The sequence below is a fragment of the Sphingosinicella sp. CPCC 101087 genome (assembly GCF_004151485.1).
Taxonomy (GTDB): domain Bacteria; phylum Pseudomonadota; class Alphaproteobacteria; order Sphingomonadales; family Sphingomonadaceae; genus Allosphingosinicella.
Map to the genome: position 1 here is coordinate 55259 of NZ_SBFF01000014.1, position 109777 is coordinate 165035.

Here is a 109777-nt window from a genome sequence, read left to right on the forward strand (position 1 = left end):
TGGATACGATGGCAGAAAGTGTGACCTCTTCGATCCGGGTCTCGCTAGCCCGGCTCTCGCCGGGATGATGGGCCGACAAGCTCCGTATGATCACGTCGCGGCTTGCAAGCACCACGTCGGCTCCGGCGCGGGCAAGGTCGTAAGCCCGCTTACCTTCAACCTTCAGCGCCGAGAATATGGGAGGCACCTGCGAGATCGCGCCCGTGAACCTTGGCAGCCCCGCCTCCACCTCGCGAATCGTCGGCCGCCGGTCCGAGGTCGTCATGACCTTGCCTTCCGCATCCAGCGTATCCGTTTCCTCGCCGAACCGGACCGTGAAATCGTAGCTCTTGTCGGCATCGAGCATCCGCCCCGAGAGCTTGGTCGCCTCACCGAGCGCCACCGGAAGAACTCCGCTTGCCAAGGGGTCGAGCGTGCCGCCATGGCCGACCTTGACCTTGGGATAGCCGCCTTCGCGCAGAGCCCTTTTGACGGCCCCTACAATCTGGGTCGAGCCGGGACCCACGGGTTTGTCGATGATCAGCCAACCGTGCATGCCGCGGCTTAGAGCATTTTCAAGTCAGGCGGCTACGCCCGAAGACTCCGACAATATAGCAGTTCAAGATATCCGAGCAGTGCTGCTCCCCGGCGCGAGCACCAGCCTCAGCTGGCTCGCCTCCGCCTCGCGCAGCCGTTCCATGAAATGCCGCCGGCACAATGCGAGATAACGGTCGTTGCCGCCTATTTCCGTCTGCGCCCCGGCACGCACCGCAAGTCCGTCTTCGTCCACGCGCAGGTTCATCGTCGCCTTACGGCCGCATTCGCAGATCGCCTTCAACTCGACCATCGTGTCCGCCAAGGCCAGCAGTGCGCCGCTGCCCTCGAACAGCTCGCCCTGAAAATCGGTCCTGAGGCCGTAGGCGAGGACCGGAATGTCCAGTTCGTCGCAGATCGACGCCAGACCGAGCACCTGGCGACGGGTCATGAACTGCGCCTCGTCGACTAGGATGCAGTCGACCTTCCGCCGCTTGATTTCCGCCTCGACCTCGGCGCGTATGTCGGTCGAGCGATCATAGACGTTCGCCTTGGCGCGGAGGCCGATCCGCGAGTCGATCAAGCCGAAGCCGGAGCGGTCATGAACGGCTGCAGTGTAGAGCATCGTCCCCATGCCCCGCTCCCGATAGTTGAAATCGGCCTGGAGCAGGGTGGTCGACTTGCCCGCATTCATCGACGCATAATAGAAATAGAGCTTTGCCATCCGGCCATTCTAACGGCCGGCGCGAGCGCCGCCAGTGTCGATCAGGTCGTGCTCGCCGGCCACTCGTCGGCAAGAATCGAGAACAGCACGGTGTCCCGCACGTGCCCCGTCCAGGTGATGCGCTCGGCGCGGATCACGCCCTCGCGAAGTGCGCCGAGCTTCGCCATCGCCGCCTGGCTGCGTCCATTGCGGCTGTCCACCCGAAACTCGATCCGTCGGAAGCCGCAGGCGATCGCCCGGACGATCATGAGATCCTTGACCCGATGATTGAAGCCGGTCCCGCGCAGCGCCGGGACGTAATAGGTGTTGCCGATCTCCAGCACACCGCGGTCGGGCTCGATTCCGAGATAGGCACTCATGCCGGCCATCCTGCTGGCCTTGAATATCGCAAAGGCAAGCACGTCCGGCCGCGCCCGCAGCCTGTCGAAGCTCGCGTCGAAGTGATCGGGATCGTAGGAGACGGCGTAAATCGGCCAGATTTTGCGATCCTCGGCGCACGCGGCCCTGAGGCGCTCCCGATGGCGTTCCGCCAGCGGTTCGAGCCGGATCTCCCCGTCGGACATCGGTGAGCCGAGGTCGTCGAAAGACAATGTCATGGCAGGGCGGAAAGCAGTCCTTGCGGATCGAAGGCAAGGCCGTCGCCGATCTCGCCGATCGCCAACAGCGGGCGCCGGGCGATCCGCGTCCAGCGCACATGCTCATCGTCCTGCTCGATATTACCGATCGCGGTGCGTGCGCGATGAGTGAGGAAGTTGATGCTGACCTCCACCGTCTTGCCCGTGCTGCGGCCGACGTCGCTATAATCATAGCCAATCAGTCGCAACGCATCGTCCTGCCAGCGGAAGGTGAAGGTCGTATGCCCGGCGTTCCAGCCTCCGGCGCTCATGAACCGATAGAGCGACAGGCGCAGGGCGCGGCGCTCGATGTCGAAATCCGTGTCCTCGGAGTGAAAAGGGTCTTCGATGGTCGGGTTCTCCCGTCGAGGGATCAAGGCGTGATTCTGAACGGCCAGCCGATACCCCCCGGCGCGGTTTGCGAGAGCGACGGCAAGGATCCGAGGATTGGTGTCGAAAGGACGGGCGCCGAATCGGTCGTGGTCGAGGATGTTGCGCCGATCCTGCATCCTGATCACGAAAGCGAGATCCTCCGCCCCGTCCTCGTTCAGGTCACCGCGCGCGATCCGTTCGACACGCCAGCCGGGCGGCACGAATCCGTCGACATCATCGGCGACGGCCGGAAGCGCCGGATAGCGCACTGCGGGGATTTCCAGCTCCCGGGCCGAAGCTTGCCCGAACCAGGCGAGGAGCAGGAACGGAAGCAAGCGCAAGGCTGCCGACATGTCGCCTTTCCCCCGGTGATCTTCCGGCCGGGCTTAGCCCATATTCAACCCTGGCGGCTATGCGCGACGTGTCCGCAAATGCCGCATTTCAAGGCTCATCAAGGACTCTTCGCAAACCCCAGGTCGTGATCAGTCCTCATCGCCACGATCGAGGTCCCGCGCCACGACCGGCGACCGGAGGAGCTGGTCGATGCGGCTGCCCTCGTCGAAGCTCTCGTCGGGCAGGAACTTGAGGTCGGCGGCATATTTGGTGTTCACCCGCCGGGCCACCTCGCCCTTGAGATAGCGGACGTTGCGCTTCAGCGCCTTCAGAACCTCGGTCTCGTCGGCGCCGAGCAAAGGCTTCACGAACACGGTCGCATGGCGCAGGTCGGGCGACATGCGTACCTCCGTGATCGAAACGCTGTGGCTGGCGAGCGTCTCGTCATGGACGTCGCCGCGCATCAGCACTTCGGACAAAGCGTGTCGCACCTGTTCGCCCACGCGAAGCAGGCGCACCGAGCGGCCTTCGGAAGTCTCGGTGCGACGCATCAGCTCTCTCCCAACACGCGGCCGCTGCGCATCACGCGATTGCTGAACGTGCCGCGGGCGACCAGTTCTCCCGCTTCGTCGAACAGCTCCGCCTCCGTGAACGCAATGGTCCTGCCGAGATTGACGACGCGCCCCTTGCCGATGAAGCGCCCCGGCCATGCCGGCTTGATGAAGGCAATGTTGAAGTCGATGGTGGGCGCGTAGGTTTCGCCGCCGGTCTTGGCGAACAGGGTCGGTCCCTGCGTATCGTCGAGCATCGCGGCGAGGAAGCCGCCCTGTACGGTGCCGGCAGGATTGAGGAAGCGGTCGTCGGCGGAGAAGCCGACCTCGATCGTCCCCGCCTCCGGGTCGACCGCCCGCAAGGTCCAGCCGAGGAGGCGGGCCGAGGGCGGCATCGGCAGGTTCTCGAAGATCGAAGGCGACATGGCTTTATCCACGGCAGGACTCCCGCTTCCGCGAGGGGAAGGGTCGGAAGATGGAGCGCGAAGAATATCCCGCTCCGTCACCCCTCCCTATCCCGTCGCCGCTGGCGCGGCTCCCTCTCTCCCCGGAAGGAAGAGAGGGATGGAGATCAAAGCGTCCGTTCGCGCTCCTCGACCTCGAAGGTTTCGACGAAATCGCCGGGCTTGAGGTCGGTCGTGTTCTCGAAAGTTACGCCGCATTCGAGACCGGCGCGCACCTCCGGGACGTCGTCCTTGAAGCGCCGCAGCGACGCGATCGAGCCATTGTAGATGATGACGTCGTCGCGCATGATCCGCGCCTTGAGGGCCTTTCGGATATAGCCTTCGGTGACGAGCAGGCCCGCAGCCTTGCCATGCTTGCCCGCCGAGAAGACCTCGCGGACCTCCGCGCGGCCGACGACATTCTCGATCATCAACGGGCCGAGTTCGCCGGCCATTGCCGCTTTCACCGCGTCGGTGAGATCGTAGATGACGTCGTAATATTGCATCGCGACGCCGTCGCGCTCGGCAATTTCGCGTGCCTTGGCATTGGCCCGGACGTTGAAGCCGATGATCGGCGCGCCCGAAGCCTTGGCCAGAACGACGTCGCTCTCCGTGATCCCGCCGACCCCGGCATGGAGGACCCGCGCGCGAATATCCTCGTTCGAGATCTTGTTGACGGCGTTGACGATCGCTTCGACCGAGCCCTGCACGTCGCCCTTGATGACCAGCGGGAACTCGATCGCCTGCTTCTCCTTCAGGGCGGAGAACATCGTATCGAAGCTGGCCGGGGCGGACGTCGTGCGCTTTCGGTCGAGCACGCCCTGGCGGTAAGCTGCAACCTCGCGGGCCCGTGCCTCGTTCTCGACGACGGTGAGCACGTCACCCGCCGAAGGTACGCCGGACAGGCCGAGCACCTCCACCGGAACGCTCGGGCCAGCCTCTTTCACCTGGCGGCCCTTGTCGTCGATCATCGCGCGCACCTTGCCCGAAATCGGGCCGACGACGAAGATGTCGCCGACGCGCAGGGTACCGCGCTGCACTAGCACGGTGGCGAGCGGACCACGGCCCTTGTCGAGCTTGGCCTCGACCACCGCGCCCTCGGCGGCACGGTCGGGATTGGCCTTCAGCTCGAGCAGTTCGGCCTGAAGCTGGATCGCTTCGAGCAGCTTGTCGAGATTCGTCTTCTTCAGCGCAGAGACCTGGACGTCCTGGACGTCGCCGCCCATGTCCTCGACGACGATCTCGTGCTGGAGCAGTTCCTCGCGAACTTTCTGGGCATTGGCGCCCGGCCGGTCGATCTTGTTGATCGCCACGATCATCGGCACGCCGGCCGCTTTGGTGTGGTTGATCGCCTCCACAGTCTGCGGGCGAATGCCGTCATCGGCGGCCACCACCAGCACGACGATATCGGTGACATTGGCGCCGCGCGCGCGCATTTCGGTAAAGGCCTCGTGGCCCGGCGTGTCGAGGAAGGTGATCTTCGACTTGTCTGGCAGGTTCACCTGATAGGCGCCGATATGCTGGGTGATGCCGCCGGCCTCGCCCGAAACCACGTCTGCGCCACGGATCGCGTCGAGCAGCGACGTCTTGCCGTGGTCGACATGGCCCATGATCGTGACCACCGCGGGACGCGGCTGCAGCGTCTCCTCGGCGTCGGTCTCGCCGCCGATCCCGATCTCGACGTCCGCCTCGCTGACGCGCTTGATGTTGTGGCCGAACTCGGTGACGAGCAGCTCGGCCGTGTCCTGGTCGATCGTCTGGTTGACGGTGACGACCACGCCCATCTTGAACAAAGCTTTGACGAGATCGGCGCCGCGCTCTGCCATGCGGTTGGCGAGCTCCTGCACCGTAATCGCCTCGGGAACGACAACGTCGCGGATCTGCTTGGCCTGGGGGCCCGCCTGCTGGTGCGCCCGGCGCTCCTTCTCGCGCGAACGGCGCAGGGCGGCGAGCGAACGAGCGCGCGCATCACCATCGTCCAGCGCCCGGGTTACGGTGAGCTTGCCGCGCTCGCGCCGATGTTCGTCGCGGCCGCGAGCCGGCCGTGCGGGTTCCGGACGCTTGGCAGGAATATGCGCCTGCTTGGGCCGGGCGTGGCCGGGGCGACGCTCTTCCTCATCCGCGGCAACGGCCGGGGCCGCAGGTTCGGGCGCGGCGGCCTGGCGGGCTTCTTCCTCCGCCTTGCGCTTGGCTTCTTCTTCGGCCTGGCGCTTGGCTTCTTCCTCGGCGCGGCGATTCTCTTCGGCGCGGCGACGCTCGTCCTCCGTCGCCTCCTGCGCCTGGCGGTCTTCGCGACGCCGGGCCTCTTCCAGCGCGGAGAGACGAGCTTCTTCCGCCTCGCGGAGCAGCTTTTCCTGCAGCTCGCGGCGAGTGAGCGGATCGTCCGCCACCCGCGGCGCAGGCTTCGGCGGCGGCGGCGCCTGCGGGGCGCGCGCCTCCGGCGCCGGCGCCGGCGCGGGCGTCGGCTCGGGCTTCGGCGCCTCGGCCTCTCCGGGGCGGCCGAGGATGCGCCGCTTCTTGACCTCCACCACGACGGTGTTCGATCGGCCATGGCTGAAGCTCTGCTTCACCTTGCCCGTCTCGACCGTGCGCTTCAGGCCCAGCGGCGCGCGCGCTCCGAGTTTCGGCTTGTCAGTCGTCTCGCTCATTCGAATCCTTCACACATTCACATCGCGCGCGTTCGTGGCCTCCGCCGGAGCGGCTCCTAGCCCAGCCTCACGTCCGAGAAAAGCGCGCCACCGGTCGATAGCGTGGCCAACGCGCGCTGCCGCGGCCCCGTTCACGATGGCGACATGTACCACATTCTCGCGGCCCAGCGCCAACGACAATATGGTCCTTCCCAACGGAAAAACCAGCCCCTGCCGGCCGCTGCCCTCCTCGTCCGATCCGATCCGCCAGGCCTGGTCGAGCCTGCGGCGACCTTCCTCGGCGGCGTCGGCCGCATGGATCAGCAGGCGAACCTGGCCGCGGCGCGCCGCCACCTCGATCTTGTCGCTGCCGCTGATCAGGTTGCCGGATTTGGCCTCCAGTCCCAGCCGGTCGAGCACGGTCTGGCGCAGGGCCGCCTCGATCCGCTCTCCGAGGTCGTCGGGAACGAGCAGGTCTCCGGTCTTGAAGGCTCGCGTGAGAGCGCCGCGCAGCTTGCCCTTGGCCTGCGCCGCCTCGAGCGTCGGTCGATCGACGCCGATCCAGGCGCCGCGACCGGGCGCCCGCGCCCGCACGTCCGGCGCCACCTGCCCGTCCGGTCCGAGCGCGAGTCGGATCAGCGCGTCCCGCCCGGCCGTCCGACGAGTCAGGATGCAGGTGCGTTCCGGACCGTCGGCGGGGTCGCCATCGACCTCTGACTGATTCGTCAGTTGCTCATTGGGGAGTTTCCGCAACCGCGTCCTCCCCTTCTTCCTCGAACCAGTGGGCCCGGGCTGCCATGATGATCTCGTTGCCCTGCTCCTCGCTGAGACCATATTCGGCGAGAATCCCGCCCTTGTCCTCGGAACGATTGCTCTCCGCGCGCCGGCGCGGCTCGACCCGGCGGCGGGCGATCAGCTCGTCCGTGGCAAGATCGGCGAGGTCGTCGAGCGTCTTGATGCCCGCTTTGCCGAGCGTGACCAGCATCTGCTCGGTGAGGTACGGTATTTCCGCAAGATCGTCCTGAACGCCCAGCGCGCGCCGTTCCTCGCGGGCCGCGGCCTCGCGCCGTTCGAGCGCTTCGGTAGCGCGGTTCTGCAGTTCGGCCGCCAGCTCCTCGTCGAAGCCCTCGATCGAGGAGAGTTCCTCCGCCTCCACATAGGCGACTTCCTCCAGCGCGCCGAAGCCTTCCGCCACCAGGAGCTGGGCCAGCGTTTCGTCCACGTCGAGTTCGTTCATGAACATCTCGGACCGCTCGACGAATTCCCGCTGTCTCTTCTCGCTGGCATCCGCTTCGGTCATGATGTCGATCGCGGAACTGGTGAGCTGGCTCGCCAATCGGACGTTCTGCCCGCGACGGCCGATCGCCAGGCTCAGCTGGTCGTCGGGCACCACCACCTCGATCCGCGATTCTTCCTCGTCGATCACGACGCGGCTGACCGTTGCCGGCTGGAGCGCGTTGACGACGAAGGTGGCGAGGTCGGGCGACCAGGGAATGATGTCGATCTTCTCGCCCTGCAGCTCCTGGACCACCGCCTGAACGCGGCTGCCCTTCATGCCGACGCAGGCGCCGACCGGGTCGATCGAGCTGTCATGCGAAAGGACGCCGATCTTGGCGCGGCTGCCGGGATCCCGCGCGGCCGCCTTGATCTCGATGATGCCGTCGTAGATTTCCGGCACTTCCTGCGCGAACAGCTTCTTCATGAAGTCGGGGTGGGCGCGCGACAGGAAGATCTGCGGCCCCCTGTTTTCGCGGCGGACGTTGAGGATCAGGCTACGGGTACGGTCGCCGACTCGAAGAACCTCGCGCGGGATCTGCTGGTCGCGACGGATGACGCCCTCGGCGCGGCCGAGGTCGACGACGACATGTCCGAACTCGACGCGCTTGACGACGCCGGTGATGATCTCGCCGATCCGATCCTTGAATTCCTCGTGCTGGCGCTCGCGCTCCGCGTCGCGGACCTTCTGGAAGATGACCTGCTTGGCGGCTTGCGCGGCGATACGGCCGAACTCGATCGGCGGCAGCGGGTCGACGATGAAGTCGCCCAGATCGGCGTCTGCCTGGAGCTTCTTCGCATCCTCCAGGCTGACCTGCTTGAAATAATCCTCGACCTCCTCGACCACCTCGACGACGCGCCACAGGCGCAGGTCGCCGCTGGTCGGATCGAGCTTGGCGCGGATGTCGTTTTCAGCGCCGTACCGGGCACGGGCGGCACGCTGGATTGCATCCTCCATCGCCTCGATCACGATCATCCGATCGATCAGCTTCTCGCGCGCAACCGCATCGGCGATCGCGATCAACTCGGCCTTGTTGGCGGAAACGGCGCTGGCGGTGGCCATGGTTCAGTCCTGTCCTTCCATCTGGATATTCGCGTCTGTCTCGATCTCGTCGGCGCCCTCCGCGGAAAGCGGCGCGGTCGCCTCGATCAGCTTGTCGGTCAAAAGCAGCTTGGCGGCATGCACGCCGGCGAACGGGAGACGGGTCTCGCCCTGTCCCGGAACGTCGATCAATATCTCGTCGCCCTCGATCCCGAGCAAGGCGCCCTTGAACTCGCGGCGACCGCCGATCTTCTCGGCGAGGCTGATCCGGGCCTCGTGCCCCTTCCAATCGTCATAATCCTTGCGGCGGGTCAGCGGCCGGTCGATGCCGGGCGAGCTGACCTCGAGCCGATAGGCCTCCTCGATCGGGTCGGCCTCGTCCAGCCTGTCCGAGAGGCGCCGCGACAGGCGCTCGCAGTCCTCGAGCGTGAGCTGGCCCGTATCGGGCCGCTCGGCCATGACCTGCAGGGTCGGATCGTCCTTGCCGCCGATCATCATGACGCGCACGAGCTCGAGCCCCTCGGCTTTCACCTCGGGCTCGATCAATTCGGCGAGACGGGTGGGATCCGCCATGAACCGGAAACCTCTTCCAAGCTAAAACTTGCCCAAGCCGGCCCCGAACCCCCGGGGCCAGCCCCAACAACGTTACCGATGTCGAGAAAGGCATGAGCTATATAAGGTCGCCGTCTTTTGCGGGCAAGCGAATTAGCGGCTCGGCGACCACGGATCAGGCTGCCGTCCAGGGCGACGGCGCTCCGAAGAACGCCCTTCACCCCACGACGGCCGCCCAGTGCAGAAGCCTGCAGGGCCAGATTGGCCCAGTCCTTTGACCCGTATCTCCCAAGCCCGCGCCGCAGCGGCGGCACGGCGGAACGGTCAGCCCGCACTTCCCGGCTCGACCGGCCGCGACAGGTCGAACTCGACGCGGAAGAAACGGCCGGGCCGACGGAGCTCGTAAGCGAACTTGCGTGCCGGATGAACCTCGACCGCCCAGACATTCTCGATGGAGGCCGGAAGATTCTCACGCGCGAAAAGATCCCGGGAAAAGGCGTCGGCGGGAAATTCCTGTCGGCTTTCCGTCCCCGGCGCCACGCTCGCGCCGCCATAGCGGCTCAACCGATCCTCGCTGCCGTCGCCATGGCGATGATCGTGGCTGAGCCCGAGGACGGCGCTTGCCTCTCCGGGATGGGCTCGACGGCTGATCACCCATGTGCGCGATGCGTCCTCACCCACCCGGAACGGGATGCGGATCTCGTTCTCGCCGCAATCGCGCACATGCATCGTCAGCCGCTTGCCCGCGAATTCGCGATCGCTCGCCACCGGAGGGCTGACGATCCGTCCCTCGAAGGCCCGGCCGCACAGCGCGGAAAGGTGCGCGAAGAAGGCGTCGGCCGGAGCCTCCGCTCTCTCCGGGGCCGACATCGCCGAGGCCGCGAGAAGAAGGATGAGCATGTGAGGCATCATGGTCGGTCCCCAGTTGTGCGGTGACGAAGGGCAATGCGAGTCGATTCGGCCATGTTCGATCCCTCTTCGGCCTTCCTCGCGGAGCACGCTCGACCAGTCGAGGCGCCGCGTCTATTCGAACGGCAATCGCCGGCCGCATCGACGGGAGCCGCCGAAGCATATAACCCACTTTCCTCAGAGATCGACCGTCGGACCAAAAGAGCCGTTGACGAGCGCGGCCGCCATCGGGAAACGAATCAGATCACCGGAAGGAGTTCTACATGCGCGCTCTACGTACCGCCCTGCTCCCCGTCCTCGCCTTGATCGGCTGCACCGCCAATGGCGACGTTGCCGACGGGGCGGCCGCCGAAAACCAGGCCGGCGACGCCTCCGCGCAGGCGCAAGCTCAGCCCTTCCAGGTGACCCCTATCGCCGAGTTCCAGGAACCCTGGGCGATGACCTTCCTTCCCGGCGGTCGGCAGGCGCTGATCACGGAGAAGGAAGGCCGGCTGAAGCTATGGACCGTGGGCGGCGGCGCGATCGATGTCTCCGGCACGCCTTCGGTCGCTTATGGCGGGCAGGGCGGCTTCGGCGACGTCATCGTCCATCCGGATTTCGCGAGCAACAACATCGTCTATCTGAGCTGGGCCGAAGCCGGGGACGGAGAAACCCGCGGCGCCGCGGTCGGTCGTGCGCGGCTGGTCGTCGAGGGCGAGGCGGCGCGGCTGGAGGATCTCCAGGTGATCTGGCGCCAGCAGCCGAAGGTTACCGGCCAGGGCCACTATGCTCACCGTCTGCTCTTTTCACCCGACGGCAGCCACTTGTTCGTCAGCTCCGGCGATCGCCAGAAGTTCGCCCCGGCCCAGGACATGAACGCCAATCTCGGCAAGATATTGCGCCTCAACCCGGATGGCAGCGTGCCGGAGGACAACCCCTTCGCCGGGCAGGGCGGAGTCGCGGCCCAGGTCTGGACGCTGGGCCATCGCAACCCGCTCGGCATCGCCTTCGCCCCGGACGGGCGGTTCTGGGAAATCGAGATGGGCCCCGAAGGCGGCGACGAGTTGAACATCGTCATCCGGGGGCGCAACTACGGTTACCCAATCGTCTCCAATGGCGACCATTATGACGGCCGGCCGATTCCGGACCACGACACGCGCCCCGACTTCGAGGCGCCGAAGGTCACCTGGACGCCGGTCATCTCGCCAGGCGACATGATCATCTACACCGGCGAATTGTTCCCTCAGTGGCGCGGAGACGCGCTGGTCGCCGGCTTGTCCAGCGAGGCCTTGGTGCATGTCGACCTCCAGGGCGACAGCGCTCGCGAAGCCAATCGCTGGCCGATGGGCCGCCGCATCCGCGAAGTCGAGCAGGCGCCGGATGGCTCGATCTACCTGCTCGAGGACGGCGACGGAGGTCGCCTGCTGCATCTGACGCCGGCCCGATGAGCGGGGCGGAAGAACCGAATGCGCGATGGCGGCGCTATATTGCCTGACTAGAGGCCGGGACCATCTTACCTGACTGGAGTCAGCGAAGATCGACATGCATTTCGGGGCTCCGCGGTCAGCCGATCATCGGGCTGCTCAGGCTCGGAACCAATCGGGCGCTGGAGGAGGCGCAGGTCGGTACCGCAGCTGCGGCTATGCCGCGTCTCTCCATTCAGTGCCGACGCTTTTGCGCACCACCGATTAGAGAAGCGGCTCTTAGGCCCGAACGGCCGCTGGCGGCATCAACCAAGCACGAACCCGATCGCCAGTGCGGCGAGCATCAGCGCCGTGAACAGCAGGAAGATCGCTCTGAGAAAGGCCGGGTGCTGCTGACCGGTGAGTATTTCGTACAGCCCGCCGATCGCTGCACCGAGACCGAAGCCGATCACCAGGGCGAACAGGATCAGGATCATGGTGGCCTGAGCGGGCGTGCCGTCGAACCGCCAGCCATTCTCCTGCCCGGCCAGCATGGTGGGCGCCGTGTAGAACGTGACCGCAGCCATCAGCACGGTGAGGAACAGGCCAACGATCAGCAGCACCCAGCCACGCGGCTGGACCTGGCGGGCATGACGGACCGGTCCGCCGCACTTCGGACAATGGGGCAGCCTGCCGTCGACGGTGATGCGGCAACCGGCCGCGTCGCAGATGCTGACATGAGCCATCGCTATTCCCCGCGCCGCCTTGCACGCGATCGACGCTACACGGGTGGCTTGCGATGCGGCAAGGTCAGGTTCGCCGGTAGCGGAAGTACCAGACCTCCCGCCCTTCCCGCCGCGCCTTCGCCTCGTAGCGCGTCTCCGGCCAACCGCCGGGACGCACCAGGAAGTCCTTTGCGCTCTCCGCCAGCCATTCGAAATCGCGGCGGCCGCTCATGATCATGTTTGCCCAGCGGCAATAGACCGGATCGTCTGTGCCGAGCCTGAACTCGCCGCCGCGTTCGAGCTTCGCCGCAATCAGATCGAGCGGCCCGGGATTCACCATGCGTCGCTTGGCATGGCGCGCCTTCGGCCAGGGATCCGGGTGAAGCAGATAGACGAACCGCAGCGAGGAATCGGGCAGCCGCTCGAGCACCTCGAGCGCGTCGCCCATGTGCAGCCGGACATTGACCAGATGACGGTCGCGGATATGGGCCAGAGCGCCGGCGACGCCGTTGAGGAAAGGCTCGGCGCCGATGAAGCCATGGTCGGGGAGCAGGTCGGCCCGAAAGCCGAGATGCTCCCCGGCGCCGAAGCCGATCTCGAAATGGAGCGGCCGCTCATCCCCGAACAGCCGCCGAGAATCGATCGGCCCCTCGGCCGGAACGGCAACGGCGGGAAGCAATTCCTCGACTAGCGCCGTCTGCCCGGAGCGCAGAGGCCGCCCCTTCGAGCGGCCGTAAAGGCGGCGGATCGTGGTCGGGTCGGACATGCGAGCCCTATTGCCGCAATCGCGGGTTCAGCCAAGCGGCGCTAGCAGCGAAGGATGAGGATACGTCACCTGCTCGCCTTGCCGCTGCTGCTTGCCGCCGCGCCGGCGCTCGCCACCGGCGGCTTCGAATGCCGCACCACCGACGGTGCGAACATCACGATCGGCGGCACCGTCGGTCACACGCTCACCTCGCCGCTCGTTGGCGCCCGTCTCCAGCTCGGCGATCGCCTGCTCGCGACGACCAAGAAGGCGCCGGACCTGGCGATCGGCCGCAGCTGGATCGACGATCGCGAGATCCGAGTCAACCTGGTCGATCCGAACGCGACCCGGTTCGAGGCGCAGCTGCGAGCCCGCATCGGCTCGCCCGGGGCGGCGGCTGGAACCTTGGTGCGCCACGGCGCCACCCACCCCGTTCGGTGCGAGCTGGAATAGCCCGGCGCACCTACGACACCGACGCTGTCGAGAGCCGGAAGCGAGCCCCGCCCCGCCTGCAGCGGGAGATGCGCATCGGCTGCTGCCGTCAGGCCACGGCCTGCTTCAGCTGATCGACCAGGTCGGTCTTTTCCCAGGTGAACAGGTCGCCCTCCGCCTTGCGGCCGAAATGGCCATAAGCTGCGGTCGGCTGGTAAATCGCCCGATTCAGGCCGAGATGGGTGCGAATGCCCTTCGGAGTCAGCCGGACGAGCTGCGGCAGCACTTCCTCGAGCTTGGCAGCGGTGGTGCCGTTGGTTTCGGTGCCGTGGAGGTCGACGTAGAGCGACAACGGCTCGGCGACGCCGATCGCGTAGGAGAGCTGGATCGTGCAGCGCCGGGCGAGGCCGGCCGCAACGATGTTCTTGGCAAGATAGCGGCTCACATAGGCAGCCGAACGGTCGACCTTGGTGGGGTCCTTGCCGCTGAACGCGCCGCCGCCATGCGGCGCGGCGCCGCCATAGGTGTCGACGATGATCTTGCGGCCGGTCAGGCCGGCGTCGCCGTCGGGGCCGCCGATCTCGAACAGGCCGGTCGGGTTGACGAAGATGGCGTCGTCGTCGTTCGGCATCCAGCCGGACGGCAGCACCTCCGAGAAAATGCCCTTCACATAGTCGCGCAGTTTCGACTGGTCATAACCCTTGGCGTGCTGGGTGGAGACGACCAGCTTCACGGCGCGAACCGGCTTGCCGTTCTCGTAAGCGAGCGTGATCTGGCTCTTGGAATCGGGCTCCAGGAACTCGGCGTCGCCGGAATGGCGCAGCTCGGCCAGGCGCTCGAGGACTCGGTGCGAATAATGAATCGTCGCCGGCATCAGGTCCGGTGTCTCGTCGCAGGCAAAGCCGAACATGATGCCCTGGTCGCCGGCGCCCTCATCCTTGTTGCCGGCTTCGTCTACGCCCTGCGCGATATCGGCGGACTGGCCGTGGAGGTGGCAGGCGAAATCGGCATATTGCCAGTGAAAGCCGTGCTGCTCATAGCCTATCCGCTTGACCGTATCCCGCGCCGCGGCCTCAATCTCCGCAAGCGTGGGCGTCACGTCGTCGCGGCAGCGAACTTCGCCTGCCAGCACGATCCGGTTCGTGGTGACCAAGGTCTCGCACGCCACCCGCGCCTCCGGGTCTCGGCCGATGAACAGGTCGACCACGGCGTCGGAGATCTGGTCGGCCACCTTGTCAGGATGGCCTTCAGAAACCGATTCGGACGTGAAGAGATAGTTGCTGCGCATGAGGAGGCTTCGCTTTCTAGATGCCCTGAGGAGCGGCGGGAAAATGGAATATGCGGATATAAAGATATCCTTATGTGCGCCCTAGCGCGCTTTGGCCGGCTTCGCAATGCCCGAGGGGCTCCCACGCGCCGCCTCGCGGCCTCGCAGCGCGAAAACTCCGGCGGCGGCGAGCAAGAAAGCGAAGGCGAACGGCAGGGCGTTGCCGTAGCGGGCGAACAGGGTGGGTGGCGCGGGCAAGGGGAGGTCGGCGTCGATCGTGCCGGCAATGCCGAGGGGGATCGAATGGATCAGATCGCCTTGCGCATCGATGATCGCCGAGATTCCGGTCGGGGTCGCTCGCACGATCGGGATCCCTTCCTCCAGTGCGCGTAGCCGTGCCTGCGCGAGATGCTGCGGCGGTCCCCAGGCGCCGAACCAGGCGTCGTTCGAGGGGTTGAAGATGAAGGCGGGACGCCGCTCCGGATCCACGACCTGGCCCGAGAAGATGATCTCGTAGCAAAGCTGGAAGCCGACCCGGCCGATTCCCGCTACGTCGAGCGTCCGTGGCCCGGGGCCGGGCTGGAAGTCGAGATCGCCGGGCGCGAGGCGGGACAGGCCGATCGCCGACAATATCGGCCGCATCGGCAGATATTCGCCATATGGGACGAGATGCGCCTTGTCGTAGCGCGCCAGGATCTCTCCGTCGCTCGTCATCGCGAACACGCTGTTGGTGGCGCGGTCGGCGGTGACACCGTCTTCCGAAAGGAAGGTGATTCCTCCGGTCAACAGCAAGCCGCCGGGCGGGATCGCCTGCGCCACCCGCCGCCGAGTGGCCAGCGTGTGGAGCTGGTAATCCAGCTGTCGCCGCTCATCCTGCAGCGCCTCGGTAACCGCCGCCTCGGGCCAGATCAGCAGCCTCGGCTCGCCGCTGCTACGCGACAGGCGTTCCAGCCGCGCCATGTTCTGCTCGGCGAAATCGGGGCTCCATTTGAGATGCTGGCCTATATTGGGCTGGACCACCCGCACCGGCGCGCCGGTGCCGCCGGCAGGCTCCGGCGCAGCTGCCAAGGCTGCGACCTGGGCCGCCAGCACCAGACCGGCAAGCGCAATAGCGGGGCGACGATCCGGGCCTAGCGACGCGATCCGGACGAGGCCGGCGAAAAGGATCACCATGGCCGACAGTCCATAGGTGCCGACCAGAGCCGCCAGCGGCGCGATCGAGCGGTCGAGCAGCACGACACCAGCCGGGTTCCAGGCGAAGCCCGTGAACAAAGTGGCTCGCAGCCATTCGGTCACGATCCAGGCGGCGGCGAAGATCAGGGTGAAGGCGAGCGGCCGAGAGCGGCCCCACCGCCAGGCCAGGCCGGCGGTGACGGCGGGGAAGATTGCGAGATACAGGGAAAGCAGGACGACCGCGATCCAGCCGAGCCAGGCCGGCATCGCGGCCTGGAAAGTGAAGGCCGTGGCGATCCAGTTGAGGCCTAGGACGAATTGTCCGAGGCCGAACCACCAGCCCCGCGCCAGCGCCGTGCGCAGCGACGGCGCGCGCTCGATCAGCCACAGCAACATGGCGAAGGCCAGGATGGTCAGAGGCCACCAGCCCAACGGCTGGAAACCGAGCGCCGAGACGAGGCCGGCGAGGAAAGCGAGCGCGTGGAGCTTCATGCGTCCCTGCTATGGGGATGGGGGGTCGCGCCCGTCAATGGCGTCGCCGGACGCACTGCGCAGGCACGAGGCCGATGTCGACGACTCGATGGCCGCGCCGCCTCTGGGCGAAAGAGCAGGTGCGGATCGCGCACGATCAACGGCCGGCAATCGGCTCGTCTGTCGTCGCTTCGCGTCTTCACGTCGCCGCCGCCGCTGAGCAAGCTGAACGAGGTGCAAGCGGACGTCTCGGATCCGCCCGGGCAGCTCGGCGCACCCCCTGCAGGTCCTGCAGCCGCATGAGCAGCAACTGCCGCGACGGCATTGACGCCGAAATCCGGATGGACGGGTGGTCAGCCCGTTTGCACGACGCGCTGACCGGTCTATCCGGCACGCATGAAGCTCATCTTCCTTTTTGGCCCGGCCGCGAGCGGCAAGTTGACGATCGCCCGGCAGATTTCGGCCCGCACCGGCCTGCCCGTCTTCCACAACCACCTCGTCGTCGATGCGCTGCTGGCGCTCTTCCCCTTCGGCTCAGATCCGTTCGTGCGGCTGAGGGAGCGCTTCTGGATCGATGCCTTCGACGCTGCGGCAAAGGAGAAGACGTCGTTCATTTTCACCTTCGCCCCGGAGCCGACGGTCGATCCGGCATTCCCTGAGCAAGTCCGTACACTGGTGGAGGGCGCCGGCGGGCAAGTGCATTTCGTCAGGCTGACAGTCCCCCCGGAGGAGCAGGAAAGACGCCTCGTCGATCCCAGCCGCCGCGAGTTCGCCAAGCTCAAGTCCGTCGACCTGCTGCGCGAACTCCGTGCGAAGTTCGACATCGGTGCCTGCGAGGCGGCCATGCCCCAGCCGGAGCTGATCGTCGACACCACGGCATGGGCGCCCCCGGAAGCGGCAGGGTTGATCGTGGAGAGGTTGGGCCTGCCAAAGGCGCCGCCCGGCGCGCCACGCTCCGGTTGACCGGCGCCGCGCGGCCCGGCTAACGCCTCCGCTTTCCCCACACCGGAGCCCCCGAATGACCGACACCCGCCTGGACGTGCTTGCGATCGGCAATGCGATCGTCGACGTGCTCGCCGACGCCGACGACGCTTTCCTCGAGCGCGAGGGCCTGACCAAAGGCTCCATGCGGCTGGTCGATGCCGAAGAGGCGACCCGGCTGTACGATCATATGGGCCCGGGGCGGCAGGTGAGCGGCGGGTCTGCGGGGAACACCGCCGCCGGTATCGCGGCGCTCGGCGGACGCGCCGGCTTCATCGGCCAGGTCGCCCCCGACCAGCTCGGCGAATTCTACATCCACGATCTGCGCGCGGCCGGAGTCGAGCTGACGACCCCGCCCGCCGATTTCGGGGTACCCACCGCCCGCTGCATGATCCTCGTGACTCCCGACGGCCATCGCACGATGAACACATTCCTGGGTGCGGCGCAGCACCTGCCGGCCGAGGCGCTCGACGAGGCGCAGATCCGCGATTCGGCGATCCTCTACCTCGAAGGCTACCTCTGGGATCCCGAGACGCCGCGCTACGCGATGGTGCGGGCGATCGAGGTCGCCCGAAGCGCCGGCCGCAAGGTCGCCTTCACCCTCTCCGACACGTTCTGCATCGAACGCCACCGTGATGGCTTCAACGCGCTGATCGACGATGGCCGCGTCGATATCTTGTTCGCAAACGAGGCGGAGATCCAGGCGCTCGCCGGAGTGCCCCATTTCGACTCGGCGGTGCAGGCGTTCCAGGGGAAGGTCGAAACGCTGGTCGTCACCCGAGGCGAAAAGGGCGCCGTCGGAATCTCGCGTGGCGAGCACGTCGCCGTCCCGGCCGAGCGGGTCGATCGAGTGGTCGACACGACGGGCGCAGGCGACCTGTTCGCCGCCGGCTTCCTCGCCGGGCAAGCCCAGGGACGCGATCTCGCGACATCGCTCCGGCTCGGCGCCGTCGCCGCCGCCGAAGTGATATCCCATTACGGCGCTCGCCCGGAGGCCGACCTGCGCGCCCTCGTGGCCGAGCGGGCCGCGTAATCTTCAGGCCGACGGGGTGCCCGGCTGCGGTCCCGGCGGGAGGTCCGGCGCCGGAGCCGGAACGTCGATGTCCGGTCCCGGCGGGCTGATTTCGGGCGGTGCCGGCGCCTGACCGGGCTGGGACGGCGGCGGCTGTTCGGGCGGCACGGACGGGGGCGGGGGATCGGTGGCCATGATAGTCTCCTTCCCCCGCTGAACGCGACCGCGGCCCCGGAGTTTCGGCTTCACGCCACAGCCGGTGTCGCACTCAATAACGGCCTAAGTGCTCGGCGATCAGCGTCGCGACTTGATCTGCGTGGGTTCGGGCGAGATCGTGCCCGCCGCCCCGGATCCGTTGCAGCCGTGCATGCGGCAGCAGGCGGCTCAGCCGCTCTCCCACGGCGGGCGGGCTGATCGGATCGCGGTCACCGACCAGGACGAGGGCCGGCGCGGTTATGGCGCCGATCTGGTCGGAAAGATCCATCTTGATCTCGGTGATCCAGGGTGCCGCTCCGGGGAACTCACGGCGATAGTCGGCCCGCCAGTCGGTGCCGCCAAGGTCGTCGACCGGAACGCCGCCCGAGGTGGCGCACAGGACGAGGCTCCGCAGCTGGGCGGGCGCGGTGAGTGCCGCGAGGATGGCGACCAGCGCGCCCATCGACTGGGCCACGAGGTCGCAAGGCCGGTCCATCTGCTCGACGACCATCGCGACGAGATCGTCGATCCCGCTGATCTGCGGCTGCGCCGGTTCGTCGCCGAGGCCGGGCCAGGCGAAGAAGTGGGCCGGGTCTCCGCCGGGAAGGCGTTCGGCTACGGGTTTCCAGAAGTCGGCGCTCGCGCCGGCGCCGGGAAGAAAGAGGAGCTTGCCCATGGCCGCATTATTGCGTCCACGGCCGAGCCTCGCAACGGCTGAGCCGGCTGAGGTGAAAGCCTCCTGTCAGCTCCGTGGCGGGGTGCGCGGCGGAGCGGATCGCGGGTGTCGAGGCCCGGAATGTCCGGGTCGAGGTCGTGAATCTCCGGCTCGTGTACTTCGACGAGGCCGCGGCCGAGTTGGCTGGTGCGACGGGAGTAGCCGAAAGCGCGAGCAGTCGTCAGCGGCCAGGCAGCCGCTCGAGCTCGACCGTGCCCCCGGCCTGCCCCTCAGCTCTGCGCCGGCTCGTCCACCGGATCGCACAGCTCGGGCGGCGTCTCGCGGCCATGGTCGCGACCGGCGTCCCGGCGGCCGCGGGCGAGGGCGAACACGACTGGGGCCAGGAGCAGAAGCGCGACGAGGTTCGGCAGCGCCATCGCCGCGTTCGCGATATCGCCGAGCCGCCAGACCAGCTCCAGCTCCTGGAACGAGCCGACCCAGATCATGATGCACCACAGGACCCGGAACGGGATGATGGCCCAGTCGCCGACCAGGAAGGTGATCGCCCGCTCGCCGTAATAGGACCAGGTCAGCAGCGTCGTGAACACGAACAGCAGCAGCGCAATCGACGCGACCAGCACGCCGATCGAGAGCCCACCCAGCGAGTAGGGGAAGGCTGCCGCGAACGCACCCGCGGTCATGTCGAAGCCGCGAAGGTCCGAGTTCCAGACATGCTCCTGGATGGTGATGGCGCCGGTCACCGGGTCGGTCGCCGTGAAACTGCCTTGGACGGTGAGGATGACGAGCGCGGTCATCGTGCACACGACGATCGTATCGATGAACGTGCCCATCATCGCGAAACGGCCCTGCAGCGCCGGATCGTTGGTCCGGGCCACCGCATGCGCCATCGGTGTCGATCCCTGGCCCGCCTCGTTGGAGAAAAGGCCGCGTGCGACGCCGGCGCGGATCGCGATGATCATCGCGGCGCCCAGGAAGCCGCCGCTCGCTGCCTGCGGATTGAAAGCGCCGTGGAAGATAAGGCCGAAGGTCTCCGGTATGTCCTCGACATTGATCAGGATCGCGATCAGCGCCATCGCGAGATAGGCGGCTGCCATGGTGGGGACGACCCGCTCCGCCACCGCGCCGATCGACTTGATGCCGCCGATGATGACGACGAAGGTCAGGGTGGCGACGATCAGACCGCCAATCCAGCCGTCCCAACCGGTCAGCTGCTGGATCGAGGTTCCGGCCGAATTGGCCTGGATCATGTTGCCGGTGACGAAGGCCGAGAAGACGGTGCCGATCGAGAAGACGATGGCGAGCCATTTCCATTTGGGGCCGAGCCCGAAGGCGATGTAGCTCATCGGGCCGCCGCGGCGGTGGCCGCCCGGCAGGACCTCGCGATAGCGGATGGCGAGCGCGCCTTCGGCGAAGGCCAGGGCCATGCCGATCAAGGCCGTGATCCACATCCAGAAGATGGCACCGGGCCCGCCGAGCGCGATGGCGGTGGCGACGCCGGCGAGGTTGCCGGTCCCGACCTGCCCTGACAGGGCTGTCGACAGAGCGGCGAAGGGGGAGATTTCGCCGGCCGTCTTGTCGCCGCTTTTCCGGAACAGGCCGGTGAAGGCCGGCCACAGCTGGCGCAGCGGATAGAAGCGCAGGCCCACCATCATGTAGAGGCCGGTGCCGAGCAGCATCAGCACCATCGGAGGGAAGGGTATGACCTCGACGCCGTTCCAGCTGCCGCCCCAGATGAAGTCCGATACGTTGGTGATGTGGTCGATCAGACCGACCACCGCCGGCGCATCCGCTACGGCATCAGCTTGCGCTGCAGACATTCTTCATTCCCCCGAAGCAAATTCCCTGCCGGGCAGGGCTAGCGGATGGTCCCTTGCGGGAAAACCGAAAAGGGCGGGGCCCGCCCCACCCTTTCCGATGCTTATGCCGGCAGGCTTCAGAGGCCCGGCGGATGGCGCGGCGGGTCGAGCGGGTCACGCTCGTCCACGCCCGGAATCGGCGGCTCGATGTCGTGGATCTCGGGCTCGTGCACCTCGACCAGACCGCGGCCGAGGTGGCTCTTGCGGTATCCATAGAGAAAATAGACGACCAGCCCGATGGCGCCCCAAGCCGGGAAGACGAGCATCGCCTCGGTCGGCAGGTTGAGGAACAGGAACAGACAGCCGCCGACGGTCAGCGGACCGACCAGCCAGAGCGCAGGCACCCGGAACTTGCGCGGGCGGTCCGGATCGCGCCGGCGCATCAGCATCACCGCGACCGCGACCATTAGGAAGGCGTAGAGCGCGCCCGAATTGGCGATGTTGGCGAGCTGGCCGACAGGAAAGAAAGCGGCCCCGGCCGCGACCGCGATTCCGGTCAGCGCGGTCACGATATAGGGCGTCTTCCATTTCGGATGCACCTTCGAGAGCACATCGGGCAGCAACCCGTCGCGCGACATGACGAAGAAGATGCGGGTCTGGCCGAACAGCAGGATCAGGATGACCGACGGCAGCGCCAGGAAGGCGGCAATGCCGAGCGCGTTGCCGATGGCGCTGAACCCGATCTGACGCAGGACATGGGCCAGCGCCTCGTTCGAGCAGACCAGCGCGTCGCGATATTCGGGCAGGGCGCACTGGCGAGCGAGTTCGGCCGACCCGGCATCGAGGACCACGCCGTTGACGATGATCGGCTGGCCGCCGATCGTTCCGATCGCCCCGGCGGCGACGAGGATGTAGAAGACCGTGCAGATCACCAGCGAGCCGATCAGGCCGATCGGCACGTTGCGCTGTGGATTGCGGGTCTCCTCGGCCGCGGTCGAAACGGCGTCGAAGCCGACATAAGCGAAGAAGATGGTGGCGGCCGCGCCGACCGCGCCGATCCCGGACCCCCATCCGCCGAAGACCCCGGCCGGCAGGAAGGGATTGAAATGTTCCGCGTCGATCGCCGGCAGCGTCAGCGCGATGAAGGCCGTCAGCGCAGTGATCTTGATCGCCACCAGCACGGCGTTGACCCGCGCGGATTCGGTGGTGCCGATCATCAGCAGCCAGGTGATGAGCAGGGCAATGATCGCCGCGGGCAGGTTGATCAGTCCGCCCGGGGCGCCACCGAGCGCCAGAGGCCCGGCCCTCAGCCAGTCGGGCAAAGCGACCCCGAAGGTCTCCTGCAGGATAGTGCCGCTAAAATAGCCCGACCAGCCGACCGAGACGGCGGCGGCCGAGATCGCATATTCAAGGATCAGCGCCCACCCCACGGTCCAGGCGAGCAGCTCGCCCATGACCGAATAGGTGTAGGTGTAAGCGGAGCCGGCGACCGGGATCATTGCGGAGATCTCGGCGTAGCAGAGCGCCGCGACGACGCACACCGCCCCGGCGATCAGGAAGGCGAGCATCAGCCCCGGCCCCGCCTTCTGCGCTCCGGCGGAGGTCAGCACGAAGATGCCGGTGCCGATGATGCAGCCGACCCCGAACAGGATCAGCTGGATCGGGCCGAGCGACCGGTGCAGAGCCTTCTTCTCGGCGGTGGCGAGAATGGCATCGAGAGGCTTTACGCGCCCAAAAATCATATTCGTTCTTCCCCTTCGCCGCCGGCCTTTGCCGCCGGTCAGCTCCGGACGCGGAGCCTAGTCTCTAATTCGACATGGGCAAGCCCTTGTTCGGAAGCGGCCGCGAGGAGAAGATTCTTGCTCGGCTCCCATGCCGCGCCTGGCTCCGGAAGGGCGGATCTCAGGCCAGCATCGGTCCGAGTTCGCGTCCGCCGAAGATGTGCACATGGAGATGCGGCACCTCCTGCCCGGCATGGCCGCCGACATTGGCGAGCAGACGGTAACCCGGCGCGACGAGCCCCTGGTCGCGTGCGATTCGCCCGACGGCGCGGACGAAGGCGGCGATTTCCTCGGGCTGGGCGCGCTCGGAAAAATCGTCCCACGACACATAAGCGCCCTTGGGGATCACCAGGATATGCACGGGCGCCAGCGGCCGGATGTCGTTGAAGGCCAGGACATGCTCGTCCTCATAGACTTTGCTGCACGGCAGCTCGCCGCGGAGGATCCGCGCGAAGACATTGCTTTCGTCATAGGGCAAGGTGGCGTCGATCGGCATGGCGAGCTCCTGCTGTCACCGACGGGTGGATCTCCCGCCGCGATAGACCCTCGCTCCCCTGGCTCGCAACACGCTTGACCGGCATCCCCGCCGCGCTACGAGTCGGCCTATGACCGGTTCGCCGCCCGACAGCCTGATTCCTTATGACGAAATCGTCCAGGAGGCGTTGCGCGCGGTCGTCGGCCGGGTCCTCGGTGAGGTGGAGGCGACCGGGCGGCTGCCCGGCGAGCATCATTTCTACATCACCTTCAAGACGGGCGCGACCGGGGTCGACATTCCCCGTCATCTGTCGGAGCGCTTCCCCGACGAGATGACGATCGTCATCCAGAACCGCTTCTGGGACCTCAAGGTGCGCGAGGATGGGTTCGAAGTCGGCCTGTCGTTCAACCAGGCCCCGGCGCGGCTGTTCATTCCCTTCGCCGCGATTACCGGCTTCCACGATCCTGCCGTGGACTTCGCCCTGCAGTTCCACGCCCGCGCGGAAGAAGCCAGGGTGGACGAGCATGAGGAGGCGGAGAACGACGCCCCGGTCGCCGAGCCGATCGAGGACGGATCCAACGTGGTTTCGGTCGACTTCAAGCGGAAGAAGTGACGGCCAGGGGCCCGACCGTCCGAGTTTCCCGGCGAAAGCCGGGATCCGTTCCTCGGCAAAGCCCAAGATTCGGCCCCGGTCCGAACCCTCGACCCGGCCTCCTCCGGACGCGCTGAAAGACGCATGCTGCGCTGGATTGCCGCCTTCGCCGCCGCGCTGACCGTGTCCGGCCCCGCCTCCGCCGCCGAACCGGCCGAGGCGGACCGCTACCCTTATATCGCCGCCCTCTCTCGTCAGACGAGCGACACCCGCGTCTATTTCTGCGCGGGCGCTCTCGTCGCGCCGCGCTGGGTGCTGACCGCTGCCCATTGCTTCCACGGCCGCGGCGGTGCGCGCATTCCGGTCGAGGGCCTCTGGGCCACGGTCGGCCGCAGCCGCCTCGACCGCCCATCGGCCGAGACCGGCCACGTGCCCATCGATCGCCTCCTCGTACATCCGAGCTACGATCCGGCCAGCCAGCGCGACGACATCGCGCTGGTCAGGCTGGCGGAGGTTGCGGGGCCGCTGGTCGCCGTACCGGCGGGCATCGCCTTTCCCGAGCCGGCTCGGGCGACGGTGCTCGGTTTTGGCAGCTTCTACGAGGGGCGGCTCGCCGGTCGGGCGCTTACGGAGACCGGCGCTCCCGCCGCTCAGCTTTCCGACCGGCTCCGCCGGGCAGACGCGCGGCTGATCGATGCGTCGCATTGCGCGGCGGGCGGAATCGGGACCAGCGACGACGGCAAATTGTGCGGAACTGCGGCGCCGCAGGAGGCCTGTGTCGGCGATTCGGGCAGTCCGCTCGTGATCGAGTCGGCGGACGGGGAGGACCGCCTGCTCGGACTCGTCAGCCTCGGCACCGGCTGTGCCGTGCCGCAGCCGCTGGTCGCCTTCACCCGCGTCTCGACCTATGGCGACTGGATTGCCGAAGTGATCGCCGGAAACTAGATCCCGCCTCTCCGGAGGGACCGGACCGACGCCCCCTCTTCACCCGGCCCGATGTTCGTCCTACCAGCGGCGCGAGCAACGAAGAGGCCAGGAATGACCGACACCCGTACCGAAACCGACAGCTTCGGGCCCATCGAGGTCCCCGCGGACGCTTATTGGGGCGCGCAGACGCAGCGATCGATCGAGAATTTCCCGTTCGGCCTGCGCGAGCAGATGCCGGTCGAGATCGTCCACGCCCTCGGTTTCGTCAAGCAGGCGGCGGCGCGGGTGAACGCCAGTGAGGGCGGGCTCGACGCCGGCCTCGCCGAGGCGATCCAGCAGGCGGCCGGCGAAGTCGCTCAGGGCGATCATGACGACCAGTTCCCGCTCGTCATCTGGCAGACCGGATCGGGCACCCAGTCGAACATGAACGCCAACGAGGTGATTGCCGGCCGGGCCAACGAGATTCTCACCGGCCAGCGCGGCGGCAAGAACCCGGTGCATCCCAACGATCATGTGAACAAGGGCCAGTCGTCCAACGACAGTTTCCCGACGGCGATGCACGTCGCCGCCGCCCGCGCCGTCCATGACCGGCTGCTTCCGGCGATGCAGCGCATCCACCGCCGTCTCGACGAGCAGGCGACCCAGTGGGACCGGATCGTCAAGATCGGCCGCACCCATCTCCAGGACGCCACGCCGCTCACGCTCGGGCAGGAATTTTCCGGCTATGCCTGGCAGATCGAGGCCGGGATCGCCCGAGTCAAAGCGGTCCTGCCGCGCCTCTATCAGCTCGCCCAGGGCGGAACCGCGGTAGGCACCGGTCTCAACGCGCCCAAGGGGTTCGGCGAGAAGTTCGCGGCGGAGATCGCCAGACTGACCCAGCTGCCGTTCCAGACCGCCCCCAACAAGTTCGAGGCACTGGCGACCCACGATACGCTGGTCGAGCTGTCCGGTGTGCTCAACACGCTCGCCGTCTCGCTGACCAAGATCGCCAACGATGTCCGGCTGCTGGGCTCCGGCCCTCGCTGCGGCCTGGGCGAGCTGAAGCTGCCCGAAAACGAGCCGGGCAGCTCGATCATGCCCGGCAAGGTCAATCCCACCCAGGCCGAGAGCCTGACGATGGTTGCCGCCCAGGTGATGGGCAACCATGTCGCCGTCACCGTCGGCGGCCTCCAGGGCCATATGGAGCTGAACGTCTTCAAGCCGCTGATCGGCGCCAACGTGCTGCGTTCGATCGACCTGCTGTCCACCGGCATGGAGAGCTTCACCGCACGTTGCCTGGACGGAATGGAGCCGGACGAACGCCGCATCTCCGATCTCATGAATCGCTCGCTGATGCTGGTCACCGCGCTCGCGCCCGAAATCGGCTACGACAATGCCGCCAAGATCGCCAAGAACGCGCACGAGAAGGGCCTGACCCTCAAGGAATCCGGCCTCGATTTGGGCCTCGTCGACGAAGCGACCTTCGACCGAGTGGTGAAGCCGGAGAACATGCTGGGGCGGTAGATCGCGGCGTCGTGGCGGCGAAAGCCGGAAGACGACCCCGGATCCTCCTAGACTTCCTTTTCCGTCACTCGCGCCGCGGGGCGGAGGGGCTGGCGTTCCTCGGCCAAGAACGCGCGCGCCAGCGGCCGGCTGAAGAGAAGGACGAGGACGGCGCCGGCTGCGCCGATGGCGGCATGGAGGAGCCAGAACATCGGCGCCCCGAATGTTTCGTAGAATCCGCCGATCCAGCCGATCAGATTGTTCGCGACGAACAAGGTGAGGAAGGCGACGCCCATCAGGGTGGCGTTGACGCCGGCCGGCGCTGCGCGCGAGACCAAGGCGAGCAGGGTCGGCCAGTACCAGAGGAAGGCGACGCCCAGGATTCCCGCATAGAGAAACGGCCAGACCGGATGCACCGGCGCTTCCCCGTAGAGCAGGGCGACGGCGGCCAGCAGCAGGTTGGCCGCGGCCGACAAAGCGGCGCCGATGCCGATCTTGGCGAGGTCGCCGGGCTCGCCGCCGCGTGCGGCTTGCCAGCGCCACAGAGCGAACAGCAGTGGCACGGCGAGGATGCTGAACAGCGGATCCACCGACGCATACCAGGGCACCGGGATGGTGAAGGCGCCGAGGCTCAGATCGACCTGCGACTGGATCCAGACCAGCCCGACATTGTAGATCTGGTAGTAAGCGATCGATTGGAAGACCGTGATCAGCATCACCGCCATCAGGGCGGCGATCACCTTCCAGTCGCCGCCGGAGAGGCGTGTCCCCTCCCCCCGCCGTCGCTCGACGCGGGCCGGAAGGTGCCGATAGCCGGCAAGATAGGTGGCGAGGCCGGCCAGCATGAACAAGGCGGCCGCGCCGAAGCCCGCGTGCCAGCCGTAGAGTTGCGCCAGAAGGCCGCACAGGATCGGGCCGGCGACGGCGCCGAAGTTGATCGCCATGCTGAAGATGGCGAAGCCGCGGGTGCGGGCGGCCTCGTCCTCCTTCGGGTAAAGCGCACCGACCTGGGCCGAGATATTGCCCTTGAGCAGTCCCGAGCCGAGCACGAGGAGCAGCAAGGCGAGCAGGAAAGTGGCGTCGAACGCCATGGCGACATGCCCGCCGCTCATGGCCAGCGCGCCGAGCACGACGGCGTTGCGCTGGCCGATCCACCGGTCCGCGACGATTCCGCCGAGCACGGGCGTGAAATAGACGAAGCCCGCATAGAGGCCGAAGATCTGAGAGGCGAAGGCCTGCGGCGAGAGAGGGCCGACCACCCCTTCGATCACCCCCCGGAAGCCGGCAAGCCCGGCGACATTCTCGACATGGCCGGGCAGCAGGAGCTGGTTGACCATATAGAGGACCAGCAAGGCGCTCATGCCGTAATAGGAGAAGCGCTCCCAGGCCTCGGTGAAGGCGAGGAAAGCGAGACCCTTGGGGTGGCCGAAGAACGAGCGGTCGGACGAGAGGCCCCGATCGAGCGTTGCTGCCGTGTCCGTCATGCCATTCCCTCCCCGGTGCGGGCGGGAACTTAGCGGGGCGAGGACGGGGCGCCAGGCCGTTTTCGACGAAGCGTAATGTCTGGCGATGCGAGCGAGGCGAACGTCAGGACCGTCGCCGCCGCGTCCCCGCGCGTCCGTTACGGAAGGGGCGCAGGCTCAGTCGGCCAAAGTGAAGCCGATGCGCAGCGTCACCTGGTAGTGACCGATCTTCCCGTCCTCGACGTGGCCGCGCGTGTCGGCCACTTCGAACCAGCGAATCTCCCTGACCGTTTTCGAGGCGCGGGCGATCGCGGTCTCGATCGCGCCTTCGATGCTGTCGGGCGAACTGCCGACGATCTCGACGACCTTGTAGACATGGTTGCTCATGCGGCCTCCTCCTGCGCTCCCAACAACGCTTGCGCGGAGCCGTTCCCTCGATAGGCTTGCCGCCTCTCCGTCCCCGAAGGGCGGAAAGGTTCTGGGAGACACCTATGCGCCCTGCTCGCCTTCTGCTCACCGCGGCCGCCTTGGCCTTCGCGGCTCCGGTCATGGCCGCGCCGGCCGATGATCTGCGCGTCCTGCTCGACGAGCATTATCAATGGCTTCTGCGCGAAAATCCGATTCAGGCGACGACTCTGGGGGTACGCGACCATGACGCGCGCATCGACGACCTTTCGCCCGAGGCACGCGAGCGGCGCGTGCGCGAGGCGCAGGCGTTTCTCGAACGCGTCGACAGCATCCCTGCCGCCGAGCTCGGCGCCGAGGACCGCGTCACCCATGCGATATTGCGGCGCACGCTTGCCGAGACGGTCGAGGAGAGTCGCTTCGGCCAGCGCGACATGCTCTTCTCGACCTATGGCGGCTGGCACCAGGCCTTTGCCGGCCTGGCGCGCATCCTCCCCCTGCGCACCCGCGCCGACTTCGAATCCTATCTCGCCCGGATCGCCCAGTATCCTCGGCTCAACGACCAGGCGCTGGCGATCACGGCCGATGCCGTGCGCGGCGGCTACGTGCTCCCCTGCTCGGTGCTCGAAGGTCATGAGCGCTCGATCGAAGGGGTGATCGCCGAGGACCCGACGCAGTCGCGCTTCTACGAGCCCTTCGCCCGGGAGCGACCGTCGACGATAAGCGAGGCGGACTGGACGGCGATGCAGGCGCGGGCGCGCCGGATCGTCACCGAGGCGATCAACCCGGCCTACGCCAAGCATCTCGAATTCTACACGCGGGAATATAAGCCCCATTGCGCGCGGACCGACAGCGTTTCGGCGCAGCCGCAGGGCGAGGAATTCTATGCCTTCCGAGCGCGCAGCAGCACGACGACCGATCTCAGCGCGCAGCAGATCCACGATATCGGCCTTCGCGAGGTGGCGCGGATCCGCGCCGAGATGGAGGAAGTGGCGCGCGAGGCCGGCCATCCCAGCCGCGAGGCCTTCATCCAGGCGCTGCGCACCGACCCGCGCTATTATGCGACCGAGCCCGAGCAGCTGATGCGCGAGACGGCGCGGGTCACCAAGACGATCGACGGCCATCTCCCCGCTTTGTTCGGAACGCTGCCGCGGCTGCCCTACGGCATCAGGGAAATACCGGCCGAGATCGCCGAAGGGACGACCACCGCCTATTACATGCCGGGATCGGCGGAGAGCGGCATCGCCGGCACCTATTACGTCAACACCTCCAAGCTCGATCAGCGGCCGCTCTGGGAGGTGCCGGCGCTCAGCCTGCACGAAGCGGTGCCCGGCCATCATCTCCAGATCGCGCTCCAGCAGGAGATGGACCTCGCGCCGTTCCGGCGGAACTTCGCCTTCTTCACCGCCTTCACCGAAGGCTGGGGACTCTATGCCGAAAGCCTGGGCGAGGAGATGAACCTCTACGACACGCCGGAACGGCGGATGGGCCAGCTTTCCTACCAGATGTGGCGGGCGGCGCGGCTGGTGGTCGACACCGGAATCCACGCCTTCGGCTGGGACAAGGCCCGGGCGATCGCGTTCATGCGCGACAATACGGCGTTGAGCGAGGCGAATATCGAGGCCGAGGTCAACCGCTACATCAGCTGGCCGGGCCAGGCCCTGGGCTACATGATCGGCCGGCTGAAAATCATCGAGCTTCGCCAGCGCGCCGAGCGGGCGCTAGGCGACCGGTTCGACCTGCGCCGGTTCCACGACGCGGTGCTGCGCAACGGATCGGTGCCGCTGGACGTGCTCGAGGCCGAGATCGACGGGTGGATCGCGGCGGAGCGGGCGCGGGCCGCGTAAGGCGATCCGCGACGAATTCGAACACGGCACCGTTCGGGCTGAGCCCCACAGGAGAGTCCCTCCCGCGCATGCCGGCGCGCAACTCTCCGCCTGCGCCTTCGTTGCGTTGGCGAAAGGGAGTGCGCTCATGTTCACGGTCGGTCGGTTGGAGGCGATGGCGCGGCTCGGGTTCGCGGCGCGCGGTCTGATGTATCTGCTGATCGGCTATCTCGCCCTGCGCCTCGGCCGCACCGAGGACGGCGCCGGCGCGCTCGCCATCCTGTCCAGCACCGGCGGACGGGTGGTCCTTGCCGGAATGGTGGTGGGCTTCGTCGGCTACGGGCTCTGGCGGCTGACCGACGCGGCGATCGACAGCGAAGGTCATGGCGACGGGCTTTCGGGAGCACTGGTCCGGGCGGGCGGGGCGATGTCGGGACTCATCCATCTCGGCCTCGCCTGGGCGGCGGCCAAGCTGGCGCTGCGGGATGCGGGCGGCGGCGGCGGCGACGGCGACCGGATCGAGCAGGGCGCCTCGACCGCGCTCGACTGGCCGGGCGGCGAGATCGCGCTGCTAGCCGGCGCCGCGATCCTGCTGGGCGTGGGCGCCTTCCAGCTGGTGCGGGCGGTCAAGCTGTCCTTCCTCAAGCATCTCGACGGGCGCGTCGCCCACCGGCCCTGGGTCGCCTGGCTCGGGCGTGCCGGCTATGCGGCGCGCGGCATCGTCTTCCTGGTGATGGCCTGGTTCCTGTGGCGAACCTTTCAAAGCGCGGACGCCGAGGAGGCCGGGGGAATGGGGCAGGCACTCGAGGCGCTGCCGTCGGACCTGCAATTCCTCGTCGCCGGCGGGCTGGCTCTGTTCGGGCTGTTCAGCCTGGTCGAGGCCCGTCACCGCCGGATCAACGACCCCCATATCGTCGCGCGGCTGCAGCGGTCGTGGGGATGAGCCCCCTTGGCGGGGGCGCCGACCAGAGCGGGCGGCGCAAGATCGGAGTCACCGAGCCCGCTCCAGGTATTTGTTGTCGCATCGTGTTTGCGGAAAACCGGTTCCCACTTTTCCGCACGTGCTCTAGGTATTTGTTGTTGCATCGTGTTTGCGGAAAACCGGTTCCCGCTTTTCCGCACGATGCTCTAGCCGTCAATCGGCCGGGGTCGGCGGCAGCGCTCCACCCTGGCGGGCGATCTGCTCCATCCGCTCGTCGGGAAGGGGTTGCTCGAACTCGAGGCCGAAGCGCGGGCCATCGTTCCACCGGACCAGCGCGGGCCTGAGCTGGCCGGCGCAGTCGAGCTCGACCCGTGAGCCGGGCGCGGGCGGGGAAGCGGCGTGGCCGAGGACGCCGGTGCGCGAGACGTCGAGCAGGTGGACGCGCAGCCTTCCGTCCGCTCCGAGCAGGGTGGCGGGCTGAAAGACCTTCAGCCTCCGGCTCGCCCGCAGAGCCTCATAGCCTTTTGCATTCGTTGGACTGTTCATCGAGCCCCGCCTGGCCTGCCCATGCTGCGCAAAGCGGGTCGCGGGCCGCGAAGTTCCGGGGAATCGACGTCAACGCGGCGTTAACCGTTTCCGTCCGACGCCGGGGGGCCTGACTATCTGAACGTCCAGCCGGAGGTGCGGGTGCCGGCAGCGGTGGGCTGCTTTTCGGGCCGGATCTTCGGCGCCGGCCGCGTTGCGGCGCGCTCGGCGGCCTCGGCGCCGTGGGTGGCGAGCTTGAGATAGGCGCCGTGGGCGCGCTTCAGCCGTGTCCGTTCCGCTTCCGTCTTCGCCTCGGCGAGTTCGGCGAGCGCCTTGTCCGCCTTCGCCTGATATTCCTCGGGCGTCGTCATGATGCTGTCCTTCCTGTCCCTATGCCCGGGACTCGGATGTGGGGGTCGCCGACCGGCGTGGGCCCTTTGAGACTTCATGGCAAATGAATTCGGCCCGTCCGGACCGGAGCCCCCGGCCGCATCCGGACGGCGAGCAGACGGCCGGTGGAAGGTAACAAACTTTCCATCGAAAAAGGAATTTTTTCGCCATGGCCTTCGGCGCCCCCAGCAGACCAGCCCCCGGACGGGGACCTGGGGGTGGAGGCAACTCACGATGTCAAAGAGCCCTTTTTCGTCTTTCCCGAGCATAACACGGTCAAGGAAGGTTTTTTGTATCCTGGCGCAGGCCGCGGTCGGCTGGTTGCGCCCGCGACGCCCCTTGCCGATCCCCCGCGACCTGAACGCAATTTTGGGGTAAGAAGGGAATGGGTGGGATCGGAGGGCCAGGATGCCGGTCCGTGTCGACGAGACGCTGCTCGAGGCGAAGGATCGCCCTGCCGTCATCGTGCTCGCCATGTACACGCTGCGCGCGATGCTCGGCTGGCGGAGCCTTGTCCCCAGCTATGACTGCGCGATGATTATGGTTGCGGTCGTCGCGATCACCGCCGAACGCCTGCTGAGGACCGACATCGCCCCCGAGCAGCAGCGGCTCGACGTCCCGATCGACCCGGCCTCGTTGCAGAAGTGCAACGTGGCCTCGATCGCCCATGCGACCGGGCTCAACCGTGAATCGACGCGCCGCAAGGTGAACGAAATGATCGCGAAAGGCCTGCTCACGCGGCTGGAGGACGGCTCGGTCTTTTTCGCCGAGGATCTGACGCGCCGGCTGGGCGTGAGGAAGCTCGTCCGCCAGCAGCTCGGCGACCTGGCGGGCGCCACGAACCGCCTGCTCAAGATCGGCGTGCTGACCGAGGACGAGGGACAGAAAGCTCGCGGCACAGGTTGAGCGTCGATCGTCTTGCCGGCTTGGCGGCCGGGATCCACAGGCGGCGCTCCGCCGATCGCGATTCCCCGAGGCCGCAGGCGACCCCGGCAGGCGCGAGCCCTTCGCGCGCAGCACCCCGGCGGATCGTCTCGCCGGGGTTCATTTCGTCAGAAGTTCGAAGCCCTTGCCGCACTATCGATATCGCGCAGAGACCTGGACCGGCCCATGGCGGACGACGCGCCTGGAGGCCGAGACCGACGCCGTGGCTGCAGGCCACGCCGTGGTGGACTGGCGCCGTCCGGGCCTGATCGTGTGGCGCGTGCAAGGCGAGATCGAGACCAGGGACGAGGCGTCCGCTCCCCGGTGATGCGCGGGCCCCCTGCCCTTCGCATCCTCGAGGGTCGGGAGCCGGGATGATGTCGGAGAAAGTAATGGGTGTGTGGCGCGACGGGTCGGGCAGGCCGGGCGCGCGCCGCCGGATCTTTCAGGGGATGGGCGCGAACCGGCGGACGGCGAGGGCGATGACCAGGCCGACACCGAGGACGTGGACGGCGAATTCGAGCGCGCCGAAGGTCCTGAGGTCTCCGGGAAAGCCCGAGAGCGGCACGATCACCCAGCGCATCGCGAAGTAGATGAGGCCGCCATAGACCAGTCCCGCGAGGAGCATGTGCTGGCGCAGCGGCGGCAGCGCGCGAACCGCCGCGAGGAAGATGGCCGCCATGGCGACGGTCATCGCGAAGTGAAGGACCAGGCCGAGTGCGGCGGCCGCGGCACCGCCCTGGAACGCGTCCCGGCCGATCAGTCCGCTCGCGACCGCCTGGAGGACCCGGGTCGGCGACATGCCGCTCTGGAGATAGTTGGCGGCGAACGCATAAGCGATATCGATCGCCCCTGCCACGAGACCGCCGGCAAGTATGGCCGTGGCCGTTCCATTCTGCACGGCGCCGGAACCGGCGGTCTGCTCGATCATGTCTGCTCCTCTCTCAAAGGTCCGGCGACCTCGTTGGGAGCCCGCCGCGGGGGAGGGGAAGCAGGATTGCGGGCGAACGTCGGTTCTGCGCGGGCGAATGTCGCGCCGGCGAGAGATGCGCGTCTGGACAGGCCGGAAGGCGCGCCCCTCGTCGTGGGCCCCGGCGCTCCCGTCAGCCGGAAGCCATGTCCACCTTCTCGTTCCTGCCCATCGCCGGGCGCGTATCGGAGACGGCGGCGGCGGCCATGCGGATGTAGGCGCGCAGCGTGCCGGGGCTGTCCCAATATTGCGCCTCGACCGGAGTCACCTTGAGGACGCGGATGGAGGGATCGTCGGGGCTGTCCCACCAGGCCTTGGCCGGCGTGCCGAACAGGTCCCTGATCTTCTCGCGGTCGTTCGACACGGCCGCCCGGCCGACGAGCGAGACATAATTCTGGCCGGACGGGTCGGCGAAGGCGAGATTGACCTGCGGCCGCGCCGCGATCTCGTCATCCTTGGCGCTCTCGGCATCGGTGAGGAAGTAGATGAGATTCTCCTCGGGCCGGACATAAGCGGCCATCGGGCGCGATCGTATCTCCTCGCCGTCATGGCTGGAGAGCATGCAGAAGGTGATCTTCTCCATCAGCTCCCAGACGTGGGCGGTGTCGTTGGTGTCGGGCATGGGTGGGCCTCCTTGGTGGGGTTCGATGGACCAAGGTCCGGGAGGGGGGAGAGGTTCCCGGTCCGGCGGCGGCTCGCCGAACGGCAGGGCCGGGCCGAGCGCATCACCGCACTCGGTCGTCGGGCGACGCATCGAGCCCCGGAACTTCGGCCTCGCATCCGGGGTTGGGCGGCCCGACAGGAAGGATGAAGCGATGCCGAACGAAGCCGCGCTCGAAGCCCGATTCTGGAGGGCCATCGCCGACGACATGACGGTGATGTTGGGCCTCGCCGACCGCGCCGAGCGCCGCGCGCAGCCGATGACGGCGCAGCTCGGCGGCCGCGAGGGGCGTGGGCCGATCTGGTTCTTCACCTCGACCGAGGCCGACCTGGTGCGCGATCTCGGCCCCGGCGCGCCGGCCTTGCTCCACTTCGCGGCGAAGGGGCACGAGCTGTTCGCGTCGATCGAGGGCCGGCTGGTGCCGGACGACGATCCGGCGACGATCGACCGGCTGTGGAATCGCTTCGTCGCGGCGTGGTTCGAAGAGGGGCGCGACGATCCCAAGCTCAAGTTGCTCCGCTTCGATCCCGAAAGCGCTCAGATCTGGCTCAACGAGAACAGCCTGTTCGCGGGCGTGAAGATGCTGCTCGGCGCGGATCCGAAGAAGGATTATGCGGACAAAGTGGCCGAGGTGGAGATGGACGGCCGCTGACGCCCCAGCCCCGCCGATCGCCGGGCCTCAAGCCGCGGCGACGGCCTCGATCTCGAGCAGCCACGCCTCGTCATAGATGCCGGTCAGCACGATCGTGACGGCGGGATCGTGCGCCCGCAATATCTCCTGGCGAAGGCCGGCGCTCTGGGCGATCAGCGCACGATCGGAGAGGAAGATCGTCACCTTGACGAGATTGTCGTAGGTCATTCCGGCCGCGTTCAATTGCCGTTCGACATTCGCCCAGGCGAGGCGATATTGGCTCGGATAATCGGGAGGGACGCTGCCGTCCGGATGGGCCGGGACCTGGCCGCTGACGAAGAGGAGTCGCGTGAAGCTCGAGACCTCGCAGGCATCGGCGAAGGCGTTGCCGCTCGGATTGATCGGTCTGATCGACATGGGGTTGCTCCGCTCCGGGCCGGAGAGGCTCGATCCGATGCCGCCCGCCAGCGCCAATCCCAGCACATCGCGTCGCTTCATCGGTCCCTCTCCTTCAGCCGCCTTCCTCCTGCCCCGGCCGCGCCGGCGGCGCAGCCGTTCGATTTTCGGTTGGGCCCGTTCTTTTTTTCGGTTGCCATGGACGCGATTGACCGCCGGCTGATCGCGCTGCTTCGGGAGGATGCCAGCCGCCCGCTCAAGGCGCTGGCCGGGGCGGTGTCGCTCTCGGCCAGCAGCGTGCGCGAGCGGATCCAGCGGCTGGTGGCGCGCGGCGAAATCGTCCGCTTCACCATCGAGACCCCGCCGCCGCCCAATGGCTGCGCGGCGATCCTCCTCGTCCGCCTGAACAGGACGCCCGACCCGGAGGTGGTCCGCGCGATCGGCGCCCGCGGCGACGTGCGGCGCTGCTACTCGCTGAGCGGGCCGATCGACCTGATGGTGGAGGTGGGCGCCGGGAGCGTGGCGGAGATCAACCGGGCGCGGGACGAGATTTCGGGGCTGGCCGGCGTGACGGCGGTGGAGACGTCGTTCGTGCTGAAGGAAGACAAGGTTGAGGGGGTGGGGCCTACGGCGAACTCACTGGCGGCTTCGCAGGCTGCTACTGGCTGAATGCCGAAGAACGCGTAGAGTTGCGGCGTAAGTCGTGCGCGTCGAGTGGCCGGCGCCGTGAATTCAGTGTTGTGTCCCCGGAATTCCGGGCGATTTGAGTAGGATGTGCCCAGAATTCCAATTGTTGCGAGGCGTAGATTTCTCGCCGCCATCTTCGACGTGGTGCAAGCGCCTCGGTGTCGCGTTCGAGACCCACCCCGTTGGCACGGTTTGAGGCCGCAACGAACACGTTCCATACTTGTTCTAGTTGGTGTATGGGCCGTCGCAGGATAGGGGCGCCAGGAGAATGACGAGATTGCGATGTCAGAGTCGCAGATAGAATGGACGGATGCCACGTGGAATCCGGTGGTCGGCTGCTCGATTACGAGCGCTGGCTGCACACATTGCTATGCAATGGACATGGCCCGTCGACTGGAGGCAATGGGTGCCGCCAAATATGCCGGCCTGACCCGCCGCAGCGGCGGCCGCACGATCTGGAACGGGAAGGTCCGGGAGGATTCGAGCGCGCTCGCCAACCCACATCGTTGGCGAAAGCCGCGCAAGATCTTCGTCAACTCGATGAGTGATCTATTCCACGAAGGCGTGAGCGACATGTTCATCCTCGCTGTCTGGAAGGTCATGCGCGAGACGCCCCGTCACCACTATCAAATCCTCACTAAGCGGCCTGAGCGGATGGCAACGGTGGTTTCGACCTTGATCGGCGACGTGCTGCCCAACGTCTGGCTCGGAACGAGTGTCGAGAATGCCGATGTCGCTGAGCGCATCGGCCACCTGCGCGCTGTGCCCGCAGCGATCCGTTTCCTATCGTTTGAGCCGCTGATCGGCTCAGTTGGCGAGGTTGATCTTTCCGGCATCGACTGGGCAATCGTTGGCGGCGAAAGCGGGCGCTCGGCGCGTCCTATCCGCGAGGCGTGGATCGATGAGATCCATGCGCAATGTCTTACCTACGGCACGGCTTTTTTCTTTAAGCAATGGGGAACGTGGGGTAAAGACAACAAACGCCGGTCTAAAAAGGCGAACGGTCGCGAATATCGCGGGAGAACCTGGAACGATATGCCGGCGGCCTTTTCCGCCAGCCTCTAGTGCGGGACTGGCGTCAGCGGCGGGGGACTAGATGGCCGAGAAGCCGTATGAGTGGGCTGAGGGCGCGACGCTAGAGGATCATTCGCGGCGCAAGCATAAAATTCTGAGGGAATATTTTGCGGAGTATTTGGCAGTGCGCTGCCAGCATCCTCAACAGGAGCGGTTCCGGCTCGCCATTGTCGAAGGATTCGCTGGCGGCGGCCGTTACAAGTGCGGCACGGCCGGCTCTCCGGTCATCTTCATTGAGGAGCTGAAGCGAGCGATCGAGGGTGCCAACATGCAACGCGCCGTGAACGGCTTCGCACTCATCGAGATGGAGTGCCTGTTGATCCTCAACGACTTGAGCCGTGACGCGATCGAGGGCCTCAAAGGCCACATGGCACCGCTGCAGGCTGAGATTGCCGAGAGTGTACCCCGGCTTCATCTTCGGGTTGAGTATTTGAACCACACCTTCGAGGGCGCCTATCCCCGCGTCAAAGAGTTCATTAGCGCGGGCCGCTATCGCAACGTCCTGTTCAATCTGGACCAATGCGGACACAGCCGTGTCGAACATAGAACGCTGCTCGACATTATGCGTTCGACGCAGCATCCCTCCGTGGAGGTATTCTATACCTTCGCGATAGAGGCGTTGTTGTCATTTCTCGAGAAATCGGATCCCGATCGCCTCAAGGCGCAACTTCGTCCCTTTGGCATCAACTCGATTGAGCTTGGCGCTTGATGGGTTGATGGGTAAGAACACTTGGCTCGGGGCGGCCGAGCGCTTGGTGTTTGGAACGTTCGAGCGATGCGCGCCGTTTGTTAGCCCCTTCTCCATCAACAATCCCACCGGCTGGCGATATTGGCTGATTCACTTCGCTAACAGCTATCGCGCGCGGCAGGTCTATAACAATGTGCTGCACCGGAACAGCAGCGACCAGGCCCATTTCGGCCGTTCGGGCCTAAACATGCTTTCCTATAACCCCGATCAAGAGGATGGGTCGCTCTACCTATTCGATGCCTCCGGTCGGGAGGATGCCCGGACCCAGCTCATATCCGACATTCCACGCCTTATCTCGCATTCAGGGGACGCGCTCGGAGTGAGCGAATTCTACGAAAGCATCTACAATGCGACGCCGGCGCACACTGATGACATTCACGAGGCGATCATCGAGAATCCGGACGTGGAGGTACTAACACCCGCGGGTGGAGAACGACGCAACGCTCATACAATCGGGATTGGCGACATCCTAAAACTCAAGCGCCAGAAGAGTTTCTTTCCGATGTTTCTGGATGCGACAAGGCGTCCCTGAAGTTAGCATAACGCGCGCATCTCTGATCCGCGTATTCTGAGCACATCGGTTGATGATCCGTAGTCAGCCTGCGCTCGTAACTTCGCTCCGTTCCACTATGTCGCATCCACAACACAGTGGTGATCGCCCTTTAGCTCGCTAGGATGGGAACGTAAAAGCCCGCGCTACTCCTCCCCCATCCTCAGCGCCGCAATAAACGCTTCCTGCGGGATACTCACGCTCCCATATTCCCGCATCCGCTTCTTCCCCTCCTTCTGCTTTTCCAGGAGCTTCTTCTTCCGCGTGATGTCCCCGCCATAGCATTTCGCCGTGACGTCCTTCCTCAGCGCGGCGATGGTCTCGCGGGCGATCACCTTGCCGCCGATCGCGGCCTGGATCGGGATCTTGAACATGTGGCGGGGGATGAGGTCCTTGAGGCGCTCGCACATGTGGCGGCCGCGCGCTTCGGCGGCGGCGCGGTGGACGATCATCGACAAAGCGTCGACCGGCTCGTTGTTGACCAGGATGCTCATCTTGACGAGGTCGCCCTCGCGGTGGCCGATCTGGTGATAGTCGAAACTGGCATAGCCGCGGCTGATCGACTTGAGCCGGTCGTAAAAGTCGAAGACGACCTCGTTGAGCGGCAGCTCGTAGGTGAGTTGGGCCCGGCCGGCGACGTAGGTCAGGTTCTTCTGGATGCCGCGGCGGTCCTGGCAGAGCTTGAGGATGGGGCCGAGATATTCGTCGGGCACGTAGATGGTCGCTTCGATCCACGGCTCCTCGATCATCTCGATGCGGTTGGGATCGGGCATGTCGGCCGGATTGTGGAGCTCGACGATGCGGCCGCCCGCCTCGCCCGCGGCCTTCGTAAGGTGGATCCTGTAGACGACGCTCGGTGCGGTGGTAATGAGATCGAGATCATATTCGCGGGTCAGCCGCTCCTGGATGATCTCGAGGTGGAGAAGCCCGAGGAAGCCGCAGCGAAAACCGAAGCCCAAGGCGGCCGACGTCTCCATCTCGAAGCTGAAGCTGGCGTCGTTGAGCCGCAGCTTCGAGATAGACTCCCGCAATTTCTCGAAATCGGCGGCGTCGACCGGGAAGAGGCCGCAGAAGACGACCGGCTGGACGAGCTTGAAGCCCGGAAGCGCCTCGGCCGCCGGACGGCGCACGTCGGTGATCGTGTCGCCGACCCGGGTTTCGCTGATGTCCTTGATCTGGGCGGTGATGAAACCGATCTCGCCCGGCCCCAGCTCGGCGAGCTGCTCGATCTTGGGCCGGAAGGCGCCGACCCGGTCGACCAGGTGGGTGGTGCCGCCGGCCATGAACTTGACGTTCTGGCCCTTGCGGATCGCCCCGTCGATGACCCGGACCAGGATGACGACGCCGAGATAAGGATCGTACCACGAATCGACGAGCATCGCCTTCAGCGGTGCGTCGCGATCCCCCTTGGGCGGCGGGATCCGGGTGACGATCGCCTCCAGCACCTCGGCGATGCCGATCCCGGTCTTGGCGCTGGTGAGGACGGCGTCGTCGGCGGGGAGGCCGACAATGTCCTCTATCTCCTTCTTCACCTTGTCGAGGTCGGCGGCGGGAAGGTCGATCTTGTTGATCACCGGCACGATCTCATGGTCGTGCTCGATCGACTGGTAGACGTTGGCGAGGGTCTGGGCCTCGACGCCCTGGGCCGCGTCGACGACCAGGAGGGCGCCCTCGCAGGCGGCGAGGCTGCGGCTCACCTCATAAGCGAAGTCGACATGGCCGGGCGTGTCCATCAGGTTGAGGACATAGGTCTCGCCGTCCTGGGCCTTGTAGTCGAGCCGTACGGTCTGCGCCTTGATGGTGATGCCGCGCTCGCGCTCGATATCCATATTGTCGAGCACCTGGGCCGACATTTCGCGCTCGGTGAGCCCGCCGGTGAGCTGGATCAGCCGGTCGGCGAGCGTCGACTTGCCATGGTCGATATGCGCGATGATGCTGAAATTTCGGATCTTGGAGAGGTCGGTCATTGCGGGCGGGCCCTAGCACCGGCGGTGAAGGAGGCAAAGGGCGCCGACCGACCGTCGTCCGCACCTTTCGCGGCCGGGCCATTCCCTTGGCTCGCATGGGTAGCGCGGAGGCGAACCTACGCCGGACCCGCGACCGGTCCTCGTCAACCGGGCGGCGCTGATCGAGGCGCTCCCCGAGGGGCGGGATCCATCCCGGCTTCCCCGGCGGACTTGGCCGGCCGTGCCTGAAGCTCGCATCGCCTCCTCAGGGTCTGGGCGCCCGAGCGGGCGCACCGGCCGTCCGGGAAGGCGTCGCCTTTCCTCCGGAGCCCCGAGCCGTTGCGGATGCCCTCCGGAAGGGGAGCCGGCAAACTAGACGATGCGGGTGCAGGGGCTGGTGGCGCCGCTGCCGTCGGGCCCCCACTTGCGATAGCCGCGCGAATCGACGTGGAAGCGCACGCCGCTATAGAAGCCGAGGCCGGCCTCATAGGCCTGGCCCTGCTTCGCATGGGCGGTGCAGACCCCGCGGATCAACGAGTCGCGCGTGACGTCGGCCGCGATCGGCACCAGGTCGAGCGCGAAGAACATGCGGTGCGCGCTGGCCGGCGCGCCGTTCGAGCAGGCGTTCAGCCCCTCGTTGCGATAGCCGGACAGGGCCTCTACCGCGCCGATCGACGGAACGACCTGATCCCGGACGAACCTCAGCGTCGTCACGATATGGTCCCAATTGCGGGCCGGCGCGACTTCGAAGGGAGTCGCGGCGCACTGGCGCCAGCTGTGGGAGGTGCGGACGAGCTGCCAGACCGGAACGACCGATTCGACCCCTTCATCGGCCAGCCGGTCGCGAAAGGATATCACCTCGTTTCGATGCTCGGGAGCACGGGCGAGCCAGGCGTAATAATCGGCGCGGGACTGGCCGGGCGCGGCCTCGCTCTGCGCCTGGGCCGCGCCGGGAGCGAATGCGAGCGATGCCGCAATTGCGGCTCCGGAAATAAAGTTGCGCATATCAATAAGATAGCAGATAAAACCGATTTTTCAACCCGGCGGGAACCTTTACCGTCAAAGCGTGTTGCGGGGGTGGACGGTCTGCCTGGAGCCCCTGCCGCCGTTTCCGCGCACGCCCGTCTGCGCTTGCAGCTACAGCTACAGCCGGTCTCCCCCTTCCCGCGTTACGCGCGACGAGGCCACAAGCGTCAGGGTAGGTCCGGGCGCGGGGCGTCGGGCGCGGCCTGGACGGGCTCGAGGCGCGGCGGGCCGGGAGTCGGCGGCCGGACGGCGGGGAATCCGGCGGCCGGGGGCGGCGGCATCGTGACGGGCGGCGGCGCGGCAAGTGGATCGCCGCCGCGCTCGATCACGGCGCAAGGGGATTCGTTGCCCCGCGGCCCGGCCGAGCCCCAGCGCCGGAAACCGCGCGAATCGACGTGGAAGCGCTGGAACGAATAGAAGCCGAGCCCGGCCTCGGCGGAGCGGCCGTGGCGCGCGTGCATGGCGCACAGCCGCCGGAACAGTTCGCCGCGCTCGATCGGCGTCTCCGGCACCAGGTCCAGCGCGAAGAAGTCGAGATGGGCGCTTCGCGCCGAACCGCGTGCGCAGTGATTGAGCGCAGGATTGCGGTATCCGGAGACGGCCTGGACCGGCCCGAGAGCCGCCCGGACATGGTCGCGGATGAAGCGCAGGGTGCGGACCATGTCGGGCCAGAAGCTGTGCGGCGGGACCTCGAACGGCTGGCCGCCGCACTCGCGCCACATGCTGGCCGTGCGCAGCATCTGCCAGGTCGGCAGCACGCCGCGAACGCCGGCGGCCTCCTGCCATGCCTCGAACGAAAGCACCTGTCCGCGTACCCCCGGGCTCGAAGCGAGCCAGGCCTGATATTCGGCCTCGCCCTGGCCTTCGGGAAGCTCCTGGGCGGCGCTGGGGACGGAACAAGCGAGGAGGGCGACGGCGAGGAACAGGCGCTGAAGCATGGCCGGACTATAGCAGGCGAAACCGCGGATGCACGCGACGTTGTTCCGCCTCGTGCAGGCCGTTCGTCGCGGGGGCGATAGGCGAATTTCCCTGGATGCGGGGCATGGGAAGGCGCTAGTCGCGGCCGGAGCGGCGGGATACGACCGCTCGAGCTGCAAGGGAGGACGGGATGAAGCTTCTGATCGCGTTGGCCGCCATGGCCGCGTTCGTGGCCGCGCCGGCGGCGGCGCAGGAGAATCGGAGCGCGGCGCCCGAAGCAGCGGCTCGCGGAACACTGCTGATCGGCAACAAGGGCGAGGACAGCTTGAGCTTCGTCGACCTCGCCACCGGCCGCGAGCTCGGCCGCGCCGAGACGGGCCGGATGCCGCACGAGATCGCCATCTCGCCCGACGGGCGCCAGGCCGCCGTGGTCGCTTATGGCGGGCACACGATCGACATATTCGACGTGGCGGGCCGGACCCGGCTGCGTGCGATCGACCTGTCGCCGAACCAGGGACCGCACGGGATCGCCTGGCTGCCGGATGGGCGGATCGTCGCCACCACCGAGCGCAGCCAGTCCGTGACGGTCGTCGACACGACGGCGGGCGACGCCGTGACGACGATCGCGACCGGGCAGGAGGGGACGCATATGGTCGCGGTCACGCCCGACCGGCGCCGCGCCTTCACCGCCAATATCGCCGCCGGCACGGTGAGCGTCATCGATCTCGCCGCCGGAACCAAGCTGCGCGACATCGCCGTCGGCGGCCGTCCCGAAGGAATCGCGCTCACTCCGGACGGGCGCGAACTCTGGGTCGGCGACCTGGAAGGCGCACGGGTCCAGGCGTTCGACGCGGCGACCTTCGAGCGGATCGACGAAGTGCGCACCGGCGAGGTGCCGATCCGCGTCGCCGCCAGCCCCGACGGGCGCTGGATCGTCACCTCCAACATGGGCGCGGGCAGCCTCACCGTCATCGACGCGCGCACGCGCGCGCCCGTCCGTGACATCGAAGTGAGCGGCGAGCGCGAGGCGGGCCAGGTCACGATCCTCTTCTCCGCCGACGGCAAGCGTATCTATGCCGCCGAGACCGGCCGAAACCAGGTGGCGGAGGTCGACCTCGCCAGCGGACGGGTGCTGCGGCGCCTGCCCGCCGGTGCGCAGGGAGACGGGCTCGCGATCGCCCCCTGAGGCGCGAGTGCCGGGGGGCCGCGGCTGCGACGTCAGACGGGGGCACGCCTGCACACCGAACGCGAGGTCTGGCAACGCGTTCGACCTGATGCGAGGCCGCAGAGGAACCTTTTCGTCGTCCGGCGCAGGCCGGGATCCAAGCTGAGTCCGGTGTTTCCGCCATAGTTCGGCCTGTCGCGACGCGCAGGCGGCGCCCAGGAACCGGGACGGCGCATTGCCTTTCACAATGCCCTCGGCTTCTCGCAACTTCGCGCGAACCCATTCCGCCACCCTGATGGGCGACACGGCGGCCGTGATCGCCCCGTCGCCGATTTGCGGCTTCCCCGGGGAACAAGGTCAAGCCCTTGGTAACCACGATATTTCAAGGGACCTTAGCTCTAATCTTGCAGAAGGCGCGGCATCGTTGAGCCTGGATGGGCCTTGGAAGGGACCACGATGCCTATCAGAAGCCGCGGGACCGGCGAAACCGCGAAAAAGAAAAGAGGATTTCTGGCGCGCCTCGCCCGCGACAATCAGGGCAATGTGCTTGCGATTATGGCCGCGGCCCTGGTGCCGCTGGCGGGGATGGTCGGCTCCGGCCTTGATATCGGCCGCGCCTACATGACCAAAGCGAAGCTGCAGACCGCCTGCGACGCCGCAGCGCTGGCCGCGCGCCGGAACATGGCCAACCTGAACCTTAACCAAGCATCGATCGACGAAGGCACCCGATTCTTCAACTTCAACTTTCCGGCCGGGACGATGGACACGCTTCCGGTCGACCTCGATATTACCGCGAGCGCCGCCGACGCCTCCGTGGTCCAGGTCAGCGCTTCCACCGAAATGCCAACCACGATCATGCGGATGTTCGGCCAGACCTCAATCGCTCTGAGTGTTCAGTGCAGCGCGGACAAGGATTATGTGCACAACGACATCATGCTGGTGCTCGACGTCACCGGCTCGATGAACTGCCGGGCCGGTGGAACCGGCACCTTTTGCGCGACCGAGCAAACGGGTTCGCGCCTTTCCCGCCTTCGGCTCGCCGCCGCCGCCTTATACCGGGCGCTCGAGGACGCAGAAGGCGTGCGGACACGCTACGGCTTCATGCCCTATTCGATGACGGTAAATGTCGGCCGCGATGTCCGGGCCGAAAATGCCGCCTGGATCCGCAGCCCCGCCACCTACCATGTCAGGAACTGCAACTCGTACGGCTGCAGTTGGGGCACCACTTCGCTAACCCGCTCAACGGATTGGTTCAACAATACGTGGAGCGGCTGTCTCGAGGAACGCTCGACCGTCTCTCAGAACCATCAGTCGAACATCCGCATCTCTTCCGACGTCGCGCAGGCGGACATAGACAGTGTTTCCACGACCGATGATCGGCTCAAGTGGCAGCCTTATGACGAGGATACGACCACGGGCGAGAGTGACGGCACTCACGCGACTCTTGCGCGCTTCTGTCCGACGCCGGCATTAAGGCTCGCAGAATACGAATCGGAAGACGACTTCCAGGACCAGGTGGATGCAAGCCTAGCCAGGGTCGGCGGCTATACCAACCACGATCTCGGGATGATGTGGGGCATGCGCTACCTGTCCTCCACGGGCATGTTTTCAGCCGACAATCCGACCGAAATAGATGACATTCGGGTCGACAAGCACATCATCTTTTTGACCGACGGCGACATGACTGCTTCTAGCAGCAACTACAGTGCCTACGGCATCCCCAACGCCAGCAATCGAATGACGGGATCGGGTAACCTGGAGACCAAGCACAGGAACCGATTCTTCAACGCCTGCAACCGGGCGCGCCAGATGGGCATGACGGTGTGGGTGATCGCGATCGACATCCGCACCCCCCAGGACGTTGAGCCATGCGCCTCCGGAGACGACCGCTTCTTCGTCTCCGACGGTTCCGACCTGGAAGAGGTGTTCCAACTGATCGGCCGGGGCATCGGCCGGCTGAGACTGACCAATTGACCGGGCGCCGTGCCAAGGCTCTGGCGAGGAATGAATCCGGCGCGACCCTGGTCGAGTTCGGGCTCATCCTGCTGCCGCTGTGCGTCCTGCTGATGGGCTTCCTGGACCTCGGCTATCAAAGCTACGTGCGGTCCACGCTGCAGGGCACACTCAACGACGTGGCGCGCGCGGCGAGTGTCGAGGATCCGGACCTTCGCGCCAGCGGCGACTCGATCGAGGAGCAGATCGAGAATGCCATCATTGAGCGCATGGCCACGTTGGCCTCAGGCGCAAGCTACGAGGTGGAGACAAGCAACTATTTCCGCTTCTCGGGTGTCGGAAGGCCGGAGCGGCTGACCAAGGACGTCAACAAGAACGGTCGCTATGACGACGGCGATTGCTGGCTCGACACCAATCCCAACGAGGAATTCGATGAAGATGGCGGACGCGACGGAATCGGGGGGGCCGACGACGTCGTCTTCTACACGGTCACCCTCACGATGCCGCGGCTCCTGCCGATGGCCGGCTTGGTCGGTGTAGCGCCCGATTATTCAATCACCGTGCGCACCGCGATGAAGAGCCAGCCTTATGCCAACCAGGCCGCGCCGTCGGAGGCATGCTGATGCCCCTTCCCCGCCGCCTCGCCTCGCTCAGCCGCGACGATCGCGCCGTCGTGATGATTGAGTTCGCCTATGCGCTGCCGGTCGTCGTCGCACTGGCGCTCGGCGCTCTCGAGGCCACGAACCTGGCGCTGGCGCATCTCAGGGTCAGCCAAGTCGCGATGACTACGGCAGACAATGCCGCGCGCGTCGTCGCACAGATCGACGAATCGGACATAGATGAGATCTTCGCCGGGGCGGAACTGGTCGGTCGGTCGCTGGACTTCGAAGCGAACGGGCGGATCATCCTCTCATCGCTGCAGGAGAATGGGGAGACCGACGAGGCCGATGCCGGACAGACGATCCGGTGGCAGCGCTGCTTCGGCGACCTGGACGTCGATTCACTCTACGGGGTGGAAGGGGACGGCGCGGATGACGATTCGCTCGAGGACGGAATGGGACCCGAGGGAAAGAAGATCACCGCCCAAGCCGGAACGGCGATCATGTTCGTCGAAGTGGTCTACGACTATCAGCCGCTGGTCACCGAGAACATATTGGGGCCGATGCAGATACGCTACGAAAGCGCCTTCAACGTGCGCGAACGTACGGAACTCGGCATCACCAATGTCCAGACGCGGCCAGTCAACGGTTGCTGACGCTTGGTAGGGGCGTGCTGCCGGGCTAAGCAGGCCGCATGACCAGCCCCATCCAGGTCGATCTCCCGCACCGGCTCGGCGCCGAGGAAGCGAAGCGCCGGATCGACGAGGGCACCGGCCGGCTCAAGGATTTCATTCCAGGCGGAGCCGAGGTGCGATCGGCATGGACCGGCGACCGGCTTGGCCTTCAGGTGTCGGCCATGGGGCAGGAAGTGAACGCCCAGATCGACGTCCGCGACACGTTCGTACGGGTCGAACTGCTTCTGCCGCCCGGCCTCGCCTTTTTCGAGCGGGCGATCGAGGCGGCGCTGCGCCGCAAGGGCACCGACCTGCTGGAGGACCGGTCCGGCGAGCCGGGGCCCTAGCGCCCTTGCCTGGGCCGGCGGCTCCGCTAGCATCGAGGTGCGACCGGACGCGAGAGCCCGGCGCCCAGCGGGAGGCGGAATGCGGCACATAGCGATAATCGGCTCCGGCCCGGCGGGCTATTACAGCGCCGAGGCGCTTCAGAAGCAGGACGACGGGATCCGCATCGACATCATCGACCGGATGCCGGTGCCCTACGGCCTGATCCGTTTCGGAGTCGCGCCCGACCACCAGTCGATCAAGGCCGTCTACAAACGCTACGAGAAAGTGGCGCTGTCGGACGAGGTCCGCTTCGTGGGCAACGTACTGGTGGGCCGCGACGTCTCGATGGCCGAGCTGCTCGACCTGTACGACGCGATCATTCTCGCCACCGGGGCGCCCGAGGACCGGCCGCTCGACATACCGGGGGGCGACCTTCCCGGAGTCATCGGATCGGCCGCCTTCGTCGGCTGGTATAACGGCCACCCCGACTTTGCCGCGCTGGACCCGCCGCTCGACGTCTCGGCGGCGGCGGTGATCGGCAACGGCAACGTCGCGCTGGACGTCGCCCGAATCCTTTCCAAGACTCCGGCCGAGTTCGTGGGATCGGACATCGTCGCTCATGCCTTCGAGGCGCTCGGCAATTCGGCGATTCGCAATATCCATGTTCTCGGCCGGCGCGGTCCGCACCAGATCGCGATGACGCCCAAGGAGCTCGGCGAGCTCGGCCACCTCGAGGATGCGGTGCCGAAGGTCGACCCGGCCGATTTCCCGCCCCCGGACGGGGATGCGGCCCTCGAGCCAGGCCTTCGAAAGTCGGTCGCCCATTTGCGCGACTTTGCCGGCCTGCAGCCCGGAGAGCGCCGCAAGACCATCCTTTTCGATTTCTTCGCCCGGCCCGTGCGGATCGAGGGCGAGGGCAAGGCCGAGCGGATGATCGTCGAGCGCACCCGGCTGGACGAGGGCAAGGCGGCGGTCGGCACGGGCGAGACCTACGAAATCGACTGCGGCCTGGTGGTGACCTGCATCGGCTATCGCACGCCGCCCATCGAGGGTGTGCCCTACGAGGCCGATCTCGGCCGCTTCGCCAACGAGAACGGCCTGATCTCCCCCGGTCTCTATTGCGTGGGCTGGGCGCGGCGCGGCCCGACCGGCACGATCGGCACGAACCGGCCCGACGGCTACGAGGTGGCCGAGAAGATCGCCGCGGAAGTCCGCGGGGGCGACAAGCCCGGCGGCGCGGGGCTCGACCGGCTGCTGGGCGCACGCAAGGTCCGGGTGGTCACGTTCAGCGACTGGCAGCGGATCGAGGCCGCCGAAGCGGCACGGGCGCGTCAGGGGAGCCCGCGCGAGAAGTTCGTCGACATAGACGAGATGCTCGGCCTGTGCCGCTGACCGGCGACGGAAGCGGCGCATTGCCAATCTCCGGGAGATGGGCATAGCCTTCGCTGTCCAGGAGTGGGGGTGACATGACGGGGAAAGTCGCGCCGGCAGAGGAAGAGAGACAGCGGGCCGCCATCGGCCGCAATGCCGAATATTATCTCGGGCGCTGGCGGGAGATGGAAGCCAAAAGCTCCGCCATCAGCTGGAACTGGCCGGCCTGCCTCGTCAACCTGTTCTGGTTCGCCTATCGCAAGATGTGGCTGCCGATGGCCGCCACCCTCCTCGCGCTCGTCGCACTCAGCCTCGTCGGAGCGGCCGTCGGCTCCGGCCAGATCGCCTTCCTGCTCACCATCGGCCTCTCCTTCGTCACCGGCGGCTTCGGCAACTTCCTTTACCGCAGGCGGATCTCCCGGCTGGTGGCGGACACCTCGGCTCTCCCCATCGCGGCGCAGCTCGAAGCCCTGAGATCGCGCGGCGGAGTCTCGATCACGGCGGCGGCAATCCTGCTGCTCCTGTTCGGCAGCCTCGCGCTCATGGCCGTCGCCAGCGCGGTGAGCGAGCAAAGCCGTCTCGAGAAGACGAACGAGCCTGCCTAGCAAGCGGTGCCGAAGCCGGCGCCCACGGGCCGGGCGAAGGCGATTGTCGAAATATCGACCGGAATCGCGCCGTGCGGCTCCGGATCGGCCGCGGCGCGCTTGAACTCCCCAAATCCGGTGCCTATAGACGCCGGGCCCCGCCGGCCCCTGGGCCGCGCGTATCGGTCGGGGAGTAGCTCAGCCTGGTAGAGCACTGTCTTCGGGAGGCAGGGGCCGGAGGTTCGAATCCTCTCTCCCCGACCAATAGCGCTAGTGCCCTGAAAACGCTCCGGTTTTCATGGGCGAGCAGGGTCCGCACCCCCAGGCCGTAGCTGGCATTGTGCACGGAGGCGTTCGGGGCGTTGCGCCGAGCACGCTTCGCGGCGGGAATATGAGTCAGCGGCTGGGTTGGCGGCGAGCCATCCAGTAATCGCCTTCGGACCATCGACGCGTCGGGTTGTGCGGACGCGCTCGCGTCCTGGAGCTCGGGATCTCAAGCTGTCGAACACATTGAAGGGCTGGGCCAGCAAGGGGCCCGGAGCTCAAAACCGACGGGAGACGATGGGGTCACGCCAGGCGCGGCCCCGCCATCCCTCGGGGAGATTGATAGCTATCCGCCGCCAACGCTCCAACGGACCGGCTGAATCCCGCGGCCCATTGGTGAGCGAAGTCACAAGCAAGATTTCCGCTACGACAGCGCTATGACGGGCCCGCCAGATGTCCTGCAGCCTGTGCGTAGGCGAGCGCGGCCTCGACCGCATTGTCCCGTTTGTGCATGAGCGACGGCCAGTCCGGTGGCGCGTGCAGATCAGGGTAGATCGCATCGCGGCCTGCGCTGTCGAAACGGTAATGCCTGATCGAGCACGCGACCCGTATTTGCGAGTGTGGCAGCCTGAAGGTGTGAAGTTCTTGATAGCCGTTCGGTCGAGCGCCGGTCGGTTCGCCAACGAGCAGGGCCTCGGTCTCCCTTCGAAAATCCGAGGCGTTTGTCATCGCTGCAGAGAAGGTATGACGGCCGATCAGCACATGAAGCCGACCCTTGCGGTTAAGGGCGGGCATGTTCTGCAGCGGTTCGATGATGTGTTCGCGAGGAAGCGTATAATTGCCTCCGCGGTTGTCGCGCAGGTCGATCAGGAGCACGCGCGGTGGTGCAGCCCGCAAATCATCGAACAGCGCGGCGGCCTTGCGTGCCAGATCGTCATATCTGCGAAACTGAAGATGTACCGCCTCTCCGTTGCCAAGCCTTGCCCATCCGAACGAAGGATCAGGCGTTGCGGGCTTTGTTGGACCGAGCGCGATCTCCAGCTGCCCATCGGGCAGACCTGCCGGCAAGGGCGTGACGTCGAACGACGCCGGTCGACCAGCGATGTCATCGCCTTGAATTCGCACATGATCAGGCGAATCTATCACACCGAGCGCTGCCAGGAGTTCTGCGCGCCGCAGTCGCTCCGGACGTTGCGACAATAGATACCAGGCATTTTCGGCCTGCGGTATGACGCTATCCAGACGCCCGCTTATTTCCGCGATGGGCCGGCCATCGATGCTCTTGATCTGCATGCCGAGAAGGTGCTGCATTTCAGGGGTTGTTCGGACCACCCTTACGCCATCGTCGAACCAAGCTGTTTCGAATGGAAAGGATCGGTACAGATCGCCCGCTGACAAGAATGTGTGCCCGTCGCCGGCCAGGGCGACGATGGACTGGAAGCCAGCGACAATCTCGAGCGGACGCAGCCGAGGAATTCTTCGATGCAGGTCTGAAATAGCTGAACGAAACCTGCCTTCCGGGGTGTGGTGGAATAGATCCCGGTGATTTTCCTGCAGCTCTGCATATAAAAAGGCCAGGTCCTGCTGCCAATGCCGACCTGTCATTTGAGAGAATGTGGACGGGTGCGCGCGATAAAGTGGAGCGCCGATACCGAGGGCGGCCGCAGCAACCAACAATTCACGTCGGGTCGGACTCATGCCGTTTTCCAGAAGCAGCTTCTCTTTGAGCTGGATGCATAGAGGTCAACGACCGTTTCCAGCAAGCTGCACGCAGCCTCCTCCGGTCCTCTCTCTCCCCCACCCATCGGCGTGTGAGGCGGATCAGCCCCGCCTTTCACGATCCGGAACAGCTTCGACGGTGACGCGCTTCTGGATGCGTGGAGATCGGAACGCGCGCCATGGACTTCGCGACCCGCGCCTATAATCACAGCTTCCCGTTCGACCCGATCGTCCGGTCGCTGCTCGACAATGATTTCTACAAGCTGCTCATGCAGCAGTTCATCTGGGAGCATTATCCCAACACGCGCGTCGGCTGGGCTGACCAACCGGACACGGGAGGTAGCGCTCGGACGCGAGCTGGACCTCGGCGAAGTGCGCGAGCAGCTCGACCATGTGCGCACCCTGCGCTTCACGCCGTCGGAGATCATCCACCTGCGCGGCCAGACCTTCTACGGCCAGAGCGGAATCTTTAAGGAAGGCTATCTCGAGACGCTGCGCGCCTTTCGCATGCCGGATTACGAGCTCGACGTCGCCCGGGACGGCCAACTCGATCTGCATTTCGATGGGCTGTGGTGGCAAACGACAATGTGGGAGATTCCGGCGCTGGCGATCGTCAGCGAGCTTCGCGCCCGCAAGATCATGCGCGGCATGTCGCGGCCCGAGCTCGACATTCTCTACGCGCGCGCGAAGGTGAAGCTCTACGCCAAGCTGGAGCGCCTCCGAACGCTGGCCGAGCTCAACCTCAGCGACTTCGGCACACGGCGCCGCCACGCTTTCCTGTGGCAGGAGCATTGCATCCTGACCGCCCGCGAGCTGCTTGGCGAGCGATTCACCGGCACGTCCAACGTCCATCTGGCCATGAAGCATGGGATGGAGGCGAAGGGGACCAACGGGCATGAGCTGCCGATGGTGCTTGCGGCGCTCGCGCGGCAAGCGCAGCCCGGCGACGCCCAGGCCCTCAGGCAGACGCAGTACAAGGTGCTGCAGCAATGGCAGACGGAGTATCGCGGCAATCTGCTGGTCTTCCTGCCCGACACCTTCGGAACGACACAGTTTCTGGAGGGCGCGCCGCAATGGGTCAGCTTCTGGACCGGCGCCAGGCCGGATTCCAAACCGCCGGTCGAAGCGGGCGAGGAGTTGATGGCCTTCTGGAAGCGGATGGGGCTCGGCGACCAGAGCATCGCTTCGGGCAAGCTGATCATCTTTGCCGATGCACTCGACGTCGGAATCGATGGCCACCCTCCCCGAGGCCATGACATCGTCGCGCTCGCCCGCCATTTCCAACGGCGCGTGCAGATCGCGTTCGGCTGGGGCACGCACTTCACGAACGACTTCGAAGGCAGCCATCCGCGCGGCGCGGACATCCTTCGGCCGATCTCGCTGGTGTGCAAGATCAGCTCCGTGAACGGCCATCCGGCGATCAAGCTCAGCGACAATGCGGCGAAGGCGATCGGACCGGCGGAGGAGGTGAAGGCCTATCGCGAGATCTTCGGCGCCGCAGGCGTGACGAGCCGCCCGTTGAACGCCTGAACGGCCGAAGGCCTAGACCAGAGCCAAAGCGAGCAGATAGGCGATCAGACCGGCACCGAGCACGGCCTGAGTCCACAGGGCCGAATCCATCGCCAGCTCGGCGAGGCCGAGCGGCCGGACGGGCGGGAACTGGAGATAGTCCCCCGCCGTGAGGCCGACACCCGCCAGCGCCGCATAGAGAAGGAGCTCGACGACGCTCAGATGCAGGAAGCCGATGTAGAAAGGCAGGAACACGATCACGATCATCGCCCCGATCGCCTCCGCCCAGACATCCCATGCCTGCGGCATCAGGAGGGGTCCGATCCAGGTCCGCCGAAGGCGGCTTCGGGCGTGCCGAATTCGGTGAGGTTGAGCGGATCTGCCACGGCATCGAACTCACCGGCCCAGTAGAGCAAGGCGACGAGCAGCGCCGCGACCGCCAGCAGGGCAAGCACGATCCCGGCCACCAGCACGGCGCCGCCCTGGGGCGCATCCGCCAGCATCCTCGCCTCGCCCCGAGGTCCCGATCCGCTCCGGCCGCTCATAGGAACGGATCCTGGCGGCGCACGCGGCTGCGATAGGCAGTAAAGCTGCGCCACACCGATCGCGCCGCCGCGACCTGCGCTTCGGGAAGGCCGGCCGTCTGAAGATAGGCTTCCAGTTCGCGCCACGACCTCGCGTCCGGAAGGTTTCGATCGCCCCGCGCGAGCGCGATGAAGTTCCAGGCGGCAGCGCTCCCGCGGCCGAAATCATATTTGCGGGCGTCGACATATTCCCGGAAGCTCGCGCCGGCGCGTGCCGGCCGCAGGAGCGTGTCCGTCCGGGCGCCGCACGCGAGGTTCCGGTCCAGCAGGCTATGCATTGAGCCGGTATCCGACACCGGGTTCGGTCAGGATCAGTCGGGGCTCCGAAGGATCCTCCTCCAGCTTCTGTCGAAGCAAGGCGACATAGGTGCGCAGATATTGGGGATCGGCGCTCGGATCGCCCCACCCGGCGAGCAACAGGCGCCGCTGGGTGACGACCTGGCCGGCATGCTCGCCGAGCGCTCGAAGCAGATCGAACTCCTTGGGGGAAAGCTTCACCTCTTCACCCATGACCGCGACTCGGCGCCTGCCGAGGTCGATCGCCAGCTCTCCGACGTGAAGCTCGCCGCCGGCCCCGGCGATGCCGCGGCGGCGCTGGGCGGCGCGAATACGCGCCATCAGCTCCTCGATGCTGAACGGCTTGTCGACATAGTCGTCGGCGCCCGCATCGAGTGCCGCGACCTTCTCGCTCTCCTGGTGCCGCGCGGACAGAATGATGATCGCGACGTTTCCGAGCCCGAGCAGGCCGGGGATCAGATCCTTGCCGTCGCCATCGGGCAATCCGAGGTCGAGCAGGACCAGGTCGACCGCCTCGGCGGCGGCGGTGCGAAGGCCTTCGAGGCCTCGCGCCGCCGTGAACACGGTCCAGCCCATCGCCGCGAGCACGGGCTGGAGCACCCGCGCGATCGCCGGCTCGTCATCGACGATCAGGATCCGCATGCCCGTCACGAGCCCTCCCCTGCGCCGGCGAGCGGCAGTTCGATGGTGACGATCGTGCCGCCGGCCGGGTCATCGGGCACGCCGGCCCAGATCCGCCCGCCAAAGGCCTCGGCGAAGCCCCTGGCGATGGCGAGCCCGAGTCCGCTTCCTTCTCCCGCCGACGATTGCCCCGCCCGGTAGAAGCGCTCGAAAATCCGTGAGAACTCGCCCGGCGGAATGCCCGGACCCACGTCCCTGATCGACACGAGGATGCGCGATCGCCTCGTGACGGCCGAAACCGTGATCGGCGATTCCGGGCCGCTATATCGGACGGAATTTTCGAGGACGTTGTAGAATACCTGCTCGAGCATGACCGGATCGGCCTTCACCAGGGCCTGGGACGGCGCGATGTTCTTGACGATCATGTGCCCGCTGCCGAGGCCGCGGACCATCGCGATCGCGGAGCCGAGAGCTTCCAGGGCATCGCAGGGCGTGAAGTGGTTGCGATCGAGCCCCGCCTGCAGGCGGCCGAGGTTGAGCAGGTTGGTCGTGTAGCGATTGAGGCGCGCGCATTGCTCACGGATCGTGCCGAGCATGTCCGCCTTGGCGGCCTCGTCCAGATCGCCGCCATATTGGGCAAGGCTGCTGGCCGATGCCGAAATGGCGCTGAGCGGGGTCCGCATGTCATGCGAGACCGACGAGAGCAGAGCTGTCTTGAACTCCTCGGATTTCCTGACGAGATCGGCCTCCGCAAGCCGTTCGAGCAGCAGGCAGCGCTCGGTGGCGATGCTGACGAGATTGACGAGGGCGCCCAGATCCTCCTCCTGGACTTCATGCTCGTTCCCCTCAGCCCATTCGAGAACGAGGATTCCGAGCGCCGCATCGGCGCTGGAGAGCAAGGAGGCCAGGCGGCTTCCATCGCGAAGCGCGGGCAGGCACTGCGTGAAGGCCTTCTCGGCCAGGCTCGAATGCTTCGGCTTCCGTCCCACGGATGCCAGGGCCTCCCCGCAAGCCACATGTAGCTCCACCTGCGCGCCGCCGCCGACATAGGCCTGAACCGCGTCGGCCACGCTGGGCAGGTTCACCGCCGCCTGAAGCATCTTGCTGAGATCCAGCAGCGACGAGACTCGCCGGGTCGCCCGCTCCGCCGCCCGCGCACGATCCCGAAGGCGTCCGGTCACGATCCCAGAGGCGACGGCGATGGCGTTGAACGCGATGATCGGAACATAGTCTTCGAGGCTGGCGAGGCTGAACCGAAAGGTCGGCTCGATCAGGAAGAAGTTGTAGGCAAGCGACGCGGCCAGCGCCGCTATCAGGCCGCCCCAGACTCCTTCGAGGGCGCCGGCAACGGTGACGCCGAGGAGGAATACGATCGCCGCGGTGATCGGCCGGCCGGAATTCTGGGCAATGGCCGAGCCGGCGGCAGCGGCCATGAACGCCGCGACGGCGGCGAAATGGACAAGCGGCGACCGCGCCGCCAGCGCGAGCCGCAAGGCGCGCGGCAACCCCGAGCGGCGGAGGAGAAGGGGGCGCAACGGTCTCGACATGGGAAGATCCAACGACCGGGCTGGGGAAGCGGACGTCATCGCCGCCTCTTTGCCGGCTGGACTCCGGTTAGCACCCGCTCCGCTTCCCGGCACGCTCTGAACGGGCCGCCCGGAAGGCCGTTGAGCGCCGCCATGTCGTGATCGTGGATGAAGGTGGCCCGGCCGGACTGGAACTTGCGGCCGACCGACGAAGGCCGCGTCCCGAGCACCCAGCTTCCGTCGGACGTGCTGATGCGCGCGCGATCCCGGAAATATCTGACGGAAAAGCCGACTCCGCCTTCGCACACGAAGGCCACGGGTCTCGACGCGGCCGCCGGCCGAGAAGCGGCCAGCTCTGGTACGGACACGGCGACCGCGGCGAGCAGGAGAGGCACGGCGATGAGTCGCGCCGGGCGGATATCGGAAAACACGGCCTCAGCCTAGGGCAGACCAGGCTCGCGCGGTAACATGGAATTTATATGCGCGTGCCGATCCCTTCTGCAGGGGGCTCGCGGCCGAAGGGCAAGAAAGCGGAAAGTTCTCGCCGCTAGAGCGGCCGATCAGGGAGACGATTCGCAATGCTGGCCAATCTTGCCGGTCCGACGGTCCGGATAGCCGATCTCGCCGATCCCGCGGAGCGTCGGCGGATCGACGATTTCGTGCGTGGCCAGGCGGAATGCGGGCCCTTTCATCGTCCCGGCTGGAGCCGCGGAGTCGAGGCGGGAACGGGGCAGCCGGCGCATTACCTCGTCGCCGAGCGGGGCGATGGAACGATCAGCGGTGTGCTTCCGCTGAGTCGCATCGGATCGCCCATCTTCGGAACCGCACTCGTTTCCGCCGGCTTCGGCGTCGGCGGCGGCATCGCGGCGATGGACGAGGAGGCGATCCAGGCGCTCGCCGATGCAGCCTGGGCGGCGGCACAGGCCCAGGGATGCGCTTCGGTCGAGCTTCGCGGCGGACCGGTCCCGTCCCGGTGGCAAAAAGAGGAAGGCGTCTATGCCGGGTTCGCGCGCGCCCTTCCGAAGGGTGACGAGGCGATCCTCAAGGCCATTCCCCGCAAGCAACGCGCCGAAGTCCGGCGGGCCATGGGCCTGGGCCTGGAAGTCCGGAGCGGACGAAGCCCCGAATTGGTGGACCTTCATTACCGCGTCTACGCCGAAAGCGTGCGCAATCTCGGGACGCCGGTCTTTCCCAGATCCCTGTTCCGGGCGATGCTGGAGGAATTTGGCGAAGATGCCGACATCCTTGTCGTGCTTGGCCAGGGTCGGCCCACGGCCGCCGTGCTCAGCTTCTACGACAAGGGGACCGTCTTTCCCTACTGGGGCGGCGGGACACGCGATGCGCGGCGGCTGAGGGCCAACGATCTCATGTATTTCGCGCTGATGCGCCAGGCCTCCGAACGGGGCTGCGCCCGCTTCGACTTCGGCCGGTCGAAAGTCGGCACGGGTGCCTTCGCCTTCAAGAAGAATTGGGGCTTCACGCCCGAGCCGCTGACCTATGCGCGCCAAGGCGCGCATCGCGACATCAACCCGCTCAGCCCGAAGCACCGGATGGTGACGAGCTTGTGGCAGCGGCTCCCGCTGGGAGTGGCCAATCGCCTGGGACCGTTCATCGCGAAAGGCCTTGGCTGATCGGGCGCTCGGCTAATCGGCGAGCGGCCCGAATTTGGGCTCGGTCTTGCCCAGCCGTGCCTTGACCGCTTCCTCGAGATCGGCGCTGACCAGTGCGGCCGCGTTCCACAAGGCGACATCGCGAAGGCCGTCTTCGATCGGGCGGCCGCGGCTGTGGTTGAGGCTGCGCTTGGCGCCGGCCACGGCGAGCGGCGATTTGGCGGCGATGGTCTCCGCCAGTCCGCGCGCAGCGGCCATCGCAGCTTCGCGACTCGCCTCGAGCCGGTTGATGAGGCCGTAGCGCGCGGCTTCCTCGGCGCCCATTCGGCGGCCGGTGAAAGCGAGCTCGCGGACGACCCCGTGCGGTAGAAGGTAGCCGAGCCGCTGGAGCGTGCCGAGATCGGCGGTGATCGCGACATCGACCTCTGCGACCTGAAAGAAGGCGTCGGCCGAGGCGACGCGAAGATCGCAGGCGCTGACAAGATCGACACCCGCGCCGATGCAGCCGCCGTGGATGGCGGCGATCACCGGCGGCCGCGCCGCTTCAGCCGCGCCGAAAGCCTGCTGCAGCCATTCGATGTGGCGCAATCGCGCTTCGGCGGCCCGCCCTGGATCCTGCGACGGCGGGAATTGCCGCGACGCATATTCGAGATCGAGGCCGGCGCTGAAATGCCGGCCACGACCGCTGAGCAGAATGGCGCGCACCGCAGGATCCCGGCCGACCGCGCGGAGCGCCTCGCCGATCGCGGCGAACATCTCGCCGTCCATCGCGTTCAGCCGATCCGGCCGGGCCAGCTCGACATGTGCCACCCCGCCGGCAATCGCCACCTCGACGCGCTTCGCTTCCGTCATCTTCCATCTCCTCGGCTGCCGCCTATCGCCCGGCGCGGCCGTCGGACCAAGCGGCGTCTTCGCCATTCACGTCACTGCAACCGACGCCGCCTATCGAGGCGGCAGGAAGTGAATTTTTCAACCGGGCTGGACCCGGGCCCGGCGAGACCCCAATTATTGCTGCGCTGCAGCAGCGATGCAGGGATAATGACGCCGACGGCCCATCGGGAAAAGGAAAGAAGTGACCGAACGACCTACTCTCAGTGCACGCTTGCCGAGCAAGACGATGCCTGCCGACGAACTGCTCGGCACGGCGATCCGGACGAGGACATGCGTCCGCGCGGTGTACAACCGGACGGCGATCCGCATGGCGCCGCATGCGCTCTATCGCCGGAATGACGACCTGTTCGTCGACGGCGTCGTCCTGGAGCGGGACGGCCAACCGCCGCGCGAGCTGAAGCTTGGCACCTTCAAGCTGGACGGCCTCAAGGATCTCGCCTCGGCGCTGCTGCGCTTCGATCCCCAGCCGGTGTTCGATCCGCAGGCGGCCAAATATACCAGCGAGGTGGAGCTGATCGCGCGCGTCGCCGACACAACCGGCGCTGCAACCGGCGAACGAACCCGGCGGCGGCCGGCAAGCCGGGCTGGCTGAAGACCGGCGCCGGTCCTTCCCTTCTCCCCCGAAATGCCGGTAGGAACCCGGCCATGACCCGCTTCACCGTGAATGGTCAGCCGGTTCATTACCGGATGGACCCGGATACGCCCTTGCTGTGGGCGCTGCGTGACGCGTCCAACCTGACCGGCACCAAGTTCGGATGCGGCACCGGCCATTGCGGCGCCTGCACCGTTCACGTCGACGGCAATGCCGTGCGCAGCTGCCGGGTGCGGATCGCCGACCTGGAAGGCACGTTCGTCACGACGATCGAAGGCTTGTCGCGCGACCGTTCGCATCCGGTTCAGCAGGCCTTCGCGGCCGACATGGTGCCGCAATGCGGCTATTGCATACCCGGCATGATCATGGCGGTGGCGGCTTTGATCGATCGCAACGACACCCCGACCGACGGCGAGATCGACGCGGCGATCACCAATATCTGCCGCTGTGGGATCTATCCCCGGCTGCGCCAGTCGATCCGGAGGGCGCTGCGAATCAAGAGCGGCCGCGAAAGGGCCGCCGGGGCGCCGCCGCCCGGCATCGCGCCGGAAGACGCGGTGCGCGAAGTGCCGGCGCTGCGCGAGCCGCCGGCGGCCGAGCGGCCCTAGGCCGCGCGCGCGACTGTCCCCGTCTGGAGCGGCCGCGAGAAGTCAATCCTTGCATTGGGATGACCGGCCGGTTCAGGGTCCGCTCATCGACTCTCTGCCACAGGTTATCCCAAGAGGCGGGATCGCCGCCGACAGTAGGAGTATCTCGATGCGTAGAGCATTGCTCAGTTTGATCATGGCGGCGACGGTGTTGAGCCCGATAGCCGCTCAGGCACAGGATCGCGGCCAACGCCTGGACCGCGGCCGGGCGACGTCCGAACAGAGGCAGGCGGTCTCGGAACGGCGCGCCCAGCGCGTCGAGAATCGTGCTCAGCGCCAACAGGCGCGTCAAGCGGCACGGGCCGACAATCGTGAGGCGCGTCAGCAGGTCCGGCAATCGAACCGCCAGGCGCAGCGGAGCGCCGTGGCCCAGCGCCAGCGTGGGGAACGAGGCAATCGCGCCGGCCGTCCCGGCAGCGTCTATCCGCAGGCGTGGCAGGGTAACCCGAACGACCCGGCACTTCGGCGCTATCAGCAGCTCGAGCGCCAGAACCAGTATCGCTACGGCACCCGCGAGCAGCGCCGCGAGATCCGCCGGGAGCAGCGCGGGGATCGGCGCGACTGGCGGCAGGACCGCCGCGAGGATCGCCGCGACTGGCGGCGGGACCGTCGGGACGACCGGCGCGATTGGCGCCAGGACCGCCGGGCGGACCGGCGTGACTGGCGGCGCGACTGGGATCGTCGGAGCTGGCGCAACGACCGGCGCTACGACTGGCAGGGCTGGCGCTATCGCAATCGCCACATCTATCGGCAGTCGCCTTATTACGCACCCTACCGGAACCACCGCTATTCGCGCTTTTCGGTCGGCCTCTTCCTGCAGCCCATGTTCTACAACGATCGCTACTGGATCGGCGATCCGTGGCAGTACCGGCTGCCGGCGGCTCCGGCCGGGACGCGGTGGGTGCGCTACTATGACGACGTGATCCTGGTCGACGTCTACAATGGCGAGGTGATCGACGTGATCTACGACTTCTTCTGGTAGGTGTCGCGAAGGCGGGCATGCGCGCCATGTCCGCACGAACCTCCGGAGAAGAATGAAACGGGCGCCCCGCCGACTTCGTGTCGGCGGGGCGCTCCGCGTTCCGGCGGTGAAACCAGGGGTTGCCAGCCGAGGCCGACGTGCCGCATTGAACGCGGCTCTGCCGGTATCCAGGGGGACCCGCCGATGATCATACGCCTGCTCGCCGCCTTCGCCTTGCTCCTTGCCGCCCCGGCGGCTGCCCAGACAGCGGCGGCGCCCGGCGAGGGGGCCGAGAGCCGGACCATCGTCGTCCATGCGGGACGGCTGATCGCCGATCCTTCCGAGCCGGCGCGCGGGCCTTCGACGATCCTGATCGCCGACGGCCGGATCCAGAGCGTCGCCGAGGGTCTGCAGCCGCCGCCGCCCGGCGCGCGGCTGGTCGACCTCTCGGCCCTCACCGTCCTGCCCGGCCTCATCGATTCCCACGTCCATCTGTCCGGCAATCCCGGCGGCGAATTCTGGCGCGAGGCGGTTGACCCGGACGAATATGCCGTCGTGCTGGGGGTCGAAAATGCGCTTCGCACCGCGCGGGCCGGCTTCACGACGGTGCGCGATCTCGGATCGCCGCCACAGGTCGGTCACGTGCTCCGGCGCGGCACCGCCGAAGGCCGCTTCCCCGGCCCGCGGATTCTCTCCTCGGGGCCCGGCCTTTCGATCATCGGCGGCCATGGCGACGTCAGCGGCTTCCGCCCGGAGGTGGTCGAGGCGCTGTCTGCGGGCAATGTCTGCACCGGCCCGGAGCAATGCGCCGCGCGGGTCCGCGAGGCTTCGCGCGCCGGCGCGGACGTCATCAAGTTCACGGCGACGGGCGGGGTGCTGTCGCAGCAGGCGCGCGGTCTTGAAGCGCATTTCACCGACGCCGAGATGCGAGCGATCGTCGAGACCGCCCACTCGCTCGGCCTCAAGGTCGCGGCCCACGCCCATGGCGCGCGCGGCATCGAAGCCGCGGCACGGGTCGGAGTCGATTCCATCGAACACGGCACCTTCGCCGACGCGGCCGCCATCGAAGCGATGGGTCGGTCGGGCACCGCGCTCGTGCCGACCCTGATGGCATACACGGGAATCCGCGAGGGGCTCGAGCAGAATCGCTACACGCCGCCCGTCGCTGCCAAGGTGCGCGAGACTCTCGAACTGGTCGGAAGGGCGGCCCGGGCGGCGCGTGCCGCCGACGTGCCGGTGGTGTTCGGCACGGACGCCGGCGTATTCGAGCATGGCCGAAACGCCGAGGAGTTCGCGCTGCTGGTCGAACGGGTCGGCATGAGCCCGGCGGAGGCGATCGCATCGGCGACGACGGCGGCGGCGCGGCTGCTGGGGCTCGAGACCGAGGTCGGCCGGATCGCACCCGGCTACTCCGCCGACCTTATCGCCGTCTCCGGCGATCCGCTCGAGAATGTACGGGCGCTGGAGGATGTGGAATATGTGATGGTGCGCGGCCGCACCGTGGAGTGAGAGAGAGGCGAATGAGCTCGAACGTCGTCGATTACAAGGTCGCGATCGGCCGGTGGGTGAAGGACCGGCTGTCTCGCAATCCGACCGTGTTCAAGATCCCTTCCAAGGATATAGACATTTTCGTCGCTCGCGATTTCCTCACGCGCACCGAATGCGAGGGGTTGATGCGGCGGATCGACGTCGAGCGAATCCCGTCTCAATTGCTGTCGCCGACCGAGGATCCCGAGTTCCGGACCAGCGAGAGCTGCAACATGAATCCGGCCGATCCGCTGGTGCGGCAGATCGAGGACAAGATCACCGGGCTGATGGGAATCCAGCCGGAACATGGCGAGACGATCCAGGGCCAGCGCTATGCGGTAGGCCAGCAGTTCAAGGCACATTACGACTTCTTCAGTCCGAGCGAGCCTTACTGGCCGACGATGGAGCGCTGCGGCGGCCAGCGGACCTGGACGGCAATGGTATTCCTGAACGCACCGGAGGAGGGTGGCCAGACCGCCTTTCCCGACGCCGGGCTGAAGATCGCGCCGCGGGCCGGCAACCTGCTGACCTGGAACAATATGGACGCGGAGGGACGGCCGAACAATTTCACCCTGCATCAGGGGTGTCCGGTGCTCGCCGGCTGCAAATATGTGATCACCAAATGGTATCGCGAGCGCCCGTGGAGCTACATGGACGTCCAGACCTACTGAGGGCGGCCCGATAAGGGATCGCCCGGATCCCCGCCTCCGCCCAAGACGCCCGCCGACGGATTGCCGCCGCCCCGTCGCTGTATTATGCACATCCCACACCTAGTCCGACGGGAAAAATCTATCATGACAAGTTGCCGCGCCGCCTTGCTTGCCGCCACCATCCTGCTCGCTTCCGCCGGGTTTCCGGCTACCGCGCAGCAGCCGCCTGCGGGACCGTCCGCGGCCTCGGGGCAGGAGAGTGCGAGCGAGCGGCTGCACCGGCTGTTTCGGGAAAGCGACGAGGCGAGTCTCCGTCGCAATCCGATCTCGGCGATGTTCCGCGGCGATTTCCGTTATGCGGATCGGCTCGGCGACTATGTCAGCGACGAATATTATGCCGCCGAGCGGGCTGCCGCCGAGCAGGAGCTGGCGGCGCTGGCGGCGATCGATCGCGAAGCGCTGAACCCGACCGACCGGCTCGCCTATGACGTGTTCAAATATCAGCGCGAGGACGACCTCGCTGACCTGCAGCCCGAGATACTGGCATTGACCGCGGTGCGGCCGCTCAACCATTTCAGCGGCTTCCACACCTTTTATCCGGTATTTGCTTCGGGCCGGAACACGGCGCCGTTCCGCAACGTCGAGGATTATGAGAATAATCTTAAGCGCCACCGCGAGTTCGTGCTGCTGATCGACAAGGCGATCGAGCGCTTCCGCCAAGGCATGGCGAGCGGCGTGGTCGAGACCAGGCTCACGATCCAGAACGTGATCGACCAGCTCGACACCCAGCTCGCCGCGGCGCCCGAAGAATCGCCTTACTTCGGACCGGTGGAGAATTTTCCGGACGCGGTGCCCGAGGGTGAACGCGCCCGCCTGCGCCAGGCCCATCTCGAGACCATCCGCGACGGCATCTACCCGGCCTACCGGCGGCTGCGCGATTTCCTTCGGGACGAGTATCTGCCGGTCGCCCGCGAGCAGGCCGGCCTGGTCCATATGCGGGGCGGCGAAACGCTCTACCGTCGGCTGATTCAGGAGAACACGACCCTTCCCCTCACCGCCGATCATGTCCACGATCTCGGCCTGCGCGAGGTGGCGCGGATCCGAAGCGAAATGGAGGCGATCAAGGACCGGGTCGGTTTCACCGGGACACTGGGCGAATTCTTCGAGCATCTGCGCACCAGCAAGGAGTTCGAGCCGGAGAGCCGCGAATGGATGCGTGAGACCTATTATGCGATCGGCCGCCGCGTCGACGCACGGATTGCGGAGATCTTCTCGACCATCCCGCGCACTCCGCTGGAGGTCCGCGAGGTCGAGGCCTTCCGCGAACGCAACGAGGCCGGCGGCTCCTACCAGGACGGCACGCCGGACGGATCGCGCCCCGGCGTGTTCTATTACAATGCCTACGACCTGCCCTCGCGGCGGACCTACGGCATGGAGACGCTCTACCTGCACGAAGGCGCGCCCGGCCACCACTTCCAGATAAGCCTGGCCAATGAGAATGAGGCGCTGCCCGCCTTCATGCGGTTCGGCGGCAATACGGCTTTCGTCGAGGGTTGGGCGCTCTATGCCGAGACCCTGTGGGACGAGCTCGGCATGGAGACCGATCCGTACCAGCGGTTCGGGGGCCTCAACGACGAGATGCTGCGGGCGATGCGGCTGGTGGTCGATACCGGCATCCATGCCAAGGGTTGGACGCGCGAGCAGGCGATCCGCTACATGCTCGACAATAGCGGCATGAGCGAGACCGAAGTGGTCTCCGAAGTGGAGCGTTACATTGCCATTCCCGGCCAGGCGCTCGCCTACAAGCTCGGGCAGCTGAAGATCCTCGAGCTGCGCGCCCGCGCCGAGCAGGCGCTCGGCGACCGGTTCGACCTCAAGAACTTCCACGCGCAGATACTGATGACCGGCGCGCTGCCGCTTACCGTGCTCGAAAGCAAGATCGATGGCTGGATCGCCGCCCGGCGGACGAGCTGAAGGCGCTCTTCGCCCCGGCGGCTCTAGGCCGCCTTCAACTCGTACTTTCGCATCTTCTCGATCAGGGTGGTTCGCTGGAGCGAAAGCATTCGGGCGGCATCGGCAACCACGCCGCTCGAATGATCGAGCGCCTGCTCGATGTAGCGCCGCTCGATCTCGGCGAGCACGGAGCGAAGATCGACGCCGTGCGCGGGATCGATGATGAGGGGATCGGCCTCGATGCCGGGCGCGGCCGCCGTGCTTGGCGAAGTTTCGACTTCCCGGACGGGCGGTTCGCTCGCCTCCCACAAGGCGACGCGTTCGGCAATGCTGATGCGGCCGCGGCGCACGAGCAGCAGCTCGACCTGCTCCGCGCCGATGGTCTGGTCGGGATAGAGGATATTGGCGCGGTCCACGACATTGCGCAGTTCGCGCACATTGCCGGGCCAGCTATGGCCGGCGAGCCTGTCGAGCGCCTGATCGGAGAAGCGCGCGCAGGGCCGCTCTGTCTCGCGACTGGTGAAATGCCGAACCAGCAGCGGCACGTCTTCGGCGCGGTCCGCGAGCGAAGGCAGCTCGATCGGGAAGACGGCGAGGCGGTAGAACAGGTCCTCACGAAAGCGACCGGCTTCGATCGACTGCTCGATATCGCGGTGGGTGGCGGAAACGATCCGTGCGTCCACCGCGATCTGGCCGCGGCCACCGACCCGCTGAACGGCCTTCTCCTCGAGCACCCGCAGCAGCTTCACCTGCATGTCGTGCGGCATGTCGCCGATCTCGTCCAGGAACAAGGTCCCGCCATCGGCCTCCTCGAACCGTCCACGATGCTGGGCATGGGCGCCGGTGAAGCTGCCCTTTTCATGCCCGAACAGCTCGGATTCGAGCAATTCTCGGGGGATCGCCCCGCAATTGACGGGCACGTAGGCGCCGGCGCCGCGCGCGCTGACGGCGTGGATCGCGCGCGCCACGACTTCCTTGCCGCTGCCGGAAGGACCATTGACGAAGACCGAAGCCTGGCTGGGGGCGACCTGCCGGATGAGGCGCCTCAGCTCCGCCATCGCGGCGCTTTCGCCGACCAGCACGTCCTCGAGCACGACCCCCTTGCCGCGAATGTCCACTGTTGTCGTCAAGCCGCTTCGACAGCGTGCCACGCTACGTCCACCGACTGCCCCCTGATCTATAGTGTCGCCCGGAGCCTCATTGGGGGAGAAGCGTTAATGCGCCGTAAAGGCTGCTGCCCAGGTGTACGGCCCGGAGGCCGGTCGCACGCGGGACCATCTCACATCGGCGGTGTGGCGCGCCCAATCTGCGACCAGGCACTGGCGATTTCGTGCAGCATCGCGCGCGCGCGGAGGATCTGGTCGAGATCGTTCTCGCGGCTGCCGCGCATGACCAGCCTGCGCGCCTCGCGGTATATGTCGGAGAGGCCTTCGGCGATGTCCCCGCCCTTGCGGAAGTCGAGGCTCCCCTCCAGCCCGTGCAGGATCGACATCGCCCGCGACTGGCGCTGTATGCGTTGGCTGTAATCGCCGCGCCTGGCGGCGACTGCCATCGCATCGAGCGCCTTGAGCAGCTCCTCGAACATGATCACGACCAGTTCGTGCGGCGTGGCGCCCTCGATCCGGCTCTCCAGATCGACGCTCCGATAGTGCGCATGCGCAACCTTGAATTGCCCTCTTGGCACAAACATTCGAAACTCCTGAACCAAATTGTCACAACGGCCGGATCAGCCCTGGTCGTTCGTCCACATCTTGATCTGCTGATCGAGATAGCTCTGCGTCGCCTTGAACGACGAAACCTGGCGCTCCATCGCCGTGAAGGTGTTGAGCAGCTGGTTGTAATATTTCTCGGAGCGCGTCTCCAAGGCGATGCGGTCGTCGGCGATGTCGTCGGCCTCATCGGACAGCCGTTCCTTGGCCGAGGCAAACGGGCCGCCGGACCCGAGCAGCGTGTCGCGGACCGCCTTGAGCGCACCGGCGAGGCCAGCTTCGACGGTGATCGTGACGCTGGAGACCGCGGCATTGACGCCGAGGATGAGGCCGATCGCGTTCGAGCCGGACGAAGCGACGATGTTGCCGCCGATCCCGGTCGCCGCAACGCCGTCGATCTTGCCCGAGGCCGGGGTGCCGTCGGAAGCGGGGACGAGGTCGGTGATCGTATAGACGCCCGGCTTGACCCGGCCCATCGCGCTCTTGATGACGATGTCGGGATGGCTGCTATACTGGGTGGGGTTGAACAGGGCTTCGACCCCTTCCGGATCGCTGGCCAGCACCGCCTCGAGCTTCCCCGCATCGACGCTGAGCGTGCCGTCGCGATTGGTGCGGACACCGATCTCGGCAAGGGTCTTAGGACCAGTGCCCTGATTGACCAGCGCCTTGGAGGGAAGCTCGCGAAGCTGACGCTGCATCTCCCGCACGCCGAGATCGCCGCGCAGCGGCCCGCCCTCGCCGTTGACGCCGAACGCCGTCGCCTCGGCGATCATGCTCATCACCTCGTTATAGGCGGCGACGAAGTCGTTGACGCCCTGGGTGATTTCGGCGCTCGGGCGCGTCACGCCCATCGACACGATGGTGCCCGGCATGGCCTTCTTGAGATCGATCTGGACGCCCTCTATCAGGTCGCTGAAGCTGTTGGTGCTGCGGCTGACCTCGACGCCGTCGAGGCGGACGATCGCATTCTGGGCCGCCTGAGCGAGGCTCATGCCGCCGACGACCGACGGGCCGTAGGCGAAGCGCTCGAGCCCGCTGGTCGTGCCCTCCGCGGCCGACAGGGTGAAGGCCTCGGCCGCGCCGCTCCCCCCCTTCAGCACGAGCCGCGCGCCATTGGTGTCCACGACGACGCTGGCCTTCACGCCCGATTCCTGGGCATTGATTGCCTGGGCGAGCCCGTCGAGGCTGTCGTTGGACGCATCCACGGTGATGGCGAAGCTGCCGGCCGAGGTGGTGAGCGTGAGCTCGCCCTGGCCGATGGGATCGCTGCGGCTCGCTACCGCGGCCGATTGGATCGTCTGGGCCTTGGCGAGCTGAACGACCTCCAGCTCGGCGGAGAGCGAGCCGAGACGCTTGCCGGCAATGGCCGAGGCTGACAGGATCGAACCGTCGGACACGCTCGGCTGAGCATGGAGGGTGCCGCCCGAGATCAGGTTCGACAGCGCCTTCGAGAAGCTGTCGATCGCGCTGCTCATCTCGCCCAGGGCCGACAGCTTCGCCGCATTGGCTTCCTCGCGCCGGGTGATGAGGGCCTCGCGGGGCGCCTTCGCCGCCGATGCGAGATCGTTCACCAGGGTCCTGATGTCGAGCCCCGAGCCGATGCCGAGCGCGTATCCGATCGAAGTGGTGGTCATGTGCGTCCCTTCCGTCCTCCCTAAGAACGGCAGGCGCGGGGGAAGCTTAAGTGGGATGTCGACGAATTCGCGCGCGCACGCGAATCCGCCCCGGCCGGGGCTCGCCCGGACGGAGACGGCGCGCGCCTGAAGCGCGCGGATCCGAGGTCAGCGCTTCAGCGCGACCAGCGACGCCATGTCGAGACGGCTCTGGGCGTCCATCGACAGCCGAGGCTCCGCCAAAATTCGATGCGCGATCCTCGCCGCGGCCTCCGGCTCGAGCTCGGGCACCGCGGTGCACAGCTCCGACGCCATCTGTTCGACCCAGCCTTCGGCCTTCGCGCCATCGCCGCCCCGCGCGGAGAGCAAGCGCTGAATCTCGTGCAGCGCCACCCGCACCACCGCTTCTTCCCGCTCCTTCGTCACGGCGCCGTCCTTCGATGAACGTGCTTCCGGCGCCGCCCCGAAGGCGCGGTCGCCGGAAGCGCGTTCCGGTTCACGTTCCGGCACCTCCCGGCCGCAGGCCGACAACCGGACCTTCCGCTGTCGCGGGGTGGTCCGGCGCCCCGCCTGCACGGGAAGCGCTCCTGATAAGGAAGTAACGGCGGCCGCACCCGCGGCTTAAGCTCGCCTCAAGTTTCGGGGCGTCCGCGCGCGTCGAAGCGGGCGCCGGGCGGGACTTCGACCGGCGGGCTCGAGGCGGCGGCGAGCGTCGTCTCCAGATTAAAGACGAAGGCGAGCACCGTCGCCACTGCCATGTAGAGATCCTCGCGAACGACCTGTCCGGTACGCGCGGTAAAGTAGATGGCGCGGGTCAGCTGCGGATAGCTCAGCATCGGCACCTTATGCTCGGCGGCGATCTCGCGGATGGCATCGGCGGTCGCGCCGCGGCCGCGGGCGACGACGATCGGCGCCGGATCGATACCGGGCCGATAGCGCAAGGCCACGGCGAAATGGGTCGGGTTGGTGAGCACCACGGTCGCGTCGGCGACTGCCGCGCGGGCGGAGCCGCGGAGTATTTCATGCTGGCGCCGCCGGATGCCGGCCTTGAGCTCGGGCGAGCCTTCGGTCTGCTTGTGCTCGTCCTTCACCTCCTGCTTGGTCATGCGCAGGCGCTTCATGCGCTGGGCGATCTGGGCGGGCACGTCGATTCCGGCGATGATCGCCAGCGCCACGCTCATCACCAGGATGGCGAGGACGAAGGTCGTGCCGACCGAGGCGAGCGCGGGGCCGATCTCCTGCGAGGTGAGGCCGATCAGCAGGCGCGACTGGTCGAGCAACAGCCAGATCCCGACCGCGCCGAGCAGCAGCACCTTGGCAAGCGATTTGCCCAGCTCGATCATGCCTTGCATGCCGAACATGCGCTTGAGCCCGTTGATTGGGTTCAGTTTCGAGCCCTTGAAGGCGAAGGCCCCACTGCGGAACCCGAGCGAACCGAGCAGGGCCGGCGTACCGATCGCCGCCACTAGAGTGAGGGCGAAGAGCGATAGGAGGGGCAGCGCGATGATCCCGATCAGCCGCAGCGCTGCACTTCCCGGATCGAAATTCCTCAGGTCGCTCGCATCGAAGGTCAGGCCGTCCATGACCATGATCCTCAGCGCGCCGACCATCATCGGGCCGGCGAAAGCTATCCATGCCGCGCCGCCGAGGATCACCAAAGCGATGCCTAGTTCGCGGGACTGGAGGACGTCGCCTTTCTCCGCCGCTTCCCTTCGCTTCTTCGGCGAAGGGGCTTCGGTCTTCTGGTCCTGGTCCGGATTTTCCGACATGGATCAGCCCCCGATCGCGATCCGCCGCGACTCCTCGAGCCCGGCCTGGATAGCGGCGATGATTCCGTCTCCCATGATCGGCGCGGCGATGGCGAGCAGCACCATTCCGGCGAGCAGGGCGGCGGGAAAGCCCACTGCGAACAAGTTGAGCGCCGGCGCGGTTCGCGACAGCATGCCCATCACCAGCTGGACGAGGACGATCGAGAATCCGACCGGCAGCGCGATGGACAGGCCGGCGGCGAACAGGATGCCGCCGAAATGGACGAGGCCCCGGATGCTCTCCGCGCTTATCCAGGCATCGCCGGGCGGCAGCGCGCGATAGCTTTCCACGATGGTCGCGGCGAGCGCGAGATGCCCGCCGATCGACAGGAACAGGAAAGTGCCGAGGATCGACAGGAATTGCGACAGGGCGGGATTCTGCTGGCCGGTCGCCGGGTCCACCATCGCCGCGAAGCCGAGCCCCATCGCGTTGCCGATCAGTTCGCCGGCGATGAGCGCGGCGGAGAAGCCGATTTGCACGGCAAAGCCGATCGCGAGTCCCGCCATGACCTCGCCGGCGACGAGCATGAAACCATCGATGGTCGCGAGTCCGCCGTCGGGAAGAGTCACATCGGTGACGCCCAGCGCAGGAATTCCGATCGCCAGAGCGAGGATGAGCCGGAGCTGGACCGGCACGAAGGTGGCGCCGAAGATCGGCGCTGCGAGAAAGGCGGCGCCGGGGCGGATCATCGCGAAGAGCCAGAGCCAGAGCTGCGCCTCGACGCCGGCAAACCCGGCCGGAATCATTGCACCAGCTCGGGGATGCGCGCGAAGATGTCCTGGGTGAAATCCACCAGAAGCATGAGGATGGCGCTGCCGAAAAGAGCGAGGCAGAGGCCGACGACGATGAGCTTCGGGACGAAGGTGAGGGTCATTTCGTTGATCGACGTCGCCGCCTGGAACATGCCGAGCAGCAGGCCGACGATCAGCGCCGGGATCAGGATCGGCGCGCTGGCAAGCGCCAGGATCCACAGCGCCTGCTGGGCAACGCCGACGAAATAGTCCGCGCTTTCCATCTCGGTCCCCTACCCTCCTGCGAACGACGCGGCGAGCGAGCCCATGGTCAGGGCCCAGCCGTCGACCAGCACGAACAGGAGCAGTTTGAACGGCATCGACACGATCGTCGGCGAAAGCATCATCATGCCGAGCGCCATCAGGGTCGACGAGACGACCAGATCGATGATCAGGAAGGGCAGGAAGATCAGGAAGCCGATCTGGAAGGCGGTCTTTAGCTCGCTGGTGACGAAGGCGGGAAGCAGGATCGAGAAAGGCACGTCCTGCGGAGAGGCGAACGGCTCGACGTCGGCCAGGTCGGCGAACAGCCTGAGGTCGGTCTGGCGGGTCTGGCGCATCATGAAGCCGTGCAGGACGGTTCCCGAGCGGGAGACCGCTTCCTCGATGGTGATCGAGCCGTCCCCATAAGGCGTGTAGGCGATCTCGTTGATCTGATCGACCACCGGCCGCATCACGAACAAGGACAGGAACAGCGCCAGCCCGACCAGGACCTGGTTGGGCGGCGTCTGCTGGAGCCCGATCGCCTGTCGCAAGATCGACAGGACGATGATGATCCGCGTGAAGCTCGTCATCATGAGCAGGATCGACGGCAGCACCGTCAGCAGGCTCATCAGGATCAGGATCTGAAGGGACAGCGACAAGGGCCGTCCGTCACCCGAAATCGTGTCGAGCGCCCGGTCGATCGCGCCGGGCTGGCCGCCGCCGGCCGCCGCTGCCGCAGCCGGAGGCTCGACCACGGCTTGGGCGAGCGCGGGCTCGACGATCAGCAGCGCCGCGCCGAGGAGGCCGGCAGCGATCAGCCAGGCCTTGCGGACCCGCTTAGCCATTGCGCTCCGCCTCGGTGATCGGAGCTTCGGAAAGAAGCTGCACCTGTCCCCGCGCCACCGCGAGCAGCAGCCGCTTTCCGGAAAATTCGACGACGGCGAGGCGCCCGGTGGCGCCCAGCGGAACCGCGTCCACGAGGGTGACCAGACGATCACGCTGCCGCAATGCCATCCCCGGCTGCACCTTGCGCCACAGCCACAGGGCCAGGAATGCCAGCCCGGCGACGAGCGGCACCAGCACCAGCAGCCGGAGGATGTAGGCGGTCATCATTTGCGGCGCTCGATCCCGCCCATGCCGGTACCGGCGGCGACGACTTCGACCACCCGAATGCCGAAGCGGCCGTTGACTGTCACCACTTCCCCCTTCGCCACCAGCGTACCGTTGGCCATGATGTCGAGCAGCTCGTGGCTCTGCCGGTCGAGCTCGACGACGCTGCCCTCGGCCAGGTCCATCAGCTCGGAAAGCCGCAGCGCGGTGCTGCCCACCTCGACCGACATCCGGACCGGAATGTCGGCGAGCAGCGCATAGTTGCGGCGGGCAAAGGCTTCGTCGTCGATCGCCTCGCCCTCCAGGATTTCCTGGGGCTCCTTCACTGCATGTTTCTCCTCTTTTCGATCTTCTCAATCTTGAGTGCGGCGCGGCCGTCATGCTCGCCTATCGTGCCCAGCGCGATCGGCCGCCCCTCCACCAGCAGCGGCACCTGGGCCGGCAGGCTGATCGGAATGACGTCCCCGGGGCGCAGCTGCATCAGCTCGGCGAGCGAGAGATCGGGACGCGCCAGAACGGTGCGCGCCCGCACCCGAACCTGGCCGATCGCGGCGAGAAGCCGCTCGCGCCACTCCTCCCCACGGGCGCTGACGTCCTCGGGCGAGGTGGCGAGCAGCTCCTGCTCGACCGAGCGGAGTGACGAGACCGGATAGACGATATCGATATGGGAGGCGCCGGCGCGGCCGAACTTCACGACGAAGCGGGTCACGGCTACCGTTTCGTCGCCGCGCGCCATCGTGGCGAACTCGACGTTCGTTTCGCGCGATCGAAGCTGCGGCCGGGCGGGCATCACCTCGCTCCACACCGTCGCCAGATCCGCGAGAACGGAGTCCGCAAGGCGGCCGAGAAGGCTCTCCTCCGTCGGGGTGAATTCGCGAGAGGGCGTAGCCGGTGAATCGCCCGCGCCGCCGTAGAAGCAATCGACAAGCCGCCTGACGAACTCCGGCTGAAGCGCCAGCAGGATTGCTCCCTTCATCGGCTTGAACGCGTAGAGGCTCAGGCTGACGAATTCGGGCTGCTCCGCTTTCCAGTCGCCGAAGATCCGGATGGTGGAATCCTCGGCCGTGACGGTGGGCTTCGCGCGGACGAACGGCTCGAGCAGGTCGCGAAGCCGCCGCGACATCCGCTCGTTCATCCGGTCGAGCGCCGGCAGCGCGTTCATCGGCCGAGCTGCATCGCTGCCAAAGGCGAAGGGGCGCGGCGAGTGCGACGCCCCTTCAGGCTTGGCCGGAGGCTCGTGAAGCTCGTTCATGAGCGCCGCGATCTCGTCTCCGGAAAGGGTAGGCGGTTCGGTCATTGGGTCACGAAGCTCGTAAAATAGACCTCGTCGATACCGCCGAACCCTTCCCGATTGGTTAAGACGCCGTTTATCGCGTTGCGTAACGCTATCTTCAGCGCCTGCTTGCCGCGAGCGGTCGTGACTGCTGCCGGATCCTGCTCGGTCAGGGTCATCAGGATTGCCGACCGGATCGCCATGTCGTGGCGCCGCACATTGTCGATCACGCGCTCGTCATAGAAGGTCGAGATTCCGAGACCCAGCTGCACGAAGGCGGTGCCGCCGCGAAGGTTGGAGGTGAAATTGCCCTCGAGCGGAACGTAGGTCGACTGGAAGAGCCGCGGGTCGACCCGGCCCTGACGGGCCATGGCGCGCGCGGCCTCGACCGAAGCGGGATTGGCGCCGTCGCGCGGCACGAGCTGCGGCACGTCCGGATCCTCTCCGCCGCCGTACAGCCCGCCGAGCACGCCGCCATTGGCATAGAGCACGGCGCCGGCCCCGCCCCCACCAATCGCCACCAGGGCGACGGTCAGCAGCAGGAGCTTCTTCAGCCTGGACCTCTTCTTCTTCGGCTTGGGCTGCTCGATGTCGCTCATGATTCAGTTCCTTCAGGCATAGCGGTCCGAGCTTGAGCGCGTCCGGCGCTCCGGCTCGGCCTCGGAGACGGTGTCGCGCCCGGTCCGCAGCTGCGGCTCCCGGCGCTCGGCTTCCTGGCGACGCGGGTCGCCGGCATGGCCGCCGGCAAGGTCGACGTGAGTCTCGGCAATTCTCACGCCCTGCGCGCGCGCCTCGGCGACCAGCTTGGGCTGCGCCTCGGCGATGATCGCGCGAGCCGCCTCGCTCTCGACGGTCAGCCGGACCGATGTGCCGCGATCGCCTTGCGTGAGCTCGACCTTCAGCGTGCCGAGATGCTCGGGATCGAGGCGGAAGCGCATCTTCCCTTCGGTGCTGCCGGCGTCGGCAATGTCGCGCGCGAGCCGGTCGAGCCACTCGCCGTCGGCGGCGAGCTCGAGCTGCCGCTCGACCATCGCTTCAGGCGCGCCGGCGGCCGATGCCGGCGCGGCCGGGATTTGACCGGGAGCGGCCGGCTCGGCCACGCCGGGGAGCGCGAACGGCACCGCCGCGCTGCCGGGCTGGACCGGCGCTTGTGCGGCCACGTCGCCCTTCGGCTGGGCAAGGTTCGAAGCCGGCTGCGAAGGCCGACGCGGACCTTGCGGCATGGCCTGCGCGGAAGCGGGGTCGGCGGCCGCATTTTCGGGGTTGGTCCCGGCAGGTTCGTAATCTGCGGCGGGCCTGACGTTCGCGGCGGGCCCGCGACTTGTCCGGCTCGGCTGGAGCGCCGCGACCATCGCGCCGCCGGCCGAATGCGGCGCCGTCGGCGCCGTCGCGGCAATGGCGACGGTCGCCGCAGCAGGCCCCTCCGTCTTCACCGCGGGTCCAGCCGCAGTCGAAGCCGCCGCAGCGACAGCGCCAGGGCGCGAGGCAAAAGAACCCGCCGGCACCTGACCGTCGGGATATGGAGCGCCTGCGCCCGTCGAGACTTGGCCGGCCGCAGGCTCTGCAGCGGCTTCGGAAGCCCAGGCGACATTGTTCGAGGTCGAGAAAGCGGTGTCGGGGGTCGGCGCCGGAACGGTTACGGTGCCGGCGGCGACCGGCGCGCTCGTCGTTGCGAGGTTCGTGGCAGCTGGCGCCGACGCCGCGAAGGCGAGGTCCGGGGCAGCGGCCGGCGCCGCTGAGCCGGCGCCCGCCGCGGTCGCGATCCTGGTCGGAGCCGGCGCCGGATTGGGCGCCGCCTGCATCGCGACGAGGCTCAGTATCGCATCGGCCTGGGCGATCGGGGTTCCTTCATCCCCGATAGCCGGCCGGTCCGCGTCTGGGTCCTCGCCCGCTTCCGCCCGTGGCCCGGCCGCGCCGGGAACCGGCAGCGTCGTCGAAAGCAGTTGGGCGAAACCTTCGCTTTCGCCGCCTTCGCCTGGCTGCTCCGACACGCCTGGCCGCGCCGTGGGGCCCAGGCGCATGTTCGGGACGCTTGCCATCACTGGTCACCTCCATCGTTCGAGAGTCGCGCGCGCTGACGCAGGCGCGGAGTTCGGAGCGTCTGGCGCTCCGCCAGAGCATCGGCAGCGACGGCAGCCGACTTCTGAAGCTTTTCCGCGCTTTCCTGGTCGCGGCGCTTGGAAAGGCGGATTCGTTCCTTCTGCGCCGCGGCGGCGCGGGCGCTGTCGAGCGAGGGAGCGAGGCCCTGGCGAGCGACATCGAGCCGCATCGCCAGCTCGCCGATCCGCGCCAGGCCGGAACCGGAGGTCGGACCGGGAATGGCGTTGAGCTCGCTGCGCATGTCGGCGAGCCGCTGCCGGCTGGTCTCGAGCAGTTGCACCTTGCCGGCCGCCTCGGCGGCAGCGCTGGCGGCGAGGTCGTGCTGGAGGCGCCGCACGCGCACGATGCGGGCGCGCTGCTTGAGGAGCGCGCTCATCGGTGCATCATCCCGATCAGGCCCGCGACCGATTCATCGAACGGTATTCGGTCCGCCGGTGCCTGGCGCATGAATTCGAGCAGTTCCGGGCGGCGCACGATGGCCTCGTCGATGAGCGGATCGCTGCCGGGCGCGTAGGCGCCCATCAGGATCAGGTCCCGATTTTCCTCGAAGGCCGACCAAAGCCGACGCAGCGCACTTGCCGCGGCCGCATGGTGGGGAGCGACTATGTCGGCCATGACCCGGCTTAGGGACCGGCCCACGTCGATCGCCGGATAGACTCCCTGTTCCGCGAGCGAACGGGAAAGGACGATATGTCCATCGACGATGGCGCGCGCGGCATCGACGATCGGGTCCGACGTGTCGTCGCCGTCGGCGAGCACCGTATAAAGGGCGGTGATCGAACCGCCCGTCCGGCTGTCGGCGCCGGCGCGCTCGACCAGGCGCGGGATGAGGCCGAGCGCGGACGGGGGGTAGCCCTTCACAGTCGGCGGCTCGCCCAGCGAAAGGCCGATCTCGCGCTGCGCATGGGCGACCCGGGTGAGGCTGTCGACCAGAAGGAGAACCTTCAGCCCGCGGGCGCGAAAATCCTCGGCGATCGCGGTCGCCCGCATCGCCGCACGCAGGCGAAGCAGCGGAGCATGGTCGGCAGGGACCGCGACGACGACCGACTTTCGGCGCACTTCGGGGGGAAGCTTGGTGGCGAGGAAATCGCTGACTTCGCGGCTGCGTTCGCCGATAAGTCCGACCACGATCACGTCGGCCTCCGCGCCGGCGATCATCTGGCCCATCAGAACCGACTTGCCGACGCCCGACCCGGCAATGATCGCGACGCGCTGTCCGACACCGGCGGTCAGCAAGGCGTTGACGGCGCGGACGCCGATGTCGAACGGCTGGATGACCCTTGCCCGGTCCAGCGGATTGCCCGGCCGCCCGGCAAGCGGCCATTTGTCGACCGAGGCGATCGGTCCGAGACCGTCGAGAGGATTGCCGAGACCGTCCACCACGCGGCCGAGCAGCCCGGGGCCGACCGCCGCGACTCCGCCGCCGCTATCGGGCTCGACCCGCGAGCCGCTCTTGTGAGCCGCCTCGCCGTCCAGGGACATCAGGAGACTGCGATTGCCGCGAAAGCCGACCACCTCGGCGCGCGCGGCGTGGCCGTCGGCGGCGATCACCAGCGCGCCCGAACCGATCGGACGATCGAATCCGGTCGCCTCCAGCATCAGCCCGTCATAGGCGGCGAGCTTTCCCACCCGGCGCGGACGCGGATCGCCGGCATGGACGTCCGCAAGCAGGGACCGGGCCTGATCGACCATGGCGCTCATCGTTTGGCCGCCATCTTGTCGAGCTCGGCGCGCAGCCGGTCGAGCCGTACGGCGGGGCCGTCCTCGATCCAGCCATGGCCGGTTTCCAGCACGACGGTGCCGCGCGGAAGGTCGGGGTTAGTGGCCAGGTCGACGGGCAGGCCGGCCGGCTCGAGCAAGGGAAGGTCCTCCGGATGGACGACGAGCCTGGACGGCTCGACATTCTCGCCGATCAGCTCGGCCGCGGCACGGGCGCGGGCGAGCAGCAGATTAGGATCGATTTCGACCGACCCGATGATCTCGCGGACCAGCCGGTCGACTGTCTCGGCGAGCAGCAATGCGAGGGCGTTGGTCGGCTCCGGCCTCAGAACCTCCAGCGATTCGGCGAGACGGGCGATCGCGGCGCGCTCGGCGGCGACCTCCTGCTCGACCGTCCGGCGCGCTTCATCATATCCCTTGGCATAGGCTTCCGCCTGGGCCCGCAGCAGCGCCTGTTCGGCGGTGAGCGGCGGCTCGCCCGAATCATTGTGGGGTTCGCTCGAACCGAGCGGATGGAAGGTCGGGTCGCTTCGCCGCACCACAAAGCTGCCGACGCTGGCGGCGAGCCGAGCCCGTTCCTCACGAAGGACGTTAGACATAGTCTTCGCGTCCCCCGCCGAGGATGAGCGTGCCGGCGTCCGCCAGGCGGCGGGCGATGGCGAGCACTTCCTTCTGAGCGTCCTGGACATCTGCGAGCCGCATCGGGCCGCGTTCCTCCATCTCGTCGCGGATCGTGTCGGCGGCGCGGCTGGACATGCAGCCGAACATCTTGTTCCTGAGCTTCTCGTCAGCGCCCTTCAGCGCGATCACGAGCACCTCATTGTCGATGTTGCGCAGCAGGATGCCGAGATTCTTCTCGTCCAGCTCGTCGAGATCCTCGAACACGAACATCTCGTCCTCGATCTGCTGGGCGAGTTGCTTGTCGATCTTGCCGAGCGAGCGGATGATCCGCTGGTCGATGCCGGCCTTGGTGTTGGTCATGATCTTGGCAGCCTCGCTGGCGCCGCCGCGAACCGGAGACGGCGCCGACGCAACCCGGGACACCTCGCCGACAAGGATCCGCTCCAGCTCCTGAAGCGCATCGGCGGTCACATTCTCCAGCCGCGCGACCCGGTAGATGACGTCCGGCTGCACTTCTGCCGGGAGCATCTGAAGGACGTCCGCGGCCATCGGGGCCTCGAGATGGGCGAGGACCAAAGCGGCGATCTGGGGATGCTCGTTCTCGATCAGGGCCGCGATCGTCTTCGCGTCCATCCAGCGCAGCGCATCCAGCGCGTGGCTCCGCTTCGGCGGGGTGATGCGGGCGAGCATCGTCTCCGCGCGCTCGGCGCCCAGGGCATGCTCCATCACCGCGCGTATCCGCGGCGTCGCGCCGAAGCCTATCGTCGTCCGGGCCCGGGCTCGCGTCATGAAGGCGTCGAACACCTCCTTGACCTCGCTTTCGGTCACGTCGGCGACGTTGAACATCGCGCTGCCCAGATGCTGGACTTCGTGGGGATCGAGATGGCTGAGAATCTCGGCGGCCTCTTCGTCGCCGAGCATCATCAGCAGGATGGCCGCGGTCTCGCTGCCGCCGAGCGGCCCGGTTGCGCCAGGCCGGGGGGCGCCCTCTTCAGTCTCATCCATGGCGGCTGGCTCCATTGCGGGCGTCGGTGCGGATAAGGTCGCGCACGACCAAGGCGGCGCGGGCCGGATCCTGCCGCACGAAGTTGCGGATGAGCGCGGCACGGGCTTCGTAGTCGGAAGCCGCCTCGATCATGTCGAGCGTCACCCGCGCGGACGGGTCGTGCTGCGCCTGATCGGCGATCACGGCGGCAATCTCGCCGCCAACGCCGGCCCGTGCCGCCCGTGCATTCTGGACACGCTGGCTGAGCATCGCCGAGCCCCGCCGCAGCAGCGGCCGGCCGATACCGAAGATGAGCAAGGCGGCGAGCGCGAGCGCGGTCAGGTTTCGTGCGGCCATGGCGACCCAGCTCGCCTCCCACCAGCTCTGCTCCGCCTGGGTTTGCGATCCCGCAGCGAATTCGCGGGCGCTGATGGCGACGACGTCGCCCCGCGCCTCGTCGAAGCCGACCGCGCCCTTCACCAGACGCTCCAGTGCGGCAATCTCCTGGGCGGAGCGCGGCCGGCCATCGACGTTTCGCAGGGCGACCGCGACGGTGATCCGGCGGACGGCTCCCGGCTGGCGCCGGGTGACCGACACCTCCCGCCCCAGTGCGAAGCTGCGATTATAATTCTCGGCTCGCCTTCCCCCGGCCGCGGCGGCGGCCTCCGCGCCCGGAATGGCCGGCGCGAGCGTGCCGTCGGGCTGGGCGGCGACCTCGGCGGCGGGCGGAGCCTGGTTGGACAAGGCGCCGGGAATGCCTCCGGCCGGCGGCTCGGCGGTCCCGTCGGTGACGAGCGCGCCTTCTTCGCGCTGCAGGGCGCGGGCGTCCTCCGGAAAATCCTCGCGGGTCGACTGGACCTCGGAGAAGTCCACGTCGGCATGGACCTCGGCGGAGAAATTGCCCTCGCCGAGGACTGGGGTGAGCAGGGTCGCGATCGAGCGCCGATAGCTTTCCTCGATCGCCGACTGGATGGTGATCTGCCGTTCGGAAGCGGCCGACGCGCCATCCATGCCCTCGCGGGAAAGCAGTCGCCCGGTCTGGTCGACGACCGACACGCCGTCGGGGGCGAGGCCCGGAACGGACGATGCAACGAGGTGGACGATGGCCTGGACCTGGGCGTCGCCGAGGGTGCGGCCGGGAACGAGGGTGAGCATCACCGAGGCGGCAGGACGGGCGCGATCGCGGACGAAGACGCTCGGCTGCTCGACGGCAAGATGGACCCGCGCCGACTCGACGGCCTCGACCGCCTCGATCGTGCGGGCGAGGTCGAGCTCGCGGGCGCTGCGGATCCGCTCGCCTTCGACCGCGCGGCTGGAGCCAAGCGGCAGATTCTGGATCACGTCGCCGCCGTCGGGGCCGCTGCGCGGAAGCCCGCGCGAGGCAAGCAGCATCCGCGCCTGGTGATAATCGTCCTCTGAAACGGTGACGGCGCCGGTGGTCCGATCGAGCTCATAGGCAATGCCGCTCGCGCCGAGCGCCTCGACCACCGCGGCTTTCTCCTCGTCGGCGAGGCTCCCGAAAAGCGTCCGGCTGGGCGGCGCGCTGAAAGCCATCCAGAGCATTGCCGCGAGGCCGATGAGAAGGATGAAGCCGATCGCCGGCAGGCTCTTCGCGACGGCCGGCTGGGCGGCGAAACCGCGAACCTGTTGAAGGATGCGGGTGGTGCCTCCCGGGGCGGCCGAAGAGGCGCGGGGAACGGGAGCGAGGTCGGTCGTGGCGGCAAGTTCACTCATTTTACACCGGCATGTTCATGATGTCGCGATAGGCGGTCAGGAGCTTGTTCCTGACCTGCAGCGTCGCCTCGAAACCGATCGACGCCTGCTGGCGGGCCAGCATCACCGCAGCGATGTCGGTCGTCTCGCCGCGCTCATAGGCTTCGGTGACCGCCGACGATTGCGCCTGCATCTCGTTGACCTGGCCGATCGCGTTGCGCAGCGCGTCGCCGAAGCCGGCGGCGGCCGCGCCGCCTTCGGCCGCCCCTGTTCCTGGCGCGCCGCTCAATCCGGCCGCGCGCTGCAGGGCGCTATTCTGTTCGAGGATGGCGGTACGCATCGCCATCAGTCGGCTGGCGTCGATCGACATGGTGATTGGCTCCAATGGGGCTAGGCGGCCGCGGCGCGCATTTCGGCGAGCCTGTAGCGCAGGGTGCGTTCACTGATGCCGAGCCGCTCGGCGGCGCGGGTGCGATGACCGTCCGCGGCGGCGAGCGCGTCGCGGATCACGCTCGCCTGGGCGAGCTTCGATACCTCGCCGAGCGAGCGGACACGCTCCGGCGCCGGTCCGGGCACCCGATCGATGACGATCTCCTCGGCCTCGATCCGGTCGCCCGCGCGAAGCAGCAGCGCGCGCTGGATGACGTTGTCGAGCTCGCGGCAGTTGCCGGGCCAGGCATGGTCCATCAGGCGGTCGAGCGCCGCGGCGGTCGGGAAAGGTACCGGCTCCCCGGCCGGGACGTGGCGCAGGATCAGGGCGGCGGCGATGGCGCGGATGTCGAGGCGGCGCTCGGTCAGCGGCTGGAGCTGGACCGGAACGACGTTGAGGCGCCAATAGAGGTCGGCGCGGAACCGGCCGGCCGCCACCTCGGCGGCCAGGTCGCGATTGGCGCAGGCGACGATGCGGACGTCCACCGGCTCGGGCTTCACCGCGCCGACCGGAAGCACTTCCTTCTCCTGCAGAGCGCGCAGCAGCTTGGCCTGGAGCGCGAGCGGAATCTCCGAAATCTCGTCGAGCAGGAGGGTGCCGCCGCTGGCGGCCCGGAACAGTCCCTCGCCTTCCTGGGTCGCACCGGTGAAGCTGCCGCGGCGGTGCCCGAACAGGATCGCCTCCAGCATGGTCTCGGGCAGGGCCGCGCAATTGACGGCGGTGAAGGCGCCCCGCGCGCGCGGCGAGCATGAATGAATGTGGCGGGCGATCCCTTCCTTGCCGGTGCCGGTGTCGCCGAGCACCAGGACCGAGGCGTCGCTCGCGGCGATGCGGCCGACATAGTCGATCAGCCGCGCGCTTTCGGGCTCGCCGCAGGCCGGCCGGCCGGCCGGGCGGACGAGCTCGGCGATCATGGCGTGGCCGAAGGCCATGTCCTCGAAGCCGAAGCCGATGCGAGCCGGCTCGTCGTCGGCGGGCACGACCAGCGACGGCACGACCGCGCCATAATCGACGACGACGTCGCCGGGGCCGGCATGGCTCGCTTCGGCGGCGGAGAAGATGGCGGGACCGGGCGGACGCGTATCGCCCGCATCGAAGATCCTACACTTCAGCCCTGCGCCGCCAAGCCAGCCGGCCAGGGCCGCATTCGCCGCCGCAGCCTTCCTGCTCAAGCCGATCATCATTCGCCCCCATCCGATGTTGCGCGCGAAGACCCCGCAAGGGCCTCCCCGCCCCATTCAGAAGCAAGCTGCGTGCCAATATCGAGGAGCGGCGCCTTTCCCGGGGCGCAGGCGCGCGCCCTCGCCTGCGCGCGTCGGCGGGCCGACGGAGTCGTCGGAAAACCGACGCTGAAAAGTCGCATTAAAATCCGCGCCGGACCGGCCGTTACTTCACTCGTGGCAGGGCTGGGGTTCCCCCGGCGGCCCGAATTGAGCGGGAAAGGAAACCCTAGGATGACTGTTATCAACACGAACACCTCTGCGCTCCGCGCGCAGAACGGCAGCCGGGTCGCCAACCAGGCCCTGCAGACCGCCATGGAGCGCCTGTCGACCGGCAAGCGCATCAACTCCGCGAAGGACGACGCCGCCGGCCTCGCCATCGCCTCGTCCATGACCTCGGACATCCGCGGCATGAGCCAGGCGATCCGCAACGCCAATGACGGCATCTCGATGGCGCAGACCGCCGAAGGCGCCCTCAACGAGGTCACCAACATGCTGCAGCGCATCCGCGAGCTGTCGGTGCAGAGCGCGAGCGGCACCTATTCCGACGACGACCGCGCCAACCTGCAGGCCGAAGTCGTGGAATTGGGCGCCCAGATCGACGATATCGTCGCGGGCACGACGTTTAACGGCGTGACCGTCTTCGGCACGGCCGACGTCGTGGTCGCGATACAGACCGGCGCCGACAATGGTGACACGGTCAACCTGACCATCACCGGCTTCGACGTCGCCACTGCCACCGCCTCCGACATCGGCACGGCCGCGGGCGCGAACACGGCCCTCACCAACGTCGATGCGGCGCTCGAGGCCGTCGCCGTGACCCGCGCCTCGCTCGGCGCCGGTCAGAGCCGCCTCGAGTCGGTCGTCAACAACCTGACCAACCAGGTCACCAACCTGTCCGACGCGCGGTCGCGGATCGAGGACGCCGATTTCTCGGCCGAGACGACCAACCTCGCCAAGGCGCAGATCCTGAGCCAGGCTTCCACGGCGATGCTGGCCCAGGCCAATCAGAGCCAGCAGGGCGTGCTGAGCCTGCTTCGTTAAGCGGCTCTATCCTGAAGGCTAGACTGAAGATCCCGGCGCGGAGCGATCCGCGCCGGGATATTCGCATCAAGAATAGGCCAAAACGGATCAGGTTACCGCGAGAGCAGCGTGTTGTTACGGGCGGTCCGGCACCGCTTCAGGTCCAGGCGGAGAGCGACTGGCGCACCCGGTCGAGCGCGGCCTTCTTGATCTGGCAGATGCGGGCGGCGCCGACACCGAGGGTCTGGCCGATCTCCTCGAGGTTCATCTCCTCGACGAAATAGAGCTGGAGCACCATGGCGTCCCGCTCCGGTAGATCGCGGATCGCCTCGGCGATCGCACCCTTGAGCCCTTCGCGCTCGAGCGCCTCGTCGGCCCGTTCCTCGATGTCGGCGAACCACATCGAATGTTCGGAATAGACATCGTCCAGCGATTCATGGTGCACCGCCTGGCAATCGTCGACGAGCTTGCGGTAGTCGGCGGCGTCCAGCCCCATCTCCTCGGCCATTTCGGGGTCGCTCGGCGCACGGCCAAGCTGGCGCTCGAGCCGCGTGCGCGCCGCCGCGAGGTCGCGGCGCCGCGCCATGGCCGACCGGCAGATCGCCGCCTGCCGGCGCAGATGATCGATCATCGCACCGCGAACGCGGACGGTCGCATAAGTGGCGAAGGCGTGGCCACGATCCTCGAAAGCCTTTGCGGCTTCGATCAGGGCGACCATGCCGGTCTGCACCAGATCCTCGATCTCGATCGCCGAGGAGACGCGGCCATGGACGTGCCAAGCAATCTTGCGCACCAGCGGCAGGTGCGCGTTGACGAGCGCCTCGGGCGTCAGGCGGGGCTGGCGTCCGTATGTTGCGAGCGTCGCGCCGGGATCAATGAGCGCCATGAAGCGCCTCCATGCCGAAGAAGCGATGGCCTCCCGCCACGGGCGGAAGGTCGAGCTCGGCGATCCGTCCGGCGAGCTGCCTGAAGGCTCGGGCGGCGCGTGAGCTCGGATAGGCCTCGACGCAGCAGCGCTTGCGCAGCACCGCGTCGCGAAGGTGACGGTCCTCGGGGATCGACCCGATCAGCTCGAGCGTCACGTCCAGAAAGCGGGCGATCACCGACTTGAAGCGGAGGAACAGGGCGCGCCCGGCCTCCTCGTCGGCGACCATGTTGGCAACCACCGCGATGCGGGTGCAGCCATGCTTGAGGGAAAGGGCCTTCACCATCGCATAGGCGTCCATGAAGGCGGTCGGCTCGCCCGACAGGACGAGCAGGATCGTGTCCGACGCGGCGACGATCCCCAACGTCTCGAGCGAGATGCCGCTTCCGCCGTCGACGACGACGAAGTCGACGCTGTCGGCATAAGGCTGGAAGGCCGCAGCAAGCTGCTGTCGATCGCTTTCGTCGAGCCTGGAGCCGATGCCGGTGCCGCTATGGCCGGGCGCAAGCAAGATTCCCCCGGGTCCGCGCTGCAAGATGTCCTCCAGCTCGCAATGGCGGCCGAGCACGTCGCCGAGCGTCCAGGTTCCATTGACGCCGAGCAGGATATTGGCGTTGGCCAGGCCCATGTCGCAGTCGACGAGCATCGCCCGTCGTCCGAGGCTGGCGAGCGCGACCGAGAGGTTGGCGCTGAGGTTGCTCTTGCCGACGCCGCCCTTGCCGCTGGTGACGGCGATCACACGGGCATTGCGAACCATAGTCGATGTCACGCGGCAACCTCCGAAGCAAGCATGGGCTGGTTATTCTCGTTGCCGACCACGGCCACGACCTCGACGGACTTTCCGTCGGGGATTTCCAGGAAGGACAGGACCGGCACGTCGGGCAGATGGGGCGCGAGCAGGCGCGACAGCGCCCGCCGCGCAACCGGAGAGGTGACGACGGCGAAGCGCCGGCCTTGGTTGAGCAGCGGCCCGGCAATTTCCCCGATCGCCTGGACGATGCGCTGCGCGAGCCCTGGCTCGATCGGGTGGACGGCGTCTCGCCCGGTGCGAATCGCCTGATTGAGCAGGCTCTCGAGCCCGGCATCAAGCGTGACCACCGGCAGCGGCATCTTCACCGGCACGATGGTCTGCACGATGAGGGCCCCGATCCTCTGGCGCACCGCCTCGACGAGCTGGACGGGGTCGCTCTCCTCGCGCGCCGCGTCGGCCATCGCCTCGGCGGTGCGGCGGAAGTCCTTCAGCGGAACGCCTTCGGCAAGCAGAGCGCGGCACAAGGCGGCAACCGAGGCCAGGGTCAGCGGCTGCGGGGTGAGGTTGGCGACCAGCTGCGGCGCGCTTTCCTTGAGCGCGTCGAGCAGCTTCTGGGTCTCGTCCATGCCGAACAGCTCCGCCGCGGCGGTCTGGACGATTTGGTTGAGATGGGTCGCGACGACGGTGGCGGGATCGACGACCGTATAGCCGGCGACGACCGCTTCGGCGCGCTTGTCCGGCGAGATCCAGACGGCATCGAGCCCGAAGGTCGGATCCTTGACGGCCCTGCCCTGGATCCGGTCGATGAGATCGCCCGAATCGAGCGCGAGCAGATCGTCCGGCGAGATCTCGTCCTCGCCGACGATGACCCCGGCGACGGTGATGCGATAGCAGTTCGGCGCCAGCGACATGTTGTCGCGTACCCGGACCAGCGGGATGACGAAGCCGAGTTCGCGCGAAAGCTGGCGACGAATGCCGGTGATCCGCGCCATCAGGGGCGCGCCCTTGCGCTCGTCCACCAGGCCGATCAGGCCATAGCCGAGTTCGAGTCCCAGCGCGGCGTCGTCGCTCACCTCGTCCCAGCCGATCACGCTGGGCGAGGCGGCCGCGATCGGCTCGTCGACGATGACGGCCCGGGCCGCCTCGGCCTTGCGCAATCTCCAGGCCGCGAAGCCGGCCAGAGCGGCGGCAGGCAGGACGATCAGATGGGGCATGCCGGGAAGGATGCCGAGGAAGAACAGGATTCCGGCTACCGGCGTCCATGCCCTGGACGAACCGATCTGGCTGGCGATCTGCCCGGAAAGATCGAAGGACGAATTGACCCGCGTGACGATCGAGGCGGCGGCGATCGACAAGAGAAGCGCCGGGACCTGCGCGACCAGCGCGTCGCCGATCGCCAGCAGCACGTAGGTCGAGGCCGCGTCGGCGATCGTCATGCCGTGGCTCAACGTGCCGAGGATCAGACCGCCGACGATGTTGACCACCAGGATGAGGACGCCGGCGATCGCATCGCCCTTCACGAACTTCGAGGCGCCGTCCATCGAGCCGTAGAAGTCGGCCTCGGTGGCAACCTCCGCGCGGCGGCTCTTGGCTTCGTCGGGGGTGAGCAGCCCGGCGTTGAGATCGGCGTCGATCGCCATCTGCTTGCCGGGCATCGCGTCGAGGGTGAAGCGCGCCGAAACTTCGGAAACGCGCCCCGCACCCTTGGTGATGACCACGAGGTTGATGATCATCAGGATGGCGAAGACGAAGATGCCGACCGCATAGTCGCCGCCGATCAGGAAGCTTCCGAACGCCTCGATGACATGGCCGGCGGCGTCCGGGCCCTCATGACCGCTGACCAGCACGACCCGCGTCGACGCGACGTTGAGGGCGAGGCGCAGCAACGTCGCGAACAGCAGGACGGTCGGAAAGGAAGAGAAATCGAGCGGCTTGGCGACGTTCAGCGCCACCATCAGCACGGCGAGGCTGATCATGATGTTGGTGATGAAGCCGATGTCGAGCAGGGTCGCATGAACCGGCACGACCATCAGCATCATCAGCAGCAATGTCGCGATCGGCAGCACCGCGCCGCGCGCCGAGCTGAGCCAGACCGTTCGGTTGAGGAGGGCCTTGTTCATCCGTTCAACCTCCCAGCTCGGCCAGCATCAGATAGGCCAGCCGGGCATATTGCGGCGGCGGCCCGGCGGTGGCCGGGGCCGAAACGGCCCGGTCCTGCATCGCCGCGAGCCGCAGGGTGGTAGCCTCGCTCGGCGGAGCGATCGGCGGCATCGTCCCGCTCGGGCCGGAAGGCCCGGGCGCGCCGCCACCCATCTTCTCGGCAAAGCGCGTCCTCACCTCTTCGAGCGTCCGCGGCGCACCGTTGGAGTCGTAGAAGACCCAGCGGTTGGCGCGCGCGGCCGCCGGCATGACCGCCGCCGCCGCCGCGCCGGGATTCGATTCATGGGCGGCGAGGAAGCGCGACGCGCCGCCGGCCCCGAGAAAATGGGCGAGATAGAGGTCAACCGGCTCGACCGGCCTGCCCAGCCTCTGTTCGAGAAAGGCGCGATTGTCGGCGGCGAACTCGGCCGCCATGGCCGAGGCCGCCTCCGGCTGCCGCCGCAGATCCAGGATCGCGCGACGCATGACCGGATCGGCGACATGATAACGTCCATCCGCCCCGCGCTGGATGGCGGCGGCGGCCCAGCCGAGGCCGTGCTCGGCGCCATGCTGGCGGACGGTGGCGAGCCAGGTCTGGTCGATGAACTGGAAGAGGCCGGTCGCGCTCGACGTGCGGGCACGGGCGTTCGGATTCAGGCCGCTCTCGATCCGGGCCTGGTTGAACAGATAGTCGAAGTCTACCCCGGTGCGCGCCGACGCGCGCTGAATTGCCGTGCCGACCCGGCCGGCCAGCCCGCTTCCCGCACTAGCATTGATCGTCGGTTGAGACATGAAGCCCCCGAATGGTTCGGGAGCAGGAGGAGCAAGGAGCGTGCCAAGAACGGCCGGGGCCAGGCTCGCTCAGCCGAAAGGCCTATCTTCCCTCTCGCGCATAGACCGGCGCCTCGTCCCGGCCGCGCAGCAGCGCCAGCCGCTCGAGGCGGCGGCGCACGACATCCGTCAGAAAATTGACGCGCATCTGGCTCTCGTCGAAAAGCCGTCGCACGACGTCGGCCCGGGCGGCCGCTTCTTCGCCAGTCAAAGCGCCTTCCTCCTTGAGGGCGTCGATGGAAACGGCAAAGGCCGCCGCCGCCGCTTCGATCTCGGCGGCGTCGCCGGCGTCGAGCGCAGCGACGAGCGCCTGCTGCGCCGCCTGCACTTCATCGAGGGCGGATGTGCTCATGCCCGGCCGGGCATGTCGATCTCGATCATCCGCTCGGCGATCTTGAGCGGATCGACCGGGTAGCGGCCCTCGGCGATCGCGGCGCGGATCGCGGCGACCTTGGCGCTGTCGACCGGAGGACCGGCGGCCAGGTCGGCCACGGCGGCGCCCGCGCCGGCGGCCTCGCCGCGGGCGGGAGAATGACCCGTCTTCGCCGCCGGCGCGGCAGCGCCGACCGCGGAGCGGTTCAGGTCGATGCGAGCAGGCCCGCTCTTTCCGACTCCGTCTATCATGACTTTCCTTTCATGCTCAGCGCAGCTGCAGCACCTGATGCCATTAACGGCACCATAAACGCTTAGTTAAATCCTGGAAGGGCGACGCGGCCGTCGGGCAGGATCTCGCCGATGATGCGGCTGGTTCCGGCGTCGCCGCGCCGATCGCTCACCTCGCGCCGGACACGGATACGATCGCCGGGGGCGCCGTCCTGCTCGGCAATGCCGAACGTGCTGACCGAGAAGCTGCGGGTGAGCGCGACGAGCTGGACCTGGTCGCCGCGGCGAACCACGGGTTCGGCGGACCGTGCGGGCGCCGAGGCCGCTCGCGCCACGGCGCTGCCGGCCGTGAGCGGGACGCGGATTCGCCAACCGATCGCTTCGCAACGCACCGCGACGGCGCCCATAGCGGGCTCCTCGACCGTGGGAGGTTGAGGGCAGGGCCGAAGCTTCAGGCGCCGATCGATCGGTCTGGCGGGTCCGCCGAGCTCGCCGATGCCGGCGCCGAGCGAAGCCGTGACCTGGGTCTCGAGCTGGTCGAGATCCTCGAACCCCTGCGCAGCTGCCGGCGCAGCACTGACCGCGGCCAGGATCGCGAAGTGTCGGAAAATTGGCGTCATGTCCATCGCTCCAGAGGAATTCGCCCCCCCCAAGCAACTGCCATGCCAAACCGGCATCATCGCAGGATTCGCACTCTTATCCGCTGGCCCAGGCCCTCCCCGTCTATCCGCTCCACCGAGGCCGAGACGTCCCGCTCGGCGGCGTTCAGGGCGCGGCCGAGCGCGGCGGCGCGGGCGGCGGCGAGCTCGAACGAATCGAGGCGCTGGCCACCGGGCTCGACGCCGCTGCTGTCGAGGACGACCCGGCCGCCGGCCGCGGAACGCGCCACCAAGGCGAGCCTTGCCCGCCCCGTCGGATTCAGCCGTGCCTCCCCGGGCTCGAAAAGTTCGCGGGCATCGAACTCGATTGTCGCTCCGCTGGCCGGCGCCGCGGCCGCGGCAGTCGCGGGCGGGGCCGGCGGCCGCAACGCGTGCAGCATGACGAAGCTGCCTAGCAGCAGCAAGGCGAGGTCGGCGAAGCTGACCGTCCAGCGCGGAGCAGGCGAGGACCGCATCTCAGGCCCGGTCGCGCCGCTCGACCCATCGGCTCACCGCCTCTTCCTCCGCGCGCGCGAGGGCCTCGAGCCGGTCGAGCACTTGCCTCTGCCAGTGCCGCTCCGCCTCGGACAGCCGTCCGAGCCGCGCGGCCACGGGCCCGGCAAGACAGGCGGCGAGGAGCAAGCCATAGAGGGTCGTGAGCATGGCGGTGGCCATTGCAGGAGCCATCGCCGCCGGATCGTCCATGCCGGCGAACATCAGGACGAGGCCGATGACGGTTCCGATCATTCCCATCGCGGGGGCGACCTCGGCGGCGGTGCGCCATACGCCGATCGCGCCGTCGTGGCGGGCGCGCCGGTCCTCGAGCGCCTGCTCCGCCCAGTCACGAAATTCCCGGCTGGTCCCGGCGTCGGCCAGGCGGCCCGCGGCCTCCTGCACGAAGCCGATCGGAGTCTTCACCCGGTCGGCGCAGGCTATGCCCTTATAGTCGAGTATCCGCTGGATCTGCCGAACTGCGTCACCGGCAATGCGGCCATCCAGGTCGGGGCGCGCGCGCAGCAGCGGCCGCAATGCGGCCACGGCCCGGCAGAGATCGCCGCCGGTCGACGACATGAGGGTCGCCATCGCCGTTCCCCCCAGCACGAGCGAGAGGGAGAAGGGGTCGAACAAGCGCGCGGCCGTCTCGATCATCATCTGCCTCACGTCCCTTCCCGGCCGGACCGGCAAGGATTTGCCGGCAGGCGGCAAAATATTGCCGGCCACGTCTAGCCCCAGGGCGGCAGCCTCTCCAACGCGACCTAACCTCCCTCGGACGGCCGATCTGGCACGGCCATTGCATGACAGCCCGCCGACAACCCTCGCTTACTCAGTAACGGCAGGGTGAGGATGAACTTTAGGAGGAGGCCGAATGCCTCAGGATAGTAGCCTGTTCGGATTGCACGGCACCGCACTCACGCTGCGCTCGCAGCGTCTGTCGCTGCTTGCCTCGAACATCGCCAATGCGGCGACGCCGGGATATCGCGCCCGCGACATCGACTTCGGCCGCGCGCTCGACCTGGCAAGCCGGGGCTACGACAGCGACCAGGCGGCCCGAGAATCGGTCGCCTACCGCGTACCGGTAACCCCTTCCGTCGACGGCAACACCGTCGAGCTTTCCACCGAGCAGACGTTGTTTGCGGAGAATGCGGTCCAGTACCGCACCACCCTCTCCTTCCTCGAGGGCCGCATCAACACCGTCCGCCGCGCGCTCAAGGGAGAATAGAATGGAACGCCCAATGTCGGTGTTCGACATCGCCGGCCGCGCCATGTCCGCGCAGCTCGTGCGGCTGAACGCGAACGCCTCCAATCTCGCCAATGCGGGCACCGTCTCCGGCACCAAGGAAGGCGCGTACCGGGCGATCCGCCCGGTGTTCATGCCGGTGCAGGAGAGCCCGGGCGTTGCGACGGTGCGGGTCGACCGCGTCATGCCGGGGGGCATCGAGCCGACCCGGCGCCACGCCCCCGATCACCCTTTGGCGGACGCCGAAGGCTATGTCTGGGAAGCCGGCGTCGATCATGCCGCCGAGCTGATCGAGATGGTCGAGACCGCGCGCCAGTATCAGAACAATGTCCAGGTGCTGCAGACGGCCAAGACCCTCACCCTCGATACGCTGAAGCTCGGCCAATGAGCGTCATCGATACCCTGAACGGCGCCCCGGGGCCGCAGCCGACCAACACGAGCAACCCGGCGGGGACCCTCGATCAGAACGCCTTCCTGCGGCTGATGACGACCCAGCTCACCACCCAGGACCCGTTCAACCCGGTCGACAATACGCAGATGATCGCGCAGATGGCCCAGTTCAGCCAGGTCGCGGGAATCTCCGAGATGAACCGGAGCCTGCAGACGATCGTCGACTCGCTCGCCGGCAGCCGCTTCGGCGACGTGTCGAACTGGATCGGCCGTTCGATGCTGGTCGGTTCCGATATCGCAACGCCCCTGCGCGACGGCGCCTATGCCGGCGAGATCGAGCTCGATGCCGCTGCCGATGCGGTCACCGTCAGTCTGGTCGACGAGAACGGCGCCGTCGTGCGCAACATCGATCTCGGCAGCCAGGCTGCCGGGCCCGTCGCCTTTTCCTGGGACGGCAAGGATGGCGACGGCAACCCCGTCGCCGGAGGCCCGCTCCAGGTCGTGGTCAACGCCCGGGCGGCCGGCCAACCGGTCGAGTCGGGAATCGCCACCTGGACTTCGATCGGCGGCATCCAGTCGCCCGCCAATGGCGGCGCGGCCCGCCTGGTCACCGGCCTTGGCCTGCTTTCGCCCGACGTCGCCATCCGCCTCGCCTGAATATCCTAAAAGGGAGACCCCATAATGTCCTTCTACACCTCGCTCTCCGGCCTGCGCGGCGCGCAGACCGACCTCGCCACGATCTCGAACAACGTCGCCAATGTCGGCTCCTACGGCTTCAAGCGCAGCCGCGCCTCGTTCGGCGACATCATGCCGGCCTCGTCCACGACAGCCGGCCAGGGCACGCGACTCAAGGGCATCGAGCAGCAATTCACGCAGGGCGGATTCGAATCCTCGGCCCGCGAGCTCGACATCGCCATTTCGGGCTCGGGCTTCTTCGTCACCCGCGACGGCCTGACCGGCGGCACGACCTATTTCACGCGCAATGGTTCGCTGCAGATCAATCCGAACGGCTATCTCGTCGATTCCAACGGCTCGTACATGATGGTGCTTCCGGTCGACAGCGACGGCAATGCGACGGCCCGCACGCTCGGCGCCGCGCAGACGCTGCAGCTGCCGGAGAGCTCCGGCACGCCGGCGGCGACCAGCGGGATCGACTTGTCGGTCAGCCTGCCGAGCAGCGCCGCGGTGAAGACCGGCACGTTCGACCGGCTCGACCCCAACACCTACAATTATTCCGAGCAGACGACGGTCTACGACAGCGCCGGCAACGCCATTCCCGCAACGCTCTACTTCGTCCGCACCGCTTCGGTCGCCGGCGGTGACGCCGCCGACGAGTGGGAGGTCAACATGTTCGTCGGCAACGAGCAGGCCTCGGCCGACCCGGCCTCTGCGACTCCCACGGCGCTGACTCTGACCTTCGACGCGAGCGGGGCGCTGACTGCGCCGGCGGGTGCCCACACCTTCGGCGACGTCTTCCCGGCGGGCGCTTCGGCGCCGCTCAGCATCGCGCTCAACTTCGGCAGCGCGACCCAGCAGGCCTCGGCGGCGTTCGCCGTGAACTCGCTCGAGCAGAACGGCGTCGCTTCGGCGCGGCTCAACGACATCTCGATCGGCGACGACGGCCTCGTCACCGCTACCTTCTCCGATGGTTCGACTCAGGCGCTCGGCAAGCTGATGATGGCGAACTTCTCCAACCCGGAAGGCCTCCGCCAGGCGGGCGACGGGCGCTGGACGGTCAGCGGCAATAGCGGCGAGGCCCAGATCGGCACCCCTGGCGGCGACGGCTTCGGCGAGATCCAGACCGGAACGCTCGAACGCGCCAATGTCGAGATCACCGAAGAGCTGGTCGCGCTCATCTCCGCACAGCGTAACTTCCAGGCCAACGCCAAGGCGATCGAGACCGCCAACGCGATGACCCAGTCGATCATGAACATGCGCAGCTGAGGCTAGACCATGGACCGGCTGATCCACACATCCCTGTCCGCCCTGCGCGGTGCCATGAACCGGCAGGCGACGACGGCGAACAATCTGGCGAACGCCAACACGACCGGGTTCCGACGGGAGATCTCGTCGGCCCGGGCGCTGTGGATCCAGGGCCAGGGCTTCGACGCGCGGGCGCAGTCTTCGCAGGAGGTGCTGACCGCCGACATGCGTGCCGGCACGGTGAACCAGACCGGCCGCGAGCTCGATGTGGCGATGCAAGGCGACGCCCTGCTCACGGTCCAGGCGCGCGAAGGCGGCGAAGCCTATACTCGGCGCGGCGACCTGCAGGTCAGCCCGACCGGAGTCCTCACCACCGGCGATGGCCATGTCGTCATGGGCGAGCAAGGCCCGATCACCCTGCCACCAGCCGATTCGATGCGGATCGACCAGGACGGCGCGATCTGGATCGTTCCCACTGGCGGGGATCCCAACGTCCCGCAGCAGGTCGATCGCCTCAAGCTGGCGACCCCGACCGGGTCGCAGCTGCTCAAGGGGCTGGACGGGCTGTTCCGCGTTCCCGACGGCGGCGTCCTTCCGGCCGATCCGCAGGCCCGGCTCACCCCGCGCAGCCTCGAAGGCTCGAACGTCGAGGTGACCCAGGGCCTGATGGAGATGATCGAAGCCAGCCGCGCCTGGGAGACCCAGCTCCGGCTCATTTCCACCGCTCGCGAGATCGACACTTCGGCGTCCGATCTGATGCGCCTGCCCAGCTGATTTCCACCAGGGAGCTTATCCTATGTCCAACGCAGCCCTTCACGTCGCCCGCACCGGGCTCGACGCCCAGGCGGCGCGCATGCGCGTCATCGCCAACAATCTGGCGAACGTGAACACCACCGCCTTCAAGCGCGACCGGGCCGAGTTCGAGACGCTCGCCTATCAGATCATGACCGCGCCCGGCGCGGCCGCCTCGGGCGAGAACCAATATGCGATCGGTCTCAACCTCGGGGGCGGCGTGCACATGACGGGCACCGCCCGGGTGAACACGGCCGGATCCATCAACTCGACCGACAATCCGCTCGACCTGGCGATCGAGGGCGCCGGCTATTTCCGGATCCTCCGCCCAGACGGCACCGAGGCCTATTCGCGCGCCGGCAACTTCCACCTTTCCGACGAGGGCAAGATCGTCACCTCCGACGGCATGCCGCTGCAGCCGGAGATCCAGATCCCTGAAGGGGCGCAGACGGTCACGATCGGCACCGACGGAACCGTCTCGGTCACTCAGCAGGGGCAGACCGAGCCGACCGAGGTCGGCCGGATCGAGCTTTCGCGCTTCGTCAACGAGGCCGGGCTGCAGGCGATCGGCGGCAACCTCTATATCGAGACCGCCGCCAGCGGCACCGCCCAGACCGGCGCCCCCGGCGAGGAAGGTCGGGGCACGCTGCGCCAGGGCGCGCTCGAAGGCTCCAACGTCAACGTCGTCCAGGAGCTCGTCGACATGATCGAGACCCAGCGTGCCTATGAGGTCAACGCCAAGATGGTCTCGGCGACCGACGAGATGCTGCGCAATGCCAACCAGCAGCTCTGACATGATCCGGCACGGCCTCCTCATCGGCGCCGCCTTGCTGCTCTGCGCCGCGCGCGAGCCGCGCCCGACCTACGAGCCGAGCTATCCGGAAACGCCGCCGCCGCCCCCGGCGAACGGCGCCATCTTCCAGGCCGGCCAGGGCTATGCGCCGCTGACCAGCGGCGCCCGCGCCGCGGCGGTCGGCGACGTGATCACGATCGTTCTGGTCGAAAGAATGCAGGGCAGCACCGTCAACGGGGTAACCACCGCACGCGACGGAAGCCTCGGCCTTACCCCGCCGAGCACCGGCCCCCTGTCCTTCTTCCAGCCCAGCGACGTGTCGATGGGCGGCGCCAACGAGTTTGACGGCCAGGGCCGCGCCACTCAGAGCAACTCGCTGTTCGGCGAGATCAGCGTCACCGTCGCCGCGGTGATGCCGAACGGCAACCTGATCGTTCAGGGCGAGAAAGCCGTGCGGATCAACCGCGGCGACGAGTTCATCCGTGTGTCCGGTATCGTCCGCGCCACCGACATCGGGCCGGACAATCGCGTGGCTTCGACGCGGATCGCCGACGCCAACATCGTCTATTCCGGCCGCGGAGAGGTCGCCCGCGCCAGCCGTCAGGGCTGGCTGCAGCGCTTTTTCACCATCGTCAGCCCCTTCTGAAGGTCCCCTCATGCTGATCCGCATCCTTCTCGCCTTCGCCGCATTGGCGGCCTTCGCCGCGCCGGCTCATGCCGTGCGGATCAAGGATCTCGGCTCCTTCCAGGGCGTGCGCCCCAACCAGCTGGTCGGCTATGGCATCGTCGTCGGCCTGGCCGGCACTGGCGACGACAATCTGGAATATGCCACGCAGGCGATGGGCGGAGTCGCTTCGCGCTTCGGGATCACGCTGCCGCCGGGGGTCAATCCGGCGCTCAAGAACGCCGCCGCAGTGATGGTCACCGCCGATCTTCCCGCCTTCGCGCGGCCGGGCCAGCGGATCGATGTCACCATCTCGGCCCTCGGACGAGCGCGGTCGCTCCGTGGCGGAACCCTGATCCTCGCGCCGCTGCGCGGCGCCGACAACCAGATCTACGCCATGGCGCAGGGCAGCCTCGTCGTCGGCGGCCTCGGCGTCTCGGCGCAGGACGGCTCGCAGGTCTCCGTCAACGTGCCTTCGGCCGGGCGAATCCCCAACGGTGCCACCGTCGAGCGGGCAGTGGATGCCGGCTTCGCGCTCGCACCGCAGCTCACCTTCAACCTCGCCGATGCCGATTTCACGACTGCCCGGCGGGTCGCGGACGCGATCAACTCGGAGCTCGGCCAGCCGATCGCCAGCGCCGTCGACGCGGTCTCGATCGCCATCGCGGCGGCGCCCGGCGCCGAGCCGCGCACCGCCCTGATGAGCCGGATCGAGAACATCGAAGTCACGCCGGCCGACGCACCGGCGCGCGTGATCGTGAATTCGCGCACCGGCACGGTCGTCATCAACGGGGCGGTCCGGATTGGCCCGGCGGCGGTCAGCCACGGCCGGCTCACCGTCTCGGTCGACGAGAATCCCCGGATCATCCAGCCGGCGCCCTTCTCGCGGGGACAGACGGCGGAGGAGCAGGACAGCAGTATCGAGATCGTCGAGGAGCAGCTTCGCATGTTCGAGATGGCTCCGGGCGCCGAGCTGTCGGACATCGTCCGGGCGGTCAACGCGATCGGCGCGGCGCCGTCCGACCTCGTCGCGATCCTGGAGGCGCTCAAGCAGGCGGGCGCCCTTAGAGCGGAGCTCGTCGTCCTGTGATCGATCGCATTTCCCCGCAGCCGCCGGCCGCAGGAGCGGCACAGCCCGACAAGGCCGCGCAGGACCAGCAAATGCGCGAGGCCGCGCAGGCCTTCGAGGCGGTGTTCCTGCGTCAGATGATCGGATCTATGCGCCAGGCGAAGCTCGGCGAGGACCTGCTCGGCAGCGCCGCCTCCGACCAGTTCCGCGACATGGCGGACGCCCGTCTCGCCGACACGATGGCCGAGCGCGAGAGCTTCGGCATCGCCGAAATGCTTCTCAACCAGTTCCAGCGCAGGACAGGCCAATGAGCGACCTTCTCAGCATCGGCGCCTCGGCGGTTCGCGCCTACAGGGGCGCGCTCGGCGCGATCGGCGAGAATGTCGCCAATGCCGAAACGCCCGGCTATTCCCGCCGCACTGTGGTGCTGAGGCAGGCGGCAACGCCGGGCATCAGCCCCGATCCCATCTATGGCGACCAGCTGCTGTTCAGCGGCGTCAGCATCGGCGGCGTGCAGCGCGCCTGGGATTCCTTCCGGGCGAGCGAGGCGCGGTTCGCGGCCTCGGCGGCGGGAGCGGCCGCGGCCCGTGAACAATGGCTGGTCAGTGTCGAGACGGCGTTCGGCAGCAGCTCGGCCACCGTCGGCGCGTCCATGACCGTCTTCTTCAACACGGCAGCCAGCCTGGCGGCCAATCCCGGCGAACTGCTCGGCCGTACGACGATGCTGACGTCGCTTGGGGATGTCGCCGGCGCGTTTCGCACGAGTGCCGAGGCGCTCGGCAGGGTTTCCGAAGGTATCAGGTCCGCCGCCGCCCTCGATATCGAAGCGGTCAACGACTCGCTGACCGCGTTGGACGACATCAATGCCACCATCCGCGCGTCGAAGCCCGGCGGCGCGGCTCGCGCGGCGCTCGAGGACGAACGCGACCGGCTGATCACCGAAATCGCAGGGCGCCTCGACATCGGGGTCACGATCGCCGGCGACGGAACCGCCGCGCTTACCCTTGGAGGCGCTGCGAGCGTTTCCCTGCTCGACGGCGGCAGCCCCGGCTTCATCGACATGGTCGTGGCCACGGACGGACGCATTTCGCTCCAACTCACCAAGGATGGCTCGACCGTGCCGCTGCCGGCGACATCGGGCAGTCTGGCCGGCCTGGTGCGGGTAGCCGGGACGACAGCAGACCGACGTGCTGCGCTCGACGTGCTGGCGATAGACTTCGCCACGGCGATCAACGACTGGTCCGCGGACGGACTCGATCTCGCCGGCAATCCCGGCGGGCCGCTGCTCGACGCGAGCGGCGGCGCGGTCTCGATCGACGTGCTGGTCACCGACCCGGCCCTGGTTGCGGCCCAATCGACCGACGGCCGGGCGAACGGAAATCTGCTCGCGCTCGACGCCCTTCGCGGCCCGACAGGCCCCGAGAGCCGGTGGAATGCCCTGGTCGCCGATTGCGCCCAGAGCCTCTCCGCGGCGAGGGCCGAGGCTTCGGCCGCCGCATCCTGGCGGGACAACAGCTTCGCCTCCCTCGACGAGGTGACCGGGATCGACCTGGATCGCGAGGCGGCCGAGCTGCTGCGCTTCCAGCAGGCCTATGGCGCCGCCAGCCGGATCATCCAGGTCGCGCGCGAGACTTTCGATACTCTCGTTTCTGCCCTCTAGAGGAGCCGCTTTGCCATGATCACCGGCACCCGTTACCGCCTCACGCTCGAAATCGGGCGCCACGCGCAGCTCGCCAGAGACATCGAGCGCTCGCTGACCGAGATCTCGACCGGAAAGCGAATCCAGGCACCGTCGGACGATCCAGTCGGCGCCGCGCGCGTTTCCGACATCGCCCGCATGCAGTCGGATATCGCGACCTGGAAGCGCAATCTCGACGCTGCCGCCGGCCTTTCGGCCCGGGCGGACGACGCGATCAGCGCCACGGTGTCGGCAATCACCCGCGCCAAGGAGCTGATGCTGTCGGCAGCCACCGGCACCACGTCTGCCGACAGTCGCGCGATCGTCGCGCTCGAGCTGCGGTCGATCGCCTCAGAGATTGCGGCGCTCCAGGAGACGCGCGACCCTCGCGGCAATCCTCTCTTCCCGATCGACGAGCCGCTGGAAATCCCTGCGGGCGAAGGCGTCCGAATCACCGCGGTTGGAACCCGTGCCTCTGTGTTCGAGGCCGACACGGCCGGCGGACTCAAGGACATCGTAGCCATCATCTCGGATGCCGCCGATGCGATCGAGGAGCCCGACGCGACTCGTGCCGCCTCGGTTGACGCGGCGCTCGCCGAAATGGACGCCGCGGTGTCCGGCATCACTCGGGCTCAGGGCGAGCAGGGCACGCGCGGCAACCGTATCGACAATCTCCTCACTCGCCTCTCCGAATTCTCGCTCCAGGCGGAAGAGGAGCGCAAGTCGATCGAAAGCACCGACGTGATGGAGGTGATCGCGCGCCTCCAGGCGCGCCAGCTGACCCTCGAGGCAGCGCAGGCGGCCTTCACCCGGATCAATTCCGGCACCTTGTTCGACATGCTGCGCTAGACCAGGGCCGGCACGCCGGCCGCGCCGCGGATTCGCCGGGATCCCTAAAATTCCGGCGAAACTGCCGTTAACTCCTTCAGGGCGTGCTTTCCTTCGCCCCACTGGCCAGAGTCGGGGAAAAGCGGATGTTTCCAGCTGTCGGTATCGTCGTCGTCATCGTGATGGTGTTCGGCGGCTTTCTCGTCAGTGGCGGGAACATAGAAATCATCCTGCACGCGTTGCCGCTGGAAATGCTGATCATCGGCGGCGCCGCCGTCGGCGCGACGATCGCCGGCAACTCGACCCGGGAACTGAAGGCGCTCGGCGGCGGCTTCGCCAAGGTCTTCAAGGGTCCGCGCTACACCAAGCAGGACTTCCTCGACACGATCTTCCTCGTTTCCAGGCTGATGAAGATGCTGCGCACCGACGGCCCGGTCGCGGTCGAGCCGCATATCGAGGATCCGCACGCCAGCACGATCTTCGCCGACTATCCGAAGCTGCTCAAGGACGACACGCTGGTCCACCTGATCTGCGACACGCTGCGGCTGGTCGTGGTCTCCTCGGGAACGCTCGACCCGCACGCCGTCGAGGACGTGATGGACAATGCGATCCGGACCCATCATCATGAAGCCATCCGACCCGCCAACACGCTGCAGACGCTGGCCGATGCGCTGCCCGCGCTGGGCATCGTCGCGGCCGTGCTCGGCGTCGTCAAGACGATGGGCTCGATCGACCAGCCCCCGGCGATCCTGGGCGCCATGATCGGATCGGCATTGGTCGGCACCTTCCTCGGCGTCCTGCTTGCCTACGGGTTCGTCGGCCCGTTCGCCAATCGTGCGCGCCAGGTGATCGAAGGGGACGGCGCCATCTACCATGTCGTGAAGCAGATCGTGATCGCCTCTTTGCACGGCCACCCGCTGCCGCTGGTGATCGAGGCCGCGCGCTCCGGCATCTCCCACTCCAACCAGCCCGCCTTTGCGGACGTGTTCGACGGCATGCGGGGGCGGTGAGCCATGGCCAGCGTTGCGAGACGGGGGAAGAACGAGCCTGAGCCCCGGCCGATCATCGTCAAGAAGGTCGTCGAGGAACAGCATGGACCCCATCATGGCGGCGCCTGGAAGATCGCTTATGCCGACTTCGTGACGGCGATGATGGCCTTCTTCCTGCTGCTCTGGCTGCTCGGTTCGACCGACGAGCAGAAGCGAAAGGGTCTGGCCGATTATTTCACCCCGACCCTGATCGAATATCGCCAGAACAGCGCCGGCTCGGACGGGATCCTGGGCGGCGATTCGATCATCGCCACCGACAATTACCCCCACAAGGCGCAACAGACCGGGTCGCGCGCAATCGTCGTGCCGCGCGACGCCACCGGCGGCGAGCGCGAAGGCTCCGCCAGCACGGCCGAGGACCGGCTGCGTTTCGAGCAGCTTCGCCAAGCGCTGATCCGACGGATCGAATCCACGCCGGAGCTCAGCCGCCTGCGCAGCCATATCCGCTTCTCCGAGGACGATGAGGGGCTTCGCATCGACCTCATGGACGAGGCCGACTTCTCGATGTTCCGCGTCGGCACCGATCAGCTGCTGCCCCAGGCCCGGCGGCTCGTGCAGGAGGTCGCGCGGGTGATTACGGAAGTGCCGAACGCCATCGTGGTGCGTGGCCACACCGACGCACTGCCTTATGCGGCCGGCCGGACGATGAACAACTGGATGCTATCGACCGCCCGGGCGGAGAGCACCCGAGCGACGCTGAACGCATCCGGCATTCCGGCGTCGCGCTTTTCCCGCATCGAAGGCGTGGCCGAGCGCGACCCGTTCGTTGCCAACGACCGCTACGATCCGCGCAACCGCCGCATCTCCATCACCCTGGCCTGGCGCAAGGGCGAAACCCCACCTTCGATAGAGCGGCCTGACCTGAGCCGGCAATGATGCTGAAGATCTTCCAGGCCCCGCCGCGCGAGCTCACCCATCAGAAGATCTTTGCGCGGATCGGAAAGTTCCTGGTCGAGCACGGCCTGTGCCCGAGCCCGGAAAATTACAGCTTGGTCTATCAGCTCGTGGTCGACAGCGACTCCGCCGTGTCGCGGGAGGTGAAACGGCTCGTCAGCGACGGAATAAGGCTTTCACAGCCGGAAGCGGACCGCATCCGCAGCGAGTTCGGGATCGGCGCGAAGACGGCGGCGGAGGCTGAGCCGGTCGACGACGCCGCCCTCGCGGCGGCGAAGCTCCTGCTCCAACAATTTGCCGAGACGGTCGAGCAGGCGCGCGTGGAGACCGAACTTTATGGCCGCGACCTCGAACAGGGCGCCGCCGCGCTGGAGACGGCCGGGCCCGAGGCGGGTCTCGGCAGCCTCATCAGGATCACCGGCGCGATCCTGGAGCGAACCCGCACCGCCGAGCGGCGGCTCGTGCAGGCGGAAAGCGAGACGCAGACGCTACGCCGGCAGCTCAGCGAAATGGTCGAGGAAGCGCGAAGGGACCCACTGACCGGTCTCGCCAATCGCCGCGCCTTCGAAGATCGCTGTCGCGAGCTGGACTTGGAAGGTATCCAGGTGGCGGTCGCGATCTGCGACATCGACCATTTCAAGCTTATCAACGACGGGCACGGCCATGTGGTCGGCGACCGGGTGCTGAAGATGATGGCGAAGAGGCTGCAACGCGCCTGTGCCGGCCATATGGTGGCAAGGCTCGGCGGCGAGGAGTTTGTCATCCTGTTCGAAGGGTTGACGGCGGTCGAGGCAGGCGATCTCGTCGACAAGGCGCGCCGGTCGCTGATGCGCCGAGACTTCGTGCTTCGCGGCACTGGGGAGCGGATCGGCCAGGTCACCTTTTCCGCGGGGATCGCCTGCTGCGCCGACGGAGCGGTGCAAGCGCTGATGCGAGCCGACGAGCTTCTCTACGAGGCGAAGAATAGCGGCCGCAACCGCATCCGCGTGGACGAATAGCCCGCTCCGCAGCGCAAAAACGATTCTTAACCAGCCACGCTGCCCGCCGCGCCATCATCCTTCTTCGCGCACGCCGCGCAGCGACCGACGACCTCGAGGGTAAGGCGAATGACCGAAAATCGGGCGGCCGCGTAGATGCCGTCGCACTCCGCGATCACATCGCCGACGGGAAAGGCCTGAACCCCGCGACAACATTCGCAGACCATAAATCCGCCATCCGTGTCCCCGGCGAGGAGATAGGCCGAAAGCGATTCCACCCGGCGGACCTTGCCGGCCCGGGTCAGACGCTCCAGCACGCGGTAGACTTGCGTCGGTGTCAGCGGCGCATCCTCCCACCCGCTCCGCCGGGCGATCTCATAGGCTCCGAGCGGCCGATCCGCCTGCTCCAGGATCCCCACCAATTGTGTGTCGAGCACCTTCGGCTCCCGATTGGCGCGCCGGGCGGAGCGCCCGCTCCCATCGCCGACGCGAACGCCGGCGCCCTTATTCCTGGACACTTCAGAAGGCATGGGCGCGCAGGCGCCAGTTCACTCCATGGCCCATCATGAGCAGGAGACTGCCGATGACGGTCGTACCGGTCTCGGCCCCTTCGCTCAGCCCCGGCGCCAACCCGGCGCCCAGGAACAGCATCCCGAGCACACCGAGCAGGACCGGGGTGACGGCGCGGTGGAGCCGATAACCGAGCCCGAAGGCCAGGGTCGCAGCCGGAAGCACCAGAGCCAGCGCAAGCTGGTGGAAGACTGGCGACGCGAAGAACAGGCCGACCATTCCGGGCAGAAGCAGGATCAGGAGGGGAAGCGCGAAACAGTGGAGGAGGCAGAGCAGCGAACCGCCGATGGCGGCGCCTTCGATCATGTCGACCTTCATCCGGCCGCCGCTGCGTCCTGATTGTCTCGCTTGCATATGCTCCAAACCTCTTGCGGTATGATATATCGTATCCTAGAAGCTCGACTGCAAGAGCGAAAGGGGTCAATCATGAAATATCGCGTCCTTCTTCTGTCGGCGGTTTCGTTCGGCGCCCTGGCGCCGGGCGAGGCACGCGCCTCCCAGGCGGGGAGTCGTACCGACGGGGAGATCATCATCACCGCATCGGCGCTCGACCAGAGCGCGGACGAAACGGCGACGCCAGTGGTCACCCTCTCCGGCGACGAGCTGGTCCACCGCCGGCAGGCGACACTCGGGGAAACGCTCGCCGGCCAGCCCGGCATCCATTTCGAGAGCTTCGGGGGCGGCGCGAGCCGGCCCGTCATCAGAGGACAGACCTCCCCGAGAATCCAGGCGCTCAGCGACGGCGCCAACATCCAGGACGCGTCCGCAATCTCGCCCGACCATGCGATCGTCACCGAGCCGCTGCTCCTCAGGGGCATCGAGGTGCTGCGCGGGCCGGCAGCCCTTCTTTACGGCGGCGGGGCGATCGGCGGGGCGATCAACCTGCTCGACGAGAAAGTCCCCACCGTCCTGCCCGAAGGCGGCATTGCCGGCGTGGCGGAGGGGCGTCTGGGCACCGCCGATGATGAACGATCGCTCGTCGGAGGTCTCACCGCCGGGGTCGGCCCTTTCGCTTTTCATGTCGAGGGCGTCCATCGGTCGAGCGACGACTATCGCATTCCCGAGTCGTTCGGCACGAGCCGCGTCGAAGGCTCCTATAACGACAGCTCCACCTTCAGCGCGGGCGGATCATGGATCGGCCCCGGCGGCTATTTGGGCGTCGCCTACACCCGGCAGCGCAGTCGATACGGCCTGCCGGGCCACAGCCACGAATATGAAGACTGCCATCCGCACGGGACGAGCATCCATTGCGGCGGACATGGTCATGACGACGAGGATCACGATCATGAGCATGACCATGATCACGAGCATGAGGAGGTGCCGTTCGTGCGCCTCCGGAGCGAGCGGTTCGACATTCGCAGCGACTATCAGGACCCCCTGCCCGGATTCGAGCGATTCCGCTTCAGGATGGCGTTTACCGACTATGAGCATGATGAGCTGGAACATGATGAAGTTGCCACCACGTTCCGGAACAAGGCCTTCGACGTCCGGGCCGAGCTGACCCACAAGCCGATCGGCGGCTTCAAGGGAGTCTTCGGAGTCCAGCGTTCGGAGAGCGAATTCAGCGCATCGGGCGAAGAGGCGTTCCTGCTCGATACCAGAACGACCAGCATGGCCCTTTTCCTGATGGAGACCTTCCAGCTGGGACCGGTCCGGCTGGAGGCCGCGGCTCGCCAGGAATGGCAGGAAATCGAGCCGGAGCGTTCCTTCATGTTCCCGGCGGCGAGGCACGACCCCCTCTCCTTCTCCGGCGCCGCGATATGGGACATCGATGACGACTATTCCGTCTCGCTCTCCCTCGCCCGAGCGCAGCGAGCGCCGAACGCGCAGGAACTCTATGCCTATGGCGTCCACCTGGCGACCAACACGTTCGAGGTCGGGCTGATCACCGGCAACGTGCGTCTCGGCCTGGACGCCTCCGCGAAAGAAGAGACCTCCCGATCCGTCAATCTGACGTTCCGCAAGACGCGCGGTCCAACCACGTTCACCGTCGGCGCCTATCACCAGGATTTCGACAACTACATCTTCGCCGAGACGCTCGACCGCTTCGAGGACTTCCGCCTCATCCGCTACGTCGGCGCGGACGCCACCTTCACAGGCGTCGACGCCGAGGTGCGGCACCAGCTCACTGCGGACGTCGCGATATCCGCCTTTGGCGACTATGTGCGTGCGAAGCTGAAGGATGACCTCGGCAATCTACCGCGCATTCCGCCGATGCGGATCGGCGGCCGGATCGACGGCCGCTGGGGTCCGTTCTCCGGAGACGTGGAATATTACCGCGCCTTCAGCCAGGACGAAGTCGCCTCCTACGAAAGTCGGACGCCGGGCTACGACATGGTAAATGCCACGTTGGCATACCGGCTCGATCTCGGACCCACGAGCCAGGCGGAATTGTTCGTGCGTGCGACGAACCTTACGAACGACCTGGCATTCAATCACGCCTCCTTCATCAGGGATGCGGCGCCGCTCAGGGGCCGGAACTTCGTCTTCGGCCTGCGGACGACGCTCTGAGTCCGTGGCCCGCGTTGCACATTCCGACGAGGCCAAGCGAGCGCCCCAATCCCCGCCGCAGCTGTTTCGTTTCGTCGAGGAACTCCAGGGCGACTTGCCCTGGGGTTCCGTCCTCGACGCGGGAACCGGAACCGGCTCGATCCGCTGGGTCTCGTCCCTGCCGACCGCGCGCTGGACCGCGGTGACGGGCGCCGAAGGCCATGCGGTGCAGGTGAGCGATGCGGTCGCGGCTGTACGCAGGCGCCAGGACCGGATCGTGCTCGGCAACTGGGCCGATCCTGCGCTGCTTGCCGGAGAATGCTATGATACGGTCCTCGCGGATTATCTGCTGGGCGCGATAGAGGGTTTCGCGCCCTATTTTCAGCCGCGCCTGTTCGCGAGGCTGCGACCGCTGGTGGGCCACCGCCTCTATGTCGTCGGGCTCGAACCTTATGTGAGCCACGAGCCGAACTCCCCCGCTGCCCGGATCATCTGGGAGATCGGCCGCTTTCGCGACGCCTGCCTGCTGCTCGCCGGTGAGCGGCCCTACCGCGAATATCCCGTCCAATGGGTGATCGATCATCTGTACGCCTCCGGATTCCGGGTCGTCGCGGCGCGGCGCTTCGCGATCCGGTACAAGGCTCGCTTCGTGAACAGCCAGATCGACATGTGCGCGCCGCGCCTCGCAACGCTTTCGGATCGGACCCTGGCAGATGCGCTCTCGGCCAGGGGGGAGGCGCTCAGGAACCGAGCGCTCGACCTGATCGACCGCGAGGGCGGGATTCGCCACGGCTTCGATCATGTCGTCGCCGCCGAGCCGATCGGCACATGACGACCTGCAGGCCCGGACCCCGATCCATGAAGAGATCACCCAAGCGCCCGGCCCCGATCTCCCGAATGACGGCGGCCGCGGCCCCTAATGCCGCCGGTCGCCAGGGCCGCAGCGAGCGGGACCGGATCGCTGACCCCCGCCTCCTGTTCAACCTCGTCTCAGCGGGACCACGTTGGAATGGGGGTTCACGACGCGCTCGATCGCTGCTGCGAGGTCGGCCCGGCGAAACGGCTTGTCGAGCCGCGGGAGATCGGGCGCCCCTTCGGCGGGACCGGCATAGCCGGTGATCAGCAGCAGCGGAAGTTCGGGCCGGCTCTCTCGAATGCGCTGGGCCAGCTCCGCACCGTTCATCTGCGGCATCGTATAATCGGTGACGACGATGTCGATGTCGAGATCCGGCAACTTGGTCAGCGCGTCCAGACCGCCCCTTGCCTCGGTCACCGAATGGCCCAGTTCACGCAGCATGTCGGCCGTGGCGGCGCGTACGAGCTGCTCGTCGTCGACGAGGAGGATCGACAGGGGGCGCATGTTCCGCACCGGCTCGTCGGAGGGGGCGACGCGAAAACGCACGGCCTGTTCGGAGGCGACCGGCAACCACAGATCGACGCGCGTGCCTTCGCCGGGCGTGCTGGTGAGGCGGAAGCCTCCGCCCAGCTGGGACGCCAGCCCGTGCACCATCGAGAGCCCGAGCCCGGTGCCCTTGCCGACCTCCTTCGTCGAGTAGAAAGGCTCGACGGCGCGCGAAAGCGTCTCTTCGTCCATCCCCGCGCCGGTGTCGATCACGGACAGGCGAATGTAGAGGCCCGGCGTGACCTGCGGCACCTCGCCCGGCCCGAGCGCCTGCACTTCCGCCGCGACCGTGAGCAGCCCGCCCGACGGCATCGCATCGCGCGCGTTCACGCACAGGTTGAGCACCGCAAGCTCGAGCTGATGCGGATCGGCGAGAACGGGTGGCAGATTCTGGTCCAGCCGCAGCTGGAGCTCGATGGTGGCACCGATCGAACTGGCGATCAGGTCGCGCATCCCGTCGAGGAGGGTTTCCGGGTCGACCGGCCTCGTCTGCAGCGCCTGCCGGCGAGCAAAGCCCAGCAGCCGCTGCACCAGCGTTCGCGCGCGCTCGGCCGACTCCAGTGCTCCGCCGATCAGCCGCTTGGCCCGCGCATCATCCTTGCCGTAGCGGCGATTCAGGAGATCGAGCACACCGGTGATCGGCGTCAGCAGATTGTTGAAGTCATGCGCCACGCCGCCGGTGAGCTGGCCGAGAGTCTCGAGCTTCTGCGCCTCGTGAAGCTGAGCGAGCGCCGCCTCGCGTTCGGCCGTCGCCGTCAGGATGCGCTGCTCGAGCGAGGCGGTGAGCTCGCGCAGCTCCTCCTCCATCGCGCGCCGGGCGGAGATGTCGGTGAACAGGACGGCAACCCGCCGGTCCGCGGGATCGCCGAGCCGAAAGGCGTGGACATCGTACCAGCGACCCAGCGCCTTGGCCGAATTCTCGAACCGGATGGCTTCTCCGGTAAGTGCGACCCGTCCATAGATGTCGAACCAATGCTGTTCGTGCCCGGGCACGAGTTCGCGCATCCGGCGGCCAGGCGCATCGGCCATGCCTGTCTGACGAACGAATGCCGGGTTGATTTCGACGAACCGGTAGTCTGTCGCCTTTCCGTCCGCGTCGAAGACCATTTCGATGATGCAGAATCCGGCGTCGATCGACTCGAACAGGGACCGATACCGCTCGCTGCTTTCATGCAGCTCCTTGAGCCTCGCGCGTGCATCATATTGGCGCCGGCGGCCGCGCAGCGCGGATCGGGCGAGGCTGACGAGCGTCGTCGGATGGAAGGGACGTTCCAGGAAGGTCACGTTGCCGAGCAGCCCGAGATAGCGGCTGGCCGCCGGATTGCGCTCCAGGCCTCCGCCGCCGGTCGTCAGCAGCACGAACGGAAGGTCCGACCATTCCTCTTGGCGCGCGATCCAGGCGACGAGCGGGGTGGCGTCGGCGGTCGCGACCGCTTCCTCCGTTACGAGGACGAAGCCGACTCCCTCGTCCATGGCTTCGAGCAAGACAGGAATGGACGGGCAGGCCTGCGCGTCGATGCCGGCCTCGGCCAATATGCCGCAGGCGACGGCCGCATCCCGTCCGCGCGGAGCGAGCAGCAGCGCCCGCTCGGAAGTCCCGCCGGGGCTCACGCGTCCGGCTCGAGCAAGTCCGGCCCCTTGCCTACCCACGTCGGCACGCCCCGCAGGACGCCCTGGAAGTCGGTGAGCGGCTGGCCCAGCGTCACACCGCCGCCGTCGATCCGATATTCCCGGATGGAATCCTCATGCGCGCCGTTGCGCTTCTTGACGACGGAAATGGCGCGGCGCACGCGCCCGCGCGCCTCGAAATAGCGCAGCAGGATCACGGTGTCGGCCAGATAGGTGACGTCGACCGGGGAGCGCATGTCCCCCACCAGCCCGTGCTGCGCAACCGTCAGGAAAGTCGTGGCGCCCTGTCGGTTCAGATATTGGAGCAGCTCGTGCATGTGCAGGATGAGCGCGCTCTCCCCAGGCATGGCCGCCTGGTAGCCGTTGAGGCTGTCCAGCACCACGGTGCGGGCGCCATGGACCTCGACGCAATGCCGCACCCGCTCGGAGAATTGGCCCGGCGCGAGCTCGGCCGCGTCCACCTGCTCGAGGACGAGCAGATTCTTGTCGATCATCGCCTGGAGGTCCAGGCCGAGGCCTTTGGCACGATCGATCAGGAGGCTGCGTTCCTCGTCGAAGACGAACATCGCCGCAATCTCGCCCCGGGCGATTGCGGTCGCGATGAAGGTGAGCGTGAGGATCGACTTGCCCGTGCCGGCCGGCCCGAGGATAAGGACGCTCGAGCCGCGCTGGACGCCCCCGCCCAGGAGCGCGTTGAGCTCGGCGGAGGGCGATGACAACACGTCGCGGGAAAAGCGAGTGCGATGCTCGGCCGAGACCAGGCGGGGAAAGACCCTGACGCCGCCGGTCTCGATGGCGAGGTCATGGAAACCGCCGCGGAACCGTCGCCCGCGATATTTGATGACCCTGAGCCGACGTCGATCGGATCCGTAGTCGGGCGCTAGTTCCTCGAGCCGCACGACCCCGTGCGCCACGCTGTGAACGGTCTTGTCGTGCGCATCGGAGGTGAGATCGTCGAGCAGCAGGACGGTGATCTGCTGGCGGGCGAAATAATGCTTCAGCGCCAGGACCTGGCGGCGGTAGCGAAGCGAGCTCTGGGCAAGCAGGCGAATTTCCGAGAGGCTGTCGAGCACCACCCGGTCGGGCTTGGCCCGCTCGACGGCCTCGAAGATGCGCTTCGTGGTCTCCCCCAGCTCCAGGTCCGACGAGTAAAGCAGGCTCTGCTGCTGGTTTTCGTCGAGCAGGTTCTCGGGGGGCACGAGTTCGTATATCTCGACGCCGTCGAGCGACCATCCGTGCGACGCGCCCGTCGCCCTCAGCTCGTCTTCGGTCTCCGACAAGGTAATGTACAGCACCCGCTCTCCGGCGGCCGCACCTTCGAGCAGGAACTGGGTAGCGATGGTGGTCTTGCCCGTTCCGGGGCTCCCTTCGAGGAGGAAGATTCTACCCCGGACCAGGCCCCCGCACAGCACGTCGTCCAACCCTGATATGCCGGTGGCGGCATCTTCGGACGTCGATATGTTCAAGCTTGCTCCTCCGGCTCCGACAATGAAGATGCTCCACCAACTCACGACAAGCCCGGCGTTTCCATCGGCGGGCCCGGGCTGCGGCCCCCACGCGGGCCAGGCGACAAGCCCGAAACTCGCTCCGGCGGCCGTGGTGCACCGGATTTGGACCTCGGTGCTGGCCGGGCCATACAGGTCTTCGGCGGGGGGTCCCGTCCGAAGAAGGACGCCGGTGCCGCCTGTTCGCGCCGCGACCCAATGCCGGATCTCGAATCGTCGACCGCTCCCGGAAGGGGTCGAGGATCTTGAACGTCACCCAGGCCATTGAACTGGCTGCGTGCCTAACTATCTCGCCGCGCTGCGGGTTCAGCAGGCGACGAAAGCGCGGCCCGACCGCCTATCCCCTCGCCTGCGCCCTCCAGGCCTGGGCAGCGGAAGCCCCATTCGCTCTCGTCGCGCCGTGACCATGCGCAAGCCGCCTTACTGGCTTCTCAGCCCTCAAATTCCATTGATATTTCGTGCGCGCTCCCGGCAGCAATAACGTTCAAGCCTCGCCTCGCCGGCCGAGTTAGGATCGGCGGATGAGCAGAACTGTCGATCCTTTTCCCGCCGACAGGTCCTCGCGGAAGCGACGGGCGCGCTCGAGCGAGCGGAGTTCCGCCACGCCCCGCTTTCGGCACGGGCAGGCCAGGACGATGTGACCCTGACAATCGTAACAGCAGAACGCGAGGAGATATCGCATGCACGGTGAAAGCCGGTGTCCCGACGTCGACGCCTATATCGAACAGGCGGGGGATTTCGCCAAGCCGATCCTTCTCCATTTGCGCGAGCGGCTGCACGCCATCTGCCCGCAGGTGGACGAAAGTCTGAAGTGGGGCATTCCTCACTTCGATTATTGCGGCCAGTTCATGTGCATGATGGCCGCATACTCCGGCCACTGCTCCTTCACTTTCTGGAAACAGGCGCTCATGAGCGATCCTCGATTGCGGGAGAACCCGTCCCTTAAGGCCAACAAGCGCTATCTGGGCAATCTGAAGGTGATGTCGGATCTCCCGCCTGAGCCCGAGCTTACCAGCTTGATCAAGG

At 67.3% G+C, this 109777-nt stretch carries 120 protein-coding genes and 1 tRNA gene (2 of these 121 cut by a window edge); 50 read left to right on the forward strand and 71 right to left on the reverse strand.

Annotated features, from left to right (window positions below):
- The 11 genes from truB to EKM57_RS19715 all read right to left on the reverse strand — a co-directional run.
- On the reverse strand, positions 1 to 535 hold the 5' portion of the coding sequence (gene truB / locus EKM57_RS19665) for a tRNA pseudouridine(55) synthase TruB (RefSeq protein WP_129794239.1). Its footprint begins 374 nt before the window's first position; only the first 535 of its 909 coding nucleotides appear in the window; the start codon lies at positions 533 to 535; its stop codon lies off the left edge, out of view.
- Positions 536 to 598: 63 nt separating this feature from the next.
- Positions 599 to 1237 (reverse strand): thymidine kinase, encoded by a 639-nt coding sequence (locus tag EKM57_RS19670; protein WP_129794240.1) that lies wholly within the window; start codon positions 1235 to 1237, stop codon positions 599 to 601.
- A 41-nt stretch (positions 1238 to 1278) separates the two neighbouring features.
- Positions 1279 to 1800 carry a GNAT family N-acetyltransferase gene (locus tag EKM57_RS19675; RefSeq protein ID WP_243451153.1) on the reverse strand — a complete coding sequence of 174 codons (522 nt, stop codon included), beginning with the start codon at positions 1798 to 1800 and terminating at the stop codon, positions 1279 to 1281.
- A gap of 29 nt (positions 1801 to 1829) precedes the next feature.
- On the reverse strand, positions 1830 to 2576 hold the full coding sequence (locus tag EKM57_RS19680) for a hypothetical protein (protein WP_129794242.1): 747 nt from the start codon (positions 2574 to 2576) through the stop codon (positions 1830 to 1832).
- A 129-nt stretch (positions 2577 to 2705) separates the two neighbouring features.
- Positions 2706 to 3107 carry a 30S ribosome-binding factor RbfA gene (gene rbfA, locus EKM57_RS19685; protein WP_129794243.1) on the reverse strand — a complete coding sequence of 134 codons (402 nt, stop codon included), beginning with the start codon at positions 3105 to 3107 and terminating at the stop codon, positions 2706 to 2708.
- A complete protein-coding gene (locus tag EKM57_RS19690; RefSeq protein ID WP_129794244.1) occupies positions 3107 to 3532 on the reverse strand; it encodes a PaaI family thioesterase in 426 nt (141 codons plus the stop codon). Before EKM57_RS19690 ends, rbfA begins: the two co-directional genes overlap by 1 nt.
- A 146-nt stretch (positions 3533 to 3678) precedes the next feature.
- Complete coding sequence (gene infB / locus EKM57_RS19695) at positions 3679 to 6198, reverse strand: translation initiation factor IF-2 (RefSeq protein WP_129794245.1); 2520 nt, start codon at positions 6196 to 6198, stop codon at positions 3679 to 3681.
- Between the two features lie 9 nt (positions 6199 to 6207).
- Complete coding sequence (locus tag EKM57_RS19700; protein WP_371414160.1) at positions 6208 to 6930, reverse strand: DUF448 domain-containing protein; 723 nt, start codon at positions 6928 to 6930, stop codon at positions 6208 to 6210.
- On the reverse strand, positions 6911 to 8515 hold the full coding sequence (nusA, locus tag EKM57_RS19705; RefSeq protein WP_129794247.1) for a transcription termination factor NusA: 1605 nt from the start codon (positions 8513 to 8515) through the stop codon (positions 6911 to 6913). The genes EKM57_RS19700 and nusA overlap by 20 nt, the downstream gene beginning before the upstream one ends.
- Before the next feature lie 3 nt (positions 8516 to 8518).
- Complete coding sequence (gene rimP, locus EKM57_RS19710) at positions 8519 to 9067, reverse strand: ribosome maturation protein RimP (RefSeq protein ID WP_129794248.1); 549 nt, start codon at positions 9065 to 9067, stop codon at positions 8519 to 8521.
- Between the two features lie 303 nt (positions 9068 to 9370).
- Entirely contained in the window at positions 9371 to 9946 is a 576-nt protein-coding gene (locus EKM57_RS19715) for a hypothetical protein (protein WP_243451154.1), read from the reverse strand.
- Between the two features lie 272 nt (positions 9947 to 10218).
- Between EKM57_RS19715 and EKM57_RS19720 the strand changes: the two genes are divergently transcribed.
- Positions 10219 to 11382: a PQQ-dependent sugar dehydrogenase gene (locus EKM57_RS19720; protein ID WP_129794250.1), complete on the forward strand. Its 1164-nt coding sequence runs from the start codon at positions 10219 to 10221 to the stop codon at positions 11380 to 11382.
- A gap of 281 nt (positions 11383 to 11663) precedes the next feature.
- Here the strand turns inward: EKM57_RS19720 and EKM57_RS19725 are convergent, their stop codons facing one another.
- Both EKM57_RS19725 and EKM57_RS19730 read right to left on the reverse strand, forming a co-directional pair.
- The gene (locus tag EKM57_RS19725; RefSeq protein WP_129794251.1) at positions 11664 to 12083 is read right to left on the reverse strand and encodes a hypothetical protein; all 420 of its coding nucleotides are present in this window, start codon (positions 12081 to 12083) and stop codon (positions 11664 to 11666) included.
- Positions 12084 to 12147: 64 nt separating this feature from the next.
- Positions 12148 to 12828 carry a tRNA (guanosine(46)-N(7))-methyltransferase TrmB gene (locus EKM57_RS19730; RefSeq protein WP_129794252.1) on the reverse strand — a complete coding sequence of 227 codons (681 nt, stop codon included), beginning with the start codon at positions 12826 to 12828 and terminating at the stop codon, positions 12148 to 12150.
- 54 nt (positions 12829 to 12882) lie between these two features.
- Here EKM57_RS19730 and EKM57_RS19735 point away from each other — a divergent pair, with 54 nt between their 5' ends.
- Positions 12883 to 13260, forward strand: a complete 378-nt coding sequence (locus tag EKM57_RS19735; protein ID WP_129794253.1) for a hypothetical protein — start codon at positions 12883 to 12885, stop codon at positions 13258 to 13260.
- An 88-nt stretch (positions 13261 to 13348) separates the two neighbouring features.
- Here the strand turns inward: EKM57_RS19735 and metK are convergent, their stop codons facing one another.
- Both metK and lnt read right to left on the reverse strand, forming a co-directional pair.
- Positions 13349 to 14527 (reverse strand): methionine adenosyltransferase, encoded by a 1179-nt coding sequence (gene metK / locus EKM57_RS19740; protein ID WP_129794254.1) that lies wholly within the window; start codon positions 14525 to 14527, stop codon positions 13349 to 13351.
- A gap of 81 nt (positions 14528 to 14608) precedes the next feature.
- Complete coding sequence (lnt, locus tag EKM57_RS19745) at positions 14609 to 16171, reverse strand: apolipoprotein N-acyltransferase (RefSeq protein WP_129794255.1); 1563 nt, start codon at positions 16169 to 16171, stop codon at positions 14609 to 14611.
- 375 nt (positions 16172 to 16546) lie between these two features.
- Between lnt and EKM57_RS19750 the strand changes: the two genes are divergently transcribed.
- Together EKM57_RS19750 and EKM57_RS19755 are read left to right on the forward strand one after the other, a co-directional pair.
- Entirely contained in the window at positions 16547 to 17113 is a 567-nt protein-coding gene (locus EKM57_RS19750) for an AAA family ATPase (RefSeq protein WP_129794256.1), read from the forward strand.
- Between the two features lie 55 nt (positions 17114 to 17168).
- Positions 17169 to 18164 (forward strand): adenosine kinase, encoded by a 996-nt coding sequence (locus tag EKM57_RS19755; protein ID WP_129794257.1) that lies wholly within the window; start codon positions 17169 to 17171, stop codon positions 18162 to 18164.
- Between the two features lie 3 nt (positions 18165 to 18167).
- On the opposite strand, the gene EKM57_RS22030 is transcribed toward EKM57_RS19755, so the two are convergent.
- The 5 genes from EKM57_RS22030 to EKM57_RS19775 form a co-directional block, all read right to left on the reverse strand.
- Complete coding sequence (locus EKM57_RS22030) at positions 18168 to 18338, reverse strand: hypothetical protein (protein WP_165357568.1); 171 nt, start codon at positions 18336 to 18338, stop codon at positions 18168 to 18170.
- Positions 18339 to 18411: 73 nt separating this feature from the next.
- The gene (locus EKM57_RS19760) at positions 18412 to 19014 is read right to left on the reverse strand and encodes an alpha/beta fold hydrolase (protein WP_129794258.1); all 603 of its coding nucleotides are present in this window, start codon (positions 19012 to 19014) and stop codon (positions 18412 to 18414) included.
- Between the two features lie 269 nt (positions 19015 to 19283).
- The gene (locus EKM57_RS19765) at positions 19284 to 20831 is read right to left on the reverse strand and encodes a sodium:alanine symporter family protein (RefSeq protein ID WP_129794259.1); all 1548 of its coding nucleotides are present in this window, start codon (positions 20829 to 20831) and stop codon (positions 19284 to 19286) included.
- 116 nt (positions 20832 to 20947) lie between these two features.
- Positions 20948 to 22552 carry an amino acid permease gene (locus tag EKM57_RS19770; RefSeq protein ID WP_129794260.1) on the reverse strand — a complete coding sequence of 535 codons (1605 nt, stop codon included), beginning with the start codon at positions 22550 to 22552 and terminating at the stop codon, positions 20948 to 20950.
- Positions 22553 to 22712: 160 nt separating this feature from the next.
- Entirely contained in the window at positions 22713 to 23087 is a 375-nt protein-coding gene (locus EKM57_RS19775) for a histidine triad nucleotide-binding protein (protein ID WP_129794261.1), read from the reverse strand.
- A gap of 109 nt (positions 23088 to 23196) precedes the next feature.
- Here EKM57_RS19775 and EKM57_RS19780 point away from each other — a divergent pair, with 109 nt between their 5' ends.
- From EKM57_RS19780 to fumC, 3 genes are all read left to right on the forward strand, one after another.
- Positions 23197 to 23679 carry an SspB family protein gene (locus EKM57_RS19780; RefSeq protein ID WP_129794262.1) on the forward strand — a complete coding sequence of 161 codons (483 nt, stop codon included), beginning with the start codon at positions 23197 to 23199 and terminating at the stop codon, positions 23677 to 23679.
- A gap of 123 nt (positions 23680 to 23802) precedes the next feature.
- Positions 23803 to 24603, forward strand: a complete 801-nt coding sequence (locus EKM57_RS19785; protein ID WP_129794263.1) for a serine protease — start codon at positions 23803 to 23805, stop codon at positions 24601 to 24603.
- Positions 24604 to 24696: 93 nt separating this feature from the next.
- Entirely contained in the window at positions 24697 to 26088 is a 1392-nt protein-coding gene (gene fumC / locus EKM57_RS19790) for a class II fumarate hydratase (protein WP_129794264.1), read from the forward strand.
- Between the two features lie 47 nt (positions 26089 to 26135).
- On the opposite strand, the gene EKM57_RS19795 is transcribed toward fumC, so the two are convergent.
- Positions 26136 to 27551: a peptide MFS transporter gene (locus EKM57_RS19795; RefSeq protein ID WP_129794265.1), complete on the reverse strand. Its 1416-nt coding sequence runs from the start codon at positions 27549 to 27551 to the stop codon at positions 26136 to 26138.
- A gap of 156 nt (positions 27552 to 27707) precedes the next feature.
- Positions 27708 to 27917 carry a dodecin gene (locus tag EKM57_RS19800; protein ID WP_129794266.1) on the reverse strand — a complete coding sequence of 70 codons (210 nt, stop codon included), beginning with the start codon at positions 27915 to 27917 and terminating at the stop codon, positions 27708 to 27710.
- 104 nt (positions 27918 to 28021) lie between these two features.
- Between EKM57_RS19800 and EKM57_RS19805 the strand changes: the two genes are divergently transcribed.
- A complete protein-coding gene (locus tag EKM57_RS19805) occupies positions 28022 to 29782 on the forward strand; it encodes a DUF885 family protein (protein WP_129794267.1) in 1761 nt (586 codons plus the stop codon).
- 127 nt (positions 29783 to 29909) lie between these two features.
- A complete protein-coding gene (locus EKM57_RS19810) occupies positions 29910 to 30704 on the forward strand; it encodes a DUF1206 domain-containing protein (RefSeq protein WP_129794268.1) in 795 nt (264 codons plus the stop codon).
- A 192-nt stretch (positions 30705 to 30896) separates the two neighbouring features.
- Here EKM57_RS19810 and EKM57_RS19815 read toward each other — a convergent pair whose 3' ends face one another.
- Together EKM57_RS19815 and EKM57_RS19820 are read right to left on the reverse strand one after the other, a co-directional pair.
- Positions 30897 to 31229 carry a PilZ domain-containing protein gene (locus EKM57_RS19815; RefSeq protein ID WP_129794269.1) on the reverse strand — a complete coding sequence of 111 codons (333 nt, stop codon included), beginning with the start codon at positions 31227 to 31229 and terminating at the stop codon, positions 30897 to 30899.
- A 113-nt stretch (positions 31230 to 31342) separates the two neighbouring features.
- Positions 31343 to 31579, reverse strand: a complete 237-nt coding sequence (locus EKM57_RS19820; protein ID WP_129794270.1) for a hypothetical protein — start codon at positions 31577 to 31579, stop codon at positions 31343 to 31345.
- Positions 31580 to 32006: 427 nt separating this feature from the next.
- Between EKM57_RS19820 and EKM57_RS19825 the strand changes: the two genes are divergently transcribed.
- Complete coding sequence (locus EKM57_RS19825) at positions 32007 to 32504, forward strand: hypothetical protein (protein ID WP_129794271.1); 498 nt, start codon at positions 32007 to 32009, stop codon at positions 32502 to 32504.
- A 163-nt stretch (positions 32505 to 32667) separates the two neighbouring features.
- Entirely contained in the window at positions 32668 to 32850 is a 183-nt protein-coding gene (locus EKM57_RS19830) for a hypothetical protein (RefSeq protein ID WP_129794272.1), read from the forward strand.
- Positions 32851 to 32967: 117 nt separating this feature from the next.
- Here the strand turns inward: EKM57_RS19830 and EKM57_RS19835 are convergent, their stop codons facing one another.
- Both EKM57_RS19835 and EKM57_RS19840 read right to left on the reverse strand, forming a co-directional pair.
- Positions 32968 to 33453, reverse strand: coding sequence for a hypothetical protein (locus EKM57_RS19835; protein WP_129794273.1), 486 nt, complete (start codon positions 33451 to 33453; stop codon positions 32968 to 32970).
- 172 nt (positions 33454 to 33625) lie between these two features.
- The gene (locus EKM57_RS19840; RefSeq protein WP_129794274.1) at positions 33626 to 34114 is read right to left on the reverse strand and encodes a pyridoxamine 5'-phosphate oxidase family protein; all 489 of its coding nucleotides are present in this window, start codon (positions 34112 to 34114) and stop codon (positions 33626 to 33628) included.
- 193 nt (positions 34115 to 34307) lie between these two features.
- Between EKM57_RS19840 and EKM57_RS19845 the strand changes: the two genes are divergently transcribed.
- Positions 34308 to 34805 carry a pyridoxamine 5'-phosphate oxidase family protein gene (locus EKM57_RS19845; RefSeq protein ID WP_129794275.1) on the forward strand — a complete coding sequence of 166 codons (498 nt, stop codon included), beginning with the start codon at positions 34308 to 34310 and terminating at the stop codon, positions 34803 to 34805.
- Between the two features lie 27 nt (positions 34806 to 34832).
- On the opposite strand, the gene EKM57_RS19850 is transcribed toward EKM57_RS19845, so the two are convergent.
- Positions 34833 to 35282: a RidA family protein gene (locus EKM57_RS19850; RefSeq protein ID WP_206185514.1), complete on the reverse strand. Its 450-nt coding sequence runs from the start codon at positions 35280 to 35282 to the stop codon at positions 34833 to 34835.
- Between the two features lie 96 nt (positions 35283 to 35378).
- Between EKM57_RS19850 and EKM57_RS22035 the strand changes: the two genes are divergently transcribed.
- From EKM57_RS22035 to EKM57_RS22585, 4 genes are all read left to right on the forward strand, one after another.
- Positions 35379 to 35849, forward strand: a complete 471-nt coding sequence (locus EKM57_RS22035) for an Lrp/AsnC family transcriptional regulator (RefSeq protein ID WP_165357569.1) — start codon at positions 35379 to 35381, stop codon at positions 35847 to 35849.
- Positions 35850 to 36149: 300 nt separating this feature from the next.
- On the forward strand, positions 36150 to 36932 hold the full coding sequence (locus EKM57_RS19860; RefSeq protein ID WP_129794278.1) for a DUF5131 family protein: 783 nt from the start codon (positions 36150 to 36152) through the stop codon (positions 36930 to 36932).
- Between the two features lie 31 nt (positions 36933 to 36963).
- Entirely contained in the window at positions 36964 to 37650 is a 687-nt protein-coding gene (gene tcmP, locus EKM57_RS22580) for a three-Cys-motif partner protein TcmP (RefSeq protein WP_243451155.1), read from the forward strand.
- Positions 37634 to 38221 (forward strand): hypothetical protein, encoded by a 588-nt coding sequence (locus EKM57_RS22585; RefSeq protein ID WP_243451156.1) that lies wholly within the window; start codon positions 37634 to 37636, stop codon positions 38219 to 38221. Before tcmP ends, EKM57_RS22585 begins: the two co-directional genes overlap by 17 nt.
- A gap of 164 nt (positions 38222 to 38385) precedes the next feature.
- Here the strand turns inward: EKM57_RS22585 and lepA are convergent, their stop codons facing one another.
- From lepA to EKM57_RS19880, 3 genes are all read right to left on the reverse strand, one after another.
- Positions 38386 to 40206 (reverse strand): translation elongation factor 4, encoded by a 1821-nt coding sequence (gene lepA, locus EKM57_RS19870; protein ID WP_129794279.1) that lies wholly within the window; start codon positions 40204 to 40206, stop codon positions 38386 to 38388.
- A 351-nt stretch (positions 40207 to 40557) separates the two neighbouring features.
- A complete protein-coding gene (locus EKM57_RS19875) occupies positions 40558 to 41190 on the reverse strand; it encodes a hypothetical protein (RefSeq protein WP_129794280.1) in 633 nt (210 codons plus the stop codon).
- A gap of 188 nt (positions 41191 to 41378) precedes the next feature.
- Positions 41379 to 42149, reverse strand: a complete 771-nt coding sequence (locus EKM57_RS19880) for a D-Ala-D-Ala carboxypeptidase family metallohydrolase (RefSeq protein WP_129794281.1) — start codon at positions 42147 to 42149, stop codon at positions 41379 to 41381.
- Positions 42150 to 42319: 170 nt separating this feature from the next.
- Here EKM57_RS19880 and EKM57_RS19885 point away from each other — a divergent pair, with 170 nt between their 5' ends.
- The 8 genes from EKM57_RS19885 to EKM57_RS19920 all read left to right on the forward strand — a co-directional run bounded on the left by EKM57_RS19885 (position 42320) and on the right by EKM57_RS19920 (position 49066).
- Positions 42320 to 43315, forward strand: coding sequence for a cytochrome D1 domain-containing protein (locus EKM57_RS19885; RefSeq protein ID WP_129794282.1), 996 nt, complete (start codon positions 42320 to 42322; stop codon positions 43313 to 43315).
- Between the two features lie 435 nt (positions 43316 to 43750).
- Positions 43751 to 45268: a TadE/TadG family type IV pilus assembly protein gene (locus tag EKM57_RS19890; RefSeq protein WP_129794283.1), complete on the forward strand. Its 1518-nt coding sequence runs from the start codon at positions 43751 to 43753 to the stop codon at positions 45266 to 45268.
- Entirely contained in the window at positions 45265 to 45870 is a 606-nt protein-coding gene (locus EKM57_RS19895; RefSeq protein WP_243451157.1) for a TadE/TadG family type IV pilus assembly protein, read from the forward strand. The genes EKM57_RS19890 and EKM57_RS19895 overlap by 4 nt, the downstream gene beginning before the upstream one ends.
- The gene (locus EKM57_RS19900) at positions 45870 to 46502 is read left to right on the forward strand and encodes a TadE/TadG family type IV pilus assembly protein (protein WP_243451158.1); all 633 of its coding nucleotides are present in this window, start codon (positions 45870 to 45872) and stop codon (positions 46500 to 46502) included. The genes EKM57_RS19895 and EKM57_RS19900 overlap by 1 nt, the downstream gene beginning before the upstream one ends.
- A 38-nt stretch (positions 46503 to 46540) precedes the next feature.
- Positions 46541 to 46867, forward strand: coding sequence for a polyhydroxyalkanoic acid system family protein (locus tag EKM57_RS19905; RefSeq protein ID WP_129794286.1), 327 nt, complete (start codon positions 46541 to 46543; stop codon positions 46865 to 46867).
- Positions 46868 to 46946: 79 nt separating this feature from the next.
- Positions 46947 to 48239 carry an FAD-dependent oxidoreductase gene (locus tag EKM57_RS19910; protein WP_129794287.1) on the forward strand — a complete coding sequence of 431 codons (1293 nt, stop codon included), beginning with the start codon at positions 46947 to 46949 and terminating at the stop codon, positions 48237 to 48239.
- 74 nt (positions 48240 to 48313) lie between these two features.
- Positions 48314 to 48823 (forward strand): DUF2628 domain-containing protein, encoded by a 510-nt coding sequence (locus EKM57_RS19915; protein WP_129794288.1) that lies wholly within the window; start codon positions 48314 to 48316, stop codon positions 48821 to 48823.
- Positions 48824 to 48989: 166 nt separating this feature from the next.
- A tRNA-Pro gene (locus tag EKM57_RS19920) sits at positions 48990 to 49066 on the forward strand.
- Between the two features lie 435 nt (positions 49067 to 49501).
- Here EKM57_RS19920 and EKM57_RS19925 read toward each other — a convergent pair.
- The gene (locus EKM57_RS19925; protein WP_129794289.1) at positions 49502 to 50764 is read right to left on the reverse strand and encodes a hypothetical protein; all 1263 of its coding nucleotides are present in this window, start codon (positions 50762 to 50764) and stop codon (positions 49502 to 49504) included.
- Between the two features lie 270 nt (positions 50765 to 51034).
- Between EKM57_RS19925 and EKM57_RS19930 the strand changes: the two genes are divergently transcribed.
- The gene (locus tag EKM57_RS19930) at positions 51035 to 52315 is read left to right on the forward strand and encodes a nicotinate phosphoribosyltransferase (protein ID WP_371414161.1); all 1281 of its coding nucleotides are present in this window, start codon (positions 51035 to 51037) and stop codon (positions 52313 to 52315) included.
- A 12-nt stretch (positions 52316 to 52327) separates the two neighbouring features.
- Here EKM57_RS19930 and EKM57_RS19935 read toward each other — a convergent pair whose 3' ends face one another.
- From EKM57_RS19935 to EKM57_RS19960, 6 genes are read right to left on the reverse strand one after another with little or no spacing between them, the layout of a single operon-like run.
- Positions 52328 to 52603 (reverse strand): hypothetical protein, encoded by a 276-nt coding sequence (locus EKM57_RS19935; protein WP_129794290.1) that lies wholly within the window; start codon positions 52601 to 52603, stop codon positions 52328 to 52330.
- Complete coding sequence (locus EKM57_RS19940) at positions 52603 to 52839, reverse strand: hypothetical protein (RefSeq protein WP_129794291.1); 237 nt, start codon at positions 52837 to 52839, stop codon at positions 52603 to 52605. Before EKM57_RS19940 ends, EKM57_RS19935 begins: the two co-directional genes overlap by 1 nt.
- Complete coding sequence (locus EKM57_RS19945; RefSeq protein ID WP_129794292.1) at positions 52836 to 53156, reverse strand: hypothetical protein; 321 nt, start codon at positions 53154 to 53156, stop codon at positions 52836 to 52838. The genes EKM57_RS19940 and EKM57_RS19945 overlap by 4 nt, the downstream gene beginning before the upstream one ends.
- Positions 53149 to 53817 (reverse strand): response regulator, encoded by a 669-nt coding sequence (locus tag EKM57_RS19950; protein ID WP_129794356.1) that lies wholly within the window; start codon positions 53815 to 53817, stop codon positions 53149 to 53151. Before EKM57_RS19950 ends, EKM57_RS19945 begins: the two co-directional genes overlap by 8 nt.
- Before the next feature lie 5 nt (positions 53818 to 53822).
- Entirely contained in the window at positions 53823 to 55343 is a 1521-nt protein-coding gene (locus tag EKM57_RS19955; RefSeq protein ID WP_165357570.1) for an ATP-binding protein, read from the reverse strand.
- A 35-nt stretch (positions 55344 to 55378) separates the two neighbouring features.
- The gene (locus tag EKM57_RS19960) at positions 55379 to 55753 is read right to left on the reverse strand and encodes a hypothetical protein (protein ID WP_129794294.1); all 375 of its coding nucleotides are present in this window, start codon (positions 55751 to 55753) and stop codon (positions 55379 to 55381) included.
- A gap of 147 nt (positions 55754 to 55900) precedes the next feature.
- Here EKM57_RS19960 and EKM57_RS19965 point away from each other — a divergent pair, with 147 nt between their 5' ends.
- A complete protein-coding gene (locus EKM57_RS19965; protein WP_129794295.1) occupies positions 55901 to 56953 on the forward strand; it encodes a FemAB family XrtA/PEP-CTERM system-associated protein in 1053 nt (350 codons plus the stop codon).
- A 12-nt stretch (positions 56954 to 56965) separates the two neighbouring features.
- On the opposite strand, the gene EKM57_RS19970 is transcribed toward EKM57_RS19965, so the two are convergent.
- Positions 56966 to 57784, reverse strand: coding sequence for an enoyl-CoA hydratase-related protein (locus EKM57_RS19970; RefSeq protein ID WP_129794296.1), 819 nt, complete (start codon positions 57782 to 57784; stop codon positions 56966 to 56968).
- 220 nt (positions 57785 to 58004) lie between these two features.
- Here EKM57_RS19970 and EKM57_RS22590 point away from each other — a divergent pair, with 220 nt between their 5' ends.
- The 6 genes from EKM57_RS22590 (at position 58005) to EKM57_RS20000 (ending at position 64174) form a co-directional block, all read left to right on the forward strand.
- On the forward strand, positions 58005 to 58415 hold the full coding sequence (locus EKM57_RS22590; protein ID WP_243451159.1) for a hypothetical protein: 411 nt from the start codon (positions 58005 to 58007) through the stop codon (positions 58413 to 58415).
- A gap of 53 nt (positions 58416 to 58468) precedes the next feature.
- Positions 58469 to 59023, forward strand: coding sequence for a (2Fe-2S)-binding protein (locus EKM57_RS19980; RefSeq protein WP_129794297.1), 555 nt, complete (start codon positions 58469 to 58471; stop codon positions 59021 to 59023).
- Between the two features lie 148 nt (positions 59024 to 59171).
- Positions 59172 to 60044: an RcnB family protein gene (locus EKM57_RS19985; protein ID WP_129794298.1), complete on the forward strand. Its 873-nt coding sequence runs from the start codon at positions 59172 to 59174 to the stop codon at positions 60042 to 60044.
- 183 nt (positions 60045 to 60227) lie between these two features.
- Complete coding sequence (locus EKM57_RS19990) at positions 60228 to 61532, forward strand: amidohydrolase family protein (RefSeq protein WP_129794299.1); 1305 nt, start codon at positions 60228 to 60230, stop codon at positions 61530 to 61532.
- An 11-nt stretch (positions 61533 to 61543) separates the two neighbouring features.
- Positions 61544 to 62221 (forward strand): 2OG-Fe(II) oxygenase, encoded by a 678-nt coding sequence (locus tag EKM57_RS19995; RefSeq protein ID WP_129794300.1) that lies wholly within the window; start codon positions 61544 to 61546, stop codon positions 62219 to 62221.
- A 123-nt stretch (positions 62222 to 62344) separates the two neighbouring features.
- Entirely contained in the window at positions 62345 to 64174 is a 1830-nt protein-coding gene (locus tag EKM57_RS20000) for a DUF885 family protein (RefSeq protein WP_129794301.1), read from the forward strand.
- Positions 64175 to 64197: 23 nt separating this feature from the next.
- Here the strand turns inward: EKM57_RS20000 and EKM57_RS20005 are convergent, their stop codons facing one another.
- The 20 genes from EKM57_RS20005 to EKM57_RS20100 form a co-directional block, all read right to left on the reverse strand.
- Positions 64198 to 65283, reverse strand: coding sequence for a sigma-54-dependent Fis family transcriptional regulator (locus tag EKM57_RS20005; protein ID WP_243451160.1), 1086 nt, complete (start codon positions 65281 to 65283; stop codon positions 64198 to 64200).
- Positions 65284 to 65432: 149 nt separating this feature from the next.
- Positions 65433 to 65843 (reverse strand): flagellar export chaperone FliS, encoded by a 411-nt coding sequence (gene fliS, locus EKM57_RS20010; protein ID WP_129794302.1) that lies wholly within the window; start codon positions 65841 to 65843, stop codon positions 65433 to 65435.
- 36 nt (positions 65844 to 65879) lie between these two features.
- On the reverse strand, positions 65880 to 67496 hold the full coding sequence (gene fliD / locus EKM57_RS20015; RefSeq protein ID WP_129794303.1) for a flagellar filament capping protein FliD: 1617 nt from the start codon (positions 67494 to 67496) through the stop codon (positions 65880 to 65882).
- Between the two features lie 147 nt (positions 67497 to 67643).
- The gene (locus EKM57_RS20020; protein ID WP_129794304.1) at positions 67644 to 67901 is read right to left on the reverse strand and encodes a hypothetical protein; all 258 of its coding nucleotides are present in this window, start codon (positions 67899 to 67901) and stop codon (positions 67644 to 67646) included.
- 206 nt (positions 67902 to 68107) lie between these two features.
- Positions 68108 to 69244: a flagellar type III secretion system protein FlhB gene (flhB, locus tag EKM57_RS20025; protein ID WP_129794305.1), complete on the reverse strand. Its 1137-nt coding sequence runs from the start codon at positions 69242 to 69244 to the stop codon at positions 68108 to 68110.
- Positions 69245 to 69247: 3 nt separating this feature from the next.
- Positions 69248 to 70030: a flagellar biosynthetic protein FliR gene (gene fliR / locus EKM57_RS20030; protein WP_129794306.1), complete on the reverse strand. Its 783-nt coding sequence runs from the start codon at positions 70028 to 70030 to the stop codon at positions 69248 to 69250.
- Positions 70027 to 70299 (reverse strand): flagellar biosynthesis protein FliQ, encoded by a 273-nt coding sequence (fliQ, locus tag EKM57_RS20035; protein ID WP_129794307.1) that lies wholly within the window; start codon positions 70297 to 70299, stop codon positions 70027 to 70029. Before fliQ ends, fliR begins: the two co-directional genes overlap by 4 nt.
- Positions 70300 to 70308: 9 nt before the next feature.
- On the reverse strand, positions 70309 to 71124 hold the full coding sequence (gene fliP / locus EKM57_RS20040; protein WP_129794308.1) for a flagellar type III secretion system pore protein FliP: 816 nt from the start codon (positions 71122 to 71124) through the stop codon (positions 70309 to 70311).
- The gene (locus tag EKM57_RS20045) at positions 71117 to 71392 is read right to left on the reverse strand and encodes a flagellar biosynthetic protein FliO (protein ID WP_129794309.1); all 276 of its coding nucleotides are present in this window, start codon (positions 71390 to 71392) and stop codon (positions 71117 to 71119) included. Before EKM57_RS20045 ends, fliP begins: the two co-directional genes overlap by 8 nt.
- Positions 71389 to 71715: a flagellar motor switch protein FliN gene (gene fliN, locus EKM57_RS20050; RefSeq protein WP_129794310.1), complete on the reverse strand. Its 327-nt coding sequence runs from the start codon at positions 71713 to 71715 to the stop codon at positions 71389 to 71391. Before fliN ends, EKM57_RS20045 begins: the two co-directional genes overlap by 4 nt.
- Entirely contained in the window at positions 71712 to 72686 is a 975-nt protein-coding gene (gene fliM / locus EKM57_RS20055) for a flagellar motor switch protein FliM (RefSeq protein ID WP_129794311.1), read from the reverse strand. Before fliM ends, fliN begins: the two co-directional genes overlap by 4 nt.
- Positions 72683 to 73261 (reverse strand): flagellar basal body-associated FliL family protein, encoded by a 579-nt coding sequence (locus EKM57_RS20060; RefSeq protein WP_129794312.1) that lies wholly within the window; start codon positions 73259 to 73261, stop codon positions 72683 to 72685. Before EKM57_RS20060 ends, fliM begins: the two co-directional genes overlap by 4 nt.
- Before the next feature lie 12 nt (positions 73262 to 73273).
- Positions 73274 to 74701: a flagellar hook-length control protein FliK gene (locus EKM57_RS20065; protein ID WP_243451165.1), complete on the reverse strand. Its 1428-nt coding sequence runs from the start codon at positions 74699 to 74701 to the stop codon at positions 73274 to 73276.
- Positions 74701 to 75138, reverse strand: a complete 438-nt coding sequence (locus EKM57_RS20070) for a hypothetical protein (protein ID WP_129794314.1) — start codon at positions 75136 to 75138, stop codon at positions 74701 to 74703. The genes EKM57_RS20065 and EKM57_RS20070 overlap by 1 nt, the downstream gene beginning before the upstream one ends.
- Entirely contained in the window at positions 75135 to 76463 is a 1329-nt protein-coding gene (locus EKM57_RS20075; RefSeq protein ID WP_129794315.1) for a FliI/YscN family ATPase, read from the reverse strand. Before EKM57_RS20075 ends, EKM57_RS20070 begins: the two co-directional genes overlap by 4 nt.
- Positions 76460 to 77080 carry a hypothetical protein gene (locus tag EKM57_RS20080; RefSeq protein ID WP_129794316.1) on the reverse strand — a complete coding sequence of 207 codons (621 nt, stop codon included), beginning with the start codon at positions 77078 to 77080 and terminating at the stop codon, positions 76460 to 76462. The genes EKM57_RS20075 and EKM57_RS20080 overlap by 4 nt, the downstream gene beginning before the upstream one ends.
- A complete protein-coding gene (gene fliG / locus EKM57_RS20085) occupies positions 77073 to 78107 on the reverse strand; it encodes a flagellar motor switch protein FliG (protein ID WP_129794317.1) in 1035 nt (344 codons plus the stop codon). Before fliG ends, EKM57_RS20080 begins: the two co-directional genes overlap by 8 nt.
- Positions 78100 to 79821: a flagellar basal-body MS-ring/collar protein FliF gene (fliF, locus tag EKM57_RS20090; RefSeq protein ID WP_129794318.1), complete on the reverse strand. Its 1722-nt coding sequence runs from the start codon at positions 79819 to 79821 to the stop codon at positions 78100 to 78102. Before fliF ends, fliG begins: the two co-directional genes overlap by 8 nt.
- 1 nt (position 79822) lies before the next feature.
- Positions 79823 to 80170 (reverse strand): flagellar hook-basal body complex protein FliE, encoded by a 348-nt coding sequence (fliE, locus tag EKM57_RS20095; protein ID WP_129794319.1) that lies wholly within the window; start codon positions 80168 to 80170, stop codon positions 79823 to 79825.
- A 20-nt stretch (positions 80171 to 80190) separates the two neighbouring features.
- Entirely contained in the window at positions 80191 to 81411 is a 1221-nt protein-coding gene (locus EKM57_RS20100; protein ID WP_129794358.1) for a sigma-54-dependent Fis family transcriptional regulator, read from the reverse strand.
- Between the two features lie 273 nt (positions 81412 to 81684).
- On the opposite strand from EKM57_RS20100, the gene EKM57_RS20105 reads away from it, so the two are divergent.
- Entirely contained in the window at positions 81685 to 82494 is an 810-nt protein-coding gene (locus EKM57_RS20105) for a flagellin (protein ID WP_129794320.1), read from the forward strand.
- 136 nt (positions 82495 to 82630) lie between these two features.
- Here the strand turns inward: EKM57_RS20105 and EKM57_RS20110 are convergent, their stop codons facing one another.
- The 9 genes from EKM57_RS20110 to EKM57_RS20150 form a co-directional block, all read right to left on the reverse strand.
- Complete coding sequence (locus EKM57_RS20110) at positions 82631 to 83359, reverse strand: sigma-70 family RNA polymerase sigma factor (protein ID WP_129794321.1); 729 nt, start codon at positions 83357 to 83359, stop codon at positions 82631 to 82633.
- Complete coding sequence (locus tag EKM57_RS20115) at positions 83346 to 84167, reverse strand: MinD/ParA family protein (RefSeq protein WP_129794322.1); 822 nt, start codon at positions 84165 to 84167, stop codon at positions 83346 to 83348. The genes EKM57_RS20110 and EKM57_RS20115 overlap by 14 nt, the downstream gene beginning before the upstream one ends.
- Positions 84164 to 86269 carry a flagellar biosynthesis protein FlhA gene (gene flhA / locus EKM57_RS20120; RefSeq protein ID WP_129794323.1) on the reverse strand — a complete coding sequence of 702 codons (2106 nt, stop codon included), beginning with the start codon at positions 86267 to 86269 and terminating at the stop codon, positions 84164 to 84166. Before flhA ends, EKM57_RS20115 begins: the two co-directional genes overlap by 4 nt.
- Before the next feature lie 4 nt (positions 86270 to 86273).
- Positions 86274 to 87080, reverse strand: a complete 807-nt coding sequence (locus EKM57_RS20125) for a transglycosylase SLT domain-containing protein (protein ID WP_129794324.1) — start codon at positions 87078 to 87080, stop codon at positions 86274 to 86276.
- Positions 87081 to 87162: 82 nt separating this feature from the next.
- A complete protein-coding gene (locus EKM57_RS20130) occupies positions 87163 to 87471 on the reverse strand; it encodes a hypothetical protein (protein WP_129794325.1) in 309 nt (102 codons plus the stop codon).
- On the reverse strand, positions 87468 to 87743 hold the full coding sequence (flgM, locus tag EKM57_RS20135; protein ID WP_129794326.1) for a flagellar biosynthesis anti-sigma factor FlgM: 276 nt from the start codon (positions 87741 to 87743) through the stop codon (positions 87468 to 87470). Before flgM ends, EKM57_RS20130 begins: the two co-directional genes overlap by 4 nt.
- A gap of 62 nt (positions 87744 to 87805) precedes the next feature.
- Complete coding sequence (locus tag EKM57_RS20140; protein ID WP_129794327.1) at positions 87806 to 88342, reverse strand: flagella basal body P-ring formation protein FlgA; 537 nt, start codon at positions 88340 to 88342, stop codon at positions 87806 to 87808.
- A gap of 56 nt (positions 88343 to 88398) precedes the next feature.
- Complete coding sequence (locus EKM57_RS22040; RefSeq protein ID WP_165357571.1) at positions 88399 to 88836, reverse strand: flagellar motor protein MotB; 438 nt, start codon at positions 88834 to 88836, stop codon at positions 88399 to 88401.
- A gap of 1 nt (position 88837) precedes the next feature.
- Positions 88838 to 89512: a MotA/TolQ/ExbB proton channel family protein gene (locus EKM57_RS20150; protein WP_243451167.1), complete on the reverse strand. Its 675-nt coding sequence runs from the start codon at positions 89510 to 89512 to the stop codon at positions 88838 to 88840.
- Between the two features lie 214 nt (positions 89513 to 89726).
- Between EKM57_RS20150 and flgB the strand changes: the two genes are divergently transcribed.
- The 14 genes from flgB to EKM57_RS20220 all read left to right on the forward strand — a co-directional run bounded on the left by flgB (position 89727) and on the right by EKM57_RS20220 (position 101176).
- A complete protein-coding gene (gene flgB / locus EKM57_RS20155) occupies positions 89727 to 90080 on the forward strand; it encodes a flagellar basal body rod protein FlgB (protein WP_129794329.1) in 354 nt (117 codons plus the stop codon).
- A gap of 1 nt (position 90081) precedes the next feature.
- Positions 90082 to 90486 (forward strand): flagellar basal body rod protein FlgC, encoded by a 405-nt coding sequence (gene flgC / locus EKM57_RS20160; RefSeq protein ID WP_129794330.1) that lies wholly within the window; start codon positions 90082 to 90084, stop codon positions 90484 to 90486.
- Positions 90483 to 91145, forward strand: coding sequence for a flagellar hook assembly protein FlgD (locus EKM57_RS20165; RefSeq protein ID WP_129794331.1), 663 nt, complete (start codon positions 90483 to 90485; stop codon positions 91143 to 91145). Before flgC ends, EKM57_RS20165 begins: the two co-directional genes overlap by 4 nt.
- 24 nt (positions 91146 to 91169) lie before the next feature.
- Complete coding sequence (locus tag EKM57_RS20170; RefSeq protein ID WP_129794332.1) at positions 91170 to 92432, forward strand: flagellar hook protein FlgE; 1263 nt, start codon at positions 91170 to 91172, stop codon at positions 92430 to 92432.
- A 9-nt stretch (positions 92433 to 92441) separates the two neighbouring features.
- On the forward strand, positions 92442 to 93185 hold the full coding sequence (locus EKM57_RS20175) for a flagellar basal body rod protein FlgF (RefSeq protein ID WP_129794333.1): 744 nt from the start codon (positions 92442 to 92444) through the stop codon (positions 93183 to 93185).
- A gap of 22 nt (positions 93186 to 93207) precedes the next feature.
- Complete coding sequence (gene flgG / locus EKM57_RS20180) at positions 93208 to 93996, forward strand: flagellar basal-body rod protein FlgG (RefSeq protein WP_129794334.1); 789 nt, start codon at positions 93208 to 93210, stop codon at positions 93994 to 93996.
- Between the two features lies 1 nt (position 93997).
- A complete protein-coding gene (locus EKM57_RS20185) occupies positions 93998 to 94642 on the forward strand; it encodes a flagellar basal body L-ring protein FlgH (protein ID WP_129794335.1) in 645 nt (214 codons plus the stop codon).
- A gap of 10 nt (positions 94643 to 94652) precedes the next feature.
- Positions 94653 to 95750, forward strand: a complete 1098-nt coding sequence (locus EKM57_RS20190) for a flagellar basal body P-ring protein FlgI (protein WP_129794336.1) — start codon at positions 94653 to 94655, stop codon at positions 95748 to 95750.
- Positions 95751 to 95821: 71 nt separating this feature from the next.
- Complete coding sequence (locus EKM57_RS20195) at positions 95822 to 96040, forward strand: rod-binding protein (RefSeq protein ID WP_129794360.1); 219 nt, start codon at positions 95822 to 95824, stop codon at positions 96038 to 96040.
- Entirely contained in the window at positions 96037 to 97389 is a 1353-nt protein-coding gene (gene flgK, locus EKM57_RS20200; RefSeq protein WP_129794337.1) for a flagellar hook-associated protein FlgK, read from the forward strand. Before EKM57_RS20195 ends, flgK begins: the two co-directional genes overlap by 4 nt.
- Positions 97390 to 97404: 15 nt before the next feature.
- Positions 97405 to 98256 (forward strand): flagellin, encoded by an 852-nt coding sequence (locus EKM57_RS20205; RefSeq protein ID WP_129794338.1) that lies wholly within the window; start codon positions 97405 to 97407, stop codon positions 98254 to 98256.
- A 125-nt stretch (positions 98257 to 98381) separates the two neighbouring features.
- Positions 98382 to 99245 carry a flagellar motor stator protein MotA gene (motA, locus tag EKM57_RS20210; protein WP_129794339.1) on the forward strand — a complete coding sequence of 288 codons (864 nt, stop codon included), beginning with the start codon at positions 98382 to 98384 and terminating at the stop codon, positions 99243 to 99245.
- Between the two features lie 3 nt (positions 99246 to 99248).
- Positions 99249 to 100160, forward strand: coding sequence for a flagellar motor protein MotB (locus tag EKM57_RS20215; protein WP_129794340.1), 912 nt, complete (start codon positions 99249 to 99251; stop codon positions 100158 to 100160).
- Positions 100157 to 101176 (forward strand): GGDEF domain-containing protein, encoded by a 1020-nt coding sequence (locus EKM57_RS20220; protein WP_129794341.1) that lies wholly within the window; start codon positions 100157 to 100159, stop codon positions 101174 to 101176. The genes EKM57_RS20215 and EKM57_RS20220 overlap by 4 nt, the downstream gene beginning before the upstream one ends.
- Before the next feature lie 26 nt (positions 101177 to 101202).
- Here EKM57_RS20220 and EKM57_RS20225 read toward each other — a convergent pair whose 3' ends face one another.
- Both EKM57_RS20225 and EKM57_RS20230 read right to left on the reverse strand, forming a co-directional pair.
- Positions 101203 to 101592, reverse strand: a complete 390-nt coding sequence (locus tag EKM57_RS20225; protein ID WP_129794342.1) for a Fur family transcriptional regulator — start codon at positions 101590 to 101592, stop codon at positions 101203 to 101205.
- An 82-nt stretch (positions 101593 to 101674) separates the two neighbouring features.
- A complete protein-coding gene (locus EKM57_RS20230; protein ID WP_206185515.1) occupies positions 101675 to 102043 on the reverse strand; it encodes a MerC domain-containing protein in 369 nt (122 codons plus the stop codon).
- Between the two features lie 108 nt (positions 102044 to 102151).
- On the opposite strand from EKM57_RS20230, the gene EKM57_RS20235 reads away from it, so the two are divergent.
- Together EKM57_RS20235 and EKM57_RS20240 are read left to right on the forward strand one after the other, a co-directional pair.
- On the forward strand, positions 102152 to 104236 hold the full coding sequence (locus tag EKM57_RS20235; protein WP_129794344.1) for a TonB-dependent receptor domain-containing protein: 2085 nt from the start codon (positions 102152 to 102154) through the stop codon (positions 104234 to 104236).
- A gap of 4 nt (positions 104237 to 104240) precedes the next feature.
- Positions 104241 to 105047: a hypothetical protein gene (locus EKM57_RS20240; RefSeq protein ID WP_206185516.1), complete on the forward strand. Its 807-nt coding sequence runs from the start codon at positions 104241 to 104243 to the stop codon at positions 105045 to 105047.
- Positions 105048 to 105194: 147 nt separating this feature from the next.
- On the opposite strand, the gene EKM57_RS20245 is transcribed toward EKM57_RS20240, so the two are convergent.
- Together EKM57_RS20245 and EKM57_RS20250 are read right to left on the reverse strand one after the other, a co-directional pair.
- Positions 105195 to 107228 (reverse strand): ATP-binding protein, encoded by a 2034-nt coding sequence (locus tag EKM57_RS20245; RefSeq protein ID WP_243451162.1) that lies wholly within the window; start codon positions 107226 to 107228, stop codon positions 105195 to 105197.
- Complete coding sequence (locus EKM57_RS20250) at positions 107225 to 108676, reverse strand: ATPase domain-containing protein (protein ID WP_129794363.1); 1452 nt, start codon at positions 108674 to 108676, stop codon at positions 107225 to 107227. The genes EKM57_RS20245 and EKM57_RS20250 overlap by 4 nt, the downstream gene beginning before the upstream one ends.
- 755 nt (positions 108677 to 109431) lie before the next feature.
- On the opposite strand from EKM57_RS20250, the gene EKM57_RS20255 reads away from it, so the two are divergent.
- Positions 109432 to 109777, forward strand: the 5' portion of a protein-coding gene (locus EKM57_RS20255; RefSeq protein WP_129794345.1) for a YdeI family protein. It continues 272 nt past the right edge of the window; the window shows 346 of its 618 coding nt (coding positions 1-346); its start codon is at positions 109432 to 109434; the stop codon falls past the right edge of the window.

Bases quoted from the DNA above. Each gene is read 5' to 3' on its own strand.
- EKM57_RS20175 (WP_129794333.1), top strand. From the start codon at position 92,442: ATGGACCGGCTGATCCACACATCCCTGTCCGCCCTGCGCGGTGCCATG.
- EKM57_RS19835 (WP_129794273.1), bottom strand. From the start codon at position 33,453: ATGATCGAGCAGACCGCCGGTTCCGGCGCCGTGCAGAATGGAACGGCC.
- EKM57_RS19980 (WP_129794297.1), top strand. From the start codon at position 58,469: ATGACCCGCTTCACCGTGAATGGTCAGCCGGTTCATTACCGGATGGAC.
- EKM57_RS19840 (WP_129794274.1), bottom strand. From the start codon at position 34,114: ATGCCCGACACCAACGACACCGCCCACGTCTGGGAGCTGATGGAGAAG.
- EKM57_RS19940 (WP_129794291.1), bottom strand. From the start codon at position 52,839: ATGAGCGGCCGGAGCGGATCGGGACCTCGGGGCGAGGCGAGGATGCTG.
- EKM57_RS19935 (WP_129794290.1), bottom strand. From the start codon at position 52,603: ATGCCGCAGGCATGGGATGTCTGGGCGGAGGCGATCGGGGCGATGATC.
- EKM57_RS19955 (WP_165357570.1), bottom strand. From the start codon at position 55,343: ATGTCGAGACCGTTGCGCCCCCTTCTCCTCCGCCGCTCGGGGTTGCCG.
- rimP (WP_129794248.1), bottom strand. From the start codon at position 9,067: ATGGCGGATCCCACCCGTCTCGCCGAATTGATCGAGCCCGAGGTGAAA.
- EKM57_RS19985 (WP_129794298.1), top strand. From the start codon at position 59,172: ATGCGTAGAGCATTGCTCAGTTTGATCATGGCGGCGACGGTGTTGAGC.
- flgK (WP_129794337.1), top strand. From the start codon at position 96,037: ATGAGCGACCTTCTCAGCATCGGCGCCTCGGCGGTTCGCGCCTACAGG.
- tcmP (WP_243451155.1), top strand. From the start codon at position 36,964: ATGGCCGAGAAGCCGTATGAGTGGGCTGAGGGCGCGACGCTAGAGGAT.
- EKM57_RS19805 (WP_129794267.1), top strand. From the start codon at position 28,022: ATGCGCCCTGCTCGCCTTCTGCTCACCGCGGCCGCCTTGGCCTTCGCG.
- lepA (WP_129794279.1), bottom strand. From the start codon at position 40,206: ATGACCGACCTCTCCAAGATCCGAAATTTCAGCATCATCGCGCATATC.
- EKM57_RS20170 (WP_129794332.1), top strand. From the start codon at position 91,170: ATGTCCTTCTACACCTCGCTCTCCGGCCTGCGCGGCGCGCAGACCGAC.
- EKM57_RS19780 (WP_129794262.1), top strand. From the start codon at position 23,197: ATGACCGGTTCGCCGCCCGACAGCCTGATTCCTTATGACGAAATCGTC.
- EKM57_RS19970 (WP_129794296.1), bottom strand. From the start codon at position 57,784: ATGACGGAAGCGAAGCGCGTCGAGGTGGCGATTGCCGGCGGGGTGGCA.
- fliF (WP_129794318.1), bottom strand. From the start codon at position 79,821: ATGAGTGAACTTGCCGCCACGACCGACCTCGCTCCCGTTCCCCGCGCC.
- EKM57_RS20045 (WP_129794309.1), bottom strand. From the start codon at position 71,392: ATGATGACCGCCTACATCCTCCGGCTGCTGGTGCTGGTGCCGCTCGTC.
- EKM57_RS20140 (WP_129794327.1), bottom strand. From the start codon at position 88,342: ATGACGCCAATTTTCCGACACTTCGCGATCCTGGCCGCGGTCAGTGCT.
- EKM57_RS19680 (WP_129794242.1), bottom strand. From the start codon at position 2,576: ATGTCGGCAGCCTTGCGCTTGCTTCCGTTCCTGCTCCTCGCCTGGTTC.
- infB (WP_129794245.1), bottom strand. From the start codon at position 6,198: ATGAGCGAGACGACTGACAAGCCGAAACTCGGAGCGCGCGCGCCGCTG.
- EKM57_RS19775 (WP_129794261.1), bottom strand. From the start codon at position 23,087: ATGCCGATCGACGCCACCTTGCCCTATGACGAAAGCAATGTCTTCGCG.
- EKM57_RS22035 (WP_165357569.1), top strand. From the start codon at position 35,379: ATGGACGCGATTGACCGCCGGCTGATCGCGCTGCTTCGGGAGGATGCC.
- EKM57_RS20150 (WP_243451167.1), bottom strand. From the start codon at position 89,512: ATGATGATCGAGACGGCCGCGCGCTTGTTCGACCCCTTCTCCCTCTCG.
- EKM57_RS20075 (WP_129794315.1), bottom strand. From the start codon at position 76,463: ATGAGCGCCATGGTCGATCAGGCCCGGTCCCTGCTTGCGGACGTCCAT.
- EKM57_RS19785 (WP_129794263.1), top strand. From the start codon at position 23,803: ATGCTGCGCTGGATTGCCGCCTTCGCCGCCGCGCTGACCGTGTCCGGC.
- nusA (WP_129794247.1), bottom strand. From the start codon at position 8,515: ATGGCCACCGCCAGCGCCGTTTCCGCCAACAAGGCCGAGTTGATCGCG.
- fumC (WP_129794264.1), top strand. From the start codon at position 24,697: ATGACCGACACCCGTACCGAAACCGACAGCTTCGGGCCCATCGAGGTC.
- EKM57_RS19965 (WP_129794295.1), top strand. From the start codon at position 55,901: ATGCTGGCCAATCTTGCCGGTCCGACGGTCCGGATAGCCGATCTCGCC.
- fliP (WP_129794308.1), bottom strand. From the start codon at position 71,124: ATGGCTAAGCGGGTCCGCAAGGCCTGGCTGATCGCTGCCGGCCTCCTC.
- EKM57_RS19930 (WP_371414161.1), top strand. From the start codon at position 51,035: ATGATTTCTACAAGCTGCTCATGCAGCAGTTCATCTGGGAGCATTATC.
- EKM57_RS19800 (WP_129794266.1), bottom strand. From the start codon at position 27,917: ATGAGCAACCATGTCTACAAGGTCGTCGAGATCGTCGGCAGTTCGCCC.
- flgG (WP_129794334.1), top strand. From the start codon at position 93,208: ATGTCCAACGCAGCCCTTCACGTCGCCCGCACCGGGCTCGACGCCCAG.
- EKM57_RS19725 (WP_129794251.1), bottom strand. From the start codon at position 12,083: ATGGCTCATGTCAGCATCTGCGACGCGGCCGGTTGCCGCATCACCGTC.
- EKM57_RS20220 (WP_129794341.1), top strand. From the start codon at position 100,157: ATGATGCTGAAGATCTTCCAGGCCCCGCCGCGCGAGCTCACCCATCAG.
- EKM57_RS19760 (WP_129794258.1), bottom strand. From the start codon at position 19,014: ATGGGCAAGCTCCTCTTTCTTCCCGGCGCCGGCGCGAGCGCCGACTTC.
- EKM57_RS20000 (WP_129794301.1), top strand. From the start codon at position 62,345: ATGACAAGTTGCCGCGCCGCCTTGCTTGCCGCCACCATCCTGCTCGCT.
- EKM57_RS19720 (WP_129794250.1), top strand. From the start codon at position 10,219: ATGCGCGCTCTACGTACCGCCCTGCTCCCCGTCCTCGCCTTGATCGGC.
- EKM57_RS19795 (WP_129794265.1), bottom strand. From the start codon at position 27,551: ATGACGGACACGGCAGCAACGCTCGATCGGGGCCTCTCGTCCGACCGC.
- EKM57_RS22030 (WP_165357568.1), bottom strand. From the start codon at position 18,338: ATGGCCACCGATCCCCCGCCCCCGTCCGTGCCGCCCGAACAGCCGCCG.
- fliM (WP_129794311.1), bottom strand. From the start codon at position 72,686: ATGACCGAACCGCCTACCCTTTCCGGAGACGAGATCGCGGCGCTCATG.
- EKM57_RS20070 (WP_129794314.1), bottom strand. From the start codon at position 75,138: ATGAGCGCGCTCCTCAAGCAGCGCGCCCGCATCGTGCGCGTGCGGCGC.
- fliE (WP_129794319.1), bottom strand. From the start codon at position 80,170: ATGTCGATCGACGCCAGCCGACTGATGGCGATGCGTACCGCCATCCTC.
- EKM57_RS20110 (WP_129794321.1), bottom strand. From the start codon at position 83,359: ATGGCGCTCATTGATCCCGGCGCGACGCTCGCAACATACGGACGCCAG.
- EKM57_RS19950 (WP_129794356.1), bottom strand. From the start codon at position 53,817: ATGCGGATCCTGATCGTCGATGACGAGCCGGCGATCGCGCGGGTGCTC.
- EKM57_RS19875 (WP_129794280.1), bottom strand. From the start codon at position 41,190: ATGCGCAACTTTATTTCCGGAGCCGCAATTGCGGCATCGCTCGCATTC.
- EKM57_RS19675 (WP_243451153.1), bottom strand. From the start codon at position 1,800: ATGTCCGACGGGGAGATCCGGCTCGAACCGCTGGCGGAACGCCATCGG.
- EKM57_RS20060 (WP_129794312.1), bottom strand. From the start codon at position 73,261: ATGAGCGACATCGAGCAGCCCAAGCCGAAGAAGAAGAGGTCCAGGCTG.
- EKM57_RS19730 (WP_129794252.1), bottom strand. From the start codon at position 12,828: ATGTCCGACCCGACCACGATCCGCCGCCTTTACGGCCGCTCGAAGGGG.
- EKM57_RS19690 (WP_129794244.1), bottom strand. From the start codon at position 3,532: ATGTCGCCTTCGATCTTCGAGAACCTGCCGATGCCGCCCTCGGCCCGC.
- EKM57_RS19885 (WP_129794282.1), top strand. From the start codon at position 42,320: ATGAAGCTTCTGATCGCGTTGGCCGCCATGGCCGCGTTCGTGGCCGCG.
- EKM57_RS19815 (WP_129794269.1), bottom strand. From the start codon at position 31,229: ATGAACAGTCCAACGAATGCAAAAGGCTATGAGGCTCTGCGGGCGAGC.
- lnt (WP_129794255.1), bottom strand. From the start codon at position 16,171: ATGAAGCTCCACGCGCTCGCTTTCCTCGCCGGCCTCGTCTCGGCGCTC.
- EKM57_RS19845 (WP_129794275.1), top strand. From the start codon at position 34,308: ATGCCGAACGAAGCCGCGCTCGAAGCCCGATTCTGGAGGGCCATCGCC.
- EKM57_RS19880 (WP_129794281.1), bottom strand. From the start codon at position 42,149: ATGCTTCAGCGCCTGTTCCTCGCCGTCGCCCTCCTCGCTTGTTCCGTC.
- EKM57_RS20190 (WP_129794336.1), top strand. From the start codon at position 94,653: ATGCTGATCCGCATCCTTCTCGCCTTCGCCGCATTGGCGGCCTTCGCC.
- EKM57_RS19900 (WP_243451158.1), top strand. From the start codon at position 45,870: ATGCCCCTTCCCCGCCGCCTCGCCTCGCTCAGCCGCGACGATCGCGCC.
- EKM57_RS20130 (WP_129794325.1), bottom strand. From the start codon at position 87,471: ATGAGCACATCCGCCCTCGATGAAGTGCAGGCGGCGCAGCAGGCGCTC.
- fliQ (WP_129794307.1), bottom strand. From the start codon at position 70,299: ATGGAAAGCGCGGACTATTTCGTCGGCGTTGCCCAGCAGGCGCTGTGG.
- EKM57_RS19735 (WP_129794253.1), top strand. From the start codon at position 12,883: ATGAGGATACGTCACCTGCTCGCCTTGCCGCTGCTGCTTGCCGCCGCG.
- EKM57_RS22040 (WP_165357571.1), bottom strand. From the start codon at position 88,836: ATGCGGTCCTCGCCTGCTCCGCGCTGGACGGTCAGCTTCGCCGACCTC.
- EKM57_RS19995 (WP_129794300.1), top strand. From the start codon at position 61,544: ATGAGCTCGAACGTCGTCGATTACAAGGTCGCGATCGGCCGGTGGGTG.
- fliR (WP_129794306.1), bottom strand. From the start codon at position 70,030: ATGATTCCGGCCGGGTTTGCCGGCGTCGAGGCGCAGCTCTGGCTCTGG.
- EKM57_RS19860 (WP_129794278.1), top strand. From the start codon at position 36,150: ATGTCAGAGTCGCAGATAGAATGGACGGATGCCACGTGGAATCCGGTG.
- EKM57_RS19715 (WP_243451154.1), bottom strand. From the start codon at position 9,946: ATGCTCATCCTTCTTCTCGCGGCCTCGGCGATGTCGGCCCCGGAGAGA.
- EKM57_RS20205 (WP_129794338.1), top strand. From the start codon at position 97,405: ATGATCACCGGCACCCGTTACCGCCTCACGCTCGAAATCGGGCGCCAC.
- EKM57_RS19670 (WP_129794240.1), bottom strand. From the start codon at position 1,237: ATGGCAAAGCTCTATTTCTATTATGCGTCGATGAATGCGGGCAAGTCG.
- EKM57_RS19850 (WP_206185514.1), bottom strand. From the start codon at position 35,282: ATGAAGCGACGCGATGTGCTGGGATTGGCGCTGGCGGGCGGCATCGGA.
- EKM57_RS19825 (WP_129794271.1), top strand. From the start codon at position 32,007: ATGCCGGTCCGTGTCGACGAGACGCTGCTCGAGGCGAAGGATCGCCCT.
- EKM57_RS19770 (WP_129794260.1), bottom strand. From the start codon at position 22,552: ATGATTTTTGGGCGCGTAAAGCCTCTCGATGCCATTCTCGCCACCGCC.
- flgC (WP_129794330.1), top strand. From the start codon at position 90,082: ATGGAACGCCCAATGTCGGTGTTCGACATCGCCGGCCGCGCCATGTCC.
- metK (WP_129794254.1), bottom strand. From the start codon at position 14,527: ATGCGCAGCAACTATCTCTTCACGTCCGAATCGGTTTCTGAAGGCCAT.
- EKM57_RS19945 (WP_129794292.1), bottom strand. From the start codon at position 53,156: ATGCATAGCCTGCTGGACCGGAACCTCGCGTGCGGCGCCCGGACGGAC.
- EKM57_RS20215 (WP_129794340.1), top strand. From the start codon at position 99,249: ATGGCCAGCGTTGCGAGACGGGGGAAGAACGAGCCTGAGCCCCGGCCG.
- EKM57_RS19915 (WP_129794288.1), top strand. From the start codon at position 48,314: ATGACGGGGAAAGTCGCGCCGGCAGAGGAAGAGAGACAGCGGGCCGCC.
- EKM57_RS20165 (WP_129794331.1), top strand. From the start codon at position 90,483: ATGAGCGTCATCGATACCCTGAACGGCGCCCCGGGGCCGCAGCCGACC.
- EKM57_RS20195 (WP_129794360.1), top strand. From the start codon at position 95,822: ATGCGCGAGGCCGCGCAGGCCTTCGAGGCGGTGTTCCTGCGTCAGATG.
- EKM57_RS20125 (WP_129794324.1), bottom strand. From the start codon at position 87,080: ATGTCTCAACCGACGATCAATGCTAGTGCGGGAAGCGGGCTGGCCGGC.
- EKM57_RS19910 (WP_129794287.1), top strand. From the start codon at position 46,947: ATGCGGCACATAGCGATAATCGGCTCCGGCCCGGCGGGCTATTACAGC.
- EKM57_RS20105 (WP_129794320.1), top strand. From the start codon at position 81,685: ATGACTGTTATCAACACGAACACCTCTGCGCTCCGCGCGCAGAACGGC.
- EKM57_RS19890 (WP_129794283.1), top strand. From the start codon at position 43,751: ATGCCTATCAGAAGCCGCGGGACCGGCGAAACCGCGAAAAAGAAAAGA.
- EKM57_RS19765 (WP_129794259.1), bottom strand. From the start codon at position 20,831: ATGTCTGCAGCGCAAGCTGATGCCGTAGCGGATGCGCCGGCGGTGGTC.
- EKM57_RS20100 (WP_129794358.1), bottom strand. From the start codon at position 81,411: ATGATCGGCTTGAGCAGGAAGGCTGCGGCGGCGAATGCGGCCCTGGCC.
- EKM57_RS20185 (WP_129794335.1), top strand. From the start codon at position 93,998: ATGATCCGGCACGGCCTCCTCATCGGCGCCGCCTTGCTGCTCTGCGCC.
- EKM57_RS20080 (WP_129794316.1), bottom strand. From the start codon at position 77,080: ATGTCTAACGTCCTTCGTGAGGAACGGGCTCGGCTCGCCGCCAGCGTC.
- fliD (WP_129794303.1), bottom strand. From the start codon at position 67,496: ATGACCACCACTTCGATCGGATACGCGCTCGGCATCGGCTCGGGGCTC.
- EKM57_RS19820 (WP_129794270.1), bottom strand. From the start codon at position 31,579: ATGACGACGCCCGAGGAATATCAGGCGAAGGCGGACAAGGCGCTCGCC.
- fliS (WP_129794302.1), bottom strand. From the start codon at position 65,843: ATGTTTGTGCCAAGAGGGCAATTCAAGGTTGCGCATGCGCACTATCGG.
- EKM57_RS19755 (WP_129794257.1), top strand. From the start codon at position 17,169: ATGACCGACACCCGCCTGGACGTGCTTGCGATCGGCAATGCGATCGTC.
- motA (WP_129794339.1), top strand. From the start codon at position 98,382: ATGTTTCCAGCTGTCGGTATCGTCGTCGTCATCGTGATGGTGTTCGGC.
- flhA (WP_129794323.1), bottom strand. From the start codon at position 86,269: ATGAACAAGGCCCTCCTCAACCGAACGGTCTGGCTCAGCTCGGCGCGC.
- rbfA (WP_129794243.1), bottom strand. From the start codon at position 3,107: ATGCGTCGCACCGAGACTTCCGAAGGCCGCTCGGTGCGCCTGCTTCGC.
- EKM57_RS19925 (WP_129794289.1), bottom strand. From the start codon at position 50,764: ATGAGTCCGACCCGACGTGAATTGTTGGTTGCTGCGGCCGCCCTCGGT.
- EKM57_RS19990 (WP_129794299.1), top strand. From the start codon at position 60,228: ATGATCATACGCCTGCTCGCCGCCTTCGCCTTGCTCCTTGCCGCCCCG.
- EKM57_RS20065 (WP_243451165.1), bottom strand. From the start codon at position 74,701: ATGGCAAGCGTCCCGAACATGCGCCTGGGCCCCACGGCGCGGCCAGGC.
- flgM (WP_129794326.1), bottom strand. From the start codon at position 87,743: ATGATAGACGGAGTCGGAAAGAGCGGGCCTGCTCGCATCGACCTGAAC.
- flgB (WP_129794329.1), top strand. From the start codon at position 89,727: ATGCCTCAGGATAGTAGCCTGTTCGGATTGCACGGCACCGCACTCACG.
- EKM57_RS19905 (WP_129794286.1), top strand. From the start codon at position 46,541: ATGACCAGCCCCATCCAGGTCGATCTCCCGCACCGGCTCGGCGCCGAG.
- EKM57_RS20235 (WP_129794344.1), top strand. From the start codon at position 102,152: ATGAAATATCGCGTCCTTCTTCTGTCGGCGGTTTCGTTCGGCGCCCTG.
- EKM57_RS20230 (WP_206185515.1), bottom strand. From the start codon at position 102,043: ATGAAGGTCGACATGATCGAAGGCGCCGCCATCGGCGGTTCGCTGCTC.
- EKM57_RS19810 (WP_129794268.1), top strand. From the start codon at position 29,910: ATGTTCACGGTCGGTCGGTTGGAGGCGATGGCGCGGCTCGGGTTCGCG.
- EKM57_RS19750 (WP_129794256.1), top strand. From the start codon at position 16,547: ATGAAGCTCATCTTCCTTTTTGGCCCGGCCGCGAGCGGCAAGTTGACG.
- flhB (WP_129794305.1), bottom strand. From the start codon at position 69,244: ATGTCGGAAAATCCGGACCAGGACCAGAAGACCGAAGCCCCTTCGCCG.
- fliG (WP_129794317.1), bottom strand. From the start codon at position 78,107: ATGGATGAGACTGAAGAGGGCGCCCCCCGGCCTGGCGCAACCGGGCCG.